We start from the raw sequence: 111,644 nt of genomic DNA, 5'->3' as shown, positions 1-111,644 counted from the left end.
CCTTCAGCGGCAGTCCGGGCGCGGCGCGGAAGCCGAGGTGGCAGGAGGCGACGCCGTCCCGCACCCGGCCCCGCCGCTCGGCCCGCACGACGCCGACGCAGAGCTCCACCTGCCCCGGCACCGCCAGCGGCGAGGAGGCGATGGAATAGAGCCGCGGCTTCAGCGCCGGCAAGGATGCGACGAGGTCGGCGACAGGTGGCCGGGCCGAGGGGAAGGCCGTCAGCAGGTCCAGCAGATCGGCCTCCTTCGGCTCGGCATCATCGTCGCCGTCCGAGAGCTTGCGCAGCATCGCCGCCTCGCGGGGGTCCTTCGCCGCGCCGGCCAGCAGGTCCGTGGTGCGGTCGAGCGGCCGGGCGATGTCCTTTTCCACGCTGAGGGTCGGCCGCAGCGCGTCCTCGGCGCCGAGCGCCACCATCACCGCATCGACCAGCGCCGGGTCGTTCTCGACGATGACGCCGAGCGAATCGCCGGGCTGGTAGGCGAGGCCGCTGCTGCCGAGGTCCAGCACCACCTGCCGCACATCCTTGGCCGAGCCATCCCCGGTCAGCCGCTTCGCCGCGACGAAGCCGATCGCCTCGCCCACCGGACCGGCGGGCTTCGCAACCGAGACCGGTGCCGCGGCGGGAGCCGCCTCGGCCAGCAGCGCCTTCAGCGCCTTGCTGGTCGGCTTTCCGCCGGGCACGCAGAGCCCGGCCGAGGTCTCGGCGCCGGTGGCCAGGGCCTCCGCATAGGTCTGGCAGATATAGCCGCACTGGCCGCAATCGAGCTGGGCCATGGCCGCCATGAGCTTGCGCGGCCGCGGCGCGGCCACGGCCAGCGCCAGCCGCTCCTCCAGCTCCAGCGCCGGGTCGTGCCAGGGAAACTCCTCCACCGGCGCGGCGACGGGGGTCGCCTGGGTCGCGGCACCTGAGCCGCCATAGAGCCCGGCGAGGAAGCCGTTCAGCCAGGCGCGCTGCGCCGGGCTGAAGGGTGCGCTGTCGGGGATCAGCGGCACCGGGGCGGGGCCGGGGATCGGCGAGATGGCGTTCATGCGTCCTCCAGGACCTGGAGGCCGGCCAGCGCCTCATCGGTCTGCCGTGCCGACCAGAGATGAAAGCTGTCCCCGGGGCCGTCGCGGCCCGCCAGCCAGGCCCGCAGCAGGCCAAGCACCACCGGCCCCAGCTCGTCCTGCGCCACGCCCTTCCGGATCATCCGGCCGATCTTCTGCGCCGGCCCGGCGCCGCCGCCGACATGCAGGTCGTAGCCCTCGACCATGTCCTCGCCGCGCTCCACCTTGGTGCCGAGCAGGCCGATATCGGCGATGTAGTGCTGCGCACAGGAATGGTGGCAGCCGGTCAGGTGGATGTTGACCGGCGCATCGAGGGCGATGTTCGCCTCGAGGAAATCGGCGAGCGTCGCGGCATGTTGCTTGGTATGGCTGGCGGCGAATTTGCAGCCCGCCGCGCCGGTGCAGGCGACCAGCCCGCCGCGGACCGCGCTTGCCTCCCAGCCCAAGCCGAGCGCGGCGATGGCGGCGCGTGCCTGCGGCACCTGCGCCTCCGGGATGTCCGAGATCAGCAGGTTCTGCCAGACCGTCAGCCGGATGGTGCCGCTGCCGAACGCCTGCGCGACATCGGCGAGGCCCCGCAGCTGCGCCACCGTCAGCCGCCCCAGCGGCATGGTGACGCCGATGTAGCGAAGCCCCGGCTGCTTCTGCGCTTGCACCCCGACATGGCCATGCTTGGCCGGCGCCGGCGCCGTGCCCAGCACCGGCAGCCGCGCCAGCCGCCGACCCAGCCGCGCCTCGACCGCGGCGAGGAAGCCCTCCACCCCCATCCGGTCCAGCACGTATTTCAGCCGCGCCTTGGCCCGGTCGGTGCGGTCGCCCTCGGCGATGAAGACGCGGAGGATGGCGTCGCAGACGGCGACCACCTCGGCCTCCGCCACCACCACGCCGGTTTCCCGCGCGAAATCCCGGTGCCCGGTGATGCCGCCGAGGTTGAGGCGGAAGCGGATGCCCTCCGACGTCTCGACCGCGGCCAGGGCGATGTCGTTGGTCTCCTCCAGCACCTCGACGGCGCCGCCGCCGCTGAGGGAGATGTTGAATTTGCGCGGCAGGCCGAAGAGGTCCCGGGTGTTGAGGATATGGTGGTGCAGCGCGCGCACCAGCGGCCGGGTATCCACCAGCTCCGCCGCATCGATGCCCGCGGTCGGGCTCGCCGTGATGTTACGGATGTTGTCGGCCCCGGTGCCGCGCGGCAGCAGCCCGATCTCGCCGAGCCGCATCACCACCTCCGGCCCCTTCTCCGCCGGGATCTCGCGGTATTGCAGGTTGGCCCGCGTCGTCACGTCGGCATAGCCGCCGGCACACTCCGCCGCGATATCGGCGACGCCCCGCAACTGCCAGGCGTTGAGGATGCCGCCGGGGATGCGCAGCCGGCACATGAAGCTGTTCTGCACCGGGCCGACGAAGAACAGCCCGTGGAAGCGGCCGATGAAATCATCGATCGGCTTGGGGAATTTGCCCTCGGCGGCGCGCGCCGTCAGCTCATCCCAACGGTCCAGCGGGTGCCGGTCGCGCTTGGCCTGTTCCTGCGGCACCAGCTTGCCGCCGGCGGCCAGCGTGCGGTCCTGCGCCGTGCGCAGCGCATCGGCCGGTGCGCCGCCGTTGCCGGCGGCCGGCGTCAGCGCCCCACGCCGCGCCTCGACCCCGGCCATGAAGCCCTTCAGGTATTCCTGCTGCTCCGGGTTGAACCCATCATCGGGCATCACGCGGCCTCCCGCACGAAGGCCGGGCCGAAGGGCAGCACCGACCGGAACCCCGCCACGCTGCGGCGGGAGGTGATGAGATCGAGGTAGAAGCCGGCATCCGCGGTGTCGCCATAGAGCACCGCGCCGACCAGCCGGCCGTCGCGCAGCGAGAGCCGCCGGTAGCGCTCCTCCGCATCATCGCGCAGCACGATGCAGTCATCGCCCGCGGTGGCGATGTCGCCCGCCGACCAGACCGCGGTGCCAGAGACCTTCAACGCGGCCGATTCGGCCCGCGGCGCCCAGGCGCAGGCCACCCCGGCGATGGCCCGGGCGGCGATCTCCGCCTGCTCCAGCGCCGGTGCCACCAGGCCGATGCAGCGCCCCTGATGCTCGGCGCATTCGCCGATCGCATGGATGGCTGGGTCCGCGGTCCGCATTGCATCATCCACCGTGATGGCCCGGCCGACCGGCAGCCCGGCCTCCCGCGCCAGCGCCACGCTCGGCCGGATACCGACCGCCATGACGACCAGGCTGGCCGGCACCACGCGCCCGTCGGAGAGCCGTACGCCGGTCGCGCGGGTATCGCCCTCGATGCCCACGGTGCTGGCCGGCATGGCGAAGTGGATGCCGCGCAGGCCGAGGCGCCGGGTCAGCAGCGCCCCCGCCGCAGGGTCCAGCTGCCGCTCCATCGGCCAGCCCACCGCATGCACGACCGTGACCTTCATCCCCCGCGCGGCCAGCCCGACCGCCGCCTCCAGCCCCAGCAGCCCGCCGCCGATGACGACCGCCGCGCCGCCGCCGGCCGCGGCCCGCAGCATCGCCCGCACGTCGTCCATGTCCCGGTAGAGCACCACTCCCGGCAGCGCGGCCCCTGGCAGCGGCAGTCGGATGGCCGAGGAGCCGGTCGCCAGCACCAGCCGGTCGTAGCCCAGCCGCTCGCCGCGGGTGGTGACGGCCTCGCTGGCGGCACGGTCGATGGCGGCGATCGGCGTCGCCGGACGGTAGACGATCCCCAAGCCGCGCAGCAGCGCCAGCGGATGGGTGATCAGCCCCTCCATGGTGGCATCGCCGGCCAGCAGCTTCGACAGCGCCACCCGGTCATAGGGCAGCGCGGCTTCCGCCCCGGCCAGGGTCACGGCCGAAGCGGGCAACCGTTCCGCAAGCCGCACGGCGCAGCGGGTGCCGGCCGGGCCGGCGCCGATGACGAGGAGGCGCATGGCGTCGCTCAGGCCGCCGCCAGCGCCGGGTTGGTGTGCCGGGCGTGGAGGAATTCCAGCACCGCCGTCCGCGCCGCGACGAAACGCAGATCGGCCGCCAGCGCCAGCCGGTCGCGCGGCCGCGGCAAATCCACATCCAGGATTTCGCCGACCCGGGCGTTCGGCCCATTGGTCAGCATGACGATGCGATCGGAGAGCAGCACCGCCTCGTCCACGTCATGGGTGATCATGACCACGGTGGTGCCCAGGCTCGCATGGATCGCCATCACCTGGTCCTGCAGATGCGCCCGGGTCAGCGCATCCAGCGCACCGAAGGGCTCGTCCAGCAGCAGCACCTTCGGCTTCATCGACAGCGCCCGGGCGATGCCGATGCGCTGCTTCATCCCGCCCGAGATCTCGTTCGGCCGCTTGTCCTTCGCCGCCGTCATCCGCACCAGCGCCAGGTTCTCCAGCACCCACTCATGCCGCTTGGCGCGCGACATCGCCCTGGACAGGGTCTGGTCGACCGCCAGCCTGACGTTCTCGTAGCAGGTCAGCCAGGGCAGCAGGCTGTGGTTCTGGAAGACCACGGCGCGGTCCGGGCCGGGGCCGTCGATTTCGCGGCCTTCCAGCACCACGCCGCCGGCGGTTGCCGGCAGCAGCCCGGCGATGACGTTCAGCAAAGTGGACTTGCCGCAGCCGCTATGGCCGATGACGGCGACGTATTCGCCGCGGGCGATCTGCAGGTCGATCTCCCGCAGCACCGGCACCGGCGCCTTGGGGAAGGCTACCGACAACTGGGAGATCTCGAGGAAGCGTTCCATGATCCTGCTCTCCTTTACGAGGCCGAGGTGCCGCGGGTGGCGAAGCGGCCGGCCAGCGCCACGATCCGGTCCAGCGCGAAACCGACCAGCCCGACATAGGTGAGCGCCACGATGATGTCGGAGAGGTTGGAGCTGTTCCAGGCATCCCAAATGAAGAAGCCGATGCCGACGCCGCCGATCAGCATCTCGGCCGCGATGATCGCCAGCCAGGACAGGCCGATGCCGATCTTGAGCCCGGTGAAGATGTAGGGCGCCGCCGCCGGCAGCACGATCTTCCAGAAGAAGGCCGGGCCACGCAGGCGGATGACGGCGGCGACGTTGCGGTAGTCCTGCGGCACGTTGCGCACGCCGACCGCGGTATTGATGATGATTGGCCAGATCGAGGTGATGAAGATCACGAAGATCGCGGAGGGCTGCGCCTCCCGGAAGGCGGCCAGCGCCAGCGGCAGCCAGGCGAGCGGCGGCACCGTCCGCAACACCTGGAAGATGGGGTCGAGCCCGCGCATGGCGAAGTCGGAAGTCCCGACCAGCAGTCCCAGCAGGATGCCGGCGACGGCGGCCAGCGCGAAGCCGAGCGCCACGCGCTGCAAGCTCGCCAGCAGATGCCAGAACAGTCCCTTGTCCAGCCCGCCCCGGTCGTAGAAGGGGTCGACGATCAGGTCCCGCGCATCGGCCCAGACCTTGGTCGGCGGCGGCAGGGTCGCGTTCGGCCCGCTGGCGAGGAACTGCCAGGCAGCGATCAGCACCGCCAGCACCAGCAGCGGCGGCAGCACCTGGGCGATGATGGGCCGGAGGCGGGAGACCTTCGGCATCGCCGCGAAGACCGGGGTGGAGACGACCGGCGGGAGCGCTGCCGGCTTCGATCCTTGCATGGTCATGCTCAGGCTCCCGCGAGCTTCTTGATGGACAGGGAGGCGAGATAGGCGGCCGGATTTTCGGGATCGAAGACCTTGCCGTCGAAGAAGGTCTCGCGGCCGCGGCTGGTGCCGCCTGGCGTCTCGGCGGCCGGCACGCCCGCCCGCTCGGCCGCCGCGCGCCAGACCGCCTGGCGGTTCACCTGCGCCACCAGCGCCTTGGTATCGGTCGCCTCCGGCAGCACGCCCCAGCGGATATCCTCGGTGAGGAACCAGAGGTCATGGCTGGGGAAGGGGTAGCTGGCGTGGTCGCGCCAGAACTTCATCAGCAGTGGGCTGCCTTCGACCTTGCGGCCATCGCCGTAGTCGATGTTGCCTAGGCTGCGGTTGAGGATGTCTGCCACCGGCACGTTGAACCAGGCGCGGCGGCCGATGATGGCGCACATCTCCGCCTTGTTCGCCGGCTCGTCGCACCAGCGCGCCGCCTCGATCACCGCAGCCGTCAGCGCCACCGCCGCATTCGGGTGCCGCTCCACCCATTCGGCGCGCATCCCCAGCGACTTCTCCGGATGGTCGCGCCACAGCTCGCCGGTGGTCAGCGCGGAATAGCCGAGCTTCTGGTTCACCAGCTGGTCGTTCCAGGGCTCGCCGACGCAGAAGGCATCCATGGTGCCGACCTTCATGTTGGCCACCATCTGCGGCGGCGGCACGACGATGGTCTGCACGTCCTTGTCCGGGTCGATTCCGCCGGCGGCCAGCCAGTAGCGGAGCCACAGGTCGTGGGTGCCGCCGCGGAAGGTCATGGCGACCTTGCTGTCCTGGTTCAGCGCGCGCTTCAGCGGCGAGGCATGCAGCCGGGCGCCGAGCGCCTTGTGCTTCTCCGCCACCGAGATCGCCTGGCCATTGGTGTTCAGCCGCGCCAGGATCACCATCGGTACCGGCTGGTTGTTCTGGGTAATGCGCCCCGTCGTCATCAGATAGGGCATCGGCGTGAGGATATGCGCGCCGTCGATCCCGCCCCGCTCCCCGCCCAGCACCAGGTTGTCCCGCGTCGCGCCCCAGCTCGCCTGCTTCGAGACCTCGACCTCGGGCATGCCGTGCTTGGCGAAGAAGCCCTTCTCCTTGGCGATGATCAGCGGGCTGGCGTCGGTCAGCGCGATATAGCCGAGCGTCGCCTTCCTCACCTCCGGCGCGGTCGCGGCTTGCGCGAAGGCGCCGCGCGGGGTGGCGGCGCGGGCGGCGGCGAGGAGCGACGCCGTGGCGAGGATGGCTTTGCGGCGGGTGAGGCTCATCGGGTGGTCTCCGGCAGGTCGGGCGAGGGGGGGGGCGGGGAAGGGGCAGGCGGCTCGGTCTCGCGCAGCCGGGTCGCGGCGGCGCGCCACAGATCCTGCCGCCAGGGCGCGAGGGCGGTGCTGTCGCTGACCTCGGCCGGCAGGTGGCCCCAGCGGCGCATCTGCCCCAGCCACCAGGCGGCCTGGTCGCGGCGCGGCAGGGTTGCGTTGCGGAAGCGCAGCGGCGCCGCCAGCGGCAGGCCCTCGGCCATGCCGGCGAAGGCACTGGCGATCTCGGCCCGGTCGAGCCGGGGGAAGGCGCGGCGGCGGAGGATGTTCACCGCCTCCGCCTGGTTGGCCGGCTCATCCAGCCAGCGGGCGGCGCCGATGACCGCGGCGGTGCAGGCGATGGCGCTTTCCGGGTCCTGCCGCACCTGCTCGGTCGAGAAGCACAGCACTTTCTCCGGATGGTTCGGCCAGATGTCGCCGGAGGAGAGCGCGATCCGCCCGGCGCCCAGCGCGGCGGCATGGCTGCCCCAGGGCTCGCCGGCGCAGAAGCCGTCGATGGCGCCGTCGAGCAGCCGCTGCGCCACCATGGGCGGCGGCACCACGGTCAGCCGCAGGTCGCAGTCCGGGTCCAGCCCGCCCATGGCGAGCCAGTGGCGCAGGAGGTAGTTGTGCGAGGAGAAGGGGAAGACCACCGCGAGGGTCAGCGGCCGCCGGCCCTGCTGGGCCCGCCGCCGGACCAGGGCGGCGAAGGCGGCGGCGGCCAGCGGCGGCTTGCAGCGGCCGAGCTCCTGGGCCAGGGCATTGGACAGGGTGATGGTATTGCCGTTGGCGCCCAACCCCGCGGCGACGGCCACCTGGGCCTTGACCCCGGTCAGCCCGGCGGCGAGGGCGATGGGCATCGGCCCGAGCAGATGCGCGGCATCCAGGGCGCCGAAGGCCAGCTTGTCCCGCACGGCGGCCCAGGAGGCCTCGGCGGAGAGCGTCACCCGCAGCCCGACCGCGTCGAACAGCCCGAGTTCCTGCGCGATGAGCAGCGGCGCCGCATCGGTCAGGGGCACGAAGCCGAGGCGCAGCGTCCGGAGCACCGGCCGGCGCAGCATGGGTCTGGCAGGGGCTTGCGTGTCGAGTGGCACGGTGGCGGTCCTCCAGCCGAAACAGGCCAGGTGCGGACCGCCATTGGACCGCGTGGTGCAGCGCACGGGTGGTTCAGGGAACCGCTGCGATGCACGCCGTTGCGCATCGCCCCATCACCGCAATGCACCATGCGGCGTTACGCTGCGTCAAGAGGAATGGCCTTAACTTAAGCAATCGGAAGATATAAGCATAGATATGGCTATATAAAATGCAAAATGGCTAAATGTTATCCATGATCTGCGCGGCGATGACGGGCAGCCGCAGCCCGCGATCCATGGCCATCCGGCGCAGGCGCTGATAGGCCTCCGGCTCCGTCAGGCGGTGCCGTTGCATCAGCAGGGCCTTGGCCTGGTCGACCAGCTTCCGGTCCTCGAGCCCCTGCCGCGCCTCGGCCAGTTCGACGCGCAGCGCCTGGTGTGCGCGGAAGCGGCGGATCGCCACCTCGATCACTGGCCGCACCCGCGCCGGGGCCATGCCCTCCACCACATAGGCGGCGACGCCGGCGGCCAGCGCAGCCTCGATCTGATCCGGCTCGGCCCTTTCGGCGAAGAGCACGACGGGCCGCGGCTCGTCCCGGTGCAGGGCCCGCATGCCTTCCAACTCGTCGCGCGACGGGTCATCGAGCCCGCAGACGATCACATCCGCCCCGGTGTCCCGGACATGGCGGGTCAGCTCCTCGGTTCCTGCCGCGATGGCCACGACAACGCAGCCGGTCGCGGCCAGCCCCGCCTGCACGGCCGCCGCCCGTTCAAGGTCACTGTCCACCAGCAAGACGCGCAGGGTGATGCTCCTCGCTCGGGGCTGCAGGCACCGCGGTCCGGAGGCGATCCGTCGCGCGCGGCGGCGACGGCGAAGCATGGATCGTGCCGCGAGATGGATTGCTGCCCGGCGGTGCCTGGGGCAGGCTGGGCGGGGAGGAAGATCCATGCACCAGCCCATCCGGCGGCGCGCCCTGCTGGCAGCTCTGGCGGCGCCCGCGCCGGCCTGGGCCCAGGGGGAGCCCTGGCCGCTCCGGCCGGTCCGCATCATCGTCCCCTTCACCCCCGGCGGCAGCAACGATGCCGTGGCGCGCCCGCTCTGCGAGCAGCTGCACGCCCGCTTCGGCCAGCCCTTCATCGTCGAGAACCGCCCGGGCGCCGGCAGCGCGGTCGGCGTCGGCCTGCTCGCCCAGAGCCCGCCGGACGGCTATACGCTGCTGGTCACCACCTCCTCGATCGCCGCCATCGGCCCGGTCCAGGGCACCGGCTTCGATCCGGCCGTCGAGCTGGAGGCCGTGGCCTTGCTGGCGCAGTCGCCGCTGGTGGTGCTGACGCGACCCGATTCCCCGATCGATTCCATCGCTGCCCTGGTCCAGGCGGACCGCGAGCGGCCGGGCCGGCTGCATTACGCCAGCTCCGGCCCCGGCAGCACGACGCATATCGCCTCGGAGTTGTTCAACCTGCGGTCCGGGACGCGGCTGCAGCACGTGCCCTATCGCGGCACCGCCCCGGCGTTGACGGATCTGGTCGCCGGGCGGGTCGACGTGATGTTCACCACCATCGCCAGCGCCGCCGGCCAGATCAGGGGCGGGCTGCTGCGGATCATCGCCTATACCGCGGAGGGCAGGCCGGCCGGGACGCCGGCCGGCCCGATCGTCCGTGCCGCCGGAATCGACTACGAAAGCGGCATCTGGTGGGGCTTGTTTGCCCCGCGCGGCCTGCCGCCCCCCTTGCGCCAGATCCTGAACGCCGCGACCAATGCGGCGCTAGCCGATCCCGGCTTCGCCCGCTACCTGGCGGGGGAAGGGGCGACGCCGGCTCCGTTGCCGCCGGAAGCCTTCACGGACTTCCTTCGGGCCGAGGTTGCGGCGATGCGCGCGGTCGCCGCTGCCGCCCGCATCCGGGCCGATTGAGGCGGTGCCGCCGGGCCGGTCCCTACAAGGACTGGCGCTGCTCCGACACCACGGCCGAAGGCCGGCCATCGCCAGTGGCCATCCGCGCACCGCGGGCTATGATCGTGCGACCTTACGGCCCGCCCGCACCGAGGACTGCTCCATGGACAATACCGAACAGATCTGGCGCCTGATCGACGCCAAGAAGCCCGATTTCGAGGCGCTGGCCGACCGCATCTGGCACATGCCCGAACTCGCTTATACCGAGACGCGCTCCTGCGCCGAGCATACCGCCATGCTGCAGCAGCAGGGCTTCCGGGTGACCGAGCAGGTGGCCGGCATCCCGACCGCCGTCATGGGTGAGGCGGGCGAGGGCGGTCCGGTCATCGCCATCCTCGGCGAATACGATGCCCTGCCGGGCCTGTCGCAGGAGGCCGGCGTCGCCGAGCCGCGGCCGCTGCCCGGCCCCGGCTTCGGCCATGGCTGCGGGCACAACCTGCTGGGCTCGGCCTCGCTGCTCGCGGCGACGGCGGTGAAGGACTACCTGGCCGCCCACAAGCTGCCCGGCCGCGTCCGCTACTACGGCTGCCCGGCCGAGGAAGGCGGCGCCGCCAAGGGCTTCATGGTTCGCGACGGTGCCTTCTCGGACGTCGACATCGCCATCTCCTGGCATCCCGCCGCCTTCGCCGCGGTGCAGGAGGCGATCAGCCTCGCCAATACCCGCATCGACTTCTCCTTCACCGGCCGCGCCAGCCACGCCGCCGCCGCGCCGCACCTCGGCCGCTCCGCGCTGGATGCGGTGGAGCTGATGAATGTCGGCGTGAACTACATGCGGGAGCACATGCCCTCCGACGCCCGCGTCCACTACGCCTACCTCGATGCCGGCGGCGTCGCGCCGAACGTAGTGCAGCCGACGGCCAAGGTCCGCTACCTCATCCGCGCCCGCGACCTGGTCGAGCTGAAGCGCCTCATCGAGCGGGTCCGCAAGATTGCCGACGGCGCCGCGCTGATGACCGAGACGAAGGTCGAGGCGAAGATCGTCTCCGGCGTCTCCAACCTGATGGGCAACCTGCCGCTGGAGCGGGCCATGCAGGCGAATTTCGACCGCCTCGGCCCGCCACCCTTCGATGACGCCGACCGCGCCAAGGCCGCCGAATTCCAGGCGACCCTGACCGAGGAGGATGTCACCGCCTCCTGGCGCCGCATCGGCCTGCCGGTGCGCAAGGGCGTGACCCTTTGCGACGTGGTGGTGCCGCTCGAGGTGCGCGGCGCGCCGATGATGGGCTCGACCGATGTCGGCGACGTCTCCTGGGTGGTGCCCACGGTGCAGGCGCGCGGCGCGGTCTATGCCATCGGCACGCCGGGCCATTCCTGGCAGCTGACCGGGCAGGGGATGCTGCCGGCGGCGCACAAGGGCATGGTGCATGTGGCCAAGGTCATGGCCGGCACCGCCGTCGATGCCATCCTCAACCCCGCCATCATCGAGACCGCCAAGGCCGACCTCGCCGAGCGCACCGCGGGCAACCCCTACACGCCCGTGCTCTCGCCCGACGTGCAGCCGCCCTTCGACATGTCCAAGGGCGCCGCCTGATGCCGCGCCTCGATGCGACGGCCTCCGGCGTCTACGTCATCGCGCCGACGCCCTTCACCGAGGCCGGCGCTCTCGACCTCGCCAGCACCGACCGCATGGTCGATGCCTACCTCGCGGCCGGGGCCAGCGGCCTGACCATCCTCGGCATCATGGGGGAGGCGCCGAAGCTGGATGCGGCGGAGGCGCTCGCCTTCACCGGCCAGGTCCTGAAGCGCGTGGCCGGCCGCGTTCCGGTGGTGGTCGGCGTCTCCTCCCCCGGCTTCGCCAGCATGAAGGCGCTGGCCCGCGGCGCGATGGAGGCGGGTGCGGCCGGGGTGATGATCGCCCCGCCGCCCGGCCTCCGCGGCGACGACGCCGTCGTCGCCTATATCGCCCAGGCGGCCGAGGCGGTCGGCGACGCGCCCTACGTCCTGCAGGACTACCCCCAGGCCACCGGCATTTTCATGTCGGCCGAGATGATCCGCCGCATGGCCGAGAATCCGCGCCTGGTGATGCTGAAGGCCGAGGACAACCCAGGCCTCGACAAGCTCACCGCGCTCCGCCGGATGACGGCGGAAGGCAGGATGCGCCGCATCGCCATCCTCGGCGGCAATGGCGGGCAGTTCCTGGTCGAGGAATTGCAGCGCGGCGCCGATGGCATCATGACCGGCTATGCCGTGCCGGAGATGCTCGACCGCGTCTGCCGCCTGGTCTCGGCCGGCGACCACGCCGCGGCGCACGACCTCTTCGACCTGCACCTGCCGCTGATCCGCTACGAGCTGCAGCCGGTGCTGGGCCTGGCCGTCCGCAAGCACGTGCTGGCCCGCCGCGGCATCATCGCCAGCGCCGCGCTGCGTGCCCCCGGGCCGAAGCTGACGCCGGAGACAAGGGCCGAGGTGGATGCGCTCTACGACCGGCTCGCTGCGCGCGAACCGGTGCTCACTCGCTGAAGTCCGGCGGCGGGTCGTCGAGGCCCGCCGGCGGCATCGCCAGCGGGTCGCGCTCCAGCAGCCGCGCGTCGTTTTCCGCCACCTTGTTCACCCGCGGACTGACCGGCCAGGCCAGCACCTGCTCCAAGGGGCAGGGCCGCAGCAGCGCCAGCAGATCCTCCGGCTCCGCCAGCACCTCGCCCAGCCACAGCGGCCAGGCCTCGCGCGGCAGGATCATCGGCATGCGGTGGTGCATGGCGGAGAGCTTCTCGTTCGCCTCCCCGGTGACGATGGTGCAGGTCCGCATGATGCTGCCGTCCGGCGCTCGCCAGCCCTCCCACAGCCCGGCCAGGGCCATCGGCTCACCCCCGGCGAGGCAGATGGCGAAGGGCTGCTTCGCCTTGCCCTCGGTCTTCCATTCGTAGAAGCCATCGGCGGTGACCAGGCAGCGCCGCTTACGGAAGGCCTCGCGGAAGGAGGGCTTCTCGGTGATTCCCTCGGAGCGCGCATTGATCATCTTGCTGCCCACGGAGGGGTCGCTGGCCCAGCGCGGCACCAGGCCCCAGCGCAGCGGGTCGAGGTGGCGCGCCCCGGTCTCCGGATGCCGCCGCACCACCAGCGCATCCTGGGTCGGTGCCCGGTTCCAGCTCGGCTGGGTATTCGGCACCGGGTTCACCGCCTCGAAGTAGCGCGCGACGGAGGCGGGTCCGCGCTGCTGGAAATAACGTCCGCACATCGGTCCATCCTAGGCTTCGGGGCGGGCGATGCCTAGAACGGCAGGATCGCGTCCATCACCTGTTGGCCGTAGCGCGGCTGCTGCAGGTCGGAGAGGGTGCCGCGGCCGCCGTAGCTGATCCGGGCCTCGGCGAGCCGGTCGTGGCGGATGGTATTGTCGCTGGCCACGTCCTCCGGCCGGATCACCCCCTGCACCGCCAGCTCGCGCAGCTCGGCGCTCACCCGCACCTCCTGCCTGCCGGAGACAACCAGGTTGCCGTTCGGCAGCACCTGGGTCACCGTTGCCGCCAGCCGCAGGTTCACCGTCTCCCCGCGCTTGACCGTGCCGTTGCCGTCGGTGGTCTGCGCGCCGGACGCGTCGAAGAGGCTGGCGGGGCTGGCCGCGCTCGGCAGCCAGCGGGTCTGCATGCCGAAGATCTGCGGCAGGCCGAAGCTGTCCGTTCCGGTGCGGGCCCGCTGGGTGCGGTTCTGCAGCTGGGCATCATCCGAGATGCTGACCAGGATGGTCACGAGGTCGCCGACCTGTGCCGCCCGCTGGTCGCGCAGGAAGGTGCGGCTGCCCGGGCGCCAGAGGCTGTTGGCCGCCGCGCTCGGCTCATGGGGGCTTGGCATCGGCATGGTCACCGGGCGCCAGGCGGGATCGGCCGTCGGGTTCACCACCGCCGAGGTCTCCGGCAGCCGGCCGACGCGGGAGAGCCGTTCCAGCGAGCCGCAGCCGGCCAGAAGCAGCAGGGGGAGGAGCAGGAGCGCCTGCATGGATAGCTTCCTCATGGCCGCAGCGGGGCCGCGCCCATGGCGACGCGCACCCGTCCCGGACCGACCACCTCGCCCTCCACCACTACCCGGCTGGCGAGATTCATCACCGGCACCAGCCCGCCCCGCGGTGCCGCCTCGAGCGCCCGGCCCTGGACGCTGAGCGACAGCCCCGGGGCCTCCAGCAGCATGGTCACCAGGGCATTCTTCTCGACGACCGCCGGCGCGCCGAGATCGGCGGCGAGGACCGGCGCCTCGGCCGCGAGGGGGCGATGCAGCTGCCGGCCGATCACCTGGTCCGCCCGTTCCGCCGTGCCGGCACGCACCCGGTCCGCCCGGAGCCTGATGCTCCGCACGTCGCCCGCGGCGATGATCTCGCCGGTCGCCAGGCGGCGGTTCGCCACCACGGCCAGCAGCGTCGGCGCGGCGCGGCCGGTCAGGCGGAGCCGGTGCATCGCCATGCCCTCGGCCATCACCACCAGCGTCGCGCCGAAGCGTCCGCTGCCGGGATCGAAGCTGACCGCCTCGGTGCCCAGTTCCAGCGGCGCCGCCGGCGGCACCATCGGCAGCAGCATGGCGCCGAGGTCGAGCTCGGCCTCCGTGTCCATCCCCAGCGGGACCAGCTGCCGGCGCAGCGCCGCCTCGATCGCCTCGCGCGGGATCGGCCGGCCGGGCCGCTGCACCACCACCCGCTCATGCGGCGACAGCGGCCGCCAGCCCAGCCCGTGCTGGCGGGCCAGCGCCATGAGCTGCGGCACCTCCAGCACCAGCCGCTGGCCCGGCGCCGGGCTGACGCCGATGGCCAGGCCGGCGCGGGGGCCGGCCCCGTCGAAGATGTCGCCAAGCCGCAGGGTCGGGTCCTCGACCATGGCGAGGGGACGGGCGGCGGCCAGCTCCTGCGCCATGGCCGGCGCGGCGCAGGCCAGCAGGAGGGCGAGGATGCGCATGCCCATCGCCTCAGCGCATCCGCGACAGGGTGGAGAGCATCTCGTCGCCCGCGGTGATGACTTTGCTGTTCATCTCATAGGCCCGCTGGGCGGTGATGAGGCTGGTGATCTCCTGCACGACGTTGACGTTGCTGGTCTCGACGAAGCCCTGCAGCACCTGGCCGTGCCCCGGCTGACCGGCGGCGGCAAGCTGGGCCTGGCCCGAGGCCGGGGTCGCCAGCAGGGTATTGTCGCCGACCGCTTCCAGCCCGCCCTCGTTGGCGAAGATCGCGGTCTGTAGCTGGCCGACGTTGGTGGGCGCCACCTGGCCGTCGAGCTTGGCCAGGACCTCTCCGGTCGCGTTGATGGTCACGTCCACCGCGGCGGCGGGGATGGTGATGGCGGGAAGCACGAGGAAGCCCTCCGCGGTCACCAGCTGGCCCTCTGCCGAGAGGCCGAAGGTGCCGTCCCGGGTATAGCCGGTCTCGCCGGAAGGCAGCTGCACCTGGAAGAAGCCGTTGCCGCGGATGGCGATATCGAAGCGGTTGTCGGTCTGCGACAGGCTGCCCTGCTCGCCGATCCGGTAGATGGCGGCGGTCTTGACGCCGAGCCCGACCTGCGCGCCGGCCGGCAGGATCGAGCCGTTCTCGGAGGACTGCGAGCCCACCCGCCGCATGTTCTGGTAGATCAGGTCCTGGAATTCGGCCCGTCGCCGCTTGTAGCCGGTGGTGCTCATGTTGGCGATGTTGTTGGAGATGACCTCGACATTCGTCTGTTGGGCCATCATGCCGGTACTTGCAATTTGTAGGGCACGCATCTCGGTTGCTCCATGGGTCGGTGGCCGGCCGGCAGCTCAGCGGGTCCGGCGCGGACGGGCTCAGTTGCGGCGGCGCAGGATCCGGTCGACGGCGGTCGACAGCCGGTCGCCTTCGCGCTCGGCGAATTGGGTGGCGAACTGGAACTGGCGGACCTGCTCGGTCAGGCGGGTCATCTCGCCGATGGCGCTGACGTTGCTGCCCTCGACCGCGCCCTGGACGAGCTGCGGCCTCGGCATGTCCTCGGGCGCATCCTCGGCGGCGAAGAGCCGGGCGCCCTCGGCCTTCAGCCGTTCCGGACTGGCGAAGCGCACGATCCGGAGCTGCGCCACCACGCCGTTCTCGCTCCGCACCGTGCCGTCGCTCTGGATCTCGATCCGGCTGTCGGCCGGGGAGAGGGTGATCGGGGCGCCCCGGGTATCGAGCACCGCATGGCCGTCCGCATCCGTGATGCGGCCCGCCGCATCCAGGGTGAAGCGGCCGGCCCGGGTATAGCGGTCGCCATTCGGCGTCTCGAGGACGAAGAAGCCGTCGCCGCGCAGGGCCAGGTCCAGCGGGTTGCCGGTGGTGCCGATGGGCCCGGGCCGGCCGTCCCGCCAGGTGGCGCGGTCGAGGCTGTAGCGGACCTCGCCCTGGTCGGGCGAGCGGGTGACGAAGCTGGCGAAGACCGGGCGCTCCGCCCGGAAGCCCGGGGTATCCGCATTGGCGAGATTGTTCGCCAGCACCTGGGTCGCCCGCAGCTGGGCGGCGAGACGGGACAGCACGACATAGCCGGGTTGGTCCATCGGGGCCTCCTCTACGAAGGACCCTCCGCAACCCCCGTGCCAAGGCGACCGGGCCACGGCAGGGGGGCCGGAGGTCGGCCCGGCCCGAATCCGCCCGGCGAGGATTGCCGCGCCCGGCAGCTCCTGCCGGCCGGAGGGCGGCTCCTTCCTCTCAAGCCTTCCTTAAGGCGTGGCACGCCAGATTGCCGCGGCAGGCGGGACGGGGTGGCGCATGTCGGAAGAGGCGAAGCCGGCGAAGAAGGGGGGCAAGGGCAAGCTGCTGCTGCTCGCCCTGCCGCTGGTGCTCGCCGCCGCGGGGGCCGGGCTGTGGTTCAGTGGCATCCTCCCCGACCTGCTGGGCATGGGCGCCCCCGCCGCGGCGGATGCCGCGCATGGCGATGGCCATGCGGCAGCGCCGGCGGCAGGACATGGCGGGACACCGGCGCCGCCGGCGGCCGCCGCGCCCCGCGCGCCGGTCTTCTTCGACATGCCGGACATCGTCGCCAATCTCAGCGTCACCGGCCGGCGCGCCAGCTACGTCAAGCTGCGCAGCAAGCTGGAGCTGAGCAAGGCCGAGGATGCCGCGGCGATCCAGGCCGCGATGCCGCGGCTGCAGGACCTGTTCACCACCTACCTGCGGGAGATGCGGCCGGAGGAGCTGCGCGGCAGCAGCGGCACCCAGCGCCTGCGGGAGGAGCTGATGGCCCGTGCCAACCTCGCCGTCGCCCCGGTGCGGGTGACGGATGTCCTCTTCATCGAGCTCCTGCTGCAATGAGCACCGAAGACGAAGACCTCGCCGCCGCCTGGGGGGAGGCGCTGGAGACCGAGGGCGACCCGGCCGAGGCCGGAACCGCCACGCCCGATTCCACCCGGGTGCTGAACCAGGCCGAAATCGACAGCCTGCTCGGCTTCGGCGACGGCCCGGCCAGCCAGGAAGGCTTGTCCGGCATCCAGCGCATCGTGAGCGCCGGCCTCGTCTCCTACGAACGCCTGCCGATGCTGGAGATCATCTTCGACCGGCTGGTGCGGATCATGTCCACCTCGCTGCGCAATTTCACCAGCGACAACGTCGAGGTCTCGATCGACAGCATCGTCTCCCTGCGCTTCGGCGACTATCTGAACAGCGTGCCGCTGCCGGCCATGCTCGCGGTCTTCAAGGTCGAGCAGTGGGACAACTACGGCCTGCTGGTCATCGACAGCGCGCTGATCTACTCGGTCGTCGACGTGCTGCTCGGCGGGCGGCGCGGCACCGCCGCGATGCGGATCGAGGGACGGCCCTATACCACCATCGAGCGGACCCTGGTGGAGCGGCTGATCACCGTGGTGCTGGCCGACCTGACGGATGCCTTCAGCCCGCTGTCGCCCGCGCATTTCCGCTTCGAGCGGCTCGAGGTCAATCCACGCTTCGCGGCGGTGTCCCGGCTGTCCAACGCCTGTATCCTGTCGCGGCTGCGGGTCGACATGGAGGATCGCGGCGGCAAGATCGAGTTGCTGCTGCCCTATGCCACGCTCGAGCCGATCCGCGAGCTGCTGCTGCAACAGTTCATGGGCGAGAAATTCGGCCGCGACAGCATCTGGGAAACGCACCTGGGCGAGGAGCTGCGGCATACCGAGCTTTCCATGGATGTCGTCCTCGACGAGCAGACCATGCCGCTCGCCGCCATCATGTCGCTCCAGCGCGGCGACCGCATCACTTTGAATGCTGCGCCCGGCGCGCCGGTGCGGCTGCGCTGCGGCGACATCGCGATGTTCGAGGCCGAGCTCGGCCGCCGCGAGAACCGCCTGGCCGTCAGGATCATGCGCGAGCTGCGCCAGAAGGCGGAGGTCTAGGAAATGGGTTGGCTCGAATGGTCGGCGCAGGCACTGCTGACCCTGTTGCTGGCGGCGGCGATGCCATTCATCATCCGCCTGGAGCGTGGCCTGGCCGCCGTCCGGCGGGATCGCCTGGCGCTCGAGGCCAGCGCCGCAGGCCTCGGCGAGGCGACGCGCATGGCCGAGGCCGCCTCGATCCGGCTGCGCGCCTCGGCCGAGGGTGCGGGGCGGCAGGTCGCGGAGAAGCTGGCCGCTGCGGAGCCGATGCGCGACGACCTCCGCTATCTGGTGGAAAGGGCTGAAAGCCTCGCCGACCGGCTGGACGGGCTGGTGCGGACGGCACGCCCGCTGGCCGCCGCCGACGCCCAGGCGCACCACGCCGCGGCCCCGCCAGCCCAGAGCCAGGCCGAGCGGGACCTGCTGCGCGTCCTGACCCAGGGCGTGGCGCGCCCGGCCGCGGCCCGAGGTGGCCGGTGACCCGCTGGCGTCCCCGCCTGCTGTCCGCGACCCTGGCCGCGGTGCTGCTGCTGCTCGGTACCAAGCTTGCCACCCTGGTGACGGGCTTCCCGCCGCTGGGCGGTGGCGTGCTGCCGGTCGCCCTGGCCAGCAGCCCGGCGCCGCCGCCTGCCGCCGCCACGCCGCCGCCGCCGCCGGCCCCCGAGGAGCCGACGCCGGAGCAGCGGGCCGAGCGCCACCTGCTCGAGAACCTGCGCGCGCGCCGCGCCGAGCTGGACAGCCGTGATCAGGCGCTGGCGGCGCGGGAGATGGTCGTCGCCGCCACGGAGCGCCGGCTCGGCCAGCGGATCGAGGAGCTGGGCGTGCTGCAGCAGCGGCTTGAAGCCATCGACCGCGGCCGGTCGGACCGCGAGGAGGCCGGGTGGCGGCAGATGGTGAAGCTCTACGAAGGGCTGCGGCCGCGGGATGCCGCGGCGATCTTCGATGATCTGGAGATGCCCGTTCTGGTCCAGCTGATGGACCGGATGCGGGAGGCGAAGGCGGCACCGGTACTCGGCGCGATGAAGCCCGATCGCGCCCGGCTGCTGACCGCGGAGCTGGCCCGGCATCGTGCCCGGCCGGCTGAGTGACCAGGACCAACGAGGCAGTGCAAGGCTGAGGAGCCCGCGAGGATGGCCATGGACAAGACCACCAACGTATTGATCGTGGACGATTACAAGACGATGCTCCGGATCATCCGGAACCTGCTGAAGCAGCTAGAATTCGATAATGTCGAGGAGGCGTCGGACGGGCAGGAGGCCTTGGCCAAGCTGCGCGCCGGGCAGTTCGGCCTGGTCATCAGCGACTGGAACATGCAGCCGATGACCGGCCTCGATCTGCTGAAGGAAGTGCGGGCCGATGCGCGGCTGAAGGAAACGCCCTTCATCATGATCACCGCCGAGAGCAAGACCGAGAACGTGGTCGCCGCCAAGGCTGCCGGCGTCTCCAACTACATCGTCAAGCCTTTCAATGCCGAGACGCTGCGCGGCAAGATCGAGAAGGTGCTGACCGATGCCTGATGGACAGGAGGGCGGGGACCGGATCGAGGAGGCGGTACGCGCGGTGCTCGGCAGCATGGCCGGGGACATGACGGTCACCGAGGTGGCCCTGCTCGGCGAGCTCGAGGCCTTGGGCCGCGAGGTGGCCCGGGCCAAGAGTGAAATTGCCGCCTTGCGCGTCGATGACATCAACGCCTCCCACATCCCGACGGCGACCGATGAGCTGGATGCGGTGGTGAGCCATACGGCGAATGCGACCAACGAGATCCTCGACTGCTGCGAAATCCTCGAGGGGCTCCAGACCCGGCTTGCGGGCTCCGATGCCGCGACGCTGTCGGATGCGGTCACCCGCATCTATGAGGCCTGCAGTTTTCAGGACATCACCGGTCAGCGTATCGGCAAGGTGGTCTCGGCGCTCAAGTCGATCGAACAGCGCGTGGCGGCGGTGACCCAGACCTTCGGTCGTGGCGGCCCGGCGCCGCCGTGCACGGAGGAAGCGCCGGCAGGCGTCCTGACCCAGGGCCAGGAGCTGGCCAATGGCCCGCAGCTGCCGGGCGCGGGCACGTCGCAGGCCGAGGTCGACCGCCTGCTGGCGAGCTTCGACTGATGCCGCCCGGGAGCCGGCGGCCGCCGCCTCTTCCCGGAGCGTCGCTCCGGACGGGATGGCTGCTGCTGGTTCTGGCGGGAATGCTGCCGGCCTGGCCATCCTCGGCACAGGACCGGGTGGTGGTGCGGGTCGGCGATCACCGCGGTTTCGGCCGGGTCGTCCTGGTCTGGCAGGCGCCTCCTGACTACAGGCTGGACGAGGCCGGCGATCAGGTGAGGCTGCGGTTCGGCGGCGAGATCATCTTCGACCTCTCCGCCGCCGACCGCCTGCCCCGCAACGTCCTCGAGCTGGTCGCCGAACCGGATGGGATGCGCATCGGCTACCGCGCCGGAGCGCGCCCCCGGGTGTCCCGCCGCGGCCCGAGCATCGTCGTCGATCTGCTGGATCCCGTCCCGGCGGCCGGCCCGGCCATCGCCCCGCCGGCGGTGGCGCAGCCCTCTCCGGCCGCCGAGGTGCCCGCCGCAGCGCCCCCGGCCACGGCGGCACCGTCGCGCCCACGTGTCAGCCAGGCGGCATCATCCCAGGCAGGCAGGCCCGAGCCGCCAACCCCTGCATCTCCCCCTTCGCCCACCGGCACGGCAGCGGCCGCAGCGCCGCCGCAGCAGGGCGCCACGGCAGAGGCCCCGCCGGCCGAGCGAGCCGTCGCGGCCCCGCCAGCCATCCTGCCCCGCGCTGCGGCGCTGGTCGTCCGCCCCGTGGCTCAGCCCGGCCGCGACCGTGCCATCCTGCTGCCCTATCCGGCCACGACCGGTGCCGCCATCCTCCGCCGCGGCAGCCAGGTGCTGGTGCTATTCGACAGCCCGGAGCCGCTCGACCTGACAGCCCTGCGCAATGACCCGGTCTTCGCCGGGCTGGAGGCGGATGGCTTTCCGGATGCCACGCTGCTGCGGCTGCCGTTGGCGCCACCTGGCATCCTGCGAGCCCGCCGTGAGGCGGCCGGCTGGGTGGTGCAGGCCACCCGCCCGGCCGAGCTCGAGGGGGCCGCCGCAGCTGCGGATCGGGCCATGGCGCTTGAGGCGGAGGGCGGCGCTGCATCCCGCCTGATCATCCGGGCCGCCCAGCCCGGCCGCGTCGTCCCGCTGACCGACCCGCAAGGTGGCCTGCCGCTGCTGTTCGGGACGGTGCGGGAGGCCGGGCAGCACGTGCCGGTTGCGCGCCGCCTGCCGGAGCTGGACCTGCTGCCGACGTTGCTTGGGGTGGCGCTGCTGGCCCGGGCGGACCAAGTTACAATGCGGGCCGGCTCCGACCGCTTTCTGGTATCGGCCGAGGGGGGCCGGCTGGCGCTCGATCTCGCCGCGGCACGGCCGGCGCCCAGCGAAGCCATGACCCGCAGCTTCGACCTGCTCCGGCAAGCCCCGGCCCAGTTGCTCGAGCGGTTGAGGGCGCAGCAGGCCAGCATTGCCAGCGCCCCCCCGTTGACCCGCCTGCCGTTGCGTCGTGCCGCCGGAGAAACCCTGCTGGCGCTCGGACTGCCTCAGGAAGCCCAGTCGCTGTTGGGCCTCGCCCCGGGCGAGGATCCGCAGGCGGCGACCGATCCGCATCTGGCGGCGCTGACGGCGATGGCGGCGCTGCTGTCCGGCCGGTTGCCCCAGGCCATGGCCTTGCGCAGCGTCACCCTGCCGGACACGGATGAGCTGACCTTCTGGCGATCCGCCTTGGCCGCGGCACTGGGCGATGCACGGGCGGCCGCGCCGGGCCTGGCTGCGACCATGCCGCTGCTGTTTGACTATCCGGAGGGGCTGCGCAACCGGTTGCTGCCCATGGTCGCCCTGGCCCTGGCGGAGGCGGAAAATCCGGCGGCACTGCACCGGCTGCTCGAGAGGGCCGGTCCGTCCCCGGACCTGGCCCTGCCGCGGGCCATCATCGCCGAGTCCGAGGGACGGGTGGATGCCGCCCTCGCCGAGTATGACCAGCTGGCCGAGGGCCGCGACCGGCGGAGCCGGGCCCGCGGCCTGCGTCGGGCCATCGAGTTGCGGCTGGCCACCGGCAGGCTGGATGCGGGACAGGCCGCCAGGGCGCTGGGGGCCACCCTTTTTGCATGGCGCGATGACGCGGAGGAAGCCGGCCTTCGCATCCGGATCGCCGCCTTGCGCCAAGCCGCCGGCGATGCCCGCGGCGCCCTGGCCCTGTTGCGGGAGACCGAGGCTCTGTTCCCCGATCGCGCGGCCGCGCTGCGCCCGGCCATTGCCGGCGCCTTTCTTGCCGCGTTGGGCGAGGAGGCTCCGCTCGCAGCAGTCGCCTTGTTCGACGCCTATCCCCAATTGCTGCCGGCGGATGAGCAGGGCGAAGCCGCCCTGCTGCTGCTGGCCGAGCGCCTGACAGCGCTGGATCTCGCCGATCGTGCGGCAGCTCTGCTCGGCCAGGCGGCGGCGCGCACGAACGGCACGGCGCGCGCGACGCTCGGGTTGCGTCAGGCCAGGCTCCACTTCGCCAACGGCGATACCGTGGCGAGCCAGGCCGCGCTCGACGCCAGCGCTGTCGCAGCTATCCCGGACGCGTTGCAGCGGGAGCGCAGCATCCTGGCGGCGCAGGTCCAGGCCCGGCTCGGCAAGCGTGAGGACGCGATCGCCGCGCTGAAAAACCTCGGCGGCGCCGGCGCTGAAGCGCTCAAGCAGTTGCTGGTGGAACTGCAGGATTGGCCCGCAGCCGCTTCTGCCTTCGCCGGCCAGCTGCGCGAAAGCCTGCCGGCTGCGCCGACGCTGCTGAATGAGTCGCAGGGCCGCCTGCTGCTCCGCCAGGCGACGATGCTGGTGCTGGCGGGGGACGAGGCAGGCTTGATGGCCTTGCGCGGTGACTACCTCACCCGCCTGCCAAGTGGCCCTCTGGCCGAAGCTTTCACGCTGTTGACCGCGGATCAGCTGCGCGGCCTCGCCGATCTCCCGCGCCTGCAACGAGAGCTCGATCTCTTCCGCTCGATGCCCTCTCGGCTGGAGGCATTGCGGGCTGGCGGCTCCGTGACGCGTTAAGTCAGGCGTCCGATACCGGGAGGGGCGGCAAAAATTTCGGCGGGTGTGGGACGATTTTCGCTTGCGTCACAACCCCCCTTGGCCCATATCCGCGCCCCGTTGACCTGATCAATCTTGATCTTCCTGGTCATCTGCTGGTGGGAATAGGAGCCCGCGAATGGACGCTCTTCTCCAACTGGGGATGGTCTCGGAGTTGCTCCCGAGCGAAGCCCAGAACTCTGAAACCTCGGTGAGCGAGGCCAAGGATTATTTTGTTACCCGTGACGGCGTGAAATTCGCCGGCACGCATCTGATCATCGACCTTTGGGATGCCACTAATTTGGCGGATCCGGAGCACATCGATGCGGTGTTGCGTGAGGCGGCAATTGCTACCGGTGCGACCATCCTGCACGGACACTTCCATCACTTCGGCCCGAACAGCGGGGTCTCCGGCGTGCTGGTGCTGGCCGAAAGCCATGTCTCCATCCACACCTGGCCGGAGCGGGACTATGCCGCGCTGGACATCTTCGTCTGCGGCGAATGCAACCCCTACAAGGCCATTCCCGTGCTGAAGAAGGGCTTCATGCCTGGCAACATCCAGCTCGCGGAACACAAGCGGGGCCTGACCGGCTGACACGGGACCGAGCGTGTAAGAACCGAGGCGGGGCCCTAGGGTCCCGCCTTTCTTCGTTTGAGGGAACCTCGATGGCGACCGATTCTTGGGTGAACGAGACGCTCTATCCCGCATGGGGCCAGCGTTTCCGGGTCAAGCGCGAACTTGCGCGGGTGCAGAGCGACTTCCAGGACATCATGGTGTTCGAGAGTGAATTCCATGGCCGGGTGATGTTGCTCGACGGCGTCGTGCAGATCACCGAGGCGGATGAATTCGTCTACCAGGAGATGCTCACTCATGTGCCGCTGCTGGCGCATGGTGCTGCCAGGCGGGTGCTGATCATCGGGGCCGGCGACGGCGGCGTGCTGCGCCGCGTGCTGCAGCACAGCACCGTCGAGAAGGCGGTGATGGTCGAGATCGACGGCGAGGTCATCCGGCTGGCCAAGGAATACCTGCCCGGGATCGCCGGCGAAGCCTGGTCCGACCCGCGTGCCGAGGTCATCGTCGGTAACGGCATCGACTACGTCCGGCAGGCCGCGGCCGGCAGCTTCGATGTGGTGATCGTGGACAGCACCGATCCCATCGGGGTCGGCGAAGTGCTGTTCACCGACGAGTTCTATGCCAATTGCGCCCGGCTGCTCAGCGAGCGCGGCCTGGTGGTCAACCAGTGCGGCGTGCCCTTCATGCAGGCCGACGAACTGCATGAGACCAGCCTCCGCCGGGCCAAGGCCTTCGCCGATGTCTTCGCCTATGTCGCCGCGGTGCCGACCTATGTCGGGGGCTTCATGACCCTGGGCTGGGCGGCGAAGGACCCGACCCTGCGGCGCGTGCCGCTGGCCGAGATCCGTTCCCGTGCCAACGCGGCCGGGGTACTGGGGCAGACCCGGTACTGGACGCCGGAGATCCACTGCGGCGCCTTCAACCTGCCGCCCTATATCGCCGAGCACCTGCCCAAGTCCTAGGGCTGGGCTGGGGCGGCGCCGCACCCTCGGCCGGTGCGGCGCCGGAATGGCTCAGCCGCTGGCGAACCCCTGCACCAGGCTACCCGAGACCAAGCGCCAGCCATCGACCAAGACGAAGAAGATCAGCTTGAAGGGCAGCGAGACGATGCTGGGCGGCAGCATCATCATGCCGAGCGACATCAGCAGGCTGGCGACGACCATGTCGATGACGAGGAACGGCAGGAACAGCAGGAAGCCGATTTCGAAGGCCCGCTTCAGCTCGCCCACGAGGAACGCCGGCAGCAGGGCCCGCCAGGGCAGCTGATCCGGGGCCGCGCCTTCGGCTGGCTGCGGCAGGCCGGCGAGGTCGACGAAGAGCGCCATATCGGCGTCCCGCACCTGGGCTGCCATGAAGCGGCGGAAGGGCTCCGCCGTCTGCGCCAGGCCCTCGAGTTCGCTGAGCCGCCCCTCCATCATTGGGGCCAGGCCGTCGCGCCAGCTCTGTTCCAGCACCGGTTGCATGACAAAGGCGGTCAGGAACAGTGCCAGGCCGATCAGTACCGGATTCGGCGGCACGCCCTGGGCCCCGATCGCACTGCGCAGCAGCGACAGGACGATGGCGATGCGGGTGAAGGCCGTGGCCATGACCAGCAGGGACGGGGCGAGTGACAGGACGCCGATCAGCGCGGTCAGCTGCACCAGCCGCATGGTGGCCCCGGACTGGCCCGCCGCGCCGAGATCGATGCTGACGCTCTGCGCTGCGGCCGGCAGCGCCCAGACCGCGAGCAGCACGCCGAGGCCAAGGCACCTCATGGCGACGGCACCCGCACGGGGGGGGCGCCTTCCGCTAGCCAGCCCAGCACGACATCCTGGCCGCCCCCGGTCAGCACCAGAACCTCCCGCCCGTCGCAGCGCAGCAGCAGCAGCCGTCGCCGGGTATCCACCGCCAGCACTTCCTGCAGTGCCAGGCGGCGGCCAGCACGCTGCCCCGGTCTGCCGGCCCGTAGCCCGCGCGCCGTCAGGCCCAGCAGCAGCAACACGGCCGTCAGTGCCCCGGCCGCCTGCAGCCAATGTCCAGCATCGATCGTCATGCGGCATCCTGCCAGCAATGGGTGGGAGGGGCGGTTCTCGGCGGTCAGGACGGAGGCGGCGGCAGCACGGCGGCCAGGCCGTCGACCTCGCGCGCCAGGGCTTCCAGCGCCGGCCGCAGCGGCTGGGCCGAGGCCCTGGGCAGCTGCGCCACGGCGGAGCAGAGACCCGCGGCCTCCGCATCCAGCCCGGCGAGGTCGACCTGTCGGCCGGTCGAGACCAGGGCGCGGGCCATGAGGATCGTGCCGTGCAGGGCTTCGATCGCGGCGTGGGTGGAGGCGGCTGGACTGCTACCTTGGGTCATGCCGGCATGATGCTGCCGCTGCGGTTAACAAAGCCCTGCGCCGGGGCGGGTGCGGAGGATTCACCGAATCTTTCCGCCTCGGCGCCAAGGATGCGGCATGGACCTGACGCGCACATCAACCGTCGCCCTGGCCGAACGCCGCATCGCCTGGCTCGAGGAGCGGCAGCGCGTGCTGGCACAGAACATCGCCAATGCCGATACGCCGGGCTTCCGCCCTCGCGACATCGGCGGCTTCCAACGCAGCCTGGCCGGCGCCTTCGGCATGACCCAGACCATGCCGCGGCATCTGCCCGGCACCGGCGGGGCGATCCGTGCCCGCGTCGACCGCACCGCGACCGACCTCGCCCCGAATGGCAACGCCGTGTCCCTCGACCGCGAGGCGATGCGGGTGGCCGATACCGATACGGCGCATGCCCTGGCCACCGGCCTGTACCGCCGCTGGGTCGGCCTGTTCCGCACCGCCCTGGGGCGGCCGCAATAACCTGACGGAGCACGCTCATGGATCTCGAAAACGCGTTGCGGATCTCGGCCGCCGGCATGCAGGTGCAGGCCGTGCGCCTGCGCGTCGTGGCCGAGAACCTTGCCAATCAGGACAGCACCGGCCAGTCCGCCGGCGCCGATCCCTATCGGCGCAAGACGGTCACCTTCGCCAACAAGCTCGACCGCCAGATGGGAGCCGAATCGGTCGAGGTCCGCCGCATCGGCACCGCGCCCGGCGAATTCCCGCAGGTGCAAGATCCGTCGCACCCGGCGGCCGATGCCCGTGGCTACGTCAAGCAGCCGAACGTCGACAGCCTGGTCGAGATGATGGACATGCGCGAGGCGCAGCGGAGCTACAGCGCCAACCTGTCGGTGCTGGAGACCACGCGCGGCATGCTGACCCGGACGATCGAGGCGCTGCGCTGATGCCGGGCGCGGTCGCTCCGGTCGCCGCGGCGGCCGCCTACCGCGCCACGCAGTCGCCTGCCACGGCGGCGGCTGAGGACGGCTTCGGCGCCACCATGGCCCGGGCGGTCGAGGGCGCGGTCGAGCTTGGGCGCAGTGCCGATGCGGCCAGTACCCAGGCGTTGCTCGGTCAGGGCAGCGTGTCGGACGTGGTCCTCGCCGTCTCCCGCGCGGAGCTAGCCCTGCAGACCGCGGTCGCGGTGCGCGACCGGGTCGTCGCCGCCTACCAGGATGTCATGCGCATGCCGATCTGACGCCGGGGCACCGCGCGTCCACCGCAGGAGGCGGTGCGTCATGGATAACCAGACCGCCCTGGCCGTTCGGGAAGCCCTATGGATGGCTTTGCAGCTGGCCGGCCCGCCGCTCGGCGCCATGCTGGCGGTCGGGCTGGTCATTTCCGTCATCCAGGCGCTGACCCAGATCCAGGAAGCGACGCTCGCCTTCCTGCCCAAGCTGGTCGTGCTGGGGGTCGTGCTCCTTCTCCTCGGGCCGGGCATGGCGGGCGCCATGCGCGGCTATGCCGGTTCGCTCTTCGACCGGATGGTCGCAGTCGGCGGCCTGCCCTGATGCTGGACCAGCTTCCCACCGTCGCCTTCCAGGCGGTGCTGGTGCTGGCGCGGATGGGGGGCGCCGTGCTGCTGCTGCCTGGACTCGGCGAGCAGGACATACCCGCGAGCATCCGGCTTGCCCTCCTGCTGGCGCTGGTCGCGCTGCTGCTGCCGGTCCTGGCGCCCGGCCTGCCCGCGGTGCCGGAGGACATGCCCGAGCTCCTGCGCCTGCTGGCCCTCGAGACCGGGATCGGCCTCTGGCTCGGCCTGCTGGCGCGGCTCGTGGCCTTGGCCCTGGCGCAGGCCGGGCAGGTCATGGCGCTGATGGTCGGCCTCGCCAGTCCCTTGCAGACGGATCCGGTCTTCGGGTCCCAGGCCACGGCGACCGGGCGGCTGTTCTCCTTGATGGCGGCGACGCTGTTGCTGTCCACCGGCCTTTACGCGCTGCCGCTGCGGGCGCTGGCGGAAAGCTACGCGGTCCTGCCGCCGGGGGCATCGCTGGGCTTCGGTGCTCCCGCGGAATCGGTGGCGCAGGCGGTGGCAAACAGCCTGGCGCTGGCGCTGCGGCTGGCGGCGCCGCTGGTCCTGGCTGCGGTCCTGGGTAATTTCGCCCTCGGGTTGCTGGCGCGGCTGGCGCCACAGGTCCAGGTTTTCGCCATCGCGGCGCCGGGACAGATCATCTGCGGGTTGCTCCTGATGGGCCTGCTGCTGCCGGCCATGCTCGCGGTCTGGCTGGCGGCGGCCGGAGAACCCCTGCTGCTGGCGGGGCCGGGCTGAGGCATGGCCGAAGGCGAGGAGGCCGGCCAAGGCGACCGGACCGAAGCTCCCTCCCAGCGCCGGCTCGATCAGGCCCGGCGGGAGGGGCAAACCGCCGTCTCCCGGGAGGCGATCGGCTTCGCCACGCTGCTCTCCGGCACCATCGCCGGGTTTCTCGCCCTGCCGCCGCTTGGCCTGGCGTGGCTGAAGGCGATGCGCGCCCTGCTGGAAGCACCCAACGCCGGCGAGGGCATGGCGCTGGTTCCGGCCCTGCTCCGGCAATCTGCCCTGACGCTGCTGCCGCTCCTCGGGCTGGTGGCGGCGGCGGGGGTGCTGGCCAGCCTGGCGCAGACCGGCATCCTGCTGCGGGCCGAGGCCCTGGCGCCGCAGCTGGCCCGCATCAATCCCGGCGCGGCACTGCGGCGGCTGCTCGGCCCCGAGGGGCTGGCGGAGCTGCTCCGGACCCTCATCAAGCTGGCCCTGGTCGCCGCCGCCCTGTGGCATGCCATCGAACCGCCGGTGCTGCAGGCCGCCCTGCACGAGCCGCCGGCCTTGCTGCTGCGGGCGATGGGGCAGGGGGTGCTGCGGCTGCTGGTCGCGGCGCTCTTCGCATTCGGGGCCATCGCCCTGCTGGATCTGGTCTGGGTGCGGTGGCGTCACCTGCGGAAGCTGCGGATGAGCCGCGAGGAGGTGAAGCAGGAACACCGCGACAACGAAGGCGACCCGCACATCAAGGCACGGCTGCGCCGCCTGCGGGAGATGCGGGGCCGGCAGCGCATGCTCGCCGCCGTGCCGAAGGCGACGGTTGTCGTCACCAATCCAACTCATTACGCTGTCGCCCTGACCTATGCGCAGGGGCAGGCCTCGGCGCCGAGGCTGGTGGCCAAGGGAGTGGATGCCATGGCAGCCCGGATCCGGGCGGCGGCCGTCGAGCACGGAGTGCCGATCGTCGAGAACCCGCCGCTCGCCCGCGCCTTGTGGCGCCTGGAGCCGGACAGCGAGATCCCCGCCGAGCATTGGCAGGCGGTTGCCGAGATCATCGCCTATGTCTGGCGCCTGCAGGGCAGGCGGCATGGCTAGGCCTCGCTTCCTCCGCCGGGCGGATGCGGCGGAGGCGGCGTTCATGCACCTCTTTGCCGCGGCGCCGGACGGTATGGCGCTGCTCGACCCCGCAGGCGACATCATCGCGGCCAATCCGGCGCTGGGCCGCCTGGCCGGTCCGACCCTGACCATGCGGTCCGGCCTGCCGGCGGCCCAGCTGCTCGCCCCGGCGGATCGTCCTGGCCTGGCGCTGATGCTGGCCACGGCCCGCAGTGGCGCCGTGCCGCTCCGGGCTGCCCCGGCCGACCCCACCGCACCGGCCGATGCTGTCTGGAGCCTGACCGCCGAACCTCTGCCAGCCGGGGGACGGCTGCTCTTGCGGGTACTCGACCGGACAGCGGACTGCCGCGCCGAGGCCCGCCAGGCAGCCGGGGCGCGGCTGGAGACCATCGGCCGGCTGGCCGGCGGCATCGCCCACGATTTCAACAACCTGCTGACCGCCATCCTCGGCGGCGCCGAGGCGATGCGCTCGGGCGGCCTGCCGCCGGCGGCCCTGGCCGAGCTGGCCGGTATCGAGGACGCGGCGCGGCGTGGCGCGGCGCTGGTGGTCCAGCTTCTCGCTTTCGCGCGGCAGCAGCGGCTGCAGCCGCGGATCCTCGACGTCAACCGCGCCATCGGCGACCTGGCGCCGCTGCTGGGGCGGCTGCTGGGCGACGGCGTGCGGCTGGAACTGGCGCTCGAGGAGCCGGGCCGGAGAATCCGCGTCGATCCCACCCAGTTCGACCAGGTCCTGCTGAACCTCACGGTCAATGCGCGGGAGGCGATGCCCGATGGCGGCACCCTGACCATCGCCACGGGCCATGCCCTGGTCCTGCGGCCGGACGGGGAGGGGACCACCGGCCTGCCGCCCGGCCGCTACGTGGTGCTGGAGGTGAGCGACACCGGCTGCGGCATCCCGCCCGAGGTCCTGCCGCGCCTGTTCGAGCCTTTCTTCACCACCCGGCCGGACCAGGGGGGGACCGGCCTCGGGTTGGCAACGGTGCAGGGAATCATCGCCCAGTCGGGCGGCCATATCGCGGTCGAGGGCAGGCCCGGCGGCGGCACCCGCTTCCGCATCCACCTGCCGCGCCAGGACGCACCGGCCGACCCGCTGCCCGCGCCCAAGGCTCCGCCGCCGCGCCCGGCCGCGCCTGCCGCCGGCGGCAGGCTGGTGCTGGTGGAGGACGAGGCTCCCCTGCGCCGCCTGGCCGAGCGGATCCTCGACCGGGCGGGCCACGCGGTGCTGGCGGCGGACTGCGCCGAATCGGCGCTGGCGGCGCTGGAGGCCGCACCGCGCCCGGCCGGGCTGATCAGCGATGTGGCCATGCCCGGAATGGACGGGGTAGCCCTGGCGCGGCTGCTGCGGCGACGCTGGCCCGACCTGCCGGTGGTGCTGGTGTCCGGCTACGCCGAGGCGGCGCTTCCGGCCGACCTGACGGAGGAGGGCTATCACTTCCTTGCCAAGCCATATGCGCCGACCCAGCTTCTGGAGACCTTGGGACAGGCTCTCGGCCCGGCGGCAGCGCCGGTCTGACCGAAGCCGTGTTTACCAAATGTTCTTGTTTTTCCCGAGGGACGTGACCATACTCTGTCCGTCACCAGCGGGCGGTGGTAAGGTCGATTTCGTTACCGTTACGGTTTGGTGGCGGGTCAGGCTGAGCGGTGTTGCAACCCTCGGCCCGTCCCGCTTCAGTCACCGCAAGCCGTTGCCGTCGAACGACCTCGGATCGAGCCAGCAGCAGGGCCAGTCGCTAGGGCCAGTAGCCAGGGATAGCCAAAATGGACAAGGGAAAGGCGCTCGACGCCGCGCTCAGCCAGATCGAGCGGGCTTTCGGCAAGGGCTCCATCATGAAGATGGGCGCCCGGCAGGCCCTGGACGGCGAGATCGAGGTGATCTCCTCGGGCTCGCTCGGGCTGGACATCGCGCTCGGCATCGGCGGCGTGCCGAAGGGCCGCATCATCGAGATCTATGGCCCGGAAAGCTCGGGCAAGACCACGTTGGCGCTGCACATCATCGCCGAGGCCCAGAAGAAGGGCGGCACCTGCGCCTTCATCGATGCCGAGCATGCGCTGGACCCCGGCTACGCCAAGAAGCTCGGCGTCGACATCGACAACATGCTGATCAGCCAGCCGGATGCCGGCGAGCAGGCGCTCGAGATCTGCGACACGCTGGTCCGGTCGGGTGCGATCGACGTGCTGGTGGTCGATAGCGTCGCGGCGCTGGTGCCGCGCGCCGAGCTCGAGGGCGAGATGGGCGACAGCCATGTCGGCCTGCATGCCCGGCTGATGTCCCAGGCGCTGCGCAAGCTGACCGGCAGCGTCTCCCGCTCCAACTGCCTGCTGGTCTTCCTGAACCAGATCCGGCTCAAGATCGGCGTCATGTTCGGCAACCCGGAGACGACCACGGGTGGCAATGCGCTGAAGTTCTACGCCTCCATCCGGCTCGAGATCCGCCGCATCGGCGCGATCAAGGACCGGGAGAGCGTGGTCGGCAACCAGACCCGGGTGAAGGTCGTCAAGAACAAGATGGCCCCGCCGTTCCGCCAGGTGGAATTCGACATCATGTATGGCGAAGGCATCTCCAAGGTCGGCGAGCTGGTCGACCTCGGCGTCAAGGCCGGGGTGGTCGAGAAGTCGGGCGCCTGGTTCAGCGCTGAGGGCCAGCGCATCGGCCAGGGCCGCGAGAACGCCAAGCAGTTCCTGCGGGACAACCCGACGATGGCCGCCTCGATCGAGGCCAAGGTCCGCGGCCAGGCCGGCATCGTCGCCAATGCGATGCTGGTCGGCGAGAGCGACGGTGCCAGCGAGGACGAGGCCGCCGCCGCCGAGTAGACGCCTCCCGTCGCGCGCGGTAGGAGGCTGGCAGGCCATGGGCGGCCGGTAGGGTTGGGGAGGGAGGACATTTCCTTCCCCGACCCTGTCCCGTCTGCCCGGCCCAGGGGCAGACAGGACCGGCGATGACCAGCAGCAACGATATCCGCGCGACGTTCCTCGGCTACTTCGGCCGCAACGGGCATCAGGTGGTCGACAGCTCGCCGCTGGTCCCGCGCAACGACCCGACGCTGATGTTCGCCAACAGCGGCATGGTCCAGTTCAAGAACGTCTTCACCGGCCAGGAAAAGCGCCCCTACGTCCGGGCCACGACGGCGCAGAAATGCGTCCGGGCCGGCGGCAAGCACAACGACCTCGACAACGTCGGCTATACCGCCCGGCACCATACCTTCTTCGAGATGCTGGGCAATTTCTCCTTCGGCGACTACTTCAAAGAACAGGCGATCGGCCACGCCTGGGAGCTGCTGACCCGCGACTTCGGCCTCGCCCGCGACAAGCTGCTGGTCACCGTCTACACCGAGGACGAGGAGGCGCCGGTCTTCTGGAAGAAGATCGCCGGCCTGCCGGACAGCCGCATCATCCGCATCCCGACCTCCGACAATTTCTGGCGCATGGGCGACACCGGCCCCTGCGGCCCCTGTTCCGAGATCTTCTACGACCACGGCGACCATATCCCCGGCGGCCCCCCCGGCTCCCCGGACGAGGATGGCGACCGCTTCATCGAGATCTGGAACCTGGTCTTCATGCAGTACGAGGAGGGGCCGCCCGGCACCCGCGTCGGCCTGCCGCGCCCCTCGATCGACACCGGCATGGGCCTCGAGCGCTTCGCCGCCATCCTCCAGGGCAAGCACGACAACTACGACACCGACACCCTGCGTGCCCTGATCCTCGCCAGCGCCGAGGCGACCGGCCAGGATCCGGACGGGCCGTGGCGCACCAGCCACCGCGTCGTCGCCGACCACCTGCGCGCCGGCACCTTCCTCATGGCCGATGGCGTCATGCCCTCGAACGAAGGGCGCGGATACGTCCTCCGCCGCATCCTCCGCCGCGCCATGCGCCACGCCCATATGATGGGCTCGCGCGAGCCGCTGCTGCACCGCCTGGTTCCGGCGCTGATCCGCCAGATGGGCGGCGCCTACCCCGAGATCATCCGCGCCGAGGCGCTGGTGACCGAGACCTTCAAGCTGGAGGAAACCCGCTTCCGCAGCCTGCTGGAACGTGGCCTCGGCCTGCTGGCGGATGAGACGGCGAAGCTCGGCGACCGCGCCACCCTGCCGGGCGACATCGCCTTCCGCCTCTACGACACCTACGGCTTCCCGCTCGATCTCACCCAGGATGCGCTGCGCGCCGAGGGCCGCGCCGTCGATACCGAGGGCTTCGAGGCCGCGATGGCCGAGCAGCGCCGCCGGGCCCGCTCCGCCTGGGCCGGCAGCGGCGAGGCGGCGACCGATGCCGTCTGGTTCGACCTGAAGGAGAACCTCGGCGCCACCGAATTCCTCGGCTACAGCACCGAGACGGCGGAGGGCGAGATCCTCGCCATCATCCGCGACGGCCAGGCGGTGGACAGCGCCCCGGTCGGGGCCGAGGTCGCCATCGTGCTGAACCAGACGCCCTTCTACGCCGAGAGCGGCGGCCAGGTCGGCGACGCCGGGCAGATCTCGGCCGGCGACGCCTGCCGCATCACCATCCGCGACACCCAGAAGAAGCTGGGCGACCTCTTCGTCCATACCGGCACCGTCGCCCATGGCGAGGCGAAGCTGGGCATGGCCGTGCAGGCCGAGGTGGATCACGTCCGCCGCGGCGCCATCCGGGCCCACCACAGCGCGACACACCTGCTGCACGAGGCGCTGCGCCGCCGGCTCGGCACCCATGTCGCCCAGAAGGGCTCGCTGAACGCGCCCGACCGGCTGCGCTTCGACGTCTCCCAGCCGACCCCGATGACCGAGGCCGACCTCGCCTGGACCGAGGGCGAGGTGAATGCCCGCATCCGCGAGAATGCCGAGGTCACCACCCGGCTGATGACCCCGGAGCAGGCGGTTGGCGTCGGCGCCATGGCGCTGTTCGGGGAGAAATACGGCGATGAGGTCCGGGTCATCGGCATGGGCCACGACCCCGCCGCGACCGAGAAGCAGGGCGTCTATTCGCTGGAGCTCTGCGGCGGCACCCATGTCCGCCGGACCGGCGACATCGGGTTGTTCAAGATCGTCTCCGAAGGGGCCGTGGCTGCCGGCATCCGCCGCGTCGAGGCGGTCACCGGGGAGGCGGCCCTGGCCATCATCGAGGAGCAGGCCCGCCGCCTCGGGGAAGCCGCTGCCGCCCTCCGCGTCCCGCCTGCCGACGTGCCGGCCCGGGTCGCCACCCTGCTCGAGGACCGTCGCCGGCTGGAACGCGAGGTGACCGAGCTGCGCAAGAAGCTGGCGACCGGCGCCAGCGCCGCCGAGGCCGAGACCATCGGTGGATACAGCGCCTCGCTGCGCAATCTCGGCGACATGCCGCCGAAGGACCTGAAGGGCGTCGCCGAGGCTATCCTGAAGGCCGGCACCACGGACGTGGTCGCCCTGGTCTCCACCGCGGAAGGCAAGACCAGCATCGTCGTGGGCATCGGCGAAGCGGCGCGGGGCAAGCTCGATGCCGTGCCGCTGGTGCGGGCCGCCAGCGCCGCCGTCGGCGGCAAGGGCGGCGGTGGCCGGCCGGAGCTGGCCCAGGCCGGTGGTCCCGACGCCGCCCTGGCGGAGGCCGCCCTGGAGGCCATCAGGACCGCCCTGGCGGGGTGATCAGGCCTCGGGCGCCATGGGCGCCCGAGGCCTCCGGTTCAGGCGAAGGCGAAGTCGCTCGCGCTCAGGCTGGCATTCGCCACCCCGCCGATGACGAGAAGATCGTCGCCGCCGAGGTCGATCGCAGTCACCCCATCCACTTCCCGCATCGCCGCCAGCACATCGGCGAAAGAGGCCAGGCCCGGCACTTCGTCGAGCAGGATCACATCCTCGCCCGGGGTGAAGTCGGCCACCAGCTCGGCGCCGGTCCCCGGCCGGATGACGAAGGTATCCGCCCCGGCGCCGCCGAACAGCACATCATTGCCGGCGCCGCCGTTCAGGGTGTCATTGCCCTCGCCGCCGAGCAGCCAGTTCGCCCCGGCATTGCCTGCGAGGAAGTTGCCCAGCTCATTGCCGACGCCCCAGCTGTCCGCCGTCCCGGTCAGCCGCAGACCCTCGAGATTGGCGTAGAGGTAGTAGGCATTCGCCGCACCCGCGCCGACCTCGGCATAGACCAGGTCCTCGCCGCCGCCGATGTCCTCGAAGATCAGGTGCTGCATGCCGTTGACGTAGTAGCGGTCGTCGCCGGCCCCGCCGGCGAGCGCATCGACGCCCCCGCTGGCCTCGAGCGTGTCATCGCCCGCTTCGCCATACAGCGTGTCATTGCCGGCGCCGCCGCGGATGAGATCGTCGCCGTCGCCGCCGAGCAGCAGGTTGTTGCCCTCGTTGCCGGTGATGACGTTGTCGAGCGCGTTGCCGACGCCGAAGATGTCGCCCGCCCCGGCCTTCAGGGTGAGGGCCTCGACCTCGGCATAGAGATAGTAGCTGCCGGAGGCGATGACCGTGTCATGGCCGCCGCCGTTGGCCTCGTAGACCACGCCACCCTGGCCATCAACGTGGTAGAGGTCGTCGCCGGCTCCGCCCGCCATGGCATCGTCGCCGCCGTTGCCGGCCAGGATGTCGCCCTGGTCGCCGCCGACCAGCGTCTCGTTGGCCGCGCTGCCGACGACGAGCTGCGGCGAATCCGGGTCCTCCGGCGCAACACCGGGCGCATGGCGCTCGTAGTAGGAGAAGATGTCGCCCTGCAGGTACTGGGTGTCGGTGGTGCGCAGGATGATGTCGCTGAGGCTGGTGTGCTCGATCGCCGAGAGCGTCGCCGCATCGAAGCCCTGGTTCTGGTACCAGAAGCGGTCGCCGTCGCGCAGCGCCACGAACTGGTCGCCGACGATGCGTGAGAAGGTCTCGCCGAGGAAGGATGCCCCCTTCGCCTGCTCCGACAGCCCGCCGGTCCAGAGATCGATCTCATCGACCGTGGCATAGGCGGTGCGGAGTCCGGCGAGGGTGCCGGCATCCGAGGTGATCTGGGCGAAATCGGTATAGGCCTCGAGGCCCAGCGAGACGCGGGTCTGGTTCAGGGTGCCGAGGCCCAGGTCGCGGCCGCGCTGGATGTTGATGGCTGCCAGATCCTGGCCGACCGGCGGATCGAAGAGAAAGCTGCGGAGATCCTCGACGATCCGCGCATCCATCGCCTGGGACTGGTCCGATCCCAGGTGCCGGAGGAAGCCATCGGCACCGCCATCTGACGAGAAGGCGGCCGGGGTGAGGAAGAACGTGTCGCGCAGGGTCAGCGCGGGGCCGGTGACATTGCCCTGCTCGTCCTTGCGCTCGGTCTCGGCCGAGACGGTCGAATGGCCCCAGCGATAGGCGGCGCCGGTGAACTCGACGCTCAGGGTCGCATCGACCGTCGGGTCGTAGCCAGCGTAGTCGGGCACCGCGTCGGCGCCGAGCAGCTTCGGCAGGAACTCCTCGTAGGTGATCCGGGCGATCTCGGCGGTGACGATGGCGCGGGCCATCTGGTAGAGCTGCTCGCCGGTGAGGGAGGGATCCGCCGCGGCCAGCCGGTCAACCTGGTAGTTGTGCTCGCGGACGAAGATGGTCTGCAGGGCGGTGAGGGAGGGGTTCTCCATGACCCGGACGTCGCCGGCGAAGGACATGCCGTTGACCAGCGGCAGGTTGTTGCCTGCCGAGGTGGCCATGTGGCCATCGGCCAGCCGCAACGCGGCGGCGGTCACGCTGTCCGAGCCATAGACCATCGAGCCGTCGAGCCAGCCGGAGTTCCGGTTGATGGCGATGGCCGGCGTGCCGGTCCCGGCGCCGCTGGAGGGATCCTGGACGGCGCGGGTCAGCGGGATGAAGGTGCCGTCGGCATAGATGGGGTCGCCGTTCGGCACGGTGATGGCGATGGAGTTGACGCCGTCGCCAGTGGACCGCGTGAGGTCATGGTCGATGAACTGGCCCCAGGCATACATCATGCCGGAGAGGCCCTGGTCGTTGGCAACGACCGCGTCGCCTTCGCCGACCACGAGGTTGCTGATGGTGCGGGGGTTCGGCCCGCCGAGCGGCACCGAGATGCCATCGGCATAATGCGCTTCGCCGATCCGGATGAAGTCGCTGCCTGCTGCATTCACCGTGGGATCGGCAAGGTTGTTGCCCGATCCGTCGACCGATCGAAAGTCCATTGGGCCCGTCCTCAGCTGCAACTGCTTATCACTATCGCAGCCTTTAGCCGAGCAGTCGGTGACGGCAAAGTAACTTACCCGGCACAGAACCAATAACGGATTAGTGAAATTCAGTATAAAAGGAATGGATGAACAGCTGTTCAATCAAGCATGCATTGTTACATCACGGAACTGATAAGCTCATTCTGCATGGCTGCTTCAACCTTGGAGCGCTTCACGAACGATCGAGCGGAATTCCCGGCGGTACAATTCGCGCAGCACCAGGATGCTGGCGATGACCAGGGCCAGCGGATGAAGGATCCAGGCCAGGGCGGCGAGGCCGAAGTAGTAGGCCCGCAGCCCGCTGTTGAAATGCCCCGCAGCCCGGTTGGCCACCTTGGCCGCCACCTCGGCATGCGCCGTCCGCCCGGGATCGGCCGGATCGTGGGAGATGCCGCCCATGACAATGGAGCAGTAGTTGAACTGCCGCAGCGCCCAGGTCAGCTCGAAGAAGGCGCGCACGAAGATCAGCAGCAGCAGCGCGATCTTCATCTCCCAGACCGCCAGGTCCGGCGTGGTGGCGAAGGGCAGGGCGCCGAAGACCCGGGCACCCAGGTCCGGGCTGCCCAGCATGGCGACCAGGCCGCCGAGGATGAAGATCGCGGTATTCGCCAGGAAGGACGTGCTGTTCATCAGGTTGCCGATGATCTGCGTGTCCATGATGCGGTTGTCCCGCGTCACCATGGTCTGCATCCAGCGCTGCCGGTGCTGGTCCATCGCGGCGATGACGCTGCGCTGGTGCAGCGAGGGCAGCCGGTCGACCAGGGTGGAGTAGCCGGCCCAGCAGGCGGCGAAGACGCCGAAGGCGATCCAGTCGAGGAGGGACAGTGAATGCATGGACCCGATCCTTGGCACAAAAAAAGGGCGGGTCCCGCAGGACCCGCCCCCTTCGGTCAGCGAGGGCGCAATGCTTACTTCATGGCCTTCTGCAGGTTCTCGTCCAGCTTCGCCAGGAAAGCCTGGGTGCTGAGGTAGGGCTGGTCCTTGGCGATCAGGATCGCCAAGTCCTTGGTCATGGAGCCGCTCTCGACCGTCTGCACGCAGACCTTCTCCAGCGTCTCGGCGAAGGCGGTCACGTCCGGGGTGTTGTCGAACTTGCCCCGGTAGGCCAGGCCGCGGGTCCAGGCGAAGATCGAGGCGATCGGGTTGGTGCTGGTCTCGCGGCCCTTCTGGTGCTCGCGGTAATGCCGCGTCACCGTCCCGTGCGCCGCCTCGGACTCGACCGTGTTGCCGTCCGGGGAGAGCAGCACGGAGGTCATCAGGCCGAGCGAGCCGAAGCCCTGCGCCACGATGTCGGACTGCACGTCGCCATCGTAGTTCTTGCAGGCCCAGATATAGCCGCCTTCCCACTTGAGGGCCGAGGCCACCATGTCGTCGATCAGGCGGTCCTCGTAGACCAGGCCGGCGGCCTTGAACTTGTCAGCGAATTCAGCATCGAAGATGGACTTGAAGATGTCCTTGAAATTGCCGTCATAGGCCTTGAGGATGGTGTTCTTGTGGCTGAAGTACACCGAATACTTGCGCGCCAGGCCGTAGTTGAAGCTGGCACGGGCGAAGCCCTCGATGCTGGCATTGAGGTTGTGCATCCCCATCGCCACGCCGGCGCCCTTGAAGTCGAAGCTGCCGATGTCGACCGGGCCGCTGCCGTCGGCCGGGGTATAGGTCATGCTGACCTTGCCGGCGCCGGGGATCTTCATCTCGATGGCGCGGTAGATGTCGCCATAGGCGTGCCGGCCGACCACGATCGGCTTGGACCAATGCGGCACCAGGCGCGGCACGTTGCTGCAGATGATGGGCTCACGGAAAATCGTGCCATCCAGGATGTTGCGGATGGTGCCGTTCGGGCTGCGCCACATCTTCTTGAGGCCGAATTCGGCGACGCGGGCCTCGTCCGGGGTGATGGTCGCGCATTTGACGCCGACGCCATACTGCTTGATGGCATTGGCCGCATCGACGGTGACCTGGTCATCCGTCTGATCGCGGTATTCGATGCCCAGGTCGTAGTACTTCAGGTCCACATCCAGGTAGGGGAGGATCAGCTTCTCCTTGATGAACCCCCAAATGATGCGGGTCATTTCGTCTCCGTCCAACTCGACGACGGGGGTCTTCACCTGGATCTTCGCCATAACAATCCTCATGGCCTCCCGCTGCCAAGCGCTGCGGGGGCGCGGCGCGGGCGCGGACAGGGGTTTTCGGGCGGCCGGAACATCGCACCCGGCACCGGCCCGGGCAAGAGGCGGGGAAGCAATCACGTCCCAAGCAATATGTTTCGAATACGATATTCTTGCCGGTAGTGGTCTTGATGTGCTTAATCGCGCCTCACGTGTTTACGGTTGATGATTGCTGCGGTGAGGTGTCATGACCTGGCTTGCTACTACCCGCACCCGACCAGACCGGCGGCTCCCCGCCCGGGGAGACCTGAGGCCAGGAGCAATGCCTTGCCGGCCTGCACTCCTTCCCCAGGGTCATGTCCATGCTTGAGGACAGGCCCCCAGCCCCGTGTCGGACGTGGTCCGAGCAAGCGGTGACGCGGGACCGGCCGGCCCACCTGGCCCTGCGCCACGGCCCCGTGCTCGCCGGCCTCTGTGCCGATGAACTGCGGCAGCGCCATCCGCGCATCGCCGCGGCCGCGGCCGCGGGTGATCTCGAGGCGTTGCGAATCGAGGCCCATGCGCTGCGTGGGGTCGCCGCGAATTTCGGTCTCGGCGTGCTGGCCGAGCAGTTGCTGATCCTCGAGGCGGCAGCACGTCGGCAGGATGTCCCGGGCCTGGCAGGGCCGCTGCGTCTGCTGCCTGGGGAGGTCGCCGAAGCCTTGTCGGCGCTCGGCCAGGCTGACGGCTGAGGGGCGCCCGCCTGGCGGCATTGGCCAAGGCGCGTGTCGGTGGTTGGGGCGCCATAGCCGGTATTAGGCACACGGCGGATTCCACCTCGCTCGGAAACGCCCGACCCGCATCATTCGCCGACTACGGCCACGGTCCCGACGTTCAGCAGGCAATCCTGCATGGCCGGAATGGACGTCGATGCTGGCTGACCAGCCGACCCGCAGCGCTCAGGGCAATGCCTGGTCTCTTGAGATCCCCCGAGCAGCCATTGGTCAAAGAATGACCCTCGCAGCCGCAGGCCCCGCTCAGCGGGGCCTGGGTCGCCTTCCCCAAGCCTAGCCCCGGGCGATCCACGGCATCTTCGCCGCGGTGATGGTGATGAACTGGATATTCGCATCCAGCGGCAGGTTCGCCATCATCACCACGCTATTGCCGACATGCGCCACGTCGAAGGTCGGCTCGACCTTCATCTCGCCATTGGCCTGCTTGACGCCCTTCGCCATGCGGGCGGTCATCGGCGTCGCCGCATTGCCGATATCCACCTGGCCGCTGACGATGTCGTACTTGCGGCCATCCAGCGCCAGGGTCTTGGTCAGGCCGGTGATGGCATGCTTGGTACTGGTATAGGCGACGCTGTCCGGCCGCGGCACATGCGCGCTGATGCTGCCGTTGTTGACGATGCGGCCGCCCTGCGGGTCCTGTTCCTTCATGATGCGAAAGGCCGCCTGGGCGCAGAGGAAGCTGCCGGTCAGGTTCACCTGCACCACCCGCGCCCAATCCTCGTACTTCAAATCCTCGATCGGCCCTGCCGGGACATTGCCCCCGGCATTGTTGAACAGGAAGTCGAGCCGGCCCCATTCGGACCTGATATGCGCGAACAGTGCATTCACCGCCTCCGGATTGCCGACATCGGTCGAGACCGGCATCGCCCGCGGCCCGGCATTGCCGGCCATCGTCACCGTCTCGGCCAGCGCATCGGCCCGGCGCCCGGCCAGCGCGACGCTCCAGCCATCCGCCAGCAGCGCCAGGGCGGCAGCCCGGCCGACCCCCGATCCGGCGCCGGTCACCACGGCATATTTGGTGGTCATCTTTCTGGACTCCTAGCTGTTCGGGCCACGGCCCATGCCGACCGGCTGCCAGCGGCGCAAGGCGGTATTCTGCAAGACCGCCGGGTTCACGCAAGACATCGGCCACTTGCCCGACAGCACCAGCGCCAGCTCATTGCCCACGCGGCGCTTGCGCGCCTCATCGAAGCGGGCCGAGGCGCTGGCGACATGTGCCGTCAGGGTGACATTCTCCATCCGCAGCAGCGGGTTGTTGTGCGACGGCGGCTCGGTCTCCAGCACGTCGAGCGCGGCATGGGCGATCCAGCCCTCCTGCAGCGCCTTGATCAGCGCCTCCTCCTGCACGGTCGGGCCGCGGCCGGTATTGATGAAGATCGCGCTCGGCTTCATCTGTCGGAAGTGCTCCTCCCGCAGCATGTGATGCACCTCCGGCCGCGCCGGGGCATGCATGGAGATGAAGTCGGACTGGCTCAGCACCTCGTTCAGGGTCGACGGCAGCACGCCGGCATCGGAGATGGTCATCTCCTCGATGAAGGGGTCATAGGCCATCATCCTGAGGCCGAAGGGCGCCGCCCGCTTGGCGACGGCACGCGCCACCCGGCCGAAGGAGATGAAGCCCAGCGTCTGCCCCATCAGCCGGGGGATCTTCAGCAGCGCCGGTCGGCCTTCCTTCCAGCGCCCCTCCCGCACCATCTTGTCCTGCTCCAGCAACCGGCGGAAGCCGGCGAGGAGCAACATCATCGCGTGGTCGGCGACTTCCTCGATGAAGGTATCGGGAATGTTGGTCACCGGGATGCCGCGCGCCGTCGCCGCCTTCACGTCGACGCTGTCGACGCCGACGCTGCCCAGGGTGATCACCTTGCAGTTCTGCATCGAATCGATGATCGCCTTGGTGATCGGCATGCCCTTGGCATAGATCGCGTCGGCATCGCGGGCGGCGGCGATGAAGCCGGCCTCGTCCATCGGCGCCTCGACGATCTCGGCATCCAGCCCCGCCAGCGCCTCATTCTCCAGCGCATAGCCTACCTGGGCGAAGGCCGGCGTGACGATCCTGTACTTGGCCATATCTCTCTTCCTTTATTTGGGCGCCCGCGCACGGATCGCCGCCTCATTCACCTCGACACCCCAGCCCGGCCCCTTCGGCAGCAGCAGCTCGCCATTCTCGATGGTCGGCGCCGGGGTGAATTCGTCGCGCCAGGAGACGCTGTCGATATCGATTTCCATCACCCGGAAATTCGGGATGGTCGCGCTGAAATGCGCGCTGATCATGCTGCAGAGGTTGCCGTAGAAATTATGCGGCGCGCAGTTCACCTCGTATACGTCGCAGAGCGAGGCGATCTTCATCGATTCCGCCAGCCCGTTCCAGATGACGTCGACGATGCCGACATCCATCGAATAGGCCTCGAGGTACGGCCGGAATTCCCGCCGCCCATGTAGCGTCTCGGCGCTGGCGATCGGGCAGGGGGCCATCCGCTTGATGCTGGCCAGCGCCGGCGCATCATGGATGTCGATCTCGAGCCAGGTGAGGTCGAACTCCGCCACCGCCGCCGCCACGCGCTGAAAGCCCTCGGTGCGGAAGTGGAAATTGGTGTCGAGGTGGAGATTGAACTCCGGCCCCACCGCATCGCGGATCACCCGCAGATGTTGCTTGAGCAGCGACAGCGTTCGGTTGTCCCAATTCAGCTCCGGCCAGCCGGCATGGCGGCCGAAGCCGGGCGAGTACTGGAACAGCTTGCCATCCTCGCCGGGGATCAGGATATTCGTCTTCAGCCCGCGGAAGCCGAGCGCCTTCACCTCCGCCGCATGACGACCGACCTCGTCCCAATCCAGGCAGGGCGGCGTGCCCATGAACTTCGAATTGCGCACCCGGTAGCTGCCGAAGTGGGACCAGTAGACCGGGATCCGCTCCCGGATCGGCCCACCGAACAGCGCATAGACCGGAATGCCCCGCGCCCGCGCCGCGATATCCAGCAGCGCATTCTCGATCGCCGCGATCGCCTGCTGGTTCAGCCCGCCGCGCGACTGCCGCGTCATCACATGCAGCCAGGCCGTCACCTCCTCCCACCGGGTCGGGTCGCGACCGATGATCAGCGGCGACAGCCCCTCGATGACGGCAGACAGGCCGGTACTGCCGAAGCTCTCGTTGTATTCGGACCAGCCGATCAGCCCGTCATCTGTGGTGACCCTGAGGAAGGAGAACAGCCGCCAGCCGGCATCGGCGCGCAGGGTCTCGACCCGGGCGATCTTCATGGCATCCTCCCTTTCATCCCTTTCCCGAAGCGAAGCATGGGGACGGCGCCTCCACAAGCCGGCCCCGGGGGGCTAGCCTGCGCCGATCACGCAAGGGGAGGGGTTCCGATGGGCAAGCTCGAGGGCAAGATCGCCTGGGTCACCGGCAGCGGCAGCGGCATCGGCGAGGCCGCGGCCTTCGCCCTGGCCGAGGAAGGCGCGACCGTGGTCCTCACCGGCCGCCGCCGCGAACCGCTGGAGGATGTCGCGGGCCGCATCCGCGCCAAGGGCGGCACCGCCCATGTCGAGCCCTGCGACCTGCGCCGCGCCACGGACGTCGACGCGACCGTCGCCCGCATCGTCGCCCAGCACGGCCGGCTCGACATCATGGTCAGCAACGCCGGCGTCAACATCACCGAGCGGAGCTGGAAGACCATCTCGCCCGAGGGCATCGACGAGCTGATCCAGGGCAACCTCTCCTCGGCCTTCTACTGCGCCCGCGCGGTGCTGCCGCAGATGCGCGCCCAGGGCGGCGGCCAGATGATCCACACCGCCTCCATGGCCGGCCGCAGCGTGAGCGTGATGAGCGGCCCCGGTTACGGCGCCGCCAAGCACGCGGTTGTGGCGATGAGCCACACCATCAACATGGAGGAATGCGTCAACGGCATCCGCAGCACCGCCTTCTGCCCGGGCGAGGTGAACACGCCCATCCTGAAGAAGCGCCCGAACCCGCTGAGCGCCGAGGACCTCGGCCGGATGCTGCAGCCCGAGGATTGCGGCGACCTGATCCGCTACGTCGCCTGCCTACCGCCGCATGTCACGATGAACGAGGTGTGGCTGACCCCGACGCATAACCGCGGCTACGTCGCGGCGCTCGGCCGCAAGCTCTAGCCGCGGTGTCTGCGGGGCGGTCTATTCCTTGACCGCCCCGGTCAGCGAGGAGACGTAGTAGTCCACGAAAAAGGAATAGAAGATTGCCACCGGCAGTGAGCCCAGCAGCGACCCCGCCATCAGCGCTCCCCACTGGTACACGTCGCCCGAGACCAGCTCCGTCAGGATCGCCACCGGCACGGTCTTCTTCTCGCTGCTCTGGATGAAGGCCAGCGAGTAAATGAACTCGTTCCAGGACAGCGTGAAGCTGAAGATCCCCGCCGAGATCAGCCCGGGGACGGCCAGCGGCAGGGTGATCTGCCGCAGGATCTGCAGCCGCGTCGCGCCGTCGATCAGCGCGCATTCCTCCAGCTCATACGGGATCGACTTGAAGTAGCCGATCAGCAGCCAGGTGCAGAAGGGCACCAGGAAGGTCGGATAGACCAGGATCAAGGCCAGCGGGCTGTCGAACAGCCCGAGCTGGTAGACCATGGTCGCCAGCGGGATGAACAGGATGGAGGGCGGCACGAGATAGGCGAGGTAGATCGCCAGCCCGACATACTGACTGCCCTTGAAGCGCAGCCGCTGGATCGCGTAGGCCGCCAGCGTGCTGGCAAACAGCGAGAGGAAGGTCGAGCAGACGGCGATCGTCATCGTCGTCAGCAGCCATTTCGGATAGGCGGTGTTGAACAGAAGATGCTTGATGTGATCGAGCGTCGGCGAGCCGATCCAGAACGGGTTGTAGGTCTTGTAGTCGAACAGCTCGGCGTTCGGCTTGAAGGCGGTGATCGTCATCCAATAGAAGGGAAACAGCAGGATCAGCACGAAGCAGGCAAGCGGCACATAAAGCGTGACCGTCCGCCGCGCCCGGCTGTCCCAGGCCATGGTCTCGGCCTGGGCGGTGGAAGCATTTGTCTGCTGCGGCAGTGCGGCGGCGTCAGTCATTGCCTTCTCCTTGCTGCCACTTGCGCCGTGCCAGGCCGAAGTAGCTGAACAGCGTCGCGAAGACGAGGAACGGGATCATCGAGACCGCGATCGCCGCGCCCTCGCCGAGCTGGCCGCCGGGGATGCCGCGCTGGAAGGCCAAGGTCGCCAGCAGATGCGTCGAGTTCACCGGCCCGCCGCGGGTGATGGCATAGACCAGCTGGAAGTCGGTGAAGGTGAAGATGATGCTGAAGGTCATGACGATCGCCAGGATCGGCAGCAGCATCGGGAAGGTGATGTAACGGAACCGCTGCCAGCCGGTGGAGCCATCCAGCAGCGCCGCCTCATAGAGCGAGGGCGAGATGGTCTGCAGCCCCGCCAGCAGCGAGATGGCGACGAAGGGTATCCCCCGCCAGATATTGGCGGCGATCAGCGACCAGCGCGCCGGCCAGGCACTGCCGAGGAAGTCGATATTCGTCGTCCGCACCCCGAGCACATCCACCGCGAGGTAGGAGATGATCGAGAACTGCGGATCGTAGATCCACCAGAAGGCGATGGCCGAGAGCACCGTTGGGACGATCCAGGGCAGCAGGATGATCGCCCGCAGCAGCGACTTCAGCGGCAGGTTGTTGTTCAGCAGCAGCGCCAGCCACAGGCCGAGCGCGAACTTCCCGAAGGTCGCCACCCCCGTATAGAAGACGCTGTAGAAGACCGCGTTCCACCACAGCGGATCCTCCAGCAGGTACTCGAAATTCTCGAGGCCCACCCACTGCCCGCTGCGGCCGATGGTCGTATCCGTGAAGGCGAGGAAGATCCCCAGGCCCAGCGGATAGGTCAGGAAGGTCATCAGCAGCGCCACCGCCGGGAAGAGGCAGGCGAGCACCAGGACGATCTTGATCTCGAAGACCCGGGCCAGCCAGCCGGGTTCCTGGCGGACCCGGTTCCAGGCCGGTGCGGTCGTCGTCGCGGACATGCCGGGCCCCTCCGCTCAGCGGCGGAAGTAGCGGCGGGCGCGGCGCTCGGCCTCGCGCGCCGCGGCTTCCGGCGTGGACTGGCCGGAGGCGACTGCGGCGCACATCTGCACCATGACGTAATCCGCCGTCGCCGCGCCGGTCGCCTCGCTGAGCGGCCCCTTGTAGCCGTTCCAGAACTGGCTCTTCATCGTGTCGCGGAAGATCTCGACCTTCGGGTCGCTGGTCCAGACCGCGCTCGTCCCGTAATTCGCCAGCGGATGCGCCCAGTAGCCGAGGTTCGCATTCAGCCAGGGGTCATACTGCTCGTGCTCGAGCATGAACTGCAGGAAGGCCTTGGAGGCATTGGGGTAGCGGCTGTGCTTGAACAGCATGGCGTTCAGCGTCAGCCCCGCCATCGGCGCGCCAGCGGCCACGCCCTTCGGCAGCAGCTGGTGCTCGGTATCCGCCGCGATCGGCGCCGTCGCCGGGTCGTTCTTCAGCGAGAAGTACAGCGACACCCCATTCGAGGTCATCCAGCACTCGTTCGCGGCATAGGCGCGGTTGTTGCTGATGTCGCCCCAGGCCAACGTGCCCTGGGCGAAGGTCGGATACAGCTCCTTCAGGTAGTTGAGGGAGGCGATGGTTTCCTTGCTGTTGATGGCGACCTTGCCCTCCTCATCGACCAGGTAACCGCCGTGCGACCAGACCAGCCAGTTGGCGAAGCCGTTGCCGTCGCCGACCGCATTGCCCAGCGCATAGCCGGCCGGCTTGTTCGCCACCTTCAGCTTCTTGCAGAGGTCGAGGAAGCCGGCATGATCCTCGGGGATCGCGTTGAACCCGGCCGCATTGACCGCGGATTTCCGATACACCGTCGGCCCGCTCGAGGCGCCGAAGGGCAGGCCGATCCAATTGTTGGTGCCGTGCCGCTTGCCGTACTTCTGCGCCAGCGCCAGCCAGCCGCCGTAGCGCTGGCCGAGGTACTCCGCGACATCCGTGGTCTCGACCAGCTTGTCCGCATAGATATGCGGCGCATCGCCGAAGCCGATGATCATGTCCGGGCCCGCCCCGGTATTCGCCGTCACCGCCGTCTGCTGGGTGATGTCCTCCCAGCCGACGAAGTCGATCCGCACCTGCACGCCGGTCTTCTGGGTGAACTTCGCCGCATTGGCGCGGAACACCTCCTCATCCGGCTGCACGAAGCGCACCGGCCGCAGCATCCGCAGGGTCGCCCCGTTCTCGATGGCGGGGCTCGGCGCGGTCGCCGGGGCCGTGGCGATCGGCGCCTGCGCCGAGGCCTGGGTGGCGGCCAAGGCGGCCGCGGACAGCCCGAGCTTCAGCGCGGCCCGGCGATGGATGATCTGCATTCCCTGACTCTCCCGTTGTTTCTTGCTTATGCCGCCAGGCGACGGCCGGAGCCCGCCTCGAACAGATGCACCAGGCCCATCTCCGGCATGATGTGGATGGTTTCGCCCGGCCGTGCGCTCACCCGTTCGCGGAAGGCGCAGGTCAGCGACGTCTCGCCGATGCGCGCGATCACCTGGGTTTCCGACCCCGTCGGCTCCACCAGCACGACAGTCGCCGGGATGCCATCCGGGCGCAGCTGGATATGCTCGGGGCGGATGCCATAGACGCCGGCCTTGCCGCTGGCACCCTCCGGCAGCGGCAGCACCGCCCCACCCTCGGCGGTGAAGCCGCCACCGCCGACGCCACCCTTCACCAGGTTCATCGCCGGCGAGCCGATGAAGCCCGCGACGAACAGGTTCGTCGGCCGGTCATAGAGCTCGAGCGGCGGCCCCGCCTGCTCCACGTTGCCGCTGTTCATCACCACGATCTTGTCGGCCATGGTCATGGCCTCGATCTGATCGTGCGTCACATAGACCGTGGTGACCTTCAGCCGCTGGTGCAGCTCCTTGATCTCCGCCCGCATCTGCACCCGCAGCTTGGCGTCGAGGTTGGACAGCGGCTCATCGAACAGGAAGACCTGCGGATTGCGCACGATGGCCCGCCCCATCGCCACCCGCTGCCGCTGCCCGCCCGAGAGCTGCCGCGGATAGCGCTGCAGCAGCGCCTCGAGCCCAAGGATCTTCGCGGCGCGCCCGACCTCGGCCTCCATCACCTCGCGCGGCGCCTTGGCCAGCTTCATCGAGAAGGCCATGTTCTCGAAGACCGTCATGTGCGGATAGAGCGCGTAGTTCTGGAACACCATGGCGATGTCCCGGTCCTTCGGCGGCACGTTGTTCACCACCCGCGGCCCGATCGCGATCTCGCCGGCGGTGATGTTCTCGAGCCCTGCCAGCATCCGCAGCAGGGTGGATTTCCCGCAGCCGGAGGGGCCGACCAGCACGACGAACTCGCCATCCGCGATATCGACGCTGACACCGTGCAACACCTTCACGGCGCCAAAGGCTTTCATGACATTGCGGATATCGACGGTCGCCATTGTGTCTCCCTCATCGGCCTCTGACGGGCCTTGGTTCTGGCAGGCTGTCTGGTCAGGCGAAGCGGGAGACGTTGGTCTCCTTCGAGGTGATGAACTCGAGCAGTACCGGGATCCCCTGCTGCGTCTTCTCGATCCCCCGGCGGATCGCCGGGATGATCTCGGCCGGATCCGTCACCCGCTCCCCGTAACCGCCGAAGGCCCGGGCCATGGCGGCGTAGTCGCCCGAGATATCCGTGCTGCGGTACTTCTCCGTGCTGACCGGCATCACCTTCAGCTCGATCGCCATGGAGAAGTTGTTCAGCAGGATGGACATGATCGGGATGCGCTCGCGCACGCAGGTCTCGAAGTCCATGCCGGTGAAGCCGATGGCCGCATCGCCCCAGACATTGATGCAGAGCTTTTCCGGCGCCGCCAGCTTCGCCCCCATCGCCAGCCCGAGGCCGTAGCCCAGCTGCGTCGTCTTGCCCCAGCCGAGGTAGGAGAGGGGGGTCGTCGACTTCCAGAAAGGCGAGAGCTGGTCGCGCGGGCTGCCGGCATCATGGGTGATGATGGTATTGTCGCGGTCGACCGTATGCTGCAGGTCCCAGAGCACGCGGTAGGGGTTGATCGGCGCGTCCCGGTTGGTCAGCTTCGGCATCCACTCCGCCAGCCAGGGCTCCCGCTGCGCCTGGATCTCCGCCTGCACAGGTGCCGCATCGCGCGGCGCGGTGACCAAGCCCTTCAGCTCGACCAGCAGCGCATCCAGCATCAGCCCGGCATCGCCGATCAGCCCGATATCCGCCCGCAGGTCCTTGTTGAGATGCATGGGGTCGAGCGTCGCATGGATGTACTTCGGCCCTTTCGGCATCCGCACGCCGAAATTGGTCTCGGTGAAGGAGCAGCCGATGCCGAAGATGACATCGGCCGTATCCAGGAAATGCCGCACCGGCTTCGGCACCGCCAGCCCGCCCGAGCCGAGGCTCAGCGGATGGTCCTCGTTGAAGCTGGACTTGCCGCCGAGGCTGCTGGTCACCGGCGCCGCCAGCAGCTCCGCCAGCGCCTTCAACTGCGGCCAGGCCTGCGCCCAGTGCACCCCGGTCCCGGCATAGAGCACCGGGCGCTTGGCCGCCGCCAGCATCGCCGCGGCCTTCTTCACCTCGGCCGGGTCCGGCCCGTAGCGGGTCACCAGCGCCGGCACGTAGTCCAGCGGCTCCGGCACCTCCTCGTTCCACATGTCGGTCGGGATCTCGACCAGCACCGGCCCGCCGCGCCCGTTCCGCAGCCGGGTGAAGGCGCGGCGCAAGATGTTCGGCACTTCGGCGGCCAGGGTGATCGGCTCGGCGCTTTTGGTGATGCCGCGCATCGCGCCGGTGGAGTTGAAGTTCGGCTCCACATGCGCCAGCCGCCGGGGATAGCCCATCGGCAGCACCAGGATCGGCACGCTTTCGCCATAGGCCTGCGCTACGCCGCCATAGGCATTCTCGGATCCCGGCCCATGCTGCATGCAGAAGGCGCCGATCTTGCGGCCGGAGGTGACGCGCGAGATCGCATCCGCCATGTGCAGCCCGATCCGCTCCTGCCGGACCATCACCGGCCGGATGTCCTTGGCCGCCGCATATTCGATGAGGTGATTGACCGGATAGCCCGTGAGGATCTCGATCCCCTCGCGCTTCATGATCTCCGCAATGGCTTCGCCGAGCTTCATGGCCGATCCTCCCGATCCGGGCTTGTTGCCCTGCTTGCGCGCACCGCCGCCGTTGCGGCGTTGTATCCGTTTCCGCCGCGAGCCTAGCCCCCGCCGCCCGCCGGGCGCAACCGGCCAGGGAATGGTTCCCGCGGCCGCGAATCCGGCCATACTGGGCACCGACCCTACTCTGGTTCGGGAACCTCGCCATGCCGCCGACCATGACCGAAGCCGAATTCGAAGCGCTGCTGTCCCGTGCCGGCCTGCCGCTCGGCGCCGCCGAGAAGGCGGGCATCTACCAAATCCTCGGCGGGCTCGAGGCGATGCAGGCCCTCATTCGCACGCCGCTGCCCGAGGCCGCTGCCGAGCCCGCCACCACCTTCTCGGCGGAGCCCGGCCGATGATCCCGAGCATCGCCGAAGCCGCGGCGCTCATCGCCGCGCGCAAGCTCTCCCCGGTGGAGCTGACCCAGGCCTGCCTCGCGCGCATCGAGGCGATGGACGGCACCCTGCACGCCTTCATCCGGCTGGAGGCCGAGAGCGCCCTGGCGGCGGCCCGCGCCGCCGAGGTCCGCATCATGGCCTCCGGCCCGCGCGGCCCGCTGGACGGCATCCCCTTCGCCCACAAGGACATCTACTGCACCGCCGGCATCCCGACGACGGCGCATTCGAAGGTGCTACAGGGTCATGTCCCGAGTGCCGACGCGACCACCGTCGCCAAGCTGGCCGCCGCCGGCGTGGTCATGCTGGGGAAGCTCGCCACCCATGAATTCGCCTTCGGCGGGCCGAGCTTCGACCTGCCCTGGCCGCCCGCCCGCAACCCCTGGAACCCCGAGCATTTCACCGCCGGCTCCTCCTCCGGCACCGGCGCCGCCGTCGCCGCGGGCATGATCCTCGGCGGCACCGGTTCCGATACCGGCGGATCCATCCGTGGCCCGGCGGCGCTCTGCGGCATCACCGGCATCAAGCCGACCTACGGCCTCTGCTCCCGCGCCGGCATCCTGCCGCTGGCCCAGTCGCTGGACCATGCCGGGCCGATGGCCTGGACGGTGGAGGATTGCGCCATCCTGCTCCAGGCGATGGCCGGCCATGACGCCGCCGACCCGGCCAGCGCCGACCGCGCCGTCCCCGACTTCCGCGCCGAACTCGGGAAGGGCGTGAAAGGCCTTCGCATCGGCCTGATCCGCCACTTCCACGAGGCGGACAATCCGGTCAGCCCGGCGACGCTGGCCGGCATCGATGCCGCCGCCGACTTCTTCCGCGCCGGGGGCGCCACGGTGCGCGACGTCACCATCCCCTCGCTCGCCGCCTTCAATGCCTGCGGCTGGATCATCCTGCTGACCGAGGCCTTCGCCGTGCACGAGACCTGGATGCGGCGCGACCCCAGCCTCTATGGCGAGCTGATGCGGGACCGCCTGGTGCTGGGCGGGTTGCTCTCCGCGGCCGATTACATGCAGGCGCAGAAGCAGCGCCGCGCGCTGATCGCCGCGACCGAGGCGGCGACCGCCGATTGCGACATCCTCCTCACCGCCGCCCAGCCCGGCGAGGCCCCGCGCATCGACGCCGTCCCCAAATGGGCCTTCCTCGAGAAGCCCAATTTCACCATGCCCTTCAACGTCACCGGCTGGCCCGGCATCACCGTGCCGACCGGCTTCGGCGACGGTGGCCTGCCGGTCGCCATGCAACTCGTCGCCAGGCCCTTCGCCGAGCCGATGCTGTTCCGCGCCGCCGACGCCTATGAGAAGGCCCATGCTTGGCGGTCGAGGCGTCCGGCCCTGTCGGCGGCATGAGCTTGCCCGCCGCGGCGGGTCGCTGACCCAGGGCGCGCCCGCATGACCCGGACGGAGGGCGAATGGGAGGCCTGGATGGCTGCTGCCCAGGCCGGCGACGCCCGCGCCTACGACCGGCTGCTGCGCGCGGCCCTGCCGCTGCTGCGCGCCATCGCCCGCCGCCGCATCCAGAACGCGGCGGAGGCCGAGGACGCGGTGCAGGATGCGCTGCTGACCATCCATACCCTGCGCCACACCTATGAGCCCGAGCGCCCCATCCGCCCCTGGCTGGTGGCGATCTGCGAGCGCCGGGCTATCGACCGCCTGCGCCGCCATGGCCGCCGCGGCGGGCGCGAAACCCCGATCGACGATTTCCGGGAAACCTTGGCCAGCCCCGGAGCGAACCAGGGGGAGGTGAGGGTGGCGTCCGCCGAGCTGCGTGCCGCGGTCGCCGAACTCTCCGAGGCCCAGCGCACCGCGCTCGGGCTGGCGAAGCTGGAGGATCTGCCGCTGGCGGAAGCCAGCGCCCGCTCGGGCATGTCCGTGGGGGCGCTGAAGGTGGCCACCCACCGGGCGATGAAAGCGCTGCGCAAACGGCTCGGCGCGGAGGACTAGAGGGTGCGGAACGAAGACCTGATCGGCGAATTGGCGGCCGGTCTCCGCCCGGTGCGACGGATGGCCCGGCCGGGCCGGCAGGCCGGGCTCTGGCTCGCCCTGGCCACGGTGGCCGTCGGCGGCGCGGTGGCGGTGCATGGGCTGCGGCACGACATGGCCGAGCGGATGCTGCTGCCGCAGGAGGTGCTGCAGTGGACCGCCTCGGTGGTCGCCGGCGGCACTGCCGCCCTGGCCGCCGCCATGCTGGCCCGCCCGGACCGGTCCGCCCGCTGGGTGCTGCTGCCGCTGCCGGCCCTGGTCCTGTGGTTCGCCAGCCTGGGCTGGGGGTGCCTCGCGGACCTTGTGCGGCTTGGCCCGATGGGCACGCAGATCGGCACCAGCTGGGGGTGCTTCAAGTTCATCCTGGCCATGGGCATCCCCCTGGCCGGGGCGCAGTTCTGGCTGCTGCGCCACGCCGGGGCGGTCCGGCCCGGGCCGGTGCTGGTCCTCGGCGGCCTGGCCTCGGCGGCGTTCTGTTCGGCCGGGCTCAGCCTGTTCCACCACCTCGACGCCTCGGTGATGATCCTGCTCTGGCACGGCGGCGCCATGGCGCTGCTCACCCTGCTGGGCTGGCTGCTGGGCCGGCCGGTGCTGTGGCGCCGCCCGGTTGGCCGGGCGACGCCACAGCACCGGGACTAGGGAATTTCGCCGCGACCGGTCCCGCACCGGCCACTCTTGACGATGACGTCGCCGTCGGCGCGCTGCCACAGCGCCGACCCGCCCCCTTGCTTGACGCCGGCCGCGCCCTGACGATGGATGGTGCCGGCAGGCACGCCTCGTGCCGCCCCAGGTGCCGATGCACCGACGCTGCGACAATGAGCCGGGGAACCGCCCGGGAGGAAACGCCATGCCGGATCATGCCAGACCCATGAATGCCACCGTTGCCCTGCGCCTGGCGGAAGCCTTCGCCCGCCATGGCGTCACCCTGACCTTCGGCCAGAGCCTGCCCTCGGCGTTCCACCTCGCCGCGCCGCAGGTCGGCATCGACCAGAAGGTCTATCGCCAGGAGAATGCCGGCGGCTCGATGGCGGATGGCTACGCCCGCATCTCCCGCAAGGTCGGGATCGTCACCGCCCAGAACGGTCCCGCCGCCACCCTGCTGGTGGCCCCGCTGGCGGAGGCCCTGAAGGCCAGCATTCCCATCCTCGCCCTCGTGCAGGAAGTCACCCGGGATGCCATGGACCGCAACGCCTTCCAGGACCTCGACCACCTGAACATGTTCGCCCCGGTGGCGAAGTGGGTGCGGCGGCTGGAGCGGGCGGACCGGCTCGACGACTACGTCGACATGGCCTTCACCGCCGCCACCTCCGGCCGCCCGGGCCCGGCGGTGCTGCTGGTGCCCGCCGATCTGCTGACCGAATCGGCCGCACCGGTTTCCTCCCTGCTGCGCCCGCGGACCATGTCGCTCGGCCAGGCCCCGCTCGACCGGACGCTCGCCGACCCCGGCGCCATCGCCGCCGCGGCCGATGCCCTGGCCGCCGCCCGCCACCCGCTGGTCGTGGCCGGTGGCGGCATCCACCTCTCGGATGCCGCGGCCGAACTCTCGGCGCTGCAGCAGACCGCGCACCTGCCGGTCGGCACCACCGTCATGGGCAAGGGCGCGGCGGACGAGACCCATCCGCTGACCCTCGGCGTCATCGGCTACGTGATGGGGCAGGGGTCCCGCACCGCGGCCATGCGCCCCATCGTGGACCGGGCCGATGTCGTGCTGCTGATCGGCAGCCGCACCAACCAGAACGGCACCGACAGCTGGAAGCTCTTCGCCCCCGGCACCCGCTTCATCCACCTCGATGCCGATCCGATGGAGGTCGGGCGCAATTACGAATCGATGCGCCTGGTCGGCGACGCCAAGCTGACGCTCGCCGCCCTCACCGCTGAACTCGCCAGGAGGGACCTGACCGTCCGTGCCGCCGCCCGCGCCGGGCTGGAAGCCGAGATCGGCAGGGCCGTCGCCGGCTGGCGCGAGACCATCGCCGGCGTCACCACCCGCGACGCCGAGCTCTGCCGCCCGGAACGGCTGATGGCCGAGCTCGACCAGCTCATCGGCCCCGGGGACATCGTCGTCGCCGATGCCTCCTACAGCTCCATCTGGGTCGCCAACTACCTGACGGCCAAGCGGGCCGGGCAGCGCTTCCTGACGCCGCGCGGCATCGCCGGCCTCGGCTGGGGCCTGCCCATGGCCATCGGCGCCCAGATCGCGGCTCCCGACGCCAAGGTCGTCTGCCTCTGCGGCGACGGCGGCTTCGGCCACAGCTGGGCCGAGCTGGAAACCCTCCGCCGGATGGAGCTGCCGATCACCCTGCTGGTGCTGAACAACGGCATCCTCGGCTACCAGAAGCACGCCGAGGAGGTGAAATTCGGCGAGCATACCAAGGCGGTGAACTTCACCGCCGTGGACCACGCCGCCATCGCCCGCGCCTGCGGGGTGGAGGGCATCCGGGTCGAGCATTCGAGCCAGATCCGCTCGGCCCTGGCCGCGGCGCTGGCCGCCCCCGGCCCGGTGCTGCTCGACGTCGTCACCGACCCCGACGCCAAGCCGCCCATCTCCTTCTACGCCGGCCACTACCCGGAGCCCTTCTGATGCTGGCCCTGCGCAAGACCGCCGCCGCCTTCGGCCTGGAGTTCGCCGAGGTGCCGGAGGCCCCGCCGCCCGGCCCCGGCGACGTGGTGGTGGAGGTCGACGCCGTCGGCATCTGCGGCTCCGACGTCCACGCCTATGAATGGACCGGCGGCTACGAATTCATGACCCCGAACCTGCCGCTGACCATGGGCCATGAATTCGCCGGCCGCGTCTGGCGCACCGGCACCGGCTCCGGCTGGCAGAACCAGGCGCGCGTCGCCGTCATCCCCTTCGTCGCCTGCGGCCACTGCCCCTCCTGCCGGGCGGATGAGGCGCGCAACTGCACCCAGCGCCAGGGCATCGGCCTGACCCGGGACGGCGGCTTCGCCCGCCAGGTCCGCATCCCCGCACGCTGCTGCGTCGCGGTGCCGGACAACGTGGACATGGAACTGGCGGCGCTGGCCGAACCGCTGGGCGTCGGCGCCGAGGCGGTGCTGACCGGCGAGGTGCGGCTCGGCGATACCGTGCTGGTGCTCGGCCCGGGGACCATCGGCCAGGCCATCGCGCTGATGGCCCGGCTTGCCGGCGCCGCCCGCGTCATCGTCGCCGGCCGCGCCGATGCGCCGCGCTTCGACGTCCTCCGCGCGCTCGGTTTCACCGAGATCGTCGATGTCGCCGATGGCCCGCTGCGCGACCAGGTCATGGCCCTGACCGGCGGCCGCCCGGTCGATGTGGTGCTGGAGGCGACCGGCGTCCCCGCCAGCCTGAACGACGGCCTCTCGGTCCTGAGGAAGGGCGGCATCATCGTCGCCGCCGGCATCCATGCCGATGCCCTGACCCTGCCGCTGACCGACTTCGTCCGGCAGCGGCACCAGCTCCGCGCCACCCATGGCGCCGCCCGCCGCACCTGGGACCGGGTCATGGCCCAGCTCAGCCGGGACCCGGAGGCCTTCCGCCCGATGATCACCCACCGCCTGCCGCTCTCCCGCGGCCTCGAGGGCTTCGAGCTCGCCCGCCAACGCGCCGCCAGCAAGGTGATCCTCACGCCATGAGCAACCAGGACAGGGTCGCCCTCGTCACCGGCGCCGCCCGCGGCATCGGCGCCGCCTGCGCGGCGAAGCTCGCCGGTCTCGGCCACCCCGTGGTCCTGGCGGACGTCATCGGGGAAGTGGAGGCGACCGTCGCCGCCCTCCGCGCCGCCGGCCACCAGGCCCGCGCCATCCATCTGGACGTGGCCGACGAGGCCGCCGTCGCCGCCCTGCCGGAGGCGCTCGCCGACTGGTGGCCCCGGCTCGGCATCCTGGTGAACAATGCCGGCATCTCCCCCAAGGGCCCGGATGGCCGCGCCCGCCCGGTCGCCGTCCTGCCGGCCGAGGAATGGCGCCGGGTGCTGGCCGTCAACCTCACCGGCGCCTTCCTCGTCTCCCAGGCCTGCATCCCGCCGCTCGCCGCCCGCCGCTGGGGCCGCATCATCATGATGACCAGCCAGGCCGCCCGAGCCAAAAGCCAGATCGCCGGCGCCCATTACGCGGCGGCCAAGACCGGCCTGATGGGCTTCGCCCGCAGCCTGGCGACGCAGCTCGGCCCGGACGGCATCACGGTGAACAGCATCGCCCCCGGCCGGATCGACACGCCGATGGCCCGCGGCACCACCGCCGAGGCCAACCAGGCCTTCGCCGCCAATATCCCGCTCGGCCGCCTCGGCACGCCGGAGGACGTGGCCGAGGCCGTCGCCTTCCTCGCCTCGGATGCCGCCGGCTACCTGACCGGCGCGACGCTCGATGTCGGCGGCGGCAGCTACATGCCGTAACCCCCGGTCAGGGCCGGTCACCGGCGCTTCCTTGACACCCCACCCCCTGCCGGGCTTCATCCCGCCGCCTGATGCCGTCTCTCCCACCCCGTCGCCGGGGTCGGAGACCCGACCCGCGGGCATCACCCTTGCCCGATGGGTCCCATCTTGAGCACCTCCATGGCGAAGAAGAAGACCGGCGGCTGGCTCGAAAGCATCAAGACCGTGGTCTATGCAGGGCTCATCGCCGTCGGCATCCGCACCATCGCCTTCGAGCCCTTCAACATCCCCTCCGGCTCGATGATCCCGACCCTGCTGGTGGGCGATTACCTGTTCGTCTCGAAGTATTCCTACGGCTACTCACGCTATTCGATGCCCTTCGGCCCGAATCTGTTCCAGGGCCGCATCTTCGGTTCGCTGCCCAAGCGCGGGGACGTCGCCGTCTTCAAGCTGCCGCGCGACCCGAGCCAGGACTACATCAAGCGCGTCATCGGCCTGCCCGGCGACCGCATCCAGGTCCGCGCCGGCCAGCTCTACATCAACGGGACCCTGGTCCCGCGCGAGGTCGCCGGCCCCTATGTGGTCGAGGGCGACGGCCCGCGCATGAGCGTGCGCCTGTACCGCGAGAGCCTGCCCGGCGCCGCCGGCGCCGCCGGCCGCACCCACCAGATCATCGAGCAGTCGGACGACGGCCCGCTCGACAACACCAACGAGTACCGGGTCCCCGAGAATCACGTCTTCGCCATGGGCGACAACCGCGACAACAGCCTCGACAGCCGGGTGCAGAATGCGGTCGGCTTCATCCCGGTGGACAACCTAGTCGGCCGGGCGGAATTCATCTTCTTCTCGGTCGATGGCTCCGCCGCCTGGTGGGAGGTTTGGGCATGGCCCTTCGCGATCCGCTGGTCCCGGCTGATCTCAGTCATCCGGTGACCCCATGACCACAGCCCAGCGGAGGGCGGCATGACGACAGGGGGCGATCTCACGGTCTTCGCCGCCCGTCTTGGCCATGTCTTCACCCAGCCGGAATTGCTGGTCCAGGCGCTGACCCATCGCTCGGCCGCCGACCCGCGCCGTTCCCAGCTCGACAGCAACGAACGCCTGGAATTTCTCGGCGACCGGGTCCTGGCGCTGCTGATCGCGGAGTGGCTGGCCGAGCGCTTCCCGCAGGAGCGGGAGGGCGACCTCGGCAAGCGGCTCGGCGTGCTCGTCGCCCGGGATACGCTGGCCCGCGTCGCCGACAATCTCGACCTCGCCAGCGTCATCCGCGTCCCGCAATCCGAGGGCAGGGCCGGCCTGCGCGAGCGGGCCAATGTCGTGGCCGACGCGCTCGAGGCCCTGCTCGGCGCGCTCTACATGGATGCCGGCCTGCCCGCCGCCCGTGCCCTGGTGCGACGGGAGTGGGAGGCCCACATGGGCGCCGACCCTCGGCCGCCCATGTCGGCCAAGAGCCGCCTGCAGGAGTACACCCTGGGCCGCGGCCTGGGCCTGCCCGAATACCGCTTGGTCTCCACCACCGGCCCCTCGCACCAGCCGGTCTTCGTCGTCTCGGTCGCCGCGGCCGGGCGCGAGGCGGAGGGCCTGGGCGATTCCAAACGCGCTGCGGAACAATTGGCCGCCGAAGCCTGGCTGGCCGGATTAGGCCGAAAATGAACGAATTCCCGAAGTCCGAAGGCCCCGCCACCGAAAGCGTCGCCCCCGATAGGCCAGCGCCCGTGCTGCCGCCGCGCTGCGGCCTGGTCGCCGTGGTCGGCGCCCCCAATGCCGGCAAGTCCACCCTGGTGAATGCCCTCGCCGGCTCCAAGGTCTCCATCGTCTCGCCCAAGCCGCAGACCACGCGCTTCCGCATCCGCGCGGTGGTCATGCATGCCGGCGCCCAGCTCATCCTGGTCGATACCCCCGGCATCTTCGCCCCGCGGCGCCGGCTGGACCGCGCCATGGTCGCCGCCGCCTGGGGCGGCGCGCAGGACGCCGACCGCACCCTGCTGATCGTCGATGCCCGTGCCGGCCTCACCGATGCGGTGCGCGCAATCATCGAGCGGCTGGCGAAGTCACCCCGGCCGATCTGGCTGGCGCTGAACAAGGTCGACCTGATCGACCCGACGCGGCTGCTGCCCCTGGCGCAGGAGCTGAACGCCCTGGTGCCGGTTGAGGAGACCTTCATGATCTCCGCCGAGAAGAAGCGCGGCCTGGACAAGGTGCTGGACCGGCTGGCCGCCGACATGCCGCTCGGCCCCTTCCTGTTCCCCGAGGACGAGCTCTCCGACGTCCCCAACCGCATGCTGGTGGCCGAGATCGTCCGCGAGCAGATCCTGCGCCAGACGCACGAGGAAGTGCCGCACCACGCGACGGTCGAGACCGAGAGCTGGACCGAGAAGAAGGACGGCAGCGTCCGGGTCGACTGCACCATCTACGTCGGCCGCGCGACCCAGAAGGCCATCCTGATCGGCGACGGCGGCGCCCGCATCAAGGAGATCGGCCAGAAGGCCCGCAAGGAGCTGGAGGCGCTGCTGGAACGCCGGGTCCACCTGTTCCTGAACGTCAAGGACCGGCCGGGCTGGGACGAGGAGCGGGGGCGGATCCGGGCGCTGGGGCTGGAGGACGAGGGGTAGGGAAAGGCCGGGAGACGGTGTTCTCCCGGACCTCGCCTCAGATCACCTTGGCTTCCCGGAAGGCCGCGATCCTTTCGGCGCTATAGCCCGCCGCCGCCAGCACCTCCTCCGAATGCGCGCCCAGCGCCGGCGCCGGCCGCTCCAGCCGCGCACCGCCATGCGCCATCCGGAAACCCGTGGTGGCGAAGCGCAGCCGGCCCCAGGGCGTCTCCACCTCCTGCAGGGCATCCCGCGCTGTCACCTGCCGGTGGTCGATCACCTCATCCACCCGCCAGATCCGGGCGCAGGGCACCCCGGCGGCATTCAACGTCTCCTCCCAGGTGGCGGCATCGGCCGCGGCCAGCGCGCCCTCCACCACCTCGCGCAGCACCGCCATGTTCTCGAGGCGCAGGAACCAGTCCCCCAGCCGCGGGTCCTCCAGCGCATCCGCCCGGCCGATCGCCGCCATCAGCTTGCGGTACTGCGCCTCGGTATTGGCGGCCAGCAGAAGGTGGCCGTCGCGCGCCATGAACAGGTTGGCTGTCGCCCGCCGGCTGACCGCCTGGTTGCCCCATTGCTGCTGCTTGTGCCCCGCGACCGTCCAGTCCGCGACCTGGCCGCTGAGGAAGGCCAGCGTCGATTCCAGCATCGATACGTCCAGCTTCTGCCCGCGCCCGGTATGGCTCCGCTGGAACAGGGCCGAGGAGACCGCGAAGGCCGCGGTCATGCCGGACAACTGGTCGCAGATGGCGAAGCCGGCGCGCAGCGGATCGGCGCCGGGATGCCCGGTCATGGCCATGATCCCGGACATCGCCTGGATCCGCCCGTCATACCCGGCCTCGTTCCGGTCCGGCCCGGTCTGGCCGAAGCCGGAGATGCTGCACCAGATCAGCTTCGGATTGATGGCGGAGAGATCCTCGTAGCCCAGCCCCAGCCGGCCCATCACGCCGGGGCGGAAATTCTCCATCACCACGTCGACGTCCTGCACCAGGCGCTTCACGATCGCCTGCGCCTCCGGGTTCTGCAGGTCGAGGGTCAGGCTGCGCTTGTTGTTGTTCACCGCCTGGAAGGCCGGCGCCATGCCGCGGTCGGCCCATTCGCGTGAGAGCGGCGTGCGGCGCATGTCCTCGCCCTCCCGCCGCTCCACCTTGATGACCTCGGCGCCCAGCAAAGATAGCTGGTAGCTGGCGAAGGGCCCGGCCAGCACCTGGGTGAAGTCGAGGATGCGGATGCCCTCGAAGGGCCGCGCCCCTGCGGTGGTCACGCCGCCTGTTCCCGCAGGCCCTTGGCGATGGCCTTCTGCCGGATGAACTCCTGCTTGCGCCGCTCCAGCTCCTCCGCCCCGATCTGCTCGAGGTTGAGGTAGTCGAGCTTCCACAGCCCCTCGGCGTCCCAGCGCTGCGGCGACTGCAGGGTGGTGCGCGGCCCGACCGCGCTTTCCAGCAGCCTGAAGCCGAGCTCGAGCGTCGCCGCCTGGCTGGCCTCGTCATGCGGCTTGCCCGCGGCATTGCCGAGCGGGAAGTCGCTGAAGACGAAGCGCGGCACGCCGCAATGCTCGACGATGTCCTTGGCGCAGCCGAGCACCACGGTCGGGATGCCATGCTGTTCGAGGTAGCGCGCCGTCAGGCTGACGGTCTGGTGGCAGACCGGGCAGTTCGGCAGCAGCACCGCGACGTCGGCCTTGTCCTGCAGGCAGCGGGACAGCACCTCGGGGCAATCGACCTCGACGGTGTGCCGGTGGCTGCGGTTGGTCGGCGTGCCGATGAAATGCGGCGTCAGCTCGCCGATCCGCCCGGCCGCGGCGGCATCCCGCATCGCCTGCAGCGGGAACCACGCCTTCGCATCGGTCGCCGGACTGTGCTTGCGGTCGTAGGCGATGTGGGAGACCCGCAGGTCGTGCTCCGCGGCGGTGTCGCCGGCGTAGACCTGGTAGAACTTGGCCCCCGAATTGTACGGGGCGCCCGGGCCCTGGTCGCCCTTGGCCGGGTCGTAGGGCGCCGCGGTGGTGATCAGCATCACCCGGCTTTCCGCCAGCGGCTGGCGCAGCGGGGAGAAGGGCACGTCGCGGTAATGCGCCCAGCGGTACGGGTCGTAGCCGATGGACTTATAGTATTCGCGGGTCCGCGCCATGTACGGGACCGGGCTGTCGTAGTCCGGCGCGAAGCCGAGCGCCCGGTCGATTTCGGCGGTCATGGAGTGCCTCCCTGGATGCCCCGCGGGGCCGATGCTGCCGGACGCTAGGGGCCCGATTCACACGGCGTCAAGCCGCCGGCGCAACCCTGTCCTGCCCGGGCCGGGCTCGCCCCGGCCCCGCGGCCCTGGCATGGTGGGAAAAATGTCAGGAGGAAACCGCATGACCGCAGCACCGGGCGAAGCCGTGCCGGCGGGGGGCGTGGAATCGGGCTATGCCTGGGTCCGCCTCGTCGCCGCGGTCTGCCTCAGCACCCTGGGCGGGGTCGGGCTGTGGTCCATCGTCGTCGCCCTGCCGGCGGTGCAGCAGGAGTTCGGCACGCTGCGGGCCGGCGCCTCGCTGCCCTATACGCTGACGACCATCGGCTTCGCCATCGGCGGCGTCGTCATGGGGCGGGCGGCCGACCGTTTCGGCGTCATGGTCCCGGTCATCTTCGGCACGGTCATGCTGAGCGCCGGCTATGTCGCCACCGCCTTCGCCACCAGCATGCTGGGTTTCGCCATCATCTACGGCGGGCTGATCGGCCTGCTCGGCAGCTGCGCCCTGTTCGGCCCGCTGGTCGCCGATACCTCGCTCTGGTTCAGCCGGCGGCGGGGGATCGCGGTCTCGCTCTGCGCCAGCGGCAACTACTTCGCCGGCGCCCTCTGGCCGCCGGTGCTGCAGCACTACATCGAGACGGTGGGCTGGCGGCAGACCCATATCGGTATCGGCATCGTGTGCCTGGTGACGATGCTGCCGCTCGCGCTGGTGCTGCGGCGCCGCCCGCCGGTCCAGTCCGCCACCCTGGCGCCGCTGCCCGGCGGCCGCCAGCGCGGCACCTTCGGCCTCAGCCCCAATGCGTTCCAGGCGCTGCTGATGGTCGCTGGCGTCTCCTGCTGCGTCGCCATGGCCATGCCGCAGGTCCATATCGTCGCCTATTGCGTCGACCTCGGCTACGGCGCGGCGCGGGGGGCGGAGATGCTCTCGCTCATGCTCGCCTGCGGCGTGGTCAGCCGCCTCGCTTCCGGCTGGATCCTCGACCGCATCGGCAGCCTCGCCACCCTGCTGATGGGCGCCTCCCTGCAGGCCGTGGCGCTGGCGCTGTTCCTGCCCTTCGACGGGCTGGTCTCGCTCTATGTCGTCTCGGCGGTCTTCGGCCTGTTCCAGGGCGGCATCGTCCCGAGCTACGCCATCATCGTCCGGGAGTCCTTCCCTCCCGAGGAAGCCGGCTTCCGCGTCGGGCTGGTGCTCTCCTCGACGCTGATCGGCATGGCCATCGGCGGCTGGATGTCGGGCGCCATCTTCGATGCGACCGGCTCCTACCAGGCCGCGGTCCTCAACGGCCTGGCCTGGAACGCCCTGACCATGGGCATCGCCCTGTGGCTCATCCTGCGCGCCAGGCCGGGGAGGAAGCAGGGGTTTGGTGCGGCCGGGGGGCGCCCCATATGGCAGCCATGATCCCCCTTTCCATCCTCGACCTCTCCCCCATCCCCGAGGGCGCGGACGCCGGCCAGGCGCTGCGCAACTCGGCGGACCTCGCCCGCCACGCCGAAGCGCTGGGCTACCGCCGCTACTGGATGGCCGAGCACCACAACATGCCCGGCATCGCCAGCGCGGCGACCGCGGTGGCGCTGGCCCATGTGGCCGCCGGCACCAGCACCATCCGGATCGGGGCCGGGGGCATCATGCTGCCCAACCACGCCCCGCTGATGGTGGCCGAGCAATTCGGCACCCTCGCCGCGCTGCACCCCGGCCGGGTCGACCTCGGCCTCGGCCGCGCCCCGGGCTCGGACCAGGTCGCCGCGCGCGCCATGCGCCGCAACCTCGGCGGCGACGTGGACGACTTCCCGCGCGATGTCATGGAGCTGATGCGCTACTTCGAGCCGGCCCAGCCCGGCCAGCAGCTCCAGGCGGTGCCCGGCGCCGGGCTCGACGTCCCGGTCTGGATCCTCGGCTCCTCCACCTATGGCGCCCAGCTCGCGGCGGCGCTCGGCCTGCCCTATGCCTTCGCCAGCCATTTCGCCCCGACCCAGATGATGGAGGCGATGGAGACCTACCGGGCCGGCTTCCGCCCCTCGGCCCGGCTCGCCGCGCCGCATGCCATGCTTGGCGTCAACGTCATCGCCGCCGATACCGATGCCGAGGCGCGCCGCCTGTTCACCTCGCACCAGCAGTCCTTCCTCAACCTCCGCCGCGGCCGCCCGGGCAAACTGCCCCGCCCGGTCGACGACATGGAGGCCCGGATGGACCCGCATGGCCGCGCCATGCTGGAGCATTCGCTCGCCTGCTCGATCGTCGGCGGGCCGGAGACGGTGCGCCGCGGCCTCGCCGACTTCGTCAAGGCGACCGGGGCGGACGAGCTGATGGTCACCGGCCAGATCCACGACCACGCCGCCCGCAAACGGTCCTATGAGATCCTGGCCGGGCTGCATGCCGAGATGGCGCTGGCCGCCTGAGCCCGGCGCTCAATCTCCGGGCGCGGCCCGGGGATTGAGCGCCACCGCCGCCGGCGTCGTCTGCGGCAGCGCCTGGAACCGGCCCTGGCGCTCCGCCGGCACCGGCCCGCGCGCGGCCAGCCGCCACAGGCCGAAGCCCAGGGCCGCCGCGCCCACCGCGGTGGCAAAGCCGAACAGCCCGGCCGCGCCGAAGCCGGCCATGGCGGCCGAGGCGAGCAGCGGCCCGAGCGTCGCCCCGGCCGAGTAGGCGAGTACCAGCCCGCCGCTCCCGCCGATCCGGTCCTCCGCTGCCAGGTGGTCGTTGGTATGCGCCACGCAGAGCGGATAGAGCGCGAAGGCGAAGCCGCCGAACAGCGCCGCCCCGCCGAGCAGCGCCCATTCCCCCTGCCGCGCCAGCAGCGGCAGCGCCGCCGCGGCCAGGGTCAGCCCCGCCAGGGTGCCGATGATGACCCGCCGCCGGTCGAAGGCGTCCGACAGCCGGCCGAGCGGCCATTGCAGCACCACGCCGCCCGCGATGAGCACGCTCATGAAGCGCGCCGCCCCGGCGGTGTCGAAGCCGGCACCGTCGCGGGCGAAGACCGGCCCCAGCGCATAGAGCGCACCCAGGACGAGCCCCGAGGCCACCACCCCGACGACGCCGAGCGGCGAGGCCGCGATCAGGCGCCGGGCCGGCAGCGAGGCCACCGCGGGAAGCGGCGGCGGCGCCATGCGCGTCAGGCTCACCGGCAGCACCGCCAGCGACAGCAGCATCGAGACCAGCAGGAAGACACGGTAGCCGCCGGGTCCCTCGTCGAGCCCCAGCAGGAATTGCCCGCTGGCCTGGCCCAGATAGAGGCAGCTCATGTACAGCGCCAGGACGCTGCCCCGTCGCGCTGGCTCAGCCCGGTCGTTCAGCCAGCTCTCGACGCAAATGAAGACGCCGGCCATGCAGAAACCCTCGCCGAGCCGCAGCCCTGCCCAGGCCATCGGGTGCCCGACCAGCGGATAGGCCAGCGCCGCGGCCGAGAGCACCGAGACGAAGGCGCTGAAGGCACGGATATGCCCGGCCCGCAGCACCACCCGGTAGGCCAGCAGGGAGCCCAGCGTCAGCCCGAGGAAGTAGGCCGCCATGACCGCGCCGATCGCCAGCCGCCCCGCCGCGTCCGCCTCCAGCCGCAGGCTGATCAGCGTGGTCAGCGGCCCGGTGCCCGCGGAGGCCAGGAAGACTCCGGCGAGCAGCGCCGCGACCGGCCGCAGCGCGGACCAGGTACCGGCGTGCTGGGAGCCTGTCGTCAAGCCGCCCGCTCGGCGGCGGCGTGGTAGTCGAGATGGCTTTCGTAGCGGGCCAGCACGTCGGTGATCAGCGCCTCGCGCCCCAGCCCCATGACGTCGTAGTCCTGGCCGCCTTCCCGCAGGAAGACCTCGGCGCGGAAGTAGCGGCCGGGGCGAGCGACCAGCGGCCGCGTCTCGAAATAGGCGAAGCTCGGCAGCGCATAGCCGCGGGCGCGGATGCCGTAGCGGAATTCCGCCGGCGTCCCCGGCCCGGCCCGCAGCCGGAGCCGGTCGCCCTCCCGGTCCAGCACCGCCTCGACCCCCCGTGCCGCCAGCTCCGCCCGCACCGCCTCCAGCGCCGGCTCGGCCACTTCGGCCAGGAAGCCGCGCACCTCGGCCTCGGATGGGTGGTGCAGGATGGTGTGCAGCTGGCGCTGCCAGGATCCGCCCGCGCCCGCCACCGGCGCCGCCGGGCGCGTGGCCCGCAGCCCTTCGAGCCGCAGCGCCTTCAGCAACCCGTAGCACATGAGCAGCATCACCACGGTGAAGGGCAGGGCGCTGGCGATGGTCGCGGTCTGCAGGCTTTTCAGCCCGCCGGCGAAGAGCAGCACCGCCGCCACCGCGCCCGACAGGAGCGCCCAGAAGACCCGGCGCCAGACCGGCGTCTCCGCCTGGTCGCCGGAGGTGATCGAATCGATCACCAGCGCGGCCGAGTCCGCCGAGGTGACGAAGAAGGTTACCACCAGCAGGGTCGCCAGCGTCGCGCTGACGCCGGACAGGGGGAATTGCTCGAGGAAGGTGAAGAGCGCCAGCGGGATGCTGGAGGCCACCGTCTCCGAGACCAGGTTGGTCGTGCCCGAGAGCTGCAGCCAGATGGCGGTATTCCCGAAGACCGTCATCCAGACCAGGGTGAAGCCGGTCGGCACGAAGAGCACGCCCAGCACGAATTCCCGGATGGTCCGCCCGCGCGAGATCCGGGCGATGAACATCCCGACGAAGGGCGACCAGGAAATCCACCAGGCCCAGTAGAACAGCGTCCAGTCGGCGATCCAGTGATTCGGCTCGTAGGCGTAGAGCAGGAAGGTGCGGCCGACGATGTCCTCGATATAGGCGCCGGTGTTCTGCACCACCGCCTTCAGCAGGAAGCTGGTCGGCCCGACCGCGGCGACGAAGAGCAGCAGCGCCACCGCCAGCACCATGTTGAGCTCGCTCAGCCGGCGGATGCCCGCATCCAGGCCCAGCACCACCGAGACGGTGGCAAGCCCGGTGATGACCGCGATCAGCACCAGCTGGGTAGAGAGCGCTTCCGGCAGGCCGGTCAGGTGCGCCAGCCCGGCGTTGATCTGCAGCACGCCGAGGCCGAGCGAGGTCGCCACCCCGAAGATCGTCCCCAGCACCGCGAAGATGTCGATCGCCTGGCCGATCGGCCCATGAATGCGCTCGCCGATCAGCGGGTGGAAGGCGGAGCGGATGGACAGCGGCAGCCCGTGGCGGAAGCTGAAATAGGCCAGCGCCAGCCCGACCACCGCGTAGATCGCCCAGGCATGCAGCCCCCAGTGGAAGAAGGTGATGCGCATCGCCGCCCGGGCCGCCTCGACCGAGCCGCCGGTGCCCTCGGGCGGGGCGGTGAAATGCGTCACCGGCTCCGCCACCCCGAAGAAGACCAGGCCGATGCCCATGCCGGCGCTGAACAGCATGGCGAACCAGGAGCCATAGCTGAAATCTGGTTCGGAATGGGTCGGCCCCAGCTTGACCTGCCCATGCCGGCTCAGGGCAAGGTAGAGCACGAAGCCGACGAAGACGGCGACCGACAGCATGTAGAACCAGCCGAACCGGTCCATGATCCAGCCCTGGATGGCGCCGAAGGCCCGGCCCATCGCCTCCGGCGCCAGCGCCCCGCCGAGCACCAGGGCGGCGACCAGCAGGGCAGAGAGGATGAAGACCCCGCCTGGTCCGGGCGTCTCTGCCCTGGCTGCCTCGGTCGGTGCTGGCGCCATGGCCCCGTTGCTCCTTTCGCCGCGATCCGGTTCATGCATGGATGCGGCAACGCCGGAGCCGGGGTGAAGTTGGCGGGGTCGTAGCCGTATTGGTTCGAGGCCCGCCCCCTTGAACTCCCCGAGACGGTTTTGCATATCGGCCCGCCGAAGCCTTTCAACCATGGAGACAGGACGTGAGCGATACCGTCGAACGGCATGAATTCGGCGCCGAGGTCGGCCGCCTGCTGGACCTGGTGGTCCATGCCCTCTACTCCGACCGCGAGATCTTCCTGCGCGAGCTGGTGGCCAACGCGGCCGATGCCATCGACCGCCGCCGCTTCGAATCCCTGACCGAGGCCGTCACCCCGCCGCCGGCCGATGCCGCCATCCGGCTGCTGCCGGACAAGGCCGCCCGCACCCTGACCCTGACCGATGCCGGCATCGGCATGGCCAAGGAGGAGCTGACGAAGAACCTCGGCACCATCGCCCGCTCTGGCACCCGCGCCTTCACCCAGTCGCTCGCCGATGCCAAGCCGGGCGAGCGCCCCAGCCTGATCGGCCAGTTCGGCGTCGGCTTCTACTCCGCCTTCATGGTCGCCGACCGGGTCGAGGTGACCTCCCGCCGCGCCGGCACGGAGGAGGCCTGGACCTGGGCCTCGGCCGGGCAGGGGGATTTCACCCTGGCGCCCGCGACGCGGGAGGAGCCCGGCACCACCATCGTGCTGCACATGAAGGCGGATGCCGAGGAGTTCCTCGAGCCGCTGCGCCTGCAGACCATCATCCGCAAATGGGCCGACCACATCACGGTCCCCATCACCATTGCCGAGGACGGCAAGGACACCCCCGCCAACGAGGGCACTGCCCTTTGGCGCAAGGCCAAGTCCGAGGTCACCGAGGAGCAGTACGCCGACTTCTACCGCCACATCGGGCATTTCTTCGACAAGCCCTGGGCCACGCTGCACTGGCGCGCCGAGGGCACCACCGAATTCGCCGCCCTGCTCTTCATCCCCGGCATGAAGCCCTTCCAGGCCGTGGAGGGCGAGCGCGAGAGCCGGGTCCGCCTGCATGTCCGCCGCATGTTCATCACCGACGAGGCGCATCTGCTGCCGAACTGGCTGCGCTTCGTCCATGGCGTGGTGGATACCGAGGATCTGCCGCTCAACGTCTCCCGCGAGATGCTGCAGTCGACCCCGGCGCTGGCACGCATCCGCAAGGCCGTCACGAACCGGATGATCTCCGAGCTGAAGACCCGGGCCAAGGATGCCGAGAGCTATGCCGGCTTCTTCGAGAATTTCGGCCCGATCCTGAAGGAGGGCGTCTGGGAGGACAGCGAGCACCGCAAGGAGATCGCCCCCCTGCTGCGCTTCAAATCCTCGACCCAGGAGGGCTGGACCTCGCTGCCCGACTACGTCGCCCGGATGAAGGAGGGCCAGGCCGCCATCTACATCCTGGTCGGCGACGACCCGGATGCGCTGGTGAAATCCAGCCAGCTCGAGGGCTTCGCCGCCCGCGGCGTCGAGGTGCTGCTGCTCTCGGACCAGGTCGACAGCTTCTGGCCGGAACGGCTCGACAGCTTCGAGGACAAGCCGATCCGCAGCATCACCCAGGGCAGCGTCGACCTCTCCGCCATCGCCCCGGCGGTCGCGGAGGGCGAGCCGCCGGCCGATACGGCGAAGCTGCTGCCGCTGCTGAAGGCCGCACTGGAGGCGGAGGTCTCCGAGGTCCGGACCACCGACCGGCTGGTCGACAGCGCCGTGGTCCTCGCCGCGCCCGAGCATGGCCCGGATCTGCAGATGCAGCGCCTGCTGCGCCGTGCCGGCCGCGGCTTCGGCGCCGGCCTGCCGGTGCTGGAGGTGAACCCGCAGCACCCGCTGATCCGCCGCCTGGCGGAACTGGCCGAGGCCGGCGACGACCTCAAGGCACCGGCCGGCACCTTGCTCGATCTCGCCCGGCTGCAGGATGGCGATACCCCGCGCGACCCCGCCGGCTTCGCCCGGCAGGTCTCGGCGCTGCTCGCCGGCAGCCTGCAGTAGCGGGGGCAGGGGTGGCCGTCACAGCCACCCCTTCACCCGAAACAGCACCAGCGGCAATATGCCGCTGAGGACGATCAGCGCCAGGCCCCAGGGATAGCCCAGCGCCCAGTCCAGCTCCGGCATGAATTTGAAATTCATGCCGTAGATGCTGGCGACCAGCGTCGGCGGGATGCCGACCACCGAGACCACCGTCAGGATCTTGATGGTGTTGTTCTGTTCGATGCTGATGAAGCCGAGCGTCGCATCCAGCAGGAACTGCACCTTGTCCGACAGCCGCGCGTCGTAGTCGTTGAGCGAGGCGATGTCCTGGCGCAGAGTGCGGACCCGGTGGTCGTACTCGGGGGGGATCCAGCGCCGTGCCTGTTCGGCCGCGAAAGGCAGGATGCGCTCGACGCCAAGCAGGGTGTCCCGCACGTTCGAGACGTATTCCCCCATCCGCCCGATCGAGCGCAGCGACAGCCGCAGCACCCGGTCCATCCGCGCCGGCGAATGCCGCTCCGGCTGCTCGGCCTCGAAGGCGGCATGGGAGATCCCGTCCAGCTCGCCGCGGATGCGTTCCAGCGCATCGGCGATGCGGTCGATGATCGCCTCCAGCAGCCCGACGAAGGCGCCGAAGCTGCAGGAATTGTCCGCCGCCTGGCCGAACTGGCCCGCGAAGCTGTCGAAGGAGCCGATCGGCGCGAAGCGCACGGTCAGCAGCACCTTCGGCGACAGCACCAGCCCCAGCACCGAGACCACCGGCTTCGGCCCGTCGCCGCGCGAGATGATGGGCATGCTGAGGTAGAGCACCTCGCCATCCGCCACCAGCCGGCTGGAGCTCTCGATCTCCCGCAGGCTGTCGAGGTCGGGCACCCGGAGGCCGGTCTCCCGCTCGACGAAGGCCTTCTCCTCGGCGCTGCCGTTCAGCAGGTCGAGCCAGACCGCATCGGACGGCAAATGGGGCGGCACATGACCTGGAGCGGCCGGGCCGGGGTGGATGGTGAGCAAACGGGCACGTCCTTATCAGAAGCGGGATCCGGCCTTCCCCGCTGGCCACCGCTGCCCCACATCAGTCGGCATGAGCACCGAATGGAACGGCCCGGCGATCGTCCTCGGCACCCGGCCGCTGGGCGAATCGGGGGCGGTGGTCAGCCTGCTGACCGAAGCGCTAGGCCGCCACGCCGGTTTGGCCAAGGGCGGTGCCTCCCGCGCGCAGTCCGCCGTGTGGCTGCCGGGCAACCTGGTCGAGGCCCGCTGGGTGGCCCGGCTGCCGGACCAGCTCGGCGCGCTTTCGGGCGAGATGGTCCACCCCGCCGCCGCCCTGGCCATGGAGGACCCGCTGTCGCTCTCCCTGCTCTCGGCCGCCTGCGCCGTGGCCGAGGGTGCCCTGCCGGAACGCGAGCCGCATCCCCGGTGCTTCCACGGCCTGGTCACGCTGATCGCCCGGCTGGGGGAGGGGACCGCCGCCGCCCTGCCGGATTACATCCGCTGGGAGGCCGAGCTGCTGACCGAGCTGGGCTACGGCCTCGACCTCGCCCGCTGCGCCCTGACCGGCGGCGTCGAGGATCTCACCTTGGTCTCCCCCCGCACCGGCCGGGCCGTCAGCGCCGCCGCCGGCGCCCCCTGGGCCGACCGGCTGCTGCCGCTGCCGCGCTTCCTGCTGGGGCAATCGGGACCGGCCAGCCTCGCCGAATGCCTGGCCGGGCTGCGGCTGACCGGGCATTTCCTCGGCCGCGACGCCTTCGGCCACCAGCAGCGGGGCCTGCCCGTCGCCCGGGGCATGCTGCAGGACCGGGTGGCCATGGCGGCCTCGCTCGGCTAGACTGCCCGTGAGAACAAAGCACGAAACTGGCGGATCCGATGCCCGACGACATCAAGACCCTCCCGCCCGCCGGCGACAGCGGCGGCACCCGCGATACCCACCTCGCGGCGGCGCTCTCCGAGCGATACCTCGCCTATGCCATGTCGACCATCATGTCCCGCTCGCTGCCGGACGTGCGGGACGGGCTGAAGCCAGTGCATCGCCGGCTGCTCTGGGCGATGCACCAGCTCAAGCTCGACCCCGCCGCCGGCTTCAAGAAATGCGCCCGCATCGTCGGCGACGTCATGGGCAAGTACCACCCGCACGGCGATTCCAGCATCTACGAGGCCCTGGTCCGCCAGGCGCAGGATTTCGCCGCCCGCTATCCGCTGGTCGACGGCCAGGGCAATTTCGGCAATATCGACGGCGATAACGCCGCGGCCATGCGCTACACCGAGGCCCGGCTGACCACCGTCGCCGAGGCCCTGCTGGCCGGCATCGACGAGAATGCGGTCGACTTCCGCCAGACCTACGACGGCGAGGAGCAGGAGCCCGTCGTCCTGCCTGCCGCCTTCCCGAACCTGCTGGCCAATGGCGCGACCGGCATCGCGGTCGGCATGGCGACCTCCATCCCGCCGCACAATGCCGGCGAGCTCTGCGGCGCCGCGCTCGAGCTGATCGCCAACCCCGCCGCGACCACCACCGAGCTGCTGAAGCACATCCCGGGCCCGGACTTCCCGACCGGCGGCGTGCTCATCGAATCCCCCGAGGCGATCCGCGACGCCTATGAGACCGGCCGCGGCGGCTTCCGGGTGCGGGCCAAGTGGCAGCGCGTCGAGGGCAAGCTCGGCGCCTATACCATCGTCGTTGACGAGATCCCCTACCAGGTCGCCAAGGCCAAGCTGATCGAGCAGGTCGCCCAATTGCTCGAGGAGAAGAAGCTTCCGCTGCTGGCCGACATCCGCGACGAGAGCACCGATGTGGTGCGCATCGTACTGGAGCCGAAGAACCGCAACATCGACCCGGCGATGCTGATGGAGACGCTGTTCCGCGCCACCCAGTTCGAGAACCGCATCCCGCTGAACCTCAACGTGCTTGATGCCGACCGCACCCCGCGCGTCATGGGCCTGCGGGAGGTGCTGCGCGCCTGGCTCGACCACCGCCACGTCGTGCTGGTCCGCCGCACCGAGCACCGGCTCGCCGCCATCGCCCGGCGGCTCGAGATTTTGGGCGGCTTCCTCATCGTCTACCTCAACCTCGACGAGGTCATCCGCATCGTGCGCGAGGAGGACAAGCCGAAGGAAGCCCTGATGCGGACCTTCGAGCTGACCGAGGTGCAGGCCAATGCCATCCTCGACATGCGCCTCCGCAGCCTGCGCAAGCTCGAGGAGATGGAGATCCGGCGCGAGCACACCAAGCTGACCAAGGAGCAGAAGGCGCTGCAGGGGCTGATGTCCTCGGAGACCAAGCGCTGGGCCGCCATCGCGGCCGAGATCGAGGAGACCCGCAAGGCCTTCGGCTCCGGCCCGCTCGGCAATCGCCGCACCGCGACCGGCAGCCTGCAGCCCAGCATCGTCATCGACGAGAATGCCTTCGTCGAGCGCGAGCCGATCACCGTGATCCTCTCGGAGAAGGGCTGGATCCGCGCGCAGAAGGGCCATCTCGCCGCCGATGCCGAGCTGCGCTTCAAGGAGGGCGATGGGCTGCATACCGCGGTGCATGCCCAGAGCACGGACCGCCTCATCCTTTTTGCCACCAACGGCAAGGCCTATACCCTGAAGGCGGAGGCGCTGCCGCGTGGCCGCGGCGACGGCCAGCCGGTCCGCCTGCTGGTCGAGATGACCAACGAGGATGCGGTCCTGGCCTTCTTCGTCCATGCCGAGGCCGCGCGCTACCTGGTCGCTGCCTCCGACGGGAAGGGCTTCCTCGTCGCCGGGGACGACCTCGTCGCCGAGAAGCGCACCGGCAAGCAGGTGCTGGTGCTGGAGCCCGGCCGCGAGGCCGCGGTCTGCAAGCGGGCGGAAGGCGATACCGTCGCCGTGCTCGGCGAGAACCGCAAGCTGCTGGTCTTCCCGCTGGAGCAGGTGCCGGACATGGCGCGCGGTCGCGGCGTGCAGCTGCAATCCTACAAGGACGGCGGCCTCGCGGATGCCAAGGTCTTCACCCGCAAGGAGGGGTTGAGCTGGCGCCTCGGCGACCGCCTGCGCACCGAGGCCGATACCAGCCCCTGGCGCGGCAACCGCGCCACCGCCGGCAAGCTGCCGCCGAACGGCTTCCCGAAGTCGAACCGCTTCGAATAGGGGCGGCGCGCGCGGGCCTGGGGGCTACCGCACCCCCCAGGCCTTATGCGCCTGGATGTTCAGCCGCCATTCCGGATGCTCCCGGCAATAGGCGGCTGCCGCGGCGGTATTCTCGGCCAGCTCCGGCCCATCCATGGGCGAGAGCCAGCGCAGCCCGGCCGGGAAGCCGGCCAGCTCGGCCGGCCCGATGCCGGCCTGGGGATAGACCAGCTTCAGCTCGTCGGCCTCCGCCAGCGCCAGCGGTGCCCCGGCCTTGGGGCTGACGCAGACCCAGTCGATCGGCGCCGGCAGGGGCAGCGTGCCGTTGGTCTCGATCGCCACGGTGAAGCCGGCCGCGCGCAGCGCCGCCAGCAGCGGCGCATCCACCTGCAGCAGCGGCTCGCCGCCGGTCAGCACCGCGAGGCGGTGCCCAGCCCCGGCGGGCCACAGCGCCGCCGCCGCCGCGACCAGGCTGGCCGCGTCGTGCCGGGTCCCGCCGCGGAACTCGGTATCGCAGAAGCGGCAGACGGCGGTTGCCCGGTCTTCCTCGCGCCCCGACCACAGGTTGCAGCCGGCGAAGCGGATGAAGACCGCGGTCCGCCCGAGGTTGGCGCCTTCGCCCTGCGCGGTCAGGAATATCTCGTGGACGGTATAGGACAAGGGACGGGGGGTTCCAGGAAGGCCCCTAGGGGGCGATGGCGGACCCTTCGGCCATCGCCACCCCCACTGTCAATGCGGCACTCACGGCTGGTCCGTCAGCTGGTGGGGCCGCCTGCCTATAGCCCCGCCCGGTCCAGCCGCAGGATCGCCCGCGCCATCGCCTGGGCCCGCGGCACCAGGCTCGCCACCTCCAGGTATTCCTCCGGGCTATGGGCCTTGCCGCCGACCGGGCCGACCGCGCAGATGGTCGGCGCGCCCACCGCCGCGGTGAAGCCGCTGTCGGCGCAGCCGCCGCTGAACTCCCCGGTGATGCGGAGGCCGCTCTCGCCCGCGGCCGTTTGGTACATCTCGAACAGCTTCGCCGCCGCCGGGGTCTGGGTCAGCGGCAGGAATTCGCCGCGGATGGTCAGCGTGGACTTGGTGCCGGGGATGAAGGACCGGCCGATGATCGCGTGGATCTTGCCCATCACCTCGTCGCGGTCGGCGGGCTCCCGGTAGCGCAGGTCGATCTGCCCCTGCGCCCAGGGCGCCACGGTATTCACGCTCTGCCCGCCGGAGACCAGGCCGACGTTGAGGGTGATGCCGCGCTCGAGGTCGGTCAGCGCATGGATGGCGGTGATCTTGGCCGCCAGCTCGCCGATGGCGCTGATCCCGGCCTCGAAATTGCCGCCCGAATGGGCCGCCTTGCCCTCGATGTCGAAGACCGAGAAGACCCCGCCCTTGCGGCCGGTAACCACGCCGCCATTGGGTCGGCCGGGCTCGGAATTGAAGACCACGCGGGCCTCGCGGGCGGTGCTCTCGATGACGGCGCGGCCCTCCGGGCTGCCGATCTCCTCATCCCCGGTGAACAGGCCGAGCAGCGGCCCGGGCGCCCCGCCGAATTGCTGGAAGGCGGCCAGGACGAACATGTTCATCACCAGCCCCGCCTTCATGTCGGCGACGCCGGGGCCGGAGGCGATGCCGCCCTCGATGCGGAAGGGCCGGCGGCCCGGCTCGCCCTTGGGGAAGACCGTATCCCGGTGCCCCATGAGGACGATCTTCTCGCGGGCATTGCCGCGGGAGAGGCGGTCCTCGCCGGCGACCATGGCCTTCAGGCAGTCGCCATGCTTCTCGCGCGGGACGACCTCCACCGGGATGCCGCGCTCCGACATGAAGCGCTGGACGATGCCGCCCACGGCGTCGACGCCCGCCTTGTCGTAGCTGCCGCCATCGGTGTTCACCATGGCTTCCAGCACGCCCAGCATGGCCTCCTGCTGGGTGGCGAGCCAGGCGGTGATGGTGGCTTCGGTCGTTTCGGCGTGCATGGGTCCTCGCTGGGCACAGATCTGCGGCGGAGCCTGTGCCGCGGGGCCGGGCGAGGCAACCCCTCAGGCGCCGGCCGCGGCCAGTTGCCGGCGCAGCCGGGGGGCGAAGAAGTCGACGAAGGCCCGGACATGCGGCAGCCGGCGGGTCGCCTCGGCGGTGACCAGCCAGACCTCGGCGGCGAATTCCGGCATGGGCGGCAGGACCCGCAGCAGCGTCGGATCGGCATCGGCCATCAGGCACGGCAGCGAGCCGATGCCGATGCCGCGGCGGACCGCATCGAGGATGCCGAGCGTGCTGTTGCTGCGGTGGGCGATCCGCGCGCGCGGCGCCACTTCGGCGAGCCAGCGATGCTGCGGCCGGGTATCGATATGGCCGATGCCGCGGATCAGCGCATGCCGGTCCAGCGCCGCGGCATCGGCCGGCAGGCCCTGCGCCGCGGCATAGTCGCGGCTGCAGTACAGCCCGACCCCGATGCGGCCGAGCCGGCGCAGGACCAGGGCCGGGTCGCCCGGGCGCTGGCCGAAGCGGAGGCCGACATCGGCCTCGCCGCGGGCGATGTCGAGCATCTCGTCGCCGGCGATCAGATCGACATGCACTGCCGGATGCGCCGCCTGGAATTCCGGCAGGCCGGGCAGGATCAGGGCGCTGGCGGCGATGTCGATGGTCGTCACGCGCAGGGTCCCGGCCGCGCCGCGCGCCATGGCGGCGGCGGCATCGGCCAGGGCGAGCGCCGCCGCCTCCACCCGCGCCGCTTCGGCGAACAGGCCGCGGCCCTGCTCGGTCAGCCGGTAGCCCTCCTGGCGGCGCTCGAACAAAGTGACGCCCAGCGCCGCCTCGAGCGCGGCGATGCGCCGCGCCGCGGTGGACTGGCTGGTGCGCAGCAGCCGGGCCGCGCCGAGGGTCGATCCCTGCCGCCCGACCGCCAGCAGGACCCGCAGGTCGTTCCAGTCGTACATGCGGCCCATTCTCCATTTTCGGGGAATGATCCTGCAAGAGCGGTGCTTCCGGCAGCGCAAGCAATGCCGCTACCAAGCCGGCCGCAAGACGCGGAGGGTAGGACGATGGAGAAGGCGTCGGCCGGCGTGTGCCTGGCCCATGTGACGATCGAGGTCCGGCGGCCGGACCGCTGGAAAGGCTTCCTGGCTTCGGTCTCGGAGGGCCGCGCCAGGGTCGAGTGGCTCGAGCCCGGCAGCTTCGGCAGCATGTCGCGGGCGCTGCGGATTCGTCCCGGCCGGGCCGACGACCTGGTGGCGCTCGGCCTTGCCTGGTCCGCGCCGGCGGAATTCGAGGCGGCACTCGCGCGGCTCGCGGCGCGGGGCGTGGTGGCCGAGCCGATCGAGCGGCCCGGCGTCCTGCGTGCTGCCCAATGCGAGGACCCCGCCGGGAACCGGCTGGAACTGCTGCTGCAGGATGGAGAGGATGTGGCGACGGAGTCCTGGCCGGTCGGCCATGTCGCCCTGGCGCATGCCGAGCCCGAGGCGCTGACCGCCTTCTACGGCGACGTCATCGGCTTCCGCCTGAACGAGACCCTCCGCACCCGGCTTGGCCCGATCGCGCTGCGCGGCGGCTTCCTCGGCGGGGCGCGGCGGCACCACAGCATCGCCGTGCTGAACGTGCCGAGCCGGCGCCGCCTGGGCCATGTCATGTTCGAGGCGCCCGATATCCTCACCGTCCTGCGGGCCGCCGACCGGGCGCGGCGGGCCGGCATTCCCTTCAGCCTGGACCTCGGCCAGCATCCGCCGCCGGATGGCACGACCTCGTTCTATGCCGGGTCCCCTTCAGGGTTCGATATCGAGATCGGCGGCGACAGCCAGGATTTCGCCGCGTCGGAGGACGCCGCGCCTGGCGAAAGCGCCACCACCAGCGCCTGGGGCCATGCCCCCAGCCTGCGGACGCGGCTTCGGGTGGCGCAGGCCATGGCGCTGGAGAAGCTGGGGTTCTGAGCCGGGCCGGCGATGGATCCGCGCTATTCAACCCGGCCGATGCGCTGCACCGCGCGCTGCAGCCGGGCCGCATCCGTCCGGAAGAAGGCCTCGAAGGCGGCGCCGTCCCGGTAATCCAGGGTATTGCCGCCGGCGGACAGCGCCCGCTGCACCTCGGCGTCCCGCGCCACGGTCCCGAGCGACTGGCGCAGCGCCGCCAGCACGGGGGGAGGGGTCGCGGCGGGGGCGAAGACGCCGGCCCAGATGTAGAATTCCGCCTCCGGGAAGCCGCTCTCGATCAGGGTCGGCACGGCCTCGTAGCCGGCCAGCCGCTGCGCGCCCCAGCTTGCCAGCGCCCGCAGCCTGCCGTCGCGGATATGCGGGGCGATCGGCCCCGGCCCGCTCGCCAGCGCCTGCACCTGGCCGGCCAGCAGGGCGGTCAGTGCCGGGGCGCCGCCCTGGAAGGGGACGTGCAGCAGCTCGATCCCCGCGGCCTTGGCCAGCATCGCCATCGGCACGTGCAGGGCCGAGTAGTTGCCCGAGGAGGAATAGGAGATCGCCCCCGGCCGGCGCTTCGCATCGGCGAGGAACTCGGCCAGCGTCTTCCAAGGCGCATCGGCGGCGACGACCAGCACGGTGGGGTCGGCGGTGAACAGTGCGACCGGGGCGAGTTGGTCCAGCTCATAGGCCGGCGCCCGGCCGAACAGCCGCGTCGCCTCCGGCAGGATCGCCAGGGAGGAGAGGGCCATGAGCAGGGTCAGCCCGTCGGGGGCCGCGCGCGCCACGAAGGCATTGCCGATCTCGCCCGCCGCGCCGGCCCGGTTCACCACCGGCACCGGCTGGCGCCAGAGCCGCTCGAGCCCCGCCGCCACCGGCCGCGCCACCACATCGGCTTGGCCGCCGGGTGGGAAGGCCACCACCATGGAGACCGGGCGGCTTGGGTAGTCCTGCGCCCGGGCCACCGCCGGCAGCGCGACCGCCCCGGCCAGCAGCGCCCGGCGCCTCATGCGACCGTGTTTTCCAGCACGCCGATCCCGGCCACCTCGATCCGCACCACGTCGCCGGGCTTCAGGAAGCGCGGCGGCTGGAATCCGATGCCCACCCCCGCCGGCGTGCCGGTGGCGATGATGTCGCCCGGCTCCAAGGTGATCCCGGCCGAGATCGCCTCGATCAGGGTCGGGATGTCGAAGATCAGGTCGGCGACCAGGGCATCCTGCCGCTTCTCGCCGTTCACATGGGTGGTGAGCCGCAGCTTCGTCGGGTCCGGCGCCTCGTCGGCGGTCAGGATGGCCGGGCCCATCGGGCAGAAGCCGTCGATGCCCTTGCCCAGGATCCACTGGCGGTGCTTGTGCTGCAGGGTCCGCGCCGTCACGTCGTTGACGATGGTGTAGCCGAAGACGTGCTGCGCCCAGTCGGCCTTGGCGATGCCGCGGCCGCCCTTGCCGATGACCACCGCCAGCTCGCCCTCGTAGTCGACGCTCCCGGTCGGGTCGAGGAAGGAGGGGATGGTATCGCCAGGGCCGCTGACCGAGGTCGGCGGCTTGCTGAACACCACCGGGGCCTCCGGCACCACCTCCTTGGCGGTGGCATCGAAGCCGGAGCCGGCGAATTCCTTGGCATGCTCGTGGTAGTTCTTGCCGACGCAGAAGATGTTCTTCATCGGCCGCGGGATCGGCGCCAGCAGCACCGCATCCTCCACCACCGCCGCCTGCGCCGCCGCGGCGCGGGCCCGCTTCAGCATCGCCTCGCCGCCGGCGATCAGCGCCGGCATGTGGTCCCAGGACACCGCCTGGTCCGCCGCCGACAGGTCGAGCACCGCCCCATCGGCCCGTAGCGCGCCAACCCGCCCACCGGCCCAACCGGGCCGCTTGTAAGTCACCAGGCGCATCTACTGATCTCCCTCGCTGGCCGAGTGTGCCGGGAATGCCGATCCCGGCGCAACCGCGCCAGGGCCGGCCCCGTGCTCAGGCGGGCCCCCTTCAGGCGGGCTCGGCGATCGGGATGGACGCCGCCCGCTCCAGCGCCCGCGCCCCGCGGAAGACCAGGTCATCGCGGTAGAGCGCCGCGGCAAGCTGCACCGCCCGCGGCATTCCCGCCTCGTCGAGGCCGATCGGCACGCTGATGGCCGGCTGCCGGGTCAGGTTGAAGGCGAAGGTCCAGGGCGCCCAGTCGCGCCACAGCGCCTCGGCCGGGCGGATGGTCGGCTGGTCGGCGGCGAAGGCGGCGGTGGGCGTGGTCGGGCAGAGCAGGAGGTCGTAGCGCTGGTGGAACCGCGCCATGGCGTGCGCCGCCTCGAGCCGCAGCGCCTCGGCGCCGAGGAAATCGACCGCGCTCATGCCGGCCTCGCGCTCCGCCACCTCGGCCAGCCCGGCATCGAGCAGCGCCCGCCGCTCCGGCGCGATCGTCGAGACCAGCCGGGCCAGGGCCACGCCCCAGACCCGGCCGAAGATGGCCCGGGTATCCGGCAGCCCGGGATCGGCCTCCTCGACGATGGCGCCCTGGTCCTCCAGCAGCCGCGCCGCGCCGACCAGCGCCGCCTCGCCATCGGCATCGATCGGCGGCGCGAAGCCCAGCCGCCGCACCACCCCGATGCGCAGCCCGGCGACGCCGTCCTCGATTCCCCGCCGCCAGTCCTGCGCCTCATCCGGCAGCGAGAAGGGGTCGCGCAGGTCGTGCTGGGCCAGGGCCGAGAACATCAGCGCATTGTCCCGCACCGTGCGCGTCATCGGCCCGGCGCAGGCGACATTGGCGAAGGCGCCCAGCGGCCATTGCGCGATCCGCCCGAAACTGGGCTTCAGCCCGACCAGGCCGCAGAAGGCCGCGGGAATGCGGACCGACCCCCCGGCATCGGTGCCGAGGTGCAGCGGCCCGAAGCAGGCCGCCCCGGCCGCGCCGGCGCCGCTGCTCGACCCGCCCACGGTGCGGTCTCGGTTCCAGGGGTTGCGGGTGATGCCATGCAGCGGGCAGTCGCCCGGCGACTTCCAGCCGAATTCGGTGGTGGTGGTCTTGCCGAGGATCACCGCCCCGGCCTGCTTCAGCCCCATGACGGCGGGGGCATCCTCCGTCGCCGGGGTCGCGTCGGTCGTCTTGCTGCCGCGGCGGGTCGGGAAGCCCGACAGGGTCAGCAGGTCCTTCACCGTCGCCGGCACGCCATCGAGCAGCCCGATCGGCCGGCCGGCCATCCAGCGCGCCTCGCTCTCCCCCGCGGCCTGTAGCGCGCGCGGATTCAGGGCGGCGAAGGCATTGACCCAGGGGTTGTAGCGGGCGACCCGCTCGGTCACCGCCTTCAGTACCTCCACCGGGCTGAGCGCCCGCCGGGCATAGAGCGCCAGCAGCGTCTCGGCGGACATCAAGGCGGGGTCGGTCTGGGTCATCACGGGTCCTGCGGCGGCTGCGGGCAATCTGCGCCGCCGCCCGGGCGGATGAAAGCCCCGGACCCGATGCGCAACGGCGCCCTCCGCCGCGCCTCAGGCGGCGGCGGCCATCACGTGCCGGCGGCATTGCATCAGCGGCTGGATCCGCTGGCCAAAGGCGTCCATGCCGATGAGGAAATCGTCGAAGGTCAGCATCAGCCCCTTCACCCCCGGCATGGTCGCGGCCTCGTCCAGCATCCGCGCCACGTTGGCATAGCTGCCGACCAGCGTGCCCATGTTGAAGTTGATCGGCGAGGCGGAGCGCTGGATCGCCGCCGCCATCGAGGTCGCCTCGGTATGCACGTCGGCCGCGGCATGGCCGAGCAGATGCGCCAGCGCCTCGCGGTCGGCGCCGGCGTTGTAGCTGTCCCACTTGGCCATCGCCGCCTCGTCGGTCTCGTCGGCGATGACCATGTAGAGGATGTAGGAGCCGACATCGCGCCCGGTCCTGGCCGCCGCCGCCAGCATCCGCCGCGGCACGTCGATGCATTTCTGCGGCTCGTTCACGCCCTCGCCCAGGGCGAAATTGTAATCGCAGTAGCTCGCGGCGAATTCCATCCCGCGGTCGGACTGCCCGGCGGCGACCAGCTTGATGGGCACCGAGGGGGCCGGGCTCATCTTGCAGGCGTCCATCTGGAAGAACTCGCCCCTGAGGTCGCTGGTTCCGGTGTTCCAGAGGTCCTGCATGATGCGGACGTATTCGGTGCTGTAGTCGTAGCGGCGGCCGAAATACGCGTCGCCCGGCCACATGCCCATCTGGCTATATTCCACCTTGTGCCAGCCCGAGACGATGTTCACCCCGAAGCGCCCGCCCGAGATGCTGTCGACTGTCGTCGCCATGCGCGCCACGATCGCCGGCGGGATGGTCAGCACCGCGACCGAGGCATAGAGCTTGATCTTCGAGGTGATGGCGGCGAGGCCGGCCATCAGGGTGAAGCTCTCGAGCCCATGGTCCCAGAACTCGGTCTTGCCGCCGAAGCCGTGCAGCTTGATCATGGACAGGGCGAAGTCGAGGCCGTAGCCCTCGGCCTTCTGCACCACCTGCTTGTTCAGCTCGAAGCTCGGCATGTATTGCGGCGAGTTGGCGGAGATGAGCCAGCCGTTGTTGTTGATGGGGATGAAAACGCCGATATCCATAGTCGCGCCCCTATTGCTTTAAGCTGATTGCCGAACAGCAATTCGCATGCCACGACGGGCTTTCGCAGGAGATGCCGGGATGCCGGACGAGACCGCCAAGGCAGGCACGCCGCACCCCTGGGAATGGCCGGAAGCGCATTGGCGCCACTTGGTCGGCAACGCCCGGGCCGGCCGCAGCCTGGCGCCGCGCGGCTGGCCCGGAGGCGCCCGCTGCTGCGTCACCTTCTCGTTCGACGCCGACCACGAGACCATCCCGCTGCGCGACGCCGACAGCAGCCCGATGCGCATCAGGCCAGTACGGCAACCGCCAGGGCGTCCCGCGGATCCGGGCGCTGCTGGCCCGCTATGGCCTCCGCGCCAGCTTTTTCTACCCCGCGGTATCGGCCCTGCTGCACCCCGACGAGATCCGGGCGGTCGCCGACGAGGGCCATGAGATCGGCATCCATTCCTGGATCCATGAGGCGAATACCGCGCTGCCGCCCGGCGTCGAACGCGACCTCACCTTCCGCGCCGCGGATGTGCTGGAGCGGCTCGCCGGCCGCCGCCCGGTCGGCATCCCCACCGCGAGCTGGGACTTCTCGGTCGATACCCTCTCCATCATCCGGGAACTCGGCCTGCTGTATGACAGCAGCCTGATGGCCGACGATGACGCCTACGAGCTGCTCGACCACGGCGCGCCGACCGGGATCGTCGAGCTGCCGCCGGAGTGGATCCGCGACGACGCGCCCTACTTCAACTTCATCCGCTTCAGCGCGCTGCGCCCCTATACGGCGCCCTCGGCAGTCGAGGAGATCTTCCGCGCCGAATTCGAGGGCGCCCATGCGGAAGGCGGCATGTTCCTGCTGACCATGCACCCGCATGTCGTCGGCCATCGCAGCCGCATCGCCCTGCTCGACCGGCTGGTCCAGCACATGAAGGCCAAGGGCGACGTATGGCTCGCCACCCATGCCGAGGTGGCGCGCCACGTGAAGGATCAGGCTGCCTGAGCCTTGGGCCGCCGGGCCGGCGCCTGCCCAAGGATGACGCAGCGGCAAGGTGCGGCGCCGGCCGCCGCGGCTACCCGGCGACGGCGGCGCTCCAGGGGCTCATCGCATCGCTGATGCCGACGACCTCGCCGTCCGGGCCGCGCCGGATCAGGTTGGGGCAGGCGAAGTTCAGCGGCATCACCGAATGCTCCACGACCTCCGGCTCTCCGGCCCCCGCGGCCACCAGGGCCGCCAGCACCTCGGGCGCCAGTCGCCGGTCGGCGGTCAGCCCATCGGGCCCCGAGACATCGATCCGCGGGTGATGCGCCGCGGCTTCCGGGTCCATGCCGAAATCGGCGACGAAGGCCAGCAGCTGCAGCACCGAGGCCATGATCCGCCGGCCGCCCGAGGCGCCGCCGGCCATCTCCGGCTGGTCGCCCGCGGCCAGGATGAAGGGGGACATGTTGGTCAGCGGCCGCTTGCCCGGGGCGATGGCATTCGGCGTCCCCGGGGTCGGGTCGAACCACATCACCCCGTTGTTCATCAGCACGCCGGATTTCGGCAGCACCACCCGCGAGCCCATGGAGGACAGCAGGGTGGTGGTCATGGCCACCATCATCCCGTCCTTGTCGCAGGCGGTGATATGGGTGGTGCAGGTCTCGGCCCCCTTGGGCTCGGCCTCGCCCAGCCCGGCCAGGCGTTCGGCATAGGCGACCTGCATCGCCCGGGCCAGCTGGCCGTACCAAGCGGGGGAGGGGGCCGCGCCCAGCGGCGCATCCGCCATCTGCTCCAGCACCCGCGCGGTGGTCGGCGCCGCGGTCAGGCCATTCGCCAGCATCAGTGTCCGGCCACGCCATGGCACGGCCGTCGCCGGCAGCACCCGGGCCCGGCAGCCCGCCAGGTCGGCGGCCGAGAGCACGCCGCCCATCTCCCGCACGTCGGCGGCGATCTGCGCCGCCACCTCGCCCTCGTAGAAGTCCCGCAGCCCGGCCTGCTGCAGGCGTTCGAGCGTCGCCGGCAGGTTGCCCAGGGTGAAGAAGCCGGGGGTGCCCTGGTAGGGTGCCACCGGCGGCAGCCCGTCCCGCAGGTAGATCCGCGCCGATTCGGGGTAGAGCCGCAGCACCGCGGCCGAGGCGGCGACCTTCAGCGTGGTGTACCAATCCTGCGGCAGGCCGCGCTGCGCCAGCGCCACGGCGGGGGCCAGCACCTCGCGGATCGGCAGCCGGCCGTGGCGCTCGTGCAGCAGCGCATAGCCGGCGACCGAGGAGGGGATGACGAAGGAGAGCGGCCCGTGGATGTTGCGGTCGCCCTCGACCTCCGGCCAGGCGAAGAGGTCCTGCTTCATCCGGCCGGTCAGCGGGAAGGCGCTGCTGTCCAGCCCGGCCGGCGCGACCGGGCCGAAGTCGAAGGTCTCGGCCACCGCCATGCCGGGACGCATCACCTGCGCGAAGCCGATGCCGCCGAGGCCGCTGTTCCAGGGCTCCAGCGTCGCCAGGGCGAAGGCGGTGGCGACGATCGCATCCGCCGCGGTGCCGCCGGCGGCCAGCATCGCCGCGCCGGCCTCGGCCGCCACCTTCACCTGGGAGACGACCATGCCCCCGCCGCCGCGGGCCGCGGGCTTGCGGATCTCCCAGTGCTGGGAGGTATGGGGGGTCGGTTGGTAGCGTGACGACATGGCGGTGCTCCCGCGGGTGATGCGTGCCGCATCGTCCCGCCGCGGCCGGCCTGGGGCAAGAGCCGATCTCGGTCCTGCGCCTAGGCCGTGGCCTGGAAGGAAACGGTCCTACAACCCGGCCGGCCGGAGCCGGCGTTCGGCCACCACCTGCTCGAAGTTGATCTGCCGGTGCCAGTTGATGTGCAGGTCGAGCGTCGCCAGGGCCACCGCTTCCTGCCCGGCTTCCATGGCGGCGACCAGGGTGCGGTGCTCCTCCTCGGCTGCGGCCCGGGGGCCGCCCTGCTGCGCCAGGCCCCAGATCACCGCGAGCTGCCGTGCCAGGCTTTGCCACAAGGCCAGCAGCGGCGCGTTGCCGGAAGCCCGGCACAGCTCCGCGTGGAAATCCTCGTCCGCCAGCACGATGGGAGCCGGGTCGCCGAGCCGACAGGCCTGGGCATAGACCTCGGCCGCCAGGGACATGCGGGCGAAGCGCTCTGCGCCGCCGGAGGCCCGCAACGCCTCCTGGACCGCGAGGCTTTCCAGGGCGAGGCGGAGGCGCATAAGCGACGCCACGCCCGCGTTGCTTACCTGCATCAGCCGCATGCCCTTGTAGGGCGTGCTGGCCACGATCCCTTGGCTTTCCAGCAGCCGCAGCGCCTCCCGCACCGGCACGCGGCTGATCCCGAGGTCGCGGGCGATCTCCGCTTCGACCAGCCGGTCGCCCGGCAGGAAGAGGCCGCGGACGGCGGCGGCGACGATGGCCTCGGCCGCCTGCTCGACCATCGTGCGCGGCTTGACCGGCAGGAGGCGACGGGGCTCTGCCAAGCTTGCGGAAGCGGGGGCGGCGACCAAACTTGCAGGCGCATCAGCCTGCGCCCGGTGGTCCCGAACAGCCACGTGGTGCCCCTGTCCTCTCGCGAAGACTGTCCTGTCGCGAAGAACTGAAGTCTAAATTCAACCTGTTGGTTTGTGAAGGCCTAGCTCTGGCCCGATCTTCGCTCAGAGCCATGCCCGGTCCGGGCCGAAAGGCCCGTCAGCGCCCGGGCCTCCCGGAAAAACCGAGGTTCGAGGCCGGATAGGACGGCTGGCCCGTGGTGGCGGCGGCTGCTTTGCCAGGGGCTGCAAAAAAGCAACATGTCGCAGTATTCGCGTTCGGGTTCAGTCCCGCCAGGGGCGTTGGTGCCAAAGGCTCTGCAAGGAGGCATCCATCTCCGCCACCATGCCCCGGTAGGCTGGGCCGATCAGCGGGCGCAGCGGCAGGGCCAGCCGCTCCGCTTCCCGTAGGAAGGCGGAATCGGCCAGCACGGCGGCGAAGGCCGCCTCCAGCCGGGCGAGGATCGGGGCCGGCAGGCCAGGCGGCCCGACGAAGCCGCGGCTCGCGGTGGCCACCACGTCGAAGCCCTGCTCCCGGAAGGTCGGCACCTCCGGCAGCGCCGCCCAGCGAGCCGGCGAGGCCTGGCCCAGGGTCCGGACCTGGCCTTCCTTGGTCAGCCCCAGCCCATCCGAGGCATTGCCCACCACTAGGTCCACGTGGCGGCCGAGCAGGGCCTGCATGGCCGGAGCGGCGCCGGCGAAAGGAACATGCGTCATCGGCGGCAGCTTGCCCTCCGCCTCGAAGGCCAGCATGGCGATGTGGTCATCCGAGCCGACGCCGGTGGTGCCGTAGTTCAGCGTCCCCGGCCGTGCCTTGGCCGCCGCGGCGACATCCGCGAGGGACCTGAGGGGGGAGGCGCCGGCGACGAGGAAGGCATTGGCATCCTCCACCACATTGGCGAGGAAGCTGAATTCCAGCGGCCTGTAGCGCACCGCCCGCTCGATCGGGATGGCCTGCAGCACCGGGGCGGTGACCGAGCCGATGGTGTAGCCGTCCGGCGCCGCGTTGTAGATTGCCTCGAAGCCGAGCTGGCCGCCGGCCCCGGCCCGGTTGGTGACAACGCTGCGGCCGCCGACCTGCGCCGCGACGAGGGGCATCATCAGCCGGGTCATGATGTCGACGCCGCCGCCGGGCGGGTAGGGGACGATGGCCTCGATCGGCCGGTCGCCCGGCCAGGCCGCCTGCGCCCGCAGCACCGCCGGGGCCGCCATTCCAACCGCCAGCGCAGCCAGCCCGCGACGCGAAACCATCAGGAGTCCTTCCAGGGATGGCGCTGCCACAGGGCGCGCAGCGCGAGTTCCATCTCGTTGATCATCGCGGCATAGGCGCCGCCGATCAGCGGCCGCAGCGGCATCGCCAGCCGGGCCGCATCGGCGAGGAAAGCCGGCTCGGCCAGGGCCGCGGTGAAGGCGGCCTCGTAGCGCTGCCGCATCGTGCCCGGCATGCCCGGCGTGCCGACGAAACCGCGGGAGGCGCCGGCGACGAAGTCGAAGCCCTGCTCGCGGAAGGTCGGCACCGCCGGCAGCGGGTCGAAGCGGGCCGGTGCGGCGACGCCCAGCGCGCGGATCCTGCCATCCCGCTGCAGGGCGATGGCCTCGCTGATGTTGCCGACCAGCAGGTCGATATGCCCGCCGAGCAGGGCCTGGGTCGCCGGGGCGCTGCCGAGGAAGGGGGCGTGGACCATGGCCGGCAGGCCCTGGGCCGCCTCATAGGCCAGCATGGCGATGTGGTCGTCGCCGCCGACGCCGGTGCTGCCGTAGGAGACGGCGCTGGGCTTGGCCTTCGCCGCCGCCGCCAGGTCGCCGAGGCTCCGCAGCGGCGAGGCGGCCTCGACGAAGAAGGCATTGGGGTCCTCGACCACATTGGCGATCCAGGCGAACTCCGCGGTGCGGTAGCGGACGCTGCGCTCGATCGGCAGCGCCGGCAGGGCCGGAGCGGTGATGGCGCCGAGCGTGTAGCCATCGGGTGCCGCATTGAAGACCGCCTCGTTGCCGATCTGGGTACCAGCGCCGGGACGGCTGACCACGATGAAGCGCGCCCCGCCGCCGAGGTGGCTGCAGACATGCGGCATCAGGATGCGGGCCATGGCGTCCAGCCCGCCGCCCGGCGGCACCGGGACGATGACCTCGATCGGCCGCTCGCCGGGCCAGGCCGATTGCGCGCGGGCGATGGCGGGGGCCGTCAGGGCGGCCAGCAGGGTCCGGCGGCGCATGCTCAGCCCTCCTTCCAGGGCCGGCGCTGCCAGAGCGCCTGGAGCGAGGCGAGATCGGCGGCCATCATCCGCCCGTAGTCGTCGCCGATCAGCGGCCGCAGCGGCAGGTTCAGCCGGGCGGATTCGGCAACGAAGGCCGGGTCGGCGAGCGCCGCGCGGAAGGCCTCCCGCAGCGCGTCGCGGATCGGGGCCGGGATGCCGGGCGGGCCGGCGATCCCCCGCGCGCTGCCGCCGAGGATGTCGAGGCCCTGCTCGCGGAAGGTCGGCACGTCGGGCATCTCGCTCCAGCGCTGCGGCCCGGCCTGGCCGAGGCAGCGGATGCGGCCCTCCCGCAGCAGGCCGATGCCCTCGCCCATGTTGAAGCTGCCGATCGGCAGCCGGCCGCCGAGCAGGTCCCGGAGCGTCGGGCCGGTGCCGTTGTAGGGGATGTGGATCAGCCGCGTGCCGGTGGCATTCTCGAAGGCGATCTGCAGGATGTGGTCGTCCGAGCCGACGCCCGCGGTGCCGACGCCGAAGGCCTCGGGCTGCTGCTTCGCCGCGGCGGCGAGGTCGGCGAGGTTTTTCCAGGGGCTGTCGGGGTGGACCCAGAAGCCGGCGGGGTCGTCGACCACATTGGCGATCCAGGTGAACTCGGCCGGGCGATAGCGCGGCGCGCGCTCGATGCTGATCGCGTTCATCGCGGTATTGGTGGCGGCGCCCAGGGTATAGCCATCGGGGGCGGCGTTGAAATTCGCCTCGAAGCCGAGCTGCCCGCCGGCGCCGGGGCGGTTGGTGACGACGAAGCGGGAGCCCGGCAGGCGCGGCGCGACACTGGCGACGATGCCGCGCACCATGGTGTCGACGCCGCCGCCGGCGGGGAAGGGGACGAAGACCTCGATCGGCCGGGCCAGCGGCCAATTGGACTGGGCGCGGGCCACCGCGGGCAAGGCGAGGCCGGCGGCGATCGCGCCGCGACGTGACAGCATGGTCCCCTCCCGGGCCGTATTTTGTTGCAGCCTGCGCCAGCCGGGCCCCACGCGTCCAGCCTTCCGGCACGGCGGCCGGCAGGGCAGAGTGCCGCGGCACGGGAGACAGCGGCATGACGGATGCGGAGCGGGCCGAATTCGGCATCGAGGGCGGTTGGGCGATGATCCGGCGGCACCGGGTGCGCTGGTCGGAATGCGACCAGTATGCCCATGCCAACAACACCGCCTACCTGACACTCTGCGAGGACCTCCGCGTCTCCCACTGGCTGACGCTCGGCGGGCGGTTCGAACTCGGCGCGCCCGGGCCGGTGGTGAGCCAGATCGAGGCCCGCTACCTCCGTTCGCTGGCCTTCGACGACGCGGTGGCGACGACCCTGCGCCCGGGCACGATCCGGCGGACCAGCTTCACGCATGAGTATGCGGTCTGGAAGCAGGGCCTCGTCTTCAGTTGCCGGACCGTGCTGGTGCTGATCGTCAACGGCAGCGGCGAGAAGGTGCCGATCCCCCCCGCCATGCGCGCCCGGCTCATCGCGGAGGGGGCGCGCGAGGAGTAACGGCTAGGCGGCCGGCGGCCGCGCCGTGCTCCTCCCCAGGGCCAGGGCCAGGCTGACCAGCCCGAGATGCGAGAAGGCCTGGGGGAAATTCCCCACCTGCCGCCGGGCGACGGTGTCGTATTCCTCGGCCAGCAGGCCGACGTCGTTGGCCAGGCCGACCAGCCGGTCGAGCACCGCCAGCCCCTCCGCCTGCCGGCCCTGCAGGGCATAGACCTCGCCGAGCCAGCCGGTGCAGGCGAGGAAGGTGCCCTCCCGGGTCGGCGCCATCCCCTCCACCGCCGCATCCGGCCGGTAGCGGAGCACCAGCCCGTCCTCCATCAGCCCGCGCTCGATGGCGGCGACGGTTCCGATGATGCGGGGGTCATCGGCCGGCAGGAAGCCGACCAGCGGCAGCCGCAGCAGGCTGCCGTCCAGCGCGGTGTCGCCGTAGCTCTGGGTGAAGCTGCCCATGGCCGCATTGAAGCCCTCGGCGCAGACCTCCGCCTTCACCGCGTCGCGCAGCAGGCGCCAGCGCTCCAGCGGGCCGTCCAGGGCGAAGTCCTCGGCCGAGCGGAGCGCCCGGTCGAAGGCGACCCAGACCATGACCTTGGACTGCACGAAGTGGCGGCGGCGGCCGCGCACCTCCCAGATCCCCTCGTCGGGCTCGCGCCAGACCTGCTCCAGGTGCGCGAGCATGGCCTTGGTCATCGCCCAGCCCTCGGGCATCGGCGGCAGGCCGACCTTCCGGGCGGCGTAGAAGGCGTCCATCACCTCGCCGAAGACGTCGAGCTGGAGCTGGCTGCCGGCGGCATTGCCGATCCGCACCGGGGCCGAGCCCTCGTAGCCCGGCAGCCAGGGCAGGATCTGCTCCGGCGTCCGGTGCTCGCCGGCCAGGCCATAGAGCGGCTGCACCTGGGAGGGGCTGCCGGCGACCGCGCGCAGCAGCCAGCGGCGCCAGGCCTCGGCCTCGGTCAGGTGGCCGGCGCCGACCAGCGCGTGCAGGGTCAGCGCCGCGTCGCGCAGCCAGCAGAAGCGGTAGTCCCAGTTGCGGCTGCCGCCCAGGGTCTCCGGCAGGGAGGTGGTGGGCGCGGCGACGATGCCCCCCGTCGGCGCATAGGTCAGCGCCTTCAGCGTCAGCAGCGAGCGCCGCACCATCTCCGGATGCGGGCTGCCGGCGTCGATCCGGCAGGAGGCCAGCCAGTCCTGCCAGTGGTGCTCGGTCCTGGCGACCATGGCCGCGGCGTCCACGGCCGGTCCGGGATGCTTGTGCGAGGGCGTCCAGACCAGGTGGAAAGGGATGCATTCGCCGGGGCTGACGGTGAACTCGGCGACGGTGCGGCAATCCTGCCCGCGCACCGGCACGAAGCTGCGGAAGGCGAGCTGGTCGGGGCCGCAGACCGCCAGCAGCGTGCCGTCATGCCCGCGATGCACCCAGGGGATCAGGGCGCCGTAGTCGAAGCGGATGCCGAGGTCCATCGCCATGGCGACCCGGCCGCGGCGCCCCTCGACCAGCCGCAGCACGTCGGCCGCGCCGTTGCGCAGCGGCATGCAGTCGACCAGCGCGACGACGCCGTCGGCGGTCTCGAATTCGGTCTCCAGCACCAGGGTGCCGGGCCGGTAGCGCCGGGTTACCCGCAGGATCTCGGCCACCGGAGCGATCTTCCAACGGCCGTGCTCGGGGCCGCCCAGCAGCGCGGCGAAGCAGGCGGCGCTGTCGAAGCGCGGCAGGCAGAGCCAGTCCATCGAGCCGTCCCGCCCGACCAGCGCCGCGGTCTCGCCATCGCCGATCAGGGCGTAGTCTTCGATCCTCAGACCCATTCTGCATCATCCTCCGGGGCGGGAACGGTGGGGGCGGGGAAAGGATGCCGAAGGATACGGAAGCTTACAGGGCGGCGGGGCGCAAGGACGCTGGGCGGCAGGCATTCCACTTGACGGGGCATTTCGGTGACGACAGTCTCGCAGCACATGCCCGGGAACCGGAACCTCTCTGACCGACGCCGACGTCGCTGCACCCAAGCGGCGGCTCCTCGGGCTGCGCGTCGATCGGCATGTTCTTGTGCGGTGCTGGCCTCGCCATAGGCCCCACCCGCCGAAGCCACCTCGGCCCGCATTCCTGAACCCCCGCAGCCCTCGGCTCCGGGGGTTTTTGTTTGCCCGAATCCCAGAAGGACATTTCCATGAGCATCCGTGTCGGCATCGTCGGGATCAGCGGCTTCGGCGGCGGCGAGGCATTGCGCCTCGTCGCCGGCCACCCGTCCTTCGAACTCGTCCATGCCGCTGGCGAGGGCAGTGCGGGCAGCCGCCTGGAGGACCGCTTTCCCGGCGTGTCGGCCAGGCTGGCCGGGCTGGTGATCGAGAGGTGGGACCCCGCCACCCTGCCGGCGCTCGACGTGCTGTTCGCGTCACTGCCCACGGGCGCCTCGGCCGAGGCGCTGGCGCGCGTCCCCAAGGCGGTGAAGATCGTCGATATCGGGGGGGACCACCGCTACGCCGAAGGCTGGGCCTATGGCTTGGCCGATGTCTGGCCCAACCAAATCGAGGGTCGGACCCGCATTGCCAACCCCGGCTGCTTTCCCGCGGCCACGCTGACCGCGCTGGCGCCGCTGCTGGCCGACGGGCTGATCGAGCCGGGCAACATCGTGATCGACGCCAAGACCGGGATTTCCGGGGCCGGCCGGGGCGGCGGGGAGAGCGCTTTCGGCTTTGCCGAGAGCAATGAGAACCTGGTGCCCTATGGCCTGCTCCGGCACACCCACATGCCCGAGATGGCCAGGACGATCGAGCGGCTGAGCGGCGGCAGCGCGGCCGGGCTGGTATTCACGCCGCATCTGGTGCCGATGACCCGCGGCATCCTCGCCACCATCTACTGCCGCGGCCGCGCCACCACGGCGCAATGCCTGGAGGCGGCGCGGCGCTTCTATGCCGGGCGGGCCTTCGTCCGGGTGACCGACCGGCCGCCGCAGACGAAATGGGCGACCGGCTCGAACCTCGCCTTCGTCAGCTATGCGGCCGATCCGGAGCGCGAGCTGGTGATTGCGATGGGCGTGGTCGACAACCTTGGCAAGGGCGCGGCCGGGCAGGCGGTGCAGAATGCGAATCTGATCTGCGGCCTGCCGGAAACGGCGGGGCTGGACGGCGCACCGGTCTGGCCATGATCCATTGGCCAGCCCGTGTTCTGAGGGCAGCTTCTGGACTCAGAAAATTAGATGAGGGGCTTGGGGAGAATACCTTCTCCCCAACCTTGCCTTACATCCCCCGCTCCGCCCGCGTCGCCGCCAGGTCATCCTCGATGAAGGCCTGGATGATCTCCTCCAGCGACTCCTGCTCGGAGAAATCGTGCAGCCGCCGGGCCCGCATGGCGGTGAAGCTCGCGGGCCAGCCGCCGACGATCGCCTCGATCGCCGCATCCGGCACGTGCTTCACCCGCGCCCGGGCTTCCGGCCCGGCCACCGTCTCGAGCGCCGTCAGCATCTTGCCCACCGTCGCGCTGCGCCCCGGCGGGTTGATGCCGCGATCCAGCCCGAGCGGGCCGGTGTCCATCTGCATGGCGTGGAGGAACCACTCCACCGCCCGGCGCGGCGAGCAGATCCAGACCGCGAAATCCTCCGGCACCGGCAGGGTGGTCTCGAGTCCCAGCAGCGGCTCCCGCAGGATCGCGGAGACGAAGGAGGAGGCGGCCTTGTTCGGCCGGCCCGGGCGGATGATGACGGTCGGCAGGCGCAGGCTGACCGCGTCCAGCATGCCCCGGCGGGAGGCGTCCTGGAGCAGCAGCTCGCCGATCGCCTTCTCGGCGCCGTAGCTGTTGCCGGGCAGCTGGCGGGCGTCGTCCTCCAGCCGGGCCTCCTGGCCGCCGCCGAAGCTGGCGACGGAGGAGGTGAAGACCACCCGCGGCGGCTCCCGCAGCGCCCGGCAGGCCTGCAGCACCGCCAGCGTGCCCATCACGTTGACGCGGAGGCCGAGGTCGAAATCCGCCTCCGCCTGGGCCGAGACCACGGCGGCGAGGTGGACCACCACGCGGGTCCCCGGCGGGATGGCGCGGGCCACCTGGGCCGCATCGGCCACGTCGCCGCCGAGGCAGGTGACGGGGAAGGGGGCCTCAAGCCCGGCCGGCGCCTGCAGGTCGAACAGGGTCAGGCCGGTGATCGCCTGGTCGCCCAGGGCACCGTCCCGGGCCAGGCGGATGGCGAGCTTGCGGCCGAGGAACCCGCCGCCGCCGAGGATGGTGATCTGCATCGCGCTCTCCCTGATCTGTCTCTCCGATGTCGCGCTGTCGGCGGTTCGGTGCAAGCCGCCCGTGGCGGCGTGGACCGGGGGCACCACCCTTGGGGCACCACCCTTGGGACCACCCTGGCAGCATCGGGATTGGCGGTTGGCCGCCAGCCGGGCGATAACCCTGGCCCATGAGCATCCCCCACCGGCCCTTCCGCCTGATGATCAACCGCCATGCCGGCACCCCCGGCGTGGTCGTCCTCCCCGAAGGCGGCTTCCGCCGCGCGAAGGAGGAGATCGCCACCTGGGAGGGCCATGCCCCTACCCCCCTGCTGGCCCTCGAGGATATCGCCCGGACGGCCCGGTTGGCCTCGGTGCACTGGAAGGACGAGGGCCCACGCTTCGGCCTCGGCAGCTTCAAGGCGCTCGGCGGCGCCTATGCGGTGCTGAAGCTGCTCCAGGCCGAGCTCGCCCGGCGCGGCGTCGCCAACGCGGCCGGCTCGGCCGAGCTGGCCGCCGGCGAGCACAAGGCCGCGACCGGGGCAATCATCGTCACCTGCGCGACCGACGGCAACCACGGCCGCAGCGTCGCCTGGGGGGCGAAACGCTTCCACGCCCGCTGCGTGATCTTCGTGCACGAGACCGTTAGCCCCGGCCGGCGCGAGGCCATCGCCGCGCATGGCGCCGAGATCCGCGAGGTTCCCGGCACCTACGACGACGCCGTCCGCGCCGCCCAGCGCACCGCCGAGGCGGAGGGCTGGTTCGTCGTCTCGGACACCTCCTACCCCGGCTATACCGAGGTGCCGCGGGACGTGATGCAGGGCTATCGCGTCATGCCCGACGAGGCCTTCGACCAGATCCCGGCGCCGCCCACCCATGTCTTCGTCCAGGCCGGGGTCGGCGGCGTGGCGGCAGCCGTCTCGGTCCAGCTGCGCGCCCGCTACGGCGCCCCGAAGGACGGCCTTGGGCCGAAGCTCATCGTCGTCGAGCCGACCGAGGCCGCCTGCCTGCTGGCCAGCGCCGAGGCCGGGGAACTCACCACCGTCGATGGCGCGCTGGACACGCTGATGGCCGGCCTGGCCTGCGGCGAGCCCAGCTTGCTCGCCTGGCAGGAGCTGGAGCGCGGCGCCGCCGCCTTCATGGCGGTGCCGGACGACAGCGCCGTCGCCTGCATGAAGCTGCTGGCCGCCCGCCGCCCGCCGCTGGTCGCCGGCGAGAGTGCGGTCGCCGGCCTCGCCGCCCTGCTGCTGGCCGCGCGCGAGCCCTTCGCCCGCAGCGCCCTGGGCCTGGAGGAGGGCAGCCGCATCCTGCTGTTCGGCACCGAGGGCGCCACCGACCAGGCGGTCTACGACCGGTTGGTGAAGGCGGGCTGACGCGGGCCCGCGCCGCTTGCCCCCCCATGCTTGCCCCGCTATGGCGGCTTCCTCTATCTGTCGCGCAACGGCACAACGCCGCGGCCTGATGCCGCAGTCCGGCATTACGCATCGAGTCCTGGGAGAGTTCACGCCATGAGGCGCCGTATCCTTGCCGCCGCCGGCCTCGTCGCCGCGGCCATGCTCGCCCTGCCGCCCCGCCCGGCCGCGGCCCAGGCGCCCGCCGCGACGCCGGTCGAAATCCAGTTCTGGCACGGGCTGCCGCAGCCGCTTGGCGGCCAGCTCGAGCAGATCGTGGCCGGCTTCAACGCCTCCCAGGCCCGCTACAAGGTGGTGCCGAGCTTCCGTGGCACCTATCCGGAGACGATGGTCGCCGCCATCGCCGCCTTCCGCGCCAATTCGGCGCCGCATATCGTGCAGATGTTCGAGGTCGGCACCGGCACCATGATGTCCGCCGGCCGCGCGGTGAAGCCGCTGCACGAGCTGCTGGCCGAGGCCGGGGTCACCATCGACTTCAACGACTACCTGCCCGCCGTCCGCGGCTACTACCAGGCTGCCGACGGCCGGCAGATGAGCATGCCCTTCAACAGCTCGACCGCCGTGATGTTCTGGAACAAGGACCACTTCAAGCGGGCCGGGCTCGACCCCGCGGTCGCGCCCAAGACCTGGGACGAGGTCGCCGAGGCGGCGCGCAAGCTGAAGGCGGCGGGCATCGCCTGTCCGCTGACCAGCTCCTGGCCCGGCTGGATCCAGGTGGAGCAGGTGAGCGCGCTGCACAACATCCCGCTGGCGACGCTGGGCAATGGCTTCGACGGGCTCGGCGCCACGCTGCAGGTGAACAACCCGCTGCTCGTCCGCCACATGAACAATCTGATCGAGTGGCAGAAGGCCGGGCTCTTCCGCTACGGCGGCCGGGATTCGACCGCGGATGCACTGTTCCCCGCCGGGGAATGCAGCATGGCGCTGGTCTCCTCCGGCGCCCGCAGCCGCATCACCCGCGAGGCCCGCTTCGAATGGGGCACCGCCATGCTGCCTTATTACAGGGATGTGGCCGGCGCCCCGCGCAACAGCATCATCGGCGGCGCCAGCTTCTGGGCGCTGAACCGCGGCACCCAGGGCGCGCGCGCGGTCGAGGAATGGAAAGGCGTGGCGGAGTTCTACCGCTACATCAGCCAGCCCGAGATCGATGCCAAGTGGCACATGGAGACCGGCTATGTCCCGGTGCGCCGCGCCAGCTACGAGGTCGCCCGCGCTGCCGGCTTCTACGACCGCAACCCCGGCTCCGACGTGCCGATCGAGCAGCTGCTGCGCGGCGGCGAGACCACTGCCAATACGCGGGGGATCCGGCTCGGCGGCTATGTCGAGATCCGCAACATCATCCAGGAGGAAATGGAGAAGGCCTTCCAGGGCCAGCAGAACGGCAAGCAGGCGATGGACGCCATCGTCCAGCGCGGCAATGCGGTGCTGCGCAACTTCGAACGCGCGAATCGCGGCTGAGCGGGAAGGCGCGGGGCCATGAAGAAGACCCTCTTCAAGGGCACCGCGCTGCCTTGGCTGCTGCTCGCGCCGCAGCTCGCGGTGACCTGCATCTTCTTCCTCTGGCCGGCGGGTGCGGCGATCTGGCAATCCGTGCTGCAGGAGGACCCCTGGGGCACGCGGTCGGAATTCGTCGGCCTGCGCAATTTCGCCGAGGTGCTGGTCGAGCCGGAATGGCGCGGCGCGGCGCTGAACACGCTGGTCTTCTCCACCTCCGTCGCCGTGCTGGCGATGGGCAGCGCGCTGTTCCTGGCGGTGCAGGCGGATAAGGCGATCCGCGGCGGCAATGCCTACAAGACCCTGCTGATCTGGCCCTACGCGGTGGCGCCCGCGGTCGCCGCGGTGCTCTGGCTGTTCCTCTTCCATCCCTCGATCGGGCTGATCGGCCAGGCGCTGAACCAGGCCGGCATCGCCTGGGACTACAAGCTGAACGGCGGCCAGGCGATGACCCTGGTCATCATCGCCGCGGCCTGGAAACAGGTGAGCTACAATTTCATCTTCTTCCTGGCCGGGCTGCAGTCTATCCCGAAGTCGGTGCTGGAGGCGGCGGCGATAGACGGCGCCCGGCCGGTGCGGCGCTTCTGGACCATCATCTTCCCGCTCCTCTCGCCGACCAGCTTCTTCCTGCTGGTGGTGAACCTGGTCTATGCCTTCTTCGATACCTTCGGCGTGATCCATGCGCTGACCGGCGGCGGCCCGGGCAAGGCGACCGAGACGCTGATCTACAAGGTCTATGTCGAGGGCGTGCAGAACGTGAATCTCGGCAGCAGCGCGGCGCAGTCGGTGATCCTGATGGTCATCGTCATCGCGCTGACCGCGGTGCAATTCCGCTTCATCGAACGCAAGGTCCACTATTGATGGACGACGACGCGCTCGCCGCCGCCACCCGCCGCCGCCAGGCGCGGGAGAGGATCATGTCGCATGGCTGGCTGATCCTCGGCGTGCTGATCTTCGCCTTCCCGGTCTGGATCACCCTGGTCGGCTCGACCCATGACGCCTCGACCATCGGCCGCGGCGACGTGCCGCTGCTGCCGGGCCCGCATGCGATCGAGAACTACACCGCCGCCTGGACCAGCGGCGGGGAGGGGCGCTACCGCGCCAGCCCCGCCTCGCTCATGCTGTGGAACAGCGCGCTGATGGCGCTCTGCATCGCGGCCGGCAAGATCACCATCTCCCTGCTCTCGGCCTATGCCGTGGTCTTCTTCCAGTTCCGCGGGCGGATGCTGGCCTTCTGGACCATCTTCCTGACGCTGATGCTGCCCGTCGAGGTCCGCATCATCCCGACCTACCAGGTCATCGTCAGCCTCGACCTGTTCAATTCCATGGCCGGGCTCACCATCCCGCTGATCGCCTCGGCCACCGCCACGCTGCTGTTCCGGCAATTCTTCCTGACCATCCCCGATGAATACGTCGAAGCGGCCAAGATGGACGGCGCCGGGCCGGTCCGCTTCTTCCGGGACATCCTGCTGCCGCTCTCGGTCACCAACATCGCCGCGCTCTTCGTCATCCTGTTCATCTACGGCTGGAACCAGTACCTCTGGCCGCTGCTGGTGGTGAACGACCGCGGGCTCGAGACCATCGTCGTCGGCCTCGCCAAGATGATCGGTAACGGCGACGCGCAGAACGAATGGAACGTCATCATGGCCATGGCGGTGCTGGCGCTGCTGCCCCCCGTCGCGGTGGTGGTGCTGATGCAGCGCTGGTTCATCAAGGGCCTCACGGAGACCGAGAAGTAATGGCCACGCTCGACGTCTCCGCCGTATCCAAATCCTTCGGCACCAACAAGATATTGCACGGCGTGGACCTGACCGTGGCGGACGGCGAGATGATCGTCATCGTCGGCGCCTCCGGCTGCGGCAAGTCGACCCTGCTGCGGATCGTCGCCGGCCTCGAGACCGCGACCACCGGCACCATCCGCATCGCCGGCCGCGACGTGACCGGCCTCGAGCCGGCCGACCGCGACATCGCCATGGTCTTCCAGAACTACGCGCTCTACCCGCATATGACGGTCGCCCAGAACATGGCCTATGGCCTGAAGATCCGCGGCCTGCCGAAGCCCGAGATCGCCACGCGGGTCGCCGAGGCGGCGACCCTGCTCGGCATCCAGGCGCTGCTGGACCGCCGCCCGCGGCAGCTCTCGGGCGGCCAGCGCCAGCGCGTCGCCATGGGCCGCGCCATCGTCCGCGAGCCGAAGCTCTTCCTGTTCGACGAGCCGCTCTCCAACCTCGATGCCAAGCTGCGGGTGCAGATGCGGGCCGAGATCCGCCGGCTGCAGCGCCGCCTCGGCGTCACCTCGCTGTTCGTGACGCATGACCAGACCGAGGCGATGACGCTGGGCGACCGGCTGGTGGTCATGCATGCCGGCCATGCCGCCCAGGTGGCGACCCCGATGGAGGTCTGGGCCCGCCCGGCCGATACCTATGTCGCCGGCTTCATCGGCAGCCCGGCGATGAATTTCCTCGAAGGCAGCCTGACGGAAGGCGGCCGCGCGGTGGCGCTGAAGGCCGGTCCGCTGCTCCGCTTCGCCGATGGTCCCCGGCCCGGCGCCGAGGGCCTGCCGCTGATCATCGGGATCCGTCCCGAACACGTCGAGGCGACCGAGGCCGGCCTGGCCCTGCCGCTCGACCTCGTGGAGCCCTTGGGGTCCGAGACCGTCCTGCACGGGCGGTTGCCGGATGGCGAGGCGCTGACGGTAAAGCTGGCCGGCCCGGCGCCCGTCGGCGGCGCCATCCAGGTCAGCCTGCCCGCCGCGGCGCTGCATGTCTTCGACGCCGCCTCGGGCAAACGCCTCGACCCGGTGGCTTGACCGCCGGGGCGGTGGCCCCAAGATCCCCGGCAAGGGCATCCAAGCCCGTCGGGGGATCTTCCATGCATCGTCGCCACCTGCTTGCCGCCGCCGCAGTCTTGCCTGCCGGCATCGCCCGCGCCCAGCCGGCCGCGGCGGCCTGGCCCAACCAGCCGGTGCGCCTCGTCGTACCCTTCGCCGCCGGCGGTCCCACCGATATTCCTGCCCGGCTCTTCGCCGAGGAGGTCGGCAAGCTCCTGCCCCAGCGGGTGATCGTCGAGAACCGGACCGGTGCCGGCGTCGTCGTCGGCTCGGAGGTGGTGGCACAGGCCCCGAAGGATGGCCATACGCTGCTCTACAGCACCATCGCCCATTCGGTGATGCGCGCGCTCTTCCCGCGGCTGCCCTTCGATCCCATCACGGATTTCCAGCCGGTGGCCCTGCTCGGCGTCATCCCGATGGTGCTGCTGGTCAACAAGGACCTGCCGGCCCGCAGCCTGCCGGAGCTGGTCGCCCTGCTGCGGGCCAATCCCGGGCGCTACGACTACGGCAGCAGCGGCATCGGCGGCGCCGTGCACCTGGCGACCGAGCTGCTGCTGAAGCGGGCAGGGGACCTCAAGGCCAACCACATCCCCTACCGCGGCTCGGCGGCCGGCATGCCGGACCTGCTCTCGGGCCGGCTGGCGATGTTCATGGATGTCGCCGCCGGCGGCCTCACCTATGCCCAGCGCGGCGATGCCCGCGCCCTCGGCATCTCGGCCGCCGCCCGCCTCCCGCAGGCGCCGGATATCCCGACCTTCGCCGAGGGCGGCGTGGCCAATGCCGAGAGCTATACCTGGCACATGATATTCGCCCCGGCCGGCACGCCGGCCCCGGTGATCCAGGCGGTGAACGCCGCCTTCAACCGGGCCGCGGCCGAGGAGAGCGTGCAGCGCCGGCTGGGCGACCTCACCATGACCCTGCGCCACGACACCACGCCGGAGACGGCGACCCGCTGGCTGGCCGACGAGACCGCGAAGTGGGAAACCATCATCCGCGACGCCGGCATTCGCGTCGACTAGCCGCGCCGGGGCCTTCCGTCCCGCCGCCTGCGACCCCGCATCACGAGGATCCGCCCCATGGCCCAGCCGCTTCCCCTGCTGCCGACCACCGTCGTCGGCAGCTATCCGCAGCCGGCCTGGCTGATGAACCACGAGGTCCTGCGCTCCCGCCTGGTGCCGCGGGTCCGTGCCCCGGAGATGTGGCGGGTGCCCGCCGAATTCCTGGCCCAGGCGCAGGACGACGCCACCATCCTGGCGATCCGCGACATGGAGCGGGCCGGGATCGACATCATCACCGATGGCGAGATCCGCCGCGAAAGCTATTCCAACCACTTCGCCTCGGCGCTGGAGGGCATCGATCCCGACCGGCCGGGCGAGGTGGTGGGGCGCACCGGCAAGACCACCGTGGTGCCGCGGGTCATCGGCCGGGTGCGGCGGGCGCGGCCCGTCGAGGTCCGCGACGTGGCCTTCGCCCGCGCCAATACCGACCGGCAGGTCAAGATCACCCTGCCCGGTCCCTTCACTATGACGCGGCAGTGCCAGAACGAGTTCTATGCCGACGAGGCGGAGCTGGCGATGGACTACGCCGCGGCGCTGAACGCGGAAATCCGCGAGTTGAAGGCGGCCGGCGCCGACGTGATCCAATTGGACGAGCCCTGGATGCAGGCCTATCCGGAGCAGGCCCGGCGCTACGCCATACCGGCCATCAACCGGGCGCTGGAGGGGATCGAGGGCACCACGGTGGTGCACCTCTGCTTCGGCTATGCCGCCATCGTCGGCGACAAGCCCTCCGGCTATTCCTTCCTGCCGGAGCTGGCCGAGGCGAGCGCGGCGCAGATCTCCATCGAGGCGGCCCAGCCCCGGCTGGACCTCGGCATCCTCCGCGAGCTGCCGGCCAAGACCATCATGCTCGGCGTCATCGACCTCAACACGCCGACAGTGGAGACGGCTGAGGAGGTTGCCGGTCGCATCCGTGCCGCGCTGCGGGTGGTGGACGCCACCCGGCTGGTGCCGGCGCCGGATTGCGGCATGAAGTACCTGCCGCGCGACCGCGCCTTCGGCAAGCTGCAGGCGCTGGCCCAGGGCGCGGCCATCGTCCGCCGCGAGCTGGGCGCCTAGCGCCGCCCGGGCCCTAGGCCGGCCGGGGGCGGCGCAACACTCCCCCGGCGAGCAGCCCCCGGGCCCAGCTCAGCGCCGGCCAGAGCAGCAGAGCGATGCCCAGCGCCATGATCGTGCTCACCAGCCAGTTGGAGAAGAAGACCCCGAGGCTGCCCTGGCTGATCAGCAGGGATTGGCGGAAGGCCTCCTCGGTCCGGTCGCCCAGCACCAGGGCGAGGACCAGCGGCGCCAGCGGGTAGTCGAGCTTCTTCAGCACGTAGCCCACCACGCCGAAGACCAGCATCAGGGTGATGTCGAACTCGGCGTTGCTGACGGTGAAGGCGCCGATCGCGCAGACCACCAGGATGAGCGCCGCGATGATCGAGAAGGGAACCCTGAGGATGGCGGCGAACCAGGGCACCGCCACCAGCACCACGATCAGCCCGGCGATGTTGCCGAGGTACATCGAGGCGATCAGCCCCCAGACGAATTCCTTCTGCTCAACAAACAGCATCGGCCCCGGCTGCAGGCCCCACATGATCAGCCCGCCGAGCAGCACCGCCGCGGTGGGCGAGCCCGGTACGCCGAGCGTCAGCATCGGCAGCAGCGCCGAGGTGCCGGCCGCATGCGCCGCGGTCTCCGGCGCGATGACGCCCTCGATCCGCCCCTTGCCGAAGCTGGAGGGGTCCTTGGCCATCCGCCGCGCCACGCCATAGGACATGAAGCTTGCCGGCGTGGCGCCCGCCGGGGTGATGCCCATCCAGCAGCCGATCAGCGCCGAGCGGGCGGCGAGGAACCAGTGCCGCGGCAGGGTCTTCCAGACCCGCAGCACCACCTTGAGGTCGATCTTCGCGCGCTGACCCTTGAAGCGCAGCCCATCCTCGATGCTGCAAAGGATCTCGCTGATCCCGAACAGGCCGATGACGGCGACCAGGAAGTCGAAGCCGCGGATCATCTCGGTGCTGCCGAAGGTCATCCGCAGCTGGCCGGTGACGGTATCCATCCCGACCGCGGCCAGCAGGAAGCCCAGCATCATTGCCATCAGCGTCTTCAGCGCCGGCCCCCGGCTCATCCCGACGAAGCTGGCGAAGGACAGGAACATGACCGCGAAGAATTCCGGCGGCCCGAAGCGGAGCGCGAAGCCGGCAATGACCGGCGCGACGAAGGTGATCATCACGATGGCGACGAAGGCGCCGACGAAGCTGCTGGTGAAGGCCGCAGTCAGCGCCTCCGCCGCCCGGCCCTGCTGCGCCATGGGATAGCCGTCGAAGGTGGTGGCGACGGACCATGGCTCGCCGGGGATGTTGAACAGGATCGAGGTGATGGCGCCGCCGAACAGCGCCCCCCAGTAGATGCAGGACAGCATGATGATGGCCGAGACCGGCGGCATGGCGAAGGTCAGCGGCAGCAGGATGGCGATGCCGTTGGCGCCGCCGAGCCCCGGCAGCACGCCGATCAGCACGCCGAGCACCACGCCCACCAGCATCAGCAGCATGTTCTGCGGCTCGAGCGCCACGGCGAAGCCCTGCATCAGCAGGCCGAGTTCTTCCATGGCTCAATACCCCAGCGCGGTCTCGAGCGGCCCCTTGGGCAGCGCGACCAGGAACCAGATCTCGAAGATGACGAAGGTGGCGACCGCCGTGGCGATGCCCGCCAGGACCGACCGGGCCCAGCCGAAGCCCCCCAGCCGCCGCATGAACCAGGCGACCATCACCGCCGAGGCGACATAGATTCCGGCGAAGGGGATGGCCGCGACGTACAGGATGTTCGGCACCAGCACCGAGGCCACGAGCCGCAGCTGCGGCCAGCTGGCGAAGATCCCAAGCTCGCCCCGGGTCCGCGCCGCCTGCACCAGCGTGCCGGTGCTGGCCGCGACCAGCGCCAGGCCGATCCAGAAGGGGAAGGTGCCGGATTGCGGCCCGTCCGTGCCCCAGCCGATGCCGAGCCGCAGGCTGTCCCACAGGGCCGCCCCCCCGGCCGCAGTGAAGGCGAGGGCGGTGCCGATCTCGACCGCGCGGTTGCTGGGGCCGGCTGACGGCCGGATCACGCCAGGAACCCCGCCTCCTGCATCAGCGTCCGGTGCCGGCTCTCCTCCTTGGTCAGCCAGGCGCGGAAGGCCTCGCCGGTCATGCTGGTGGTGTTGAAGGCGCCCTGCTGCATGAGCTCGCGCCACTCCGGGGTCTCCCGCACCCGCGCCATCAGGCCTTCGTAGAAGGCCACCTGCTCGGGCTTCACCCCGGGCGCCATGAAGATGCCGCGCAGCATCAGGTATTCGACGTCGAGCCCGGATTCCCGGGCGGTCGGGATATCCGACCAGGCCGCGGTTTCGGTCATCTTCTCGGTGCCGGCCAGCCGCTGGCTGTCGAAGACGCAGAGCGGCCGCAGCGCGCCGGAGCGCCAATGCGTCACCGCCTCGATCGGGTTGTTCACCGTGGCGTCGATGTGCTTGCCGACCAGCTGCACCGAGACCTCGCCGCCGCCCCGGAAGGGCACGTAGGTGAGGTTGCCGCCCATCGCCTTGGCGAGGGCGACGCCGATGATCTGGTCCTCCTGCTTCGAGCCGGTGCCGCCGAGCTTCAGCCGCTCCGTCCTGGCCGCCACGGTGAAATCCGCGACCGTCTTCCAGGGCGATTCGGCATTCACCCAGAGGATGAACTCGTCGAGCGCCAGCATCGCCACCGGAGTCAGGTCCTGCCAAGTGAACGGCACGCCCGTCGCCAGCGGCGTGGTGAAGAGGTTGGACAAGGTGATGACGACCATGTGCGGATTGCCGCGGGCGCCCTTGGCTTCGAGGAAGCCCTCCGCCCCGGCACCGCCGGCCTTGTTCACCACCACCATCGGTTGCTTCATCAGCCCGTGCTTGGCGACGATGCCCTGGATCACCCGGGCCATCTGGTCCGCGCCGCCGCCGGTCCCGGCGGGCACGATGAACTGCACCGGCCGGGTCGGCTCCCAGGCGCGCTGCGCCAGGGCCGGGGTGGCGAGGACCGAGGCGAGGGCGCCACCGCCAAGGCCGAGCAGGAGGGTGCGGCGGGAGCTTCCATGAAGCGTCATTCTGATGGTTTCCGGCGATGCGTCGTGGCCCGATTGCGGCCCAGCAACGCGCCCTTGAGGTTGGCGTTGGCACCGGGGTGGGGCGGAAAACGCGGTAAAGCAACGAAAAGCGTGTAAAGCGCGCGGCAAGATGCGCCAGGGTTGGACGCCGCTTGCCGCCCGGCCCCGGCTGATGCAGAGAAAGCCTAAATGCGCCCCTCCGGAGGAAATCCCATGCCCGCCATCAGCACCGTCGCCGAGCTGCTCGCGACCGGCGCGGCCGACCGCCCCGCCATCCGTGCGCCCGAGCGGCCGCCGCTCAGCTATGCCGGCCTCCGGGAGCTCGCGGCCGGGACCATCGCCAGCCTGAACGCCATCGGCATCGGCCGTGGCGACCGTGTCGCCATCGTGCTGCCGAACGGGCCGGAGATGGCCGCCAGCTTCGTCGCCATCGCCGGCGGCGCCACCACCGCGCCGCTGAACCCCGCCTACAAGGACGAGGAATTCGAGTTCTACCTGCTCGACCTAAAGGCCAGGGCGCTGGTGGTGCAGCAGGGCGCCGAGACCCCGGCGCGCGGCGTGGCGCAGCGCCTCGGCGTGCCGGTGCTCGAGCTGGTTCCCGGCACCGCGGCCGGCGCCTTCACCCTGGTGGGCGGCACGCCCGGCGCCGCCACCAGCCCCGGCGCCGCCGGGCCGGATGACGTGGCGCTCGTGCTGCATACCTCCGGCACCACCGCGCGGCCGAAGATCGTGCCGCTGAGCCATACCAACGTGACCGCCTCCGCCGGCAACATCGCCCGCACCCTGGCGCTGGGCCCGAATGACGCCTGCCTTAACGTCATGCCGCTGTTCCACATCCACGGGCTGATCGCGGCGACGCTCGCCTCGCTGGCCGGCGGCGGCGCCGTCATCTGCACGCCGGGCTTCAACGCCCTGCGCTTCTTCGCCCTGCTCGATGCGGAGAAGCCGAGCTGGTACACGGCGGTGCCGACCATGCACCAGACCATCCTGGCCCGGGCCGAGCGCAACGCCGAGATCATCGCCCGCGCGCCGCTGCGCTTCATCCGCTCCTCCTCGGCCTCGCTGCCGGCGCAGGCGATGAAGGACCTCTCGGCGGCCTTCAACGCCCCGGTGCTGGAGAGCTACGGCATGACCGAGGCCAGCCACCAGATGTGCTCCAACCCGCTGCCGCCCGGCGCGCAGAAGCCCGGCATCGTCGGCCTGCCCGCCGGCCCCGAGGTCGCCATCATGGACGACGACGGCACCCTGCTGCCGCAGGGCGCGATCGGCGAGGTCGTCATCCGCGGTCCCAACGTCACCAAGGGCTACGAGGCGAACCCGGAAGCCAATGCGAAGGCCTTCACCAAGGGCTGGTTCCGCACCGGCGACCAGGGCATGTTCGATGCCGACGGCTACCTGATGCTGACCGGCCGGCTGAAGGAGTTGATCAAGCGCGGCGGCGAGCAGGTCAGCCCGCTCGAGGTCGATGGCGTGCTGTCGGACCACCCGGCCGTCGCCCAGGCGCTGACCTTCGGCATCCCGCACCCGATGCTGGGCGAGGAGGTCGGCGCCGCCATCGTGCTGCGCGAGGGCATGGCGGTGACGGAACGCGAGCTGCGCGACCACGCCGCGAAGCACTTGGCCGACTTCAAGGTACCCCGCAAGGTGGTCTTCCTGGACGAGATCCCGAAGGGCGCCACCGGCAAGCTGATGCGCATCGGCCTGGCCGAGAAGCTGGGCATCAAGGCGTGATCCGGTCACACGGCGCCGCAGCGAAGCGAAGCGAGGAGCGTAGCGTGAATCGGATCAGCGCATCATGAGGATCTGCATCTTCGGCGCCGGCGCCATCGGCGGGCTGATGGCGGCCAGGCTCGCCGCCAAGGGGGAGTCGGAGGTCACCGTCATCGCCCGCGGCCCGCATCTCGCCGCCATGCAGGCCCATGGCCTGAAGCTGATCAGCGAGGGCGAGGAGACCGTCGTCCGTCCCCGCTGCGTCGAGACCGCCGCCGAGGCCGGGCCGCAGGACTACGTCGTCGTCACCCTGAAGGCGCATGCGCTGCCCAAGGTGGCGCCGCAGATGCAGCCGCTGCTCGGGCCGGAGACCGCCATCGTCTCGGCCGTCAACGGCATCCCCTGGTGGTATTTCTACAAGCTGGCCGGGCCGCACGAGGACCGCCGGGTCGAGAGCGTCGATCCCGGCGGCGCGCTGTGGGAGACGCTGCATCCCTCCCGCGCCATCGGCTGCATCGTCTACCCCGCGGCCGACGTGCCCGAGCCGGGTGTGGTCAACCACACCTACGGCGACCGCTTCACCCTGGGCGAGCCTGACGGCAGCCGCTCCCCGCGCGCCAACGCGCTCTCGGCCGCCCTGGTCGCGGCCGGCTTCAAGGCGCCGGTGCGGCCGAAGATCCGCGACGAGCTCTGGGTCAAGCTCTGGGGCAACCTCGCCTTCAACCCGCTGAGCGCGCTGACCGGCGCGACGCTCGACGTCATCACCGGCGACCCCGAGCTGCGCGCCGTCTGCCGCACCATGATGCTCGAGGCCCAGGGCGTTGCCGAGGCGCTGGGCACCCGCTTCGCCATCGATGTGGACAAGCGGATCGCCGGCGGCGCCGAGGTCGGGGCCCACAAGACCTCCATGCTGCAGGACCTGGAGCGCGGACGGCCGATGGAGATCGATGCCCTGCTTGGGGTCGTCGTCGAGCTCGCGGCCCTGGTGGAACGGCCGGCGCCCACCTGCCAGACCGTCCTCGCCCTGCTCCGCACCCGGGGGCGCCTGGCAGGCTGCTACTGATCCCGGGCCGGCGCGACGCCCGGGATTGCCTGGTGCCGCCGCGGCGCCAATTGTTTCTCCGCCGCGAATGCCGCAGTCTGCACGCCGGAGATGAGATCCATGACCAAGACCCCGGTGGCCGCGACGCTTGCCCTGCTGCTGCCCCTGCTCGGCTGCGGCAGCGGCACGCCCTACGCGGTGCTGCCCCGGGACGCGACCATCGGGGTCGGCGACCCGACCCGCGCGGCGGTGATCGCCAGCGCCTTCTCCTTCGCCACGCCGGGGGTCCTGGCCGGCCATCCGGAGACGGCGGCAATCGCCGCGGCCCAGGTGGAATATCTGGCCAGCGAGATCCCGGCCGGGCCGCGCTGGGTCGACTTCAACCCGACGGTCGGCCTGGAGCTGATGGCCGCGCGGGCCGAGATGCGCGGTGCGCTCGGCATCGCCGCCGAGGCCCAGCCCCAGGCGGTGGTCGATGGCCTCTTCGCCGCCTCGCGCGCCCTGACCGCCGGCAATCCGGCGGCCGCCCGGCAGGCCCTGGCGGCGCCGGCCTTCACCGATGGGCCAGCCACCCTGCGGCGCCTGGCGGGCCTGCCCGCCCTGCCGCGCACCCGCAGCGCCACGGCGCTCACGGAGCGGGAGATGTTCCGCACCGAACAGGACAACCAGCACTCGTCCGGTGGCAACGGAACCATGTTCTGACCCGCCCAGCCCCCAAAGGGATACGCCGCATGTTCAAGCCCCTGCTGCCGCTCGCCGCCCTGGTGGCGATGGGCGCCTGCACCCTGCCGCCGCCGCCGCAATCGGCCAGCCTGCCGAATGATGCCGTGGTCGGCGCCGGCGACCCGCTGCGGTCCGCGGTCAACACCACCGCCTTCGCCTTCTCCAGCCAGAGCCAGCTGGCCGGCCGCCCGGCCCAGGCCGCCCGTGCCGTGGCGCAGATGGAGTGGCTGACGGTGGAGTTGCCCGGCAACCCGCGGCTCACCAACGTCTCCCCGACGGTGTTCAACCAGCTGGTCCAGGCCCGGGCCGAATGGCGCGCCGCCCTCGGCATTCCGGCCGGGGCCGAGGCGCAGCCGGTGATCGATGCGCTCTACGCGGCGGCCCGGGCCCTGGGCAGCCGCCAGTCCTCGGAGGCCGCGGCGGCGCTGCCGGCCAGCCTCTTCCCGCAGGGGGGGGCGGCGACCCTCACCCGGCTGGCGGCGTTGCCGGGGCTGCCGCTCACCAACCGGGCGGCGGTCGGCGCGACGGAGGCGATCCGCGACCTCGATTCCGCGTCGAGCCGCCGGCTGTGAAGGCCGGCGGGCTGCTGCTGGCGCTGGCGCTGGCGGGGTGCGCCGAACTGCGGCAGGCGCCCCCGGCCGGCCCCCCGGTGGACCTCGTCCAGGCCGGGCAGGGCCGGGGCGACCAGGGCCGCGATGCCATCACCGCCGCCGCGGCGGCCTTCGCCGACCGTGGCCGTGGCCTGGCCGGCCAGCCGGAGGCGGCGGCCCGGGCGGTCGCCCAGCTCGAATTCGCCACCGAGGAGCTGCGCCGCAATCCCCGCTTCGCCCCCATCCCGGACGGGGTGCGGCGGGAGATGCTGCTGGCCCGCACCGAGGCGCGCGATGCCCTGGGCATCGCCGAGGCGGCACCGTCCGAGCAGGTCGTCGGCGCCCTGCTGGCGGCAGCCCGGGCGCTGCCGGCCGGCATGGCGGCGGCGGCGGCGAGGGCGCGGCCGGCCCCGCTGTTCCGCCCCGGCGGCGAACGCTCCGTCGCCCGGCTTGCCGAGATCGGCCCGCTGCCCCAGGCGAGCATCGCCACCGCCCTGCTCGGCCGGCAGCTGGAGCGGCTGGATGCCGAGAGCAGCTGGGTCGGCGCCCTGCCGGACGAGACCGGCGGCAGCCGCATCACCACCTTCGGCCTCGGCGGCAACCAGGGACTCGGCTACTGAGCCCAGATCTGGAGAGGGAAGGGGGCTAGTCCGCCCCCATCACCGCGACATAGCTGCCCGGCGCATCCTCCAGCGCCGGGAGCGCGCCGGCCCCCGGGACCCGCGCCGGCACCTGCTCCTTCGCGGCCTTGTCGGCCGCGGTCACCCAGCGGTGCCAGTCCGGCCACCAGGACCCGGCCAGCTCGGTGGCGCCCTTGAACCACTCCTCGGGGTCGGGCGGCAGGCTGTCGTTGACCCAGTGGCTGTACTTGCCGCTCTCGGGCGGGTTCACCACCCCGGCGATATGGCCCGAGGCGGCGAGCACGAAGCGGATCGGCCCGGCATAGATCTGCGTTGCCCGGTAGGTCGACTTCCACGGCGCGATATGATCCTCGCGGGTCGAGATCAGGTAGCTCGGCACCTTGATGCGGCGGAGGTCGATCTTCACCCCCAGCAGCTCCAGCCCGCCCGGCTTCACCAGGTCGTTCGCCTGGTACATGTGGCGCAGGTAGAAGCTGTGCATCTTCGCCGGCATGCGGGTGGAATCGTCGTTCCAGTACAGCAGGTCGAAGGGGAAGGGCTCCTGGCCCATCAGGTAGTTGTTGACCACGAAGGACCAGATGAGGTCGTTGGCCCGCAACATGTTGAAGGTGGTCGCCATCTCCCGGCCCTCGAGGAAGCCGCGCTTGCCCATCTTCTCCTCGAGACCGCGGAGCTGCTCCTCGTCGATGAAGACGCCGAGCTCGCCGGCTTCCTCGAAGTCGGTCATGGTGACGAAGTAGGTCGCGGTCTTGATGCGGGTGTCCCGCTTGGCCGCCATATGCGCGAGCGTCGTCGCCAGTAGCGTGCCGCCGAGGCAATAGCCGATCGCATTGACCTGCCGCTCGCCCGTCGCCTGCTCGATCGCATCGAGCGCGGCATAGACGCCCTCCCGCATGTAGTCGTCGAAGCCCTTCTCCGCGAGCTGCCCGTCCGGGTTCACCCAGGAGACGACGAAGACCGTATGGCCCTGGTCGGTCGCCCATTTCACGAAGGAGTTCTTCGGCCGCAGGTCGAGGATGTAGAATTTGTTGATCCAGGGCGGGAAGATCACGAGCGGCCGCTTCAGCACCGTGGGCGTGGTCGGCGCATACTGGATCAGCTGCATCAGCTCGTTCTGGTAGACCACCTTGCCCGGCGTGACCGCGATGTTCTCGCCGACCCGGAACTTGCTGTCGTCCGTCATGCGGATGCGGAGCTGGCCCTTGCCGCGCTCGAGGTCGGCGAGCAGGTGGGACAGGCCCTTCAGCAGGTTCTCGCCGCCGGTCTCGGCGGTTTTCCGCAGCACTTCCGGATTGGTCAGCAGGAAGTTGGAAGGGCTCATCGCATCGACGAATTGCCGGGTGTAGAAGTCGACCTTCTGCGCCGTCTTCGGCTCCAGCCCGTCGACGCCGCCGACCACGTTCTGGAAGAAGCGGGCGCTGAGCAGGTAGGACTGCTTGATGAAGTCGAAGACCTCGTTGTCACGCCAGGCCTCGTCCTTGAAGCGGCGGTCCTTCGGGTCCTCGGCGATCACCGGGGTGCCCTCCTCCTGGCCCATCATCCGCCGGGCGGTGTTCTGCCAGAGCGTGAGGTAGTCCTGCCAGAAGCCCATCTGCGCCTGGACCAGCCGGGCGGGATTCGCCATCAGCCGGGTCGTCATCTCGAGGAAGGCGCCGCCGATGTTCAGCGGATCGGGGGAGGTTCCCCCGGATTCCGACTGTCGCTTCAGGAAGTCGGTCACGATCCGCTGGCCGCGCTCGGCGACCTCGGCCATGGTTCGGGTGACCAGCGCCGGATCGGGCAGCCGGAATTGGGGAGCTTCGGGCAATTTTTCGTCGGCCATGGGCCACCTTACGCCGCGCCGGGGCAAGCCTCCACCCTGCTTCGTGCGGCCTGCGGCCCGCCTTCGGGCGGCTTCCCTTTTCCCGCCGTTCCGCGCTAACCCTGGTCCGGACCGGAGGCGGCAGGATGATGCGGGGAGGTTGGTGGCGCCGGCTGGGCGCGGGGGTGCTGGCCCTGGCACTGCCCGGCTGCGAGATCCCGAAGGAAATCAACCCGGTCGAGATCTACCGCACCGTATCCGGGGAGGCCGATGCCGGCCGCCTGCCGCCCCCCGGCATGGACCGGCCGCGCCCCAGCCTCGGCAGCGTGCCGCCCCGGCCCGAGCGGCCGCCGCCGGAGGCGCGGGATGCCATCTCGGCCGCGCTGGCGCTGAACCGCACCCAGTCGCGGGAGCCGCTGGCGCTGCGGACCGTGCCGGCCCCGCCGGCGGCGGGCGTGGCGCCGGGCGAGCCGT

104 protein-coding genes and 1 pseudogene (1 of these 105 running past the window's edge) are annotated in these 111,644 nt (G+C 70.8%); 55 read left to right on the top strand and 50 right to left on the bottom strand.

All coding sequences use genetic code 11. From position 1 onward, the window contains the following. From QWZ14_RS23555 to QWZ14_RS23520, 8 genes are all read right to left on the bottom strand, one after another. Nucleotides 1-1,030, bottom strand: the 5' portion of a protein-coding gene (locus tag QWZ14_RS23555) for a sulfite reductase subunit alpha (RefSeq protein ID WP_290319393.1). It extends 488 nt beyond the left edge of the window; 1,030 of the gene's 1,518 nt are visible here — the first part of the coding sequence; its start codon is at nt 1,028-1,030; the stop codon falls past the left edge of the window. Further along, on the bottom strand, nt 1,027-2,748 hold the full coding sequence (locus QWZ14_RS23550) for a NirA family protein (RefSeq protein ID WP_290319392.1): 1,722 nt from the start codon (nt 2,746-2,748) through the stop codon (nt 1,027-1,029). The genes QWZ14_RS23555 and QWZ14_RS23550 overlap by 4 nt, the downstream gene beginning before the upstream one ends. Next, on the bottom strand, nt 2,748-3,947 hold the full coding sequence (locus QWZ14_RS23545) for an NAD(P)/FAD-dependent oxidoreductase (RefSeq protein ID WP_290319391.1): 1,200 nt from the start codon (nt 3,945-3,947) through the stop codon (nt 2,748-2,750). Before QWZ14_RS23545 ends, QWZ14_RS23550 begins: the two co-directional genes overlap by 1 nt. An 8-nt stretch (nt 3,948-3,955) precedes the next feature. After that, the gene (locus QWZ14_RS23540) at nt 3,956-4,750 is read right to left on the bottom strand and encodes an ABC transporter ATP-binding protein (protein WP_290319390.1); all 795 of its coding nucleotides are present in this window, start codon (nt 4,748-4,750) and stop codon (nt 3,956-3,958) included. A 14-nt stretch (nt 4,751-4,764) separates the two neighbouring features. Further along, nucleotides 4,765-5,628 carry a nitrate ABC transporter permease gene (gene ntrB / locus QWZ14_RS23535; protein ID WP_290319389.1) on the bottom strand — a complete coding sequence of 288 codons (864 nt, stop codon included), beginning with the start codon at nt 5,626-5,628 and terminating at the stop codon, nt 4,765-4,767. 2 nt (nt 5,629-5,630) lie between these two features. Beyond that, nucleotides 5,631-6,896: a CmpA/NrtA family ABC transporter substrate-binding protein gene (locus QWZ14_RS23530; RefSeq protein WP_290319388.1), complete on the bottom strand. Its 1,266-nt coding sequence runs from the start codon at nt 6,894-6,896 to the stop codon at nt 5,631-5,633. Beyond that, nucleotides 6,893-8,017 carry a CmpA/NrtA family ABC transporter substrate-binding protein gene (locus QWZ14_RS23525; RefSeq protein WP_290319387.1) on the bottom strand — a complete coding sequence of 375 codons (1,125 nt, stop codon included), beginning with the start codon at nt 8,015-8,017 and terminating at the stop codon, nt 6,893-6,895. The genes QWZ14_RS23530 and QWZ14_RS23525 overlap by 4 nt, the downstream gene beginning before the upstream one ends. 220 nt (nt 8,018-8,237) lie before the next feature. Continuing rightward, complete coding sequence (locus QWZ14_RS23520) at nt 8,238-8,876, bottom strand: ANTAR domain-containing response regulator (protein ID WP_290319386.1); 639 nt, start codon at nt 8,874-8,876, stop codon at nt 8,238-8,240. 67 nt (nt 8,877-8,943) lie between these two features. On the opposite strand from QWZ14_RS23520, the gene QWZ14_RS23515 reads away from it, so the two are divergent. The 3 genes from QWZ14_RS23515 to QWZ14_RS23505 all read left to right on the top strand — a co-directional run bounded on the left by QWZ14_RS23515 (nt 8,944) and on the right by QWZ14_RS23505 (nt 12,408). Further along, nucleotides 8,944-9,909, top strand: coding sequence for a Bug family tripartite tricarboxylate transporter substrate binding protein (locus QWZ14_RS23515; protein WP_290319385.1), 966 nt, complete (start codon nt 8,944-8,946; stop codon nt 9,907-9,909). A gap of 142 nt (nt 9,910-10,051) precedes the next feature. Further along, nucleotides 10,052-11,479: a M20 family metallopeptidase gene (locus QWZ14_RS23510; protein WP_290319384.1), complete on the top strand. Its 1,428-nt coding sequence runs from the start codon at nt 10,052-10,054 to the stop codon at nt 11,477-11,479. Next, a complete protein-coding gene (locus QWZ14_RS23505) occupies nt 11,479-12,408 on the top strand; it encodes a dihydrodipicolinate synthase family protein (protein WP_290319383.1) in 930 nt (309 codons plus the stop codon). Before QWZ14_RS23510 ends, QWZ14_RS23505 begins: the two co-directional genes overlap by 1 nt. Here QWZ14_RS23505 and QWZ14_RS23500 read toward each other — a convergent pair. From QWZ14_RS23500 to flgF, 5 genes are read right to left on the bottom strand one after another with little or no spacing between them, the layout of a single operon-like run. Continuing rightward, nucleotides 12,398-13,123 (bottom strand): SOS response-associated peptidase, encoded by a 726-nt coding sequence (locus QWZ14_RS23500; RefSeq protein WP_290319382.1) that lies wholly within the window; start codon nt 13,121-13,123, stop codon nt 12,398-12,400. The two genes, QWZ14_RS23505 and QWZ14_RS23500, sit on opposite strands and share 11 nt — an antisense overlap. 32 nt (nt 13,124-13,155) lie before the next feature. After that, nucleotides 13,156-13,878, bottom strand: a complete 723-nt coding sequence (gene flgH, locus QWZ14_RS23495) for a flagellar basal body L-ring protein FlgH (protein ID WP_290319381.1) — start codon at nt 13,876-13,878, stop codon at nt 13,156-13,158. A gap of 11 nt (nt 13,879-13,889) precedes the next feature. Beyond that, entirely contained in the window at nt 13,890-14,822 is a 933-nt protein-coding gene (gene flgA / locus QWZ14_RS23490) for a flagellar basal body P-ring formation chaperone FlgA (RefSeq protein ID WP_290319380.1), read from the bottom strand. Nucleotides 14,823-14,832: 10 nt separating this feature from the next. Continuing rightward, a complete protein-coding gene (flgG, locus tag QWZ14_RS23485) occupies nt 14,833-15,618 on the bottom strand; it encodes a flagellar basal-body rod protein FlgG (protein WP_290319379.1) in 786 nt (261 codons plus the stop codon). A 60-nt stretch (nt 15,619-15,678) separates the two neighbouring features. Then, nucleotides 15,679-16,401 (bottom strand): flagellar basal-body rod protein FlgF, encoded by a 723-nt coding sequence (gene flgF, locus QWZ14_RS23480; RefSeq protein WP_290319378.1) that lies wholly within the window; start codon nt 16,399-16,401, stop codon nt 15,679-15,681. 211 nt (nt 16,402-16,612) lie between these two features. Here flgF and QWZ14_RS23475 point away from each other — a divergent pair, with 211 nt between their 5' ends. From QWZ14_RS23475 to speE, 9 genes are all read left to right on the top strand, one after another. Then, entirely contained in the window at nt 16,613-17,155 is a 543-nt protein-coding gene (locus tag QWZ14_RS23475; RefSeq protein ID WP_290319377.1) for a flagellar basal body-associated FliL family protein, read from the top strand. Further along, nucleotides 17,152-18,210 carry a flagellar motor switch protein FliM gene (fliM, locus tag QWZ14_RS23470; protein ID WP_290319376.1) on the top strand — a complete coding sequence of 353 codons (1,059 nt, stop codon included), beginning with the start codon at nt 17,152-17,154 and terminating at the stop codon, nt 18,208-18,210. The genes QWZ14_RS23475 and fliM overlap by 4 nt, the downstream gene beginning before the upstream one ends. A 3-nt stretch (nt 18,211-18,213) precedes the next feature. Continuing rightward, nucleotides 18,214-18,669 (top strand): DUF6468 domain-containing protein, encoded by a 456-nt coding sequence (locus tag QWZ14_RS23465; protein WP_290319375.1) that lies wholly within the window; start codon nt 18,214-18,216, stop codon nt 18,667-18,669. After that, entirely contained in the window at nt 18,666-19,277 is a 612-nt protein-coding gene (locus QWZ14_RS23460; RefSeq protein WP_290319374.1) for a MotE family protein, read from the top strand. The genes QWZ14_RS23465 and QWZ14_RS23460 overlap by 4 nt, the downstream gene beginning before the upstream one ends. A gap of 48 nt (nt 19,278-19,325) precedes the next feature. Beyond that, nucleotides 19,326-19,706 carry a response regulator gene (locus tag QWZ14_RS23455; RefSeq protein ID WP_456307267.1) on the top strand — a complete coding sequence of 127 codons (381 nt, stop codon included), beginning with the start codon at nt 19,326-19,328 and terminating at the stop codon, nt 19,704-19,706. Then, nucleotides 19,699-20,292, top strand: a complete 594-nt coding sequence (locus QWZ14_RS23450) for a protein phosphatase CheZ (protein ID WP_290319372.1) — start codon at nt 19,699-19,701, stop codon at nt 20,290-20,292. The genes QWZ14_RS23455 and QWZ14_RS23450 overlap by 8 nt, the downstream gene beginning before the upstream one ends. 80 nt (nt 20,293-20,372) lie before the next feature. After that, a complete protein-coding gene (locus tag QWZ14_RS23445; RefSeq protein ID WP_290319371.1) occupies nt 20,373-23,258 on the top strand; it encodes a hypothetical protein in 2,886 nt (961 codons plus the stop codon). 157 nt (nt 23,259-23,415) lie between these two features. Further along, on the top strand, nt 23,416-23,871 hold the full coding sequence (gene speD, locus QWZ14_RS23440) for an adenosylmethionine decarboxylase (protein ID WP_290319370.1): 456 nt from the start codon (nt 23,416-23,418) through the stop codon (nt 23,869-23,871). 71 nt (nt 23,872-23,942) lie between these two features. Beyond that, complete coding sequence (speE, locus tag QWZ14_RS23435; RefSeq protein ID WP_290319368.1) at nt 23,943-24,812, top strand: polyamine aminopropyltransferase; 870 nt, start codon at nt 23,943-23,945, stop codon at nt 24,810-24,812. A 51-nt stretch (nt 24,813-24,863) separates the two neighbouring features. On the opposite strand, the gene fliP is transcribed toward speE, so the two are convergent. The 3 genes from fliP to QWZ14_RS23420 are packed head-to-tail and all read right to left on the bottom strand — an operon-like array spanning nt 24,864 to nt 26,184. Continuing rightward, a complete protein-coding gene (fliP, locus tag QWZ14_RS23430; RefSeq protein ID WP_290319367.1) occupies nt 24,864-25,604 on the bottom strand; it encodes a flagellar type III secretion system pore protein FliP in 741 nt (246 codons plus the stop codon). Continuing rightward, complete coding sequence (locus QWZ14_RS23425; protein WP_290319366.1) at nt 25,601-25,882, bottom strand: flagellar biosynthetic protein FliO; 282 nt, start codon at nt 25,880-25,882, stop codon at nt 25,601-25,603. Before QWZ14_RS23425 ends, fliP begins: the two co-directional genes overlap by 4 nt. 44 nt (nt 25,883-25,926) lie before the next feature. Beyond that, the gene (locus tag QWZ14_RS23420; RefSeq protein WP_290319365.1) at nt 25,927-26,184 is read right to left on the bottom strand and encodes a hypothetical protein; all 258 of its coding nucleotides are present in this window, start codon (nt 26,182-26,184) and stop codon (nt 25,927-25,929) included. A gap of 97 nt (nt 26,185-26,281) precedes the next feature. Between QWZ14_RS23420 and QWZ14_RS23415 the strand changes: the two genes are divergently transcribed. From QWZ14_RS23415 to alaS, 9 genes are all read left to right on the top strand, one after another. Then, the gene (locus tag QWZ14_RS23415; protein ID WP_290319364.1) at nt 26,282-26,665 is read left to right on the top strand and encodes a flagellar basal body rod protein FlgB; all 384 of its coding nucleotides are present in this window, start codon (nt 26,282-26,284) and stop codon (nt 26,663-26,665) included. Nucleotides 26,666-26,682: 17 nt separating this feature from the next. Further along, nucleotides 26,683-27,090, top strand: coding sequence for a flagellar basal body rod protein FlgC (gene flgC / locus QWZ14_RS23410; RefSeq protein ID WP_290319363.1), 408 nt, complete (start codon nt 26,683-26,685; stop codon nt 27,088-27,090). Further along, nucleotides 27,090-27,383, top strand: a complete 294-nt coding sequence (locus tag QWZ14_RS23405; RefSeq protein WP_290319362.1) for a flagellar hook-basal body complex protein FliE — start codon at nt 27,090-27,092, stop codon at nt 27,381-27,383. The genes flgC and QWZ14_RS23405 overlap by 1 nt, the downstream gene beginning before the upstream one ends. A gap of 40 nt (nt 27,384-27,423) precedes the next feature. Further along, a complete protein-coding gene (locus tag QWZ14_RS23400; protein ID WP_290319361.1) occupies nt 27,424-27,696 on the top strand; it encodes a flagellar biosynthetic protein FliQ in 273 nt (90 codons plus the stop codon). Beyond that, entirely contained in the window at nt 27,696-28,454 is a 759-nt protein-coding gene (locus tag QWZ14_RS23395) for a flagellar biosynthetic protein FliR (protein WP_290319360.1), read from the top strand. Before QWZ14_RS23400 ends, QWZ14_RS23395 begins: the two co-directional genes overlap by 1 nt. Before the next feature lie 3 nt (nt 28,455-28,457). Continuing rightward, nucleotides 28,458-29,513: an EscU/YscU/HrcU family type III secretion system export apparatus switch protein gene (locus QWZ14_RS23390; protein ID WP_290319359.1), complete on the top strand. Its 1,056-nt coding sequence runs from the start codon at nt 28,458-28,460 to the stop codon at nt 29,511-29,513. Beyond that, the gene (locus tag QWZ14_RS23385; RefSeq protein WP_290319358.1) at nt 29,506-31,047 is read left to right on the top strand and encodes a PAS domain-containing sensor histidine kinase; all 1,542 of its coding nucleotides are present in this window, start codon (nt 29,506-29,508) and stop codon (nt 31,045-31,047) included. The genes QWZ14_RS23390 and QWZ14_RS23385 overlap by 8 nt, the downstream gene beginning before the upstream one ends. A gap of 245 nt (nt 31,048-31,292) precedes the next feature. Then, complete coding sequence (gene recA / locus QWZ14_RS23380) at nt 31,293-32,345, top strand: recombinase RecA (protein ID WP_290319357.1); 1,053 nt, start codon at nt 31,293-31,295, stop codon at nt 32,343-32,345. A gap of 125 nt (nt 32,346-32,470) precedes the next feature. Continuing rightward, nucleotides 32,471-35,119, top strand: a complete 2,649-nt coding sequence (alaS, locus tag QWZ14_RS23375) for an alanine--tRNA ligase (protein WP_290319356.1) — start codon at nt 32,471-32,473, stop codon at nt 35,117-35,119. Between the two features lie 38 nt (nt 35,120-35,157). Here alaS and QWZ14_RS23370 read toward each other — a convergent pair whose 3' ends face one another. The 3 genes from QWZ14_RS23370 to QWZ14_RS23360 form a co-directional block, all read right to left on the bottom strand. After that, nucleotides 35,158-37,617 (bottom strand): peroxidase family protein, encoded by a 2,460-nt coding sequence (locus tag QWZ14_RS23370; protein ID WP_290319355.1) that lies wholly within the window; start codon nt 37,615-37,617, stop codon nt 35,158-35,160. A 198-nt stretch (nt 37,618-37,815) separates the two neighbouring features. Further along, nucleotides 37,816-38,493, bottom strand: a complete 678-nt coding sequence (locus QWZ14_RS23365) for a DUF599 domain-containing protein (protein WP_290319354.1) — start codon at nt 38,491-38,493, stop codon at nt 37,816-37,818. Between the two features lie 74 nt (nt 38,494-38,567). Then, a complete protein-coding gene (locus QWZ14_RS23360) occupies nt 38,568-39,782 on the bottom strand; it encodes an NADP-dependent isocitrate dehydrogenase (protein WP_290319353.1) in 1,215 nt (404 codons plus the stop codon). Between the two features lie 398 nt (nt 39,783-40,180). Between QWZ14_RS23360 and QWZ14_RS23355 the strand changes: the two genes are divergently transcribed. Beyond that, nucleotides 40,181-40,498 (top strand): Hpt domain-containing protein, encoded by a 318-nt coding sequence (locus QWZ14_RS23355; protein ID WP_290319352.1) that lies wholly within the window; start codon nt 40,181-40,183, stop codon nt 40,496-40,498. Nucleotides 40,499-40,813: 315 nt separating this feature from the next. On the opposite strand, the gene QWZ14_RS23350 is transcribed toward QWZ14_RS23355, so the two are convergent. From QWZ14_RS23350 to QWZ14_RS23340, 3 genes are read right to left on the bottom strand one after another with little or no spacing between them, the layout of a single operon-like run. After that, nucleotides 40,814-41,566 carry an SDR family oxidoreductase gene (locus QWZ14_RS23350; RefSeq protein ID WP_290319351.1) on the bottom strand — a complete coding sequence of 251 codons (753 nt, stop codon included), beginning with the start codon at nt 41,564-41,566 and terminating at the stop codon, nt 40,814-40,816. Between the two features lie 12 nt (nt 41,567-41,578). Next, entirely contained in the window at nt 41,579-42,607 is a 1,029-nt protein-coding gene (locus QWZ14_RS23345) for a C-terminal binding protein (RefSeq protein WP_290319350.1), read from the bottom strand. Between the two features lie 12 nt (nt 42,608-42,619). Beyond that, the gene (locus QWZ14_RS23340) at nt 42,620-43,792 is read right to left on the bottom strand and encodes a mandelate racemase/muconate lactonizing enzyme family protein (RefSeq protein WP_290319349.1); all 1,173 of its coding nucleotides are present in this window, start codon (nt 43,790-43,792) and stop codon (nt 42,620-42,622) included. 108 nt (nt 43,793-43,900) lie between these two features. Between QWZ14_RS23340 and QWZ14_RS23335 the strand changes: the two genes are divergently transcribed. Next, nucleotides 43,901-44,662 carry an SDR family oxidoreductase gene (locus QWZ14_RS23335; protein ID WP_290319348.1) on the top strand — a complete coding sequence of 254 codons (762 nt, stop codon included), beginning with the start codon at nt 43,901-43,903 and terminating at the stop codon, nt 44,660-44,662. Between the two features lie 21 nt (nt 44,663-44,683). On the opposite strand, the gene QWZ14_RS23330 is transcribed toward QWZ14_RS23335, so the two are convergent. From QWZ14_RS23330 to QWZ14_RS23310, 5 genes are read right to left on the bottom strand one after another with little or no spacing between them, the layout of a single operon-like run. After that, nucleotides 44,684-45,586 (bottom strand): carbohydrate ABC transporter permease, encoded by a 903-nt coding sequence (locus QWZ14_RS23330; protein ID WP_290319347.1) that lies wholly within the window; start codon nt 45,584-45,586, stop codon nt 44,684-44,686. Further along, nucleotides 45,579-46,538, bottom strand: a complete 960-nt coding sequence (locus QWZ14_RS23325; RefSeq protein ID WP_290319346.1) for a carbohydrate ABC transporter permease — start codon at nt 46,536-46,538, stop codon at nt 45,579-45,581. The genes QWZ14_RS23330 and QWZ14_RS23325 overlap by 8 nt, the downstream gene beginning before the upstream one ends. Nucleotides 46,539-46,553: 15 nt before the next feature. Further along, on the bottom strand, nt 46,554-47,882 hold the full coding sequence (locus QWZ14_RS23320; RefSeq protein ID WP_290319345.1) for an ABC transporter substrate-binding protein: 1,329 nt from the start codon (nt 47,880-47,882) through the stop codon (nt 46,554-46,556). A 26-nt stretch (nt 47,883-47,908) separates the two neighbouring features. Continuing rightward, nucleotides 47,909-48,958 carry an ABC transporter ATP-binding protein gene (locus QWZ14_RS23315; protein ID WP_290319344.1) on the bottom strand — a complete coding sequence of 350 codons (1,050 nt, stop codon included), beginning with the start codon at nt 48,956-48,958 and terminating at the stop codon, nt 47,909-47,911. 52 nt (nt 48,959-49,010) lie between these two features. Further along, nucleotides 49,011-50,642 carry a thiamine pyrophosphate-requiring protein gene (locus QWZ14_RS23310; RefSeq protein ID WP_290319343.1) on the bottom strand — a complete coding sequence of 544 codons (1,632 nt, stop codon included), beginning with the start codon at nt 50,640-50,642 and terminating at the stop codon, nt 49,011-49,013. Between the two features lie 188 nt (nt 50,643-50,830). Here QWZ14_RS23310 and QWZ14_RS23305 point away from each other — a divergent pair, with 188 nt between their 5' ends. From QWZ14_RS23305 to era, 10 genes are all read left to right on the top strand, one after another. Further along, nucleotides 50,831-51,025, top strand: a complete 195-nt coding sequence (locus tag QWZ14_RS23305; protein ID WP_290319342.1) for a hypothetical protein — start codon at nt 50,831-50,833, stop codon at nt 51,023-51,025. Further along, entirely contained in the window at nt 51,022-52,410 is a 1,389-nt protein-coding gene (locus tag QWZ14_RS23300) for an amidase (protein WP_290319341.1), read from the top strand. Before QWZ14_RS23305 ends, QWZ14_RS23300 begins: the two co-directional genes overlap by 4 nt. 42 nt (nt 52,411-52,452) lie before the next feature. After that, the gene (locus QWZ14_RS23295) at nt 52,453-53,004 is read left to right on the top strand and encodes a sigma-70 family RNA polymerase sigma factor (protein WP_290319340.1); all 552 of its coding nucleotides are present in this window, start codon (nt 52,453-52,455) and stop codon (nt 53,002-53,004) included. 3 nt (nt 53,005-53,007) lie between these two features. After that, nucleotides 53,008-53,682, top strand: a complete 675-nt coding sequence (locus QWZ14_RS23290) for an NrsF family protein (RefSeq protein ID WP_290319339.1) — start codon at nt 53,008-53,010, stop codon at nt 53,680-53,682. 229 nt (nt 53,683-53,911) lie between these two features. Next, nucleotides 53,912-55,624, top strand: a complete 1,713-nt coding sequence (locus QWZ14_RS23285; RefSeq protein WP_290319338.1) for an acetolactate synthase catalytic subunit — start codon at nt 53,912-53,914, stop codon at nt 55,622-55,624. Further along, nucleotides 55,624-56,655 (top strand): zinc-dependent alcohol dehydrogenase, encoded by a 1,032-nt coding sequence (locus QWZ14_RS23280; RefSeq protein WP_290319337.1) that lies wholly within the window; start codon nt 55,624-55,626, stop codon nt 56,653-56,655. The genes QWZ14_RS23285 and QWZ14_RS23280 overlap by 1 nt, the downstream gene beginning before the upstream one ends. Beyond that, complete coding sequence (locus tag QWZ14_RS23275) at nt 56,652-57,413, top strand: SDR family oxidoreductase (protein WP_290319335.1); 762 nt, start codon at nt 56,652-56,654, stop codon at nt 57,411-57,413. The genes QWZ14_RS23280 and QWZ14_RS23275 overlap by 4 nt, the downstream gene beginning before the upstream one ends. 159 nt (nt 57,414-57,572) lie before the next feature. Beyond that, the gene (gene lepB, locus QWZ14_RS23270; protein ID WP_290319333.1) at nt 57,573-58,325 is read left to right on the top strand and encodes a signal peptidase I; all 753 of its coding nucleotides are present in this window, start codon (nt 57,573-57,575) and stop codon (nt 58,323-58,325) included. A 30-nt stretch (nt 58,326-58,355) separates the two neighbouring features. Then, nucleotides 58,356-59,045: a ribonuclease III gene (gene rnc, locus QWZ14_RS23265; RefSeq protein ID WP_290319332.1), complete on the top strand. Its 690-nt coding sequence runs from the start codon at nt 58,356-58,358 to the stop codon at nt 59,043-59,045. Then, nucleotides 59,042-60,004, top strand: a complete 963-nt coding sequence (gene era, locus QWZ14_RS23260) for a GTPase Era (RefSeq protein WP_290319329.1) — start codon at nt 59,042-59,044, stop codon at nt 60,002-60,004. Before rnc ends, era begins: the two co-directional genes overlap by 4 nt. Nucleotides 60,005-60,041: 37 nt before the next feature. On the opposite strand, the gene QWZ14_RS23255 is transcribed toward era, so the two are convergent. Beyond that, nucleotides 60,042-61,247 (bottom strand): CaiB/BaiF CoA transferase family protein, encoded by a 1,206-nt coding sequence (locus QWZ14_RS23255; RefSeq protein WP_290319328.1) that lies wholly within the window; start codon nt 61,245-61,247, stop codon nt 60,042-60,044. Continuing rightward, nucleotides 61,244-62,176 (bottom strand): hypothetical protein, encoded by a 933-nt coding sequence (locus QWZ14_RS23250; protein ID WP_290319327.1) that lies wholly within the window; start codon nt 62,174-62,176, stop codon nt 61,244-61,246. Before QWZ14_RS23250 ends, QWZ14_RS23255 begins: the two co-directional genes overlap by 4 nt. Before the next feature lie 160 nt (nt 62,177-62,336). Between QWZ14_RS23250 and QWZ14_RS23245 the strand changes: the two genes are divergently transcribed. After that, a complete protein-coding gene (locus QWZ14_RS23245) occupies nt 62,337-63,611 on the top strand; it encodes an MFS transporter (protein ID WP_290319326.1) in 1,275 nt (424 codons plus the stop codon). Continuing rightward, nucleotides 63,608-64,609: an LLM class flavin-dependent oxidoreductase gene (locus QWZ14_RS23240; protein ID WP_290319425.1), complete on the top strand. Its 1,002-nt coding sequence runs from the start codon at nt 63,608-63,610 to the stop codon at nt 64,607-64,609. The genes QWZ14_RS23245 and QWZ14_RS23240 overlap by 4 nt, the downstream gene beginning before the upstream one ends. A 9-nt stretch (nt 64,610-64,618) precedes the next feature. On the opposite strand, the gene QWZ14_RS23235 is transcribed toward QWZ14_RS23240, so the two are convergent. Then, nucleotides 64,619-65,884: an MFS transporter gene (locus QWZ14_RS23235; protein WP_290319325.1), complete on the bottom strand. Its 1,266-nt coding sequence runs from the start codon at nt 65,882-65,884 to the stop codon at nt 64,619-64,621. Continuing rightward, entirely contained in the window at nt 65,881-67,857 is a 1,977-nt protein-coding gene (locus tag QWZ14_RS23230) for a BCCT family transporter (RefSeq protein ID WP_290319324.1), read from the bottom strand. Before QWZ14_RS23230 ends, QWZ14_RS23235 begins: the two co-directional genes overlap by 4 nt. A 173-nt stretch (nt 67,858-68,030) precedes the next feature. Here QWZ14_RS23230 and htpG point away from each other — a divergent pair, with 173 nt between their 5' ends. After that, complete coding sequence (htpG, locus tag QWZ14_RS23225; RefSeq protein ID WP_290319323.1) at nt 68,031-69,869, top strand: molecular chaperone HtpG; 1,839 nt, start codon at nt 68,031-68,033, stop codon at nt 69,867-69,869. Between the two features lie 18 nt (nt 69,870-69,887). Here htpG and QWZ14_RS23220 read toward each other — a convergent pair whose 3' ends face one another. Then, complete coding sequence (locus QWZ14_RS23220) at nt 69,888-70,805, bottom strand: magnesium transporter CorA family protein (protein WP_290319322.1); 918 nt, start codon at nt 70,803-70,805, stop codon at nt 69,888-69,890. 121 nt (nt 70,806-70,926) lie between these two features. Here QWZ14_RS23220 and recO point away from each other — a divergent pair, with 121 nt between their 5' ends. Together recO and parC are read left to right on the top strand one after the other, a co-directional pair. Further along, nucleotides 70,927-71,670 (top strand): DNA repair protein RecO, encoded by a 744-nt coding sequence (recO, locus tag QWZ14_RS23215; RefSeq protein WP_290319321.1) that lies wholly within the window; start codon nt 70,927-70,929, stop codon nt 71,668-71,670. 38 nt (nt 71,671-71,708) lie between these two features. Next, the gene (gene parC, locus QWZ14_RS23210; RefSeq protein WP_290319319.1) at nt 71,709-73,949 is read left to right on the top strand and encodes a DNA topoisomerase IV subunit A; all 2,241 of its coding nucleotides are present in this window, start codon (nt 71,709-71,711) and stop codon (nt 73,947-73,949) included. Nucleotides 73,950-73,973: 24 nt separating this feature from the next. Here parC and queE read toward each other — a convergent pair whose 3' ends face one another. From queE to QWZ14_RS23195, 3 genes are all read right to left on the bottom strand, one after another. Continuing rightward, on the bottom strand, nt 73,974-74,588 hold the full coding sequence (gene queE / locus QWZ14_RS23205) for a 7-carboxy-7-deazaguanine synthase (protein WP_290319318.1): 615 nt from the start codon (nt 74,586-74,588) through the stop codon (nt 73,974-73,976). Nucleotides 74,589-74,704: 116 nt separating this feature from the next. Next, nucleotides 74,705-75,892: a M20 family metallopeptidase gene (locus QWZ14_RS23200; protein ID WP_290319317.1), complete on the bottom strand. Its 1,188-nt coding sequence runs from the start codon at nt 75,890-75,892 to the stop codon at nt 74,705-74,707. 63 nt (nt 75,893-75,955) lie between these two features. Next, the gene (locus tag QWZ14_RS23195; RefSeq protein WP_290319316.1) at nt 75,956-76,849 is read right to left on the bottom strand and encodes a LysR family transcriptional regulator; all 894 of its coding nucleotides are present in this window, start codon (nt 76,847-76,849) and stop codon (nt 75,956-75,958) included. 105 nt (nt 76,850-76,954) lie between these two features. Here QWZ14_RS23195 and QWZ14_RS23190 point away from each other — a divergent pair, with 105 nt between their 5' ends. After that, nucleotides 76,955-77,836 carry a VOC family protein gene (locus QWZ14_RS23190; protein WP_290319315.1) on the top strand — a complete coding sequence of 294 codons (882 nt, stop codon included), beginning with the start codon at nt 76,955-76,957 and terminating at the stop codon, nt 77,834-77,836. Between the two features lie 23 nt (nt 77,837-77,859). On the opposite strand, the gene QWZ14_RS23185 is transcribed toward QWZ14_RS23190, so the two are convergent. The 4 genes from QWZ14_RS23185 to rutA form a co-directional block, all read right to left on the bottom strand. Further along, nucleotides 77,860-78,822 carry a Bug family tripartite tricarboxylate transporter substrate binding protein gene (locus QWZ14_RS23185; protein ID WP_290319314.1) on the bottom strand — a complete coding sequence of 321 codons (963 nt, stop codon included), beginning with the start codon at nt 78,820-78,822 and terminating at the stop codon, nt 77,860-77,862. Further along, entirely contained in the window at nt 78,819-79,703 is an 885-nt protein-coding gene (locus tag QWZ14_RS23180) for a fumarylacetoacetate hydrolase family protein (protein WP_290319313.1), read from the bottom strand. The genes QWZ14_RS23185 and QWZ14_RS23180 overlap by 4 nt, the downstream gene beginning before the upstream one ends. Nucleotides 79,704-79,794: 91 nt before the next feature. Next, nucleotides 79,795-81,189 carry an amidase gene (locus QWZ14_RS23175; protein ID WP_290319312.1) on the bottom strand — a complete coding sequence of 465 codons (1,395 nt, stop codon included), beginning with the start codon at nt 81,187-81,189 and terminating at the stop codon, nt 79,795-79,797. 93 nt (nt 81,190-81,282) lie between these two features. After that, a complete protein-coding gene (gene rutA, locus QWZ14_RS23170) occupies nt 81,283-82,365 on the bottom strand; it encodes a pyrimidine utilization protein A (protein ID WP_290319311.1) in 1,083 nt (360 codons plus the stop codon). Between the two features lie 71 nt (nt 82,366-82,436). Between rutA and QWZ14_RS23165 the strand changes: the two genes are divergently transcribed. Continuing rightward, complete coding sequence (locus QWZ14_RS23165) at nt 82,437-83,351, top strand: polysaccharide deacetylase family protein (RefSeq protein ID WP_353959334.1); 915 nt, start codon at nt 82,437-82,439, stop codon at nt 83,349-83,351. 70 nt (nt 83,352-83,421) lie between these two features. On the opposite strand, the gene QWZ14_RS23160 is transcribed toward QWZ14_RS23165, so the two are convergent. The 5 genes from QWZ14_RS23160 to QWZ14_RS23140 all read right to left on the bottom strand — a co-directional run bounded on the left by QWZ14_RS23160 (nt 83,422) and on the right by QWZ14_RS23140 (nt 89,035). Then, the gene (locus QWZ14_RS23160) at nt 83,422-85,005 is read right to left on the bottom strand and encodes a gamma-glutamyltransferase (protein ID WP_290319310.1); all 1,584 of its coding nucleotides are present in this window, start codon (nt 85,003-85,005) and stop codon (nt 83,422-83,424) included. Between the two features lie 108 nt (nt 85,006-85,113). Beyond that, a complete protein-coding gene (locus QWZ14_RS23155; protein ID WP_290319309.1) occupies nt 85,114-85,767 on the bottom strand; it encodes a GntR family transcriptional regulator in 654 nt (217 codons plus the stop codon). Between the two features lie 375 nt (nt 85,768-86,142). Then, nucleotides 86,143-87,108, bottom strand: a complete 966-nt coding sequence (locus QWZ14_RS23150; protein WP_290319308.1) for a Bug family tripartite tricarboxylate transporter substrate binding protein — start codon at nt 87,106-87,108, stop codon at nt 86,143-86,145. Further along, entirely contained in the window at nt 87,108-88,070 is a 963-nt protein-coding gene (locus tag QWZ14_RS23145) for a Bug family tripartite tricarboxylate transporter substrate binding protein (RefSeq protein WP_290319307.1), read from the bottom strand. Before QWZ14_RS23145 ends, QWZ14_RS23150 begins: the two co-directional genes overlap by 1 nt. 2 nt (nt 88,071-88,072) lie before the next feature. After that, nucleotides 88,073-89,035, bottom strand: coding sequence for a Bug family tripartite tricarboxylate transporter substrate binding protein (locus QWZ14_RS23140; protein ID WP_290319306.1), 963 nt, complete (start codon nt 89,033-89,035; stop codon nt 88,073-88,075). A gap of 113 nt (nt 89,036-89,148) precedes the next feature. On the opposite strand from QWZ14_RS23140, the gene QWZ14_RS23135 reads away from it, so the two are divergent. Next, nucleotides 89,149-89,589 (top strand): acyl-CoA thioesterase, encoded by a 441-nt coding sequence (locus tag QWZ14_RS23135; RefSeq protein WP_290319305.1) that lies wholly within the window; start codon nt 89,149-89,151, stop codon nt 89,587-89,589. Between the two features lie 3 nt (nt 89,590-89,592). Here QWZ14_RS23135 and QWZ14_RS23130 read toward each other — a convergent pair whose 3' ends face one another. After that, on the bottom strand, nt 89,593-91,386 hold the full coding sequence (locus QWZ14_RS23130) for a glycoside hydrolase family 15 protein (protein ID WP_290319304.1): 1,794 nt from the start codon (nt 91,384-91,386) through the stop codon (nt 89,593-89,595). Between the two features lie 359 nt (nt 91,387-91,745). Between QWZ14_RS23130 and argC the strand changes: the two genes are divergently transcribed. Next, nucleotides 91,746-92,723 (top strand): N-acetyl-gamma-glutamyl-phosphate reductase, encoded by a 978-nt coding sequence (argC, locus tag QWZ14_RS23125; RefSeq protein WP_290319303.1) that lies wholly within the window; start codon nt 91,746-91,748, stop codon nt 92,721-92,723. Nucleotides 92,724-92,814: 91 nt separating this feature from the next. On the opposite strand, the gene denD is transcribed toward argC, so the two are convergent. Next, nucleotides 92,815-93,801, bottom strand: a complete 987-nt coding sequence (gene denD, locus QWZ14_RS23120; protein WP_290319302.1) for a D-erythronate dehydrogenase — start codon at nt 93,799-93,801, stop codon at nt 92,815-92,817. Between the two features lie 167 nt (nt 93,802-93,968). Here denD and QWZ14_RS23115 point away from each other — a divergent pair, with 167 nt between their 5' ends. The 7 genes from QWZ14_RS23115 to QWZ14_RS23085 all read left to right on the top strand — a co-directional run bounded on the left by QWZ14_RS23115 (nt 93,969) and on the right by QWZ14_RS23085 (nt 101,630). After that, nucleotides 93,969-95,150, top strand: a complete 1,182-nt coding sequence (locus tag QWZ14_RS23115) for a diaminopropionate ammonia-lyase (protein ID WP_290319301.1) — start codon at nt 93,969-93,971, stop codon at nt 95,148-95,150. 135 nt (nt 95,151-95,285) lie between these two features. Continuing rightward, a complete protein-coding gene (gene ugpB / locus QWZ14_RS23110) occupies nt 95,286-96,647 on the top strand; it encodes a sn-glycerol-3-phosphate ABC transporter substrate-binding protein UgpB (RefSeq protein ID WP_290319300.1) in 1,362 nt (453 codons plus the stop codon). An 18-nt stretch (nt 96,648-96,665) separates the two neighbouring features. Next, complete coding sequence (gene ugpA / locus QWZ14_RS23105; protein WP_290319299.1) at nt 96,666-97,544, top strand: sn-glycerol-3-phosphate ABC transporter permease UgpA; 879 nt, start codon at nt 96,666-96,668, stop codon at nt 97,542-97,544. Then, nucleotides 97,544-98,422, top strand: a complete 879-nt coding sequence (ugpE, locus tag QWZ14_RS23100) for a sn-glycerol-3-phosphate ABC transporter permease UgpE (protein ID WP_290319298.1) — start codon at nt 97,544-97,546, stop codon at nt 98,420-98,422. Before ugpA ends, ugpE begins: the two co-directional genes overlap by 1 nt. Then, nucleotides 98,422-99,492: a sn-glycerol-3-phosphate ABC transporter ATP-binding protein UgpC gene (gene ugpC / locus QWZ14_RS23095; protein ID WP_290319297.1), complete on the top strand. Its 1,071-nt coding sequence runs from the start codon at nt 98,422-98,424 to the stop codon at nt 99,490-99,492. Before ugpE ends, ugpC begins: the two co-directional genes overlap by 1 nt. Nucleotides 99,493-99,554: 62 nt before the next feature. Beyond that, nucleotides 99,555-100,532 (top strand): Bug family tripartite tricarboxylate transporter substrate binding protein, encoded by a 978-nt coding sequence (locus tag QWZ14_RS23090; RefSeq protein WP_290319296.1) that lies wholly within the window; start codon nt 99,555-99,557, stop codon nt 100,530-100,532. Nucleotides 100,533-100,589: 57 nt separating this feature from the next. Then, nucleotides 100,590-101,630 carry a uroporphyrinogen decarboxylase family protein gene (locus QWZ14_RS23085; RefSeq protein WP_290319295.1) on the top strand — a complete coding sequence of 347 codons (1,041 nt, stop codon included), beginning with the start codon at nt 100,590-100,592 and terminating at the stop codon, nt 101,628-101,630. A 13-nt stretch (nt 101,631-101,643) separates the two neighbouring features. On the opposite strand, the gene QWZ14_RS23080 is transcribed toward QWZ14_RS23085, so the two are convergent. Genes QWZ14_RS23080 through QWZ14_RS23070 form a run of 3 tightly spaced genes read right to left on the bottom strand, consistent with a single transcriptional unit; the run spans nt 101,644 to nt 104,663 of the window. Further along, nucleotides 101,644-103,161: a tripartite tricarboxylate transporter permease gene (locus QWZ14_RS23080; protein ID WP_290319294.1), complete on the bottom strand. Its 1,518-nt coding sequence runs from the start codon at nt 103,159-103,161 to the stop codon at nt 101,644-101,646. Nucleotides 103,162-103,164: 3 nt separating this feature from the next. Continuing rightward, the gene (locus QWZ14_RS23075; RefSeq protein WP_290319293.1) at nt 103,165-103,656 is read right to left on the bottom strand and encodes a tripartite tricarboxylate transporter TctB family protein; all 492 of its coding nucleotides are present in this window, start codon (nt 103,654-103,656) and stop codon (nt 103,165-103,167) included. Then, nucleotides 103,653-104,663, bottom strand: coding sequence for a Bug family tripartite tricarboxylate transporter substrate binding protein (locus tag QWZ14_RS23070; RefSeq protein WP_290319292.1), 1,011 nt, complete (start codon nt 104,661-104,663; stop codon nt 103,653-103,655). The genes QWZ14_RS23075 and QWZ14_RS23070 overlap by 4 nt, the downstream gene beginning before the upstream one ends. 213 nt (nt 104,664-104,876) lie before the next feature. Here QWZ14_RS23070 and QWZ14_RS23065 point away from each other — a divergent pair, with 213 nt between their 5' ends. The 5 genes from QWZ14_RS23065 (at nt 104,877) to QWZ14_RS23045 (ending at nt 109,348) form a co-directional block, all read left to right on the top strand. After that, entirely contained in the window at nt 104,877-106,394 is a 1,518-nt protein-coding gene (locus tag QWZ14_RS23065) for an acyl--CoA ligase (protein WP_290319291.1), read from the top strand. Nucleotides 106,395-106,458: 64 nt separating this feature from the next. Then, nucleotides 106,459-107,436, top strand: a complete 978-nt coding sequence (locus tag QWZ14_RS23060) for a 2-dehydropantoate 2-reductase (RefSeq protein WP_290319290.1) — start codon at nt 106,459-106,461, stop codon at nt 107,434-107,436. Between the two features lie 99 nt (nt 107,437-107,535). After that, nucleotides 107,536-108,117 (top strand): hypothetical protein, encoded by a 582-nt coding sequence (locus tag QWZ14_RS23055; RefSeq protein ID WP_290319289.1) that lies wholly within the window; start codon nt 107,536-107,538, stop codon nt 108,115-108,117. Between the two features lie 29 nt (nt 108,118-108,146). Next, entirely contained in the window at nt 108,147-108,710 is a 564-nt protein-coding gene (locus tag QWZ14_RS23050; RefSeq protein ID WP_290319288.1) for a hypothetical protein, read from the top strand. After that, nucleotides 108,707-109,348: a hypothetical protein gene (locus QWZ14_RS23045; protein ID WP_290319287.1), complete on the top strand. Its 642-nt coding sequence runs from the start codon at nt 108,707-108,709 to the stop codon at nt 109,346-109,348. Before QWZ14_RS23050 ends, QWZ14_RS23045 begins: the two co-directional genes overlap by 4 nt. Nucleotides 109,349-109,373: 25 nt before the next feature. On the opposite strand, the gene phaC is transcribed toward QWZ14_RS23045, so the two are convergent. Further along, on the bottom strand, nt 109,374-111,191 hold the full coding sequence (gene phaC, locus QWZ14_RS23040) for a class I poly(R)-hydroxyalkanoic acid synthase (RefSeq protein WP_290319286.1): 1,818 nt from the start codon (nt 111,189-111,191) through the stop codon (nt 109,374-109,376). Between the two features lie 125 nt (nt 111,192-111,316). On the opposite strand from phaC, the pseudogene QWZ14_RS23035 reads away from it, so the two are divergent. Then, nucleotides 111,317-111,644, top strand: a pseudogene (locus tag QWZ14_RS23035) (hypothetical protein); the annotation flags it as partial.

Origin of the sequence: Paeniroseomonas aquatica, from assembly GCF_030409335.1 — a bacterium.
Lineage (GTDB): Bacteria > Pseudomonadota > Alphaproteobacteria > Acetobacterales > Acetobacteraceae > Belnapia > Belnapia aquatica.
Note: the sequence above shows the minus strand (reverse complement) of the source record. Positions and strands in the feature narration are given on the sequence as shown.

Bases quoted from the DNA above. Each gene is read 5' to 3' on its own strand.
- QWZ14_RS23065 (WP_290319291.1), top strand. From the start codon at position 104,877: ATGCCCGCCATCAGCACCGTCGCCGAGCTGCTCGCGACCGGCGCGGCC.
- QWZ14_RS23445 (WP_290319371.1), top strand. From the start codon at position 20,373: ATGCTGCCGGCCTGGCCATCCTCGGCACAGGACCGGGTGGTGGTGCGG.
- QWZ14_RS23530 (WP_290319388.1), bottom strand. From the start codon at position 6,896: ATGAGCCTCACCCGCCGCAAAGCCATCCTCGCCACGGCGTCGCTCCTC.
- QWZ14_RS23295 (WP_290319340.1), top strand. From the start codon at position 52,453: ATGACCCGGACGGAGGGCGAATGGGAGGCCTGGATGGCTGCTGCCCAG.
- QWZ14_RS23405 (WP_290319362.1), top strand. From the start codon at position 27,090: ATGCCGGGCGCGGTCGCTCCGGTCGCCGCGGCGGCCGCCTACCGCGCC.
- QWZ14_RS23300 (WP_290319341.1), top strand. From the start codon at position 51,022: ATGATCCCGAGCATCGCCGAAGCCGCGGCGCTCATCGCCGCGCGCAAG.
- QWZ14_RS23115 (WP_290319301.1), top strand. From the start codon at position 93,969: ATGAGCATCCCCCACCGGCCCTTCCGCCTGATGATCAACCGCCATGCC.
- QWZ14_RS23135 (WP_290319305.1), top strand. From the start codon at position 89,149: ATGACGGATGCGGAGCGGGCCGAATTCGGCATCGAGGGCGGTTGGGCG.
- QWZ14_RS23325 (WP_290319346.1), bottom strand. From the start codon at position 46,538: ATGTCCGCGACGACGACCGCACCGGCCTGGAACCGGGTCCGCCAGGAA.
- QWZ14_RS23350 (WP_290319351.1), bottom strand. From the start codon at position 41,566: ATGACCACCAAATATGCCGTGGTGACCGGCGCCGGATCGGGGGTCGGC.
- QWZ14_RS23515 (WP_290319385.1), top strand. From the start codon at position 8,944: ATGCACCAGCCCATCCGGCGGCGCGCCCTGCTGGCAGCTCTGGCGGCG.
- QWZ14_RS23395 (WP_290319360.1), top strand. From the start codon at position 27,696: ATGCTGGACCAGCTTCCCACCGTCGCCTTCCAGGCGGTGCTGGTGCTG.
- QWZ14_RS23340 (WP_290319349.1), bottom strand. From the start codon at position 43,792: ATGAAGATCGCCCGGGTCGAGACCCTGCGCGCCGATGCCGGCTGGCGG.
- QWZ14_RS23545 (WP_290319391.1), bottom strand. From the start codon at position 3,947: ATGCGCCTCCTCGTCATCGGCGCCGGCCCGGCCGGCACCCGCTGCGCC.
- QWZ14_RS23280 (WP_290319337.1), top strand. From the start codon at position 55,624: ATGCTGGCCCTGCGCAAGACCGCCGCCGCCTTCGGCCTGGAGTTCGCC.
- QWZ14_RS23365 (WP_290319354.1), bottom strand. From the start codon at position 38,493: ATGCATTCACTGTCCCTCCTCGACTGGATCGCCTTCGGCGTCTTCGCC.
- QWZ14_RS23285 (WP_290319338.1), top strand. From the start codon at position 53,912: ATGAATGCCACCGTTGCCCTGCGCCTGGCGGAAGCCTTCGCCCGCCAT.
- QWZ14_RS23070 (WP_290319292.1), bottom strand. From the start codon at position 104,663: ATGACGCTTCATGGAAGCTCCCGCCGCACCCTCCTGCTCGGCCTTGGC.
- QWZ14_RS23320 (WP_290319345.1), bottom strand. From the start codon at position 47,882: ATGCAGATCATCCATCGCCGGGCCGCGCTGAAGCTCGGGCTGTCCGCG.
- QWZ14_RS23540 (WP_290319390.1), bottom strand. From the start codon at position 4,750: ATGGAACGCTTCCTCGAGATCTCCCAGTTGTCGGTAGCCTTCCCCAAG.
- QWZ14_RS23245 (WP_290319326.1), top strand. From the start codon at position 62,337: ATGACCGCAGCACCGGGCGAAGCCGTGCCGGCGGGGGGCGTGGAATCG.
- QWZ14_RS23185 (WP_290319314.1), bottom strand. From the start codon at position 78,822: ATGAGGCGCCGGGCGCTGCTGGCCGGGGCGGTCGCGCTGCCGGCGGTG.
- QWZ14_RS23080 (WP_290319294.1), bottom strand. From the start codon at position 103,161: ATGGAAGAACTCGGCCTGCTGATGCAGGGCTTCGCCGTGGCGCTCGAG.
- QWZ14_RS23315 (WP_290319344.1), bottom strand. From the start codon at position 48,958: ATGGCGACCGTCGATATCCGCAATGTCATGAAAGCCTTTGGCGCCGTG.
- QWZ14_RS23505 (WP_290319383.1), top strand. From the start codon at position 11,479: ATGCCGCGCCTCGATGCGACGGCCTCCGGCGTCTACGTCATCGCGCCG.
- lepB (WP_290319333.1), top strand. From the start codon at position 57,573: ATGGCGAAGAAGAAGACCGGCGGCTGGCTCGAAAGCATCAAGACCGTG.
- QWZ14_RS23195 (WP_290319316.1), bottom strand. From the start codon at position 76,849: ATGTACGACTGGAACGACCTGCGGGTCCTGCTGGCGGTCGGGCGGCAG.
- QWZ14_RS23090 (WP_290319296.1), top strand. From the start codon at position 99,555: ATGCATCGTCGCCACCTGCTTGCCGCCGCCGCAGTCTTGCCTGCCGGC.
- rutA (WP_290319311.1), bottom strand. From the start codon at position 82,365: ATGGATATCGGCGTTTTCATCCCCATCAACAACAACGGCTGGCTCATC.
- QWZ14_RS23050 (WP_290319288.1), top strand. From the start codon at position 108,147: ATGTTCAAGCCCCTGCTGCCGCTCGCCGCCCTGGTGGCGATGGGCGCC.
- QWZ14_RS23510 (WP_290319384.1), top strand. From the start codon at position 10,052: ATGGACAATACCGAACAGATCTGGCGCCTGATCGACGCCAAGAAGCCC.
- QWZ14_RS23390 (WP_290319359.1), top strand. From the start codon at position 28,458: ATGGCCGAAGGCGAGGAGGCCGGCCAAGGCGACCGGACCGAAGCTCCC.
- QWZ14_RS23230 (WP_290319324.1), bottom strand. From the start codon at position 67,857: ATGGCGCCAGCACCGACCGAGGCAGCCAGGGCAGAGACGCCCGGACCA.
- ntrB (WP_290319389.1), bottom strand. From the start codon at position 5,628: ATGACCATGCAAGGATCGAAGCCGGCAGCGCTCCCGCCGGTCGTCTCC.
- alaS (WP_290319356.1), top strand. From the start codon at position 32,471: ATGACCAGCAGCAACGATATCCGCGCGACGTTCCTCGGCTACTTCGGC.
- argC (WP_290319303.1), top strand. From the start codon at position 91,746: ATGAGCATCCGTGTCGGCATCGTCGGGATCAGCGGCTTCGGCGGCGGC.
- QWZ14_RS23330 (WP_290319347.1), bottom strand. From the start codon at position 45,586: ATGACTGACGCCGCCGCACTGCCGCAGCAGACAAATGCTTCCACCGCC.
- QWZ14_RS23240 (WP_290319425.1), top strand. From the start codon at position 63,608: ATGATCCCCCTTTCCATCCTCGACCTCTCCCCCATCCCCGAGGGCGCG.
- QWZ14_RS23360 (WP_290319353.1), bottom strand. From the start codon at position 39,782: ATGGCGAAGATCCAGGTGAAGACCCCCGTCGTCGAGTTGGACGGAGAC.
- QWZ14_RS23400 (WP_290319361.1), top strand. From the start codon at position 27,424: ATGGATAACCAGACCGCCCTGGCCGTTCGGGAAGCCCTATGGATGGCT.
- QWZ14_RS23275 (WP_290319335.1), top strand. From the start codon at position 56,652: ATGAGCAACCAGGACAGGGTCGCCCTCGTCACCGGCGCCGCCCGCGGC.
- QWZ14_RS23520 (WP_290319386.1), bottom strand. From the start codon at position 8,876: ATGCTTCGCCGTCGCCGCCGCGCGCGACGGATCGCCTCCGGACCGCGG.
- fliM (WP_290319376.1), top strand. From the start codon at position 17,152: ATGAGCACCGAAGACGAAGACCTCGCCGCCGCCTGGGGGGAGGCGCTG.
- flgH (WP_290319381.1), bottom strand. From the start codon at position 13,878: ATGCAGGCGCTCCTGCTCCTCCCCCTGCTGCTTCTGGCCGGCTGCGGC.
- QWZ14_RS23455 (WP_456307267.1), top strand. From the start codon at position 19,326: ATGGACAAGACCACCAACGTATTGATCGTGGACGATTACAAGACGATG.
- flgG (WP_290319379.1), bottom strand. From the start codon at position 15,618: ATGCGTGCCCTACAAATTGCAAGTACCGGCATGATGGCCCAACAGACG.
- ugpB (WP_290319300.1), top strand. From the start codon at position 95,286: ATGAGGCGCCGTATCCTTGCCGCCGCCGGCCTCGTCGCCGCGGCCATG.
- recA (WP_290319357.1), top strand. From the start codon at position 31,293: ATGGACAAGGGAAAGGCGCTCGACGCCGCGCTCAGCCAGATCGAGCGG.
- QWZ14_RS23175 (WP_290319312.1), bottom strand. From the start codon at position 81,189: ATGACCCAGACCGACCCCGCCTTGATGTCCGCCGAGACGCTGCTGGCG.
- QWZ14_RS23370 (WP_290319355.1), bottom strand. From the start codon at position 37,617: ATGGACTTTCGATCGGTCGACGGATCGGGCAACAACCTTGCCGATCCC.
- QWZ14_RS23145 (WP_290319307.1), bottom strand. From the start codon at position 88,070: ATGCGCCGCCGGACCCTGCTGGCCGCCCTGACGGCCCCCGCCATCGCC.
- QWZ14_RS23425 (WP_290319366.1), bottom strand. From the start codon at position 25,882: ATGACGATCGATGCTGGACATTGGCTGCAGGCGGCCGGGGCACTGACG.
- QWZ14_RS23190 (WP_290319315.1), top strand. From the start codon at position 76,955: ATGGAGAAGGCGTCGGCCGGCGTGTGCCTGGCCCATGTGACGATCGAG.
- ugpC (WP_290319297.1), top strand. From the start codon at position 98,422: ATGGCCACGCTCGACGTCTCCGCCGTATCCAAATCCTTCGGCACCAAC.
- rnc (WP_290319332.1), top strand. From the start codon at position 58,356: ATGACGACAGGGGGCGATCTCACGGTCTTCGCCGCCCGTCTTGGCCAT.
- QWZ14_RS23310 (WP_290319343.1), bottom strand. From the start codon at position 50,642: ATGAAGCTCGGCGAAGCCATTGCGGAGATCATGAAGCGCGAGGGGATC.
- QWZ14_RS23200 (WP_290319317.1), bottom strand. From the start codon at position 75,892: ATGCACGCCGAAACGACCGAAGCCACCATCACCGCCTGGCTCGCCACC.
- QWZ14_RS23465 (WP_290319375.1), top strand. From the start codon at position 18,214: ATGGGTTGGCTCGAATGGTCGGCGCAGGCACTGCTGACCCTGTTGCTG.
- QWZ14_RS23345 (WP_290319350.1), bottom strand. From the start codon at position 42,607: ATGGCCAAGTACAGGATCGTCACGCCGGCCTTCGCCCAGGTAGGCTAT.
- fliP (WP_290319367.1), bottom strand. From the start codon at position 25,604: ATGAGGTGCCTTGGCCTCGGCGTGCTGCTCGCGGTCTGGGCGCTGCCG.
- QWZ14_RS23475 (WP_290319377.1), top strand. From the start codon at position 16,613: ATGTCGGAAGAGGCGAAGCCGGCGAAGAAGGGGGGCAAGGGCAAGCTG.
- QWZ14_RS23180 (WP_290319313.1), bottom strand. From the start codon at position 79,703: ATGCGCCTGGTGACTTACAAGCGGCCCGGTTGGGCCGGTGGGCGGGTT.
- parC (WP_290319319.1), top strand. From the start codon at position 71,709: ATGCCCGACGACATCAAGACCCTCCCGCCCGCCGGCGACAGCGGCGGC.
- QWZ14_RS23450 (WP_290319372.1), top strand. From the start codon at position 19,699: ATGCCTGATGGACAGGAGGGCGGGGACCGGATCGAGGAGGCGGTACGC.
- speD (WP_290319370.1), top strand. From the start codon at position 23,416: ATGGACGCTCTTCTCCAACTGGGGATGGTCTCGGAGTTGCTCCCGAGC.
- QWZ14_RS23155 (WP_290319309.1), bottom strand. From the start codon at position 85,767: ATGGTCGAGCAGGCGGCCGAGGCCATCGTCGCCGCCGCCGTCCGCGGC.
- QWZ14_RS23500 (WP_290319382.1), bottom strand. From the start codon at position 13,123: ATGTGCGGACGTTATTTCCAGCAGCGCGGACCCGCCTCCGTCGCGCGC.
- QWZ14_RS23550 (WP_290319392.1), bottom strand. From the start codon at position 2,748: ATGCCCGATGATGGGTTCAACCCGGAGCAGCAGGAATACCTGAAGGGC.
- denD (WP_290319302.1), bottom strand. From the start codon at position 93,801: ATGCAGATCACCATCCTCGGCGGCGGCGGGTTCCTCGGCCGCAAGCTC.
- recO (WP_290319321.1), top strand. From the start codon at position 70,927: ATGAGCACCGAATGGAACGGCCCGGCGATCGTCCTCGGCACCCGGCCG.
- QWZ14_RS23130 (WP_290319304.1), bottom strand. From the start codon at position 91,386: ATGGGTCTGAGGATCGAAGACTACGCCCTGATCGGCGATGGCGAGACC.
- QWZ14_RS23415 (WP_290319364.1), top strand. From the start codon at position 26,282: ATGGACCTGACGCGCACATCAACCGTCGCCCTGGCCGAACGCCGCATC.
- QWZ14_RS23060 (WP_290319290.1), top strand. From the start codon at position 106,459: ATGAGGATCTGCATCTTCGGCGCCGGCGCCATCGGCGGGCTGATGGCG.
- QWZ14_RS23420 (WP_290319365.1), bottom strand. From the start codon at position 26,184: ATGACCCAAGGTAGCAGTCCAGCCGCCTCCACCCACGCCGCGATCGAA.
- QWZ14_RS23150 (WP_290319308.1), bottom strand. From the start codon at position 87,108: ATGGTTTCGCGTCGCGGGCTGGCTGCGCTGGCGGTTGGAATGGCGGCC.
- phaC (WP_290319286.1), bottom strand. From the start codon at position 111,191: ATGGCCGACGAAAAATTGCCCGAAGCTCCCCAATTCCGGCTGCCCGAT.
- flgF (WP_290319378.1), bottom strand. From the start codon at position 16,401: ATGGACCAACCCGGCTATGTCGTGCTGTCCCGTCTCGCCGCCCAGCTG.
- QWZ14_RS23305 (WP_290319342.1), top strand. From the start codon at position 50,831: ATGCCGCCGACCATGACCGAAGCCGAATTCGAAGCGCTGCTGTCCCGT.
- flgA (WP_290319380.1), bottom strand. From the start codon at position 14,822: ATGCGCATCCTCGCCCTCCTGCTGGCCTGCGCCGCGCCGGCCATGGCG.
- era (WP_290319329.1), top strand. From the start codon at position 59,042: ATGAACGAATTCCCGAAGTCCGAAGGCCCCGCCACCGAAAGCGTCGCC.
- QWZ14_RS23085 (WP_290319295.1), top strand. From the start codon at position 100,590: ATGGCCCAGCCGCTTCCCCTGCTGCCGACCACCGTCGTCGGCAGCTAT.
- ugpA (WP_290319299.1), top strand. From the start codon at position 96,666: ATGAAGAAGACCCTCTTCAAGGGCACCGCGCTGCCTTGGCTGCTGCTC.
- QWZ14_RS23140 (WP_290319306.1), bottom strand. From the start codon at position 89,035: ATGCTGTCACGTCGCGGCGCGATCGCCGCCGGCCTCGCCTTGCCCGCG.
- flgC (WP_290319363.1), top strand. From the start codon at position 26,683: ATGGATCTCGAAAACGCGTTGCGGATCTCGGCCGCCGGCATGCAGGTG.
- speE (WP_290319368.1), top strand. From the start codon at position 23,943: ATGGCGACCGATTCTTGGGTGAACGAGACGCTCTATCCCGCATGGGGC.
- ugpE (WP_290319298.1), top strand. From the start codon at position 97,544: ATGGACGACGACGCGCTCGCCGCCGCCACCCGCCGCCGCCAGGCGCGG.
- QWZ14_RS23250 (WP_290319327.1), bottom strand. From the start codon at position 62,176: ATGACCGCCGAAATCGACCGGGCGCTCGGCTTCGCGCCGGACTACGAC.
- QWZ14_RS23055 (WP_290319289.1), top strand. From the start codon at position 107,536: ATGACCAAGACCCCGGTGGCCGCGACGCTTGCCCTGCTGCTGCCCCTG.
- QWZ14_RS23335 (WP_290319348.1), top strand. From the start codon at position 43,901: ATGGGCAAGCTCGAGGGCAAGATCGCCTGGGTCACCGGCAGCGGCAGC.
- QWZ14_RS23165 (WP_353959334.1), top strand. From the start codon at position 82,437: ATGCCGGGATGCCGGACGAGACCGCCAAGGCAGGCACGCCGCACCCCT.
- QWZ14_RS23385 (WP_290319358.1), top strand. From the start codon at position 29,506: ATGGCTAGGCCTCGCTTCCTCCGCCGGGCGGATGCGGCGGAGGCGGCG.
- QWZ14_RS23160 (WP_290319310.1), bottom strand. From the start codon at position 85,005: ATGTCGTCACGCTACCAACCGACCCCCCATACCTCCCAGCACTGGGAG.